The sequence below is a fragment of the Nocardia caishijiensis NBRC 108228 genome (assembly GCF_001612825.1).
GTDB lineage: Bacteria > Actinomycetota > Actinomycetes > Mycobacteriales > Mycobacteriaceae > Nocardia > Nocardia caishijiensis.
In genome coordinates, this window is record NZ_BDBE01000029.1 from 1 (window position 1) to 115,343 (window position 115,343).

The following is a 115,343-nucleotide window of genomic DNA, read 5'->3' on the forward strand; positions in this document are numbered from 1 at the left end:
AAAAACACAGCCCAACACCCCTTTGGGCGCAACACAAAAGCCCCGAGCGCGACAAAGCCCGCTGCCGATCCAAATCAGCAGCGGGCCTTGTACTTCACTCAGTGCGCGTGACCGTGATGCCCATGGTCGTCGGCCTCTTCGACCGGCTTGTCCACAACAGCACTCTCAGTCGTCAGAATCATCCGAGCGACAGACGCCGCATTCACCACAGCCGAACGAGTCACCTTGACCGGATCGACCACACCGTCGGTGAGCAGATCACCGTAGGTCAGAGTGGCGGCGTTGAACCCGTCCTTGCCCTCGGCGACCTTGCTGACCACCACGGCACCGTCGAGCCCCGCGTTGGTGGCGATCCAGAACAGCGGCGCCTCGAGGCCCTTGCGGACCACCTCGACGCCGATGGCCTTGTCGCCGGTCAGCGAGTCACGCAGCTCCACGAGGGCGGCGGCGGCCTGTACCAGCGCCGAACCACCACCGGGGACGATGCCCTCTTCGACCGCGGCCTTGGCGGCGGCGACCGCGTCGTCGACGCGGTACTTGCGCTCCTTGAGCGCGGTCTCGGTGGCCGCGCCGACCTTGATCACCGCGACGCCACCGGCCAGCTTCGCGAGGCGCTCTTCGAGCTTCTCGCGGTCCCAGTCGGAGTCGGTGGCCTCGATCTCGCGGCGCAGCTGCGCGCTGCGGGCCGCGACGTCGGCTTCGGTGCCCGCACCGTCGATGAGGACGGTCTCGTCCTTGGTGACGACGACACGACGCGCCTGGCCGAGCTGCTCGAGGGTGGCCTCGCGCAGGGTGACGCCGAGATCGGGGTTGATCACGGTGCCACCGGTGACGACGGCGAGGTCGTCGAGGAACGCCTTGCGGCGGTCACCGAAGAACGGCGCCTTCACCGCGACGGCCTTGATGGTCTTGCGGATCGAGTTGACCACCAGGGTCGACAGCGCTTCGCCGTCGACGTCCTCGGCCACGATCAGCACGGCCTTGCCCGACTCGGCGATCTTCTCGAGCACCGGCAGCAGGTCGGGCAGCGAGCTGATCTTGTCGCGGTGCAGCAGGACGTAGGCGTCCTCCAGCACGGCCTGCTGGGTCTCCGGATCGGTCTGGAAGTAGGGCGAGAGGTAGCCCTTGTCGAACTGCACGCCCTTGGTGACGACGAGTTCGGTCTGCGTGGTCGAGGACTCCTCGACGGTCACGACGCCGTCCTTGCCGACCGTGGTGAGCGCCTTGCCGACCATTTCGCCGATCTCCTCGTCGCGCGAGGAGACGGTGGCGACCTGGGCGATGGCCTGGGCACCCTCGACCGGGGTGGCCGCGGCGAGCAGCACCTCGGACACCTTCTCGGCGGCCTCGGCGATGCCTTGGCCGAGCGAGATCGGGTTCGCACCCGCGGCGACGTTCTTCAGGCCCGCGCGCACGAACGCCTGGGCCAGCACGGTGGCGGTGGTCGTACCGTCGCCCGCGACGTCGTTGGTCTTGGTGGCGACGCTCTTGACGAGCTGGGCGCCGAGGTTCTCGAAGGGGTCCTCGAGGTCGATGTCACGCGCGATGGTGACACCGTCGTTGGTGACGGTGGGGCCACCGAAGGCCTTGGCGAGAACCACGTGGCGGCCACGCGGTCCGAGGGTCACCTTGACGGCGTCGGCCAGCTTGTCCACACCGCGTTCCAGCGCCCGACGAGCCTGCTCGTCGAACTGGATCTGCTTGGGCATTGAAAGCTCCTGTGTTTTTAACGCATTCCGCCCCGGGTCACGAGGACGCCGGGGCGGAACGCTGATGCGGCGTCGGCCTTACTTGGTGACGACGGCCAGGATGTCGCGCGCCGAGAGGATGAGGTATTCCTCGCCCTGGTACTTGATCTCGGTGCCGCCGTACTTGCTGTAGATGACGACGTCGCCTTCCTTGACATCGACCGGGATGCGGTCACCCTTGTCGGTGACGCGGCCCGCGCCGACGGCGATGACGGTGCCCTCCTGCGGCTTCTCCTTGGCCGTGTCCGGGATGACCAGGCCGGAGGCCGTCGTCGTCTCGGCCTCGTTGGCCTGGACGAGGATCTTGTCCTCGAGCGGCTTGATGTTCACGCTCGCCACGTTGAGCCCTCCACTTTCGGGGAAATTCGGTCGTCCGGGACTGTTGCCCCGGACCGGGTTCGGTTCAGCATGCGACCCTGCGCGCAGGCCCCGTCGTCGCGGGTGCCGGGACTCCGAGCCCAGTAGTCGTCGATGGCACAAGCACAGCTACACAGTGCCGACTAGCACTCTATACGCGCGAGTGCCAGCGCTCAAGGTCGGGTTCTGCCAGTGTTGGTTGGAGCGCTGGTGCGCTCGAGTCGGCGGCCCCTGAGGTCCCGACGATCAGGCACCGTTGCTTGCTCCTTCGTCGCCTACGCAACGGCCCCTGATCGTCGGGACGGCCGCCGACCGCCGCTGCGCGGCGATCCCTCCTCGGGGTCGGGATGTTGTCGGTGCGATGTCGACACGCCGCGCTGTTCGGAGTGATCTTCACATCGAGTGGGTAAATCTGTAACGTTCGCATAACAGGCTGTGACAGAGTATGCATATCGTTCCATTCGAGATGGTCGGCCTCCGTTGGAACCATCCGCTCGAAGGGAGGTGAACATGCGAACATCCCTCGGCATTTCCGCCGGGAACGAGGTGGTGTGCTCGGCTCTGGTCGCCACCGCTGGATCCGGCGAACAGAACTTCGACTACCGCGTCGTCTCCGCCGACGCCGCGCACTCCGATCTCGGCGATCTCGTGTCGTCGTCGATCGAACTGATGACCAACCAGTTACCCGTGTCCAACCAGCAGGCGGATCTCGACGGTGAACCGCTCGGGCGGTACTCCACCGGCGCGCACCGCCGTGCCGTCGCCACGCGCTCGCGCCCACCGACCAGTGTGGCCGTGGCCTACCGCAACCGCGAGCAGGCCCAGGCCATTCGGGCCGCGTGCTCGCACCACCGCGATCTGCGTCTGGTCTCCGAAGGCACCGCCGCCCTCGCCTACCTGCGCTACACCGGCCTGCTCGACCGTTATTCGACCGTCGCCGTCGTCGACCTCGGCGCCACCGGGCTCACCGTCACCGTGGCCGACCAGGCCGAGGGCACGGTCCTGCACACCGAACGCACCCCGACCCTCAGCGGCAACGCCATCGACGAGCTCATCTACCACCACCTCGTCGACCTGCACTACGCCCGGCGCGGGACGCGGCCCAACCGCCAGACCCTCACCAACCGTGGCCGGGCCGCGAAGGAGCACCTCACCGTCGCGCCCGCCGTCACCATCGACCACGTGGCCGGGCAGCCGCTCAAGCTCACCCGATCCGATTTCGAGGAACTCATCGGCGGACTGCTGCGCAATATGGCGGTGTTCTCGGCGTCGGTGTTCACCAGGGCGCCGAAGTATCCGGAAGCGGTCGCGGTGATCGGCGGCTGCGCCAACATCCCGTGCGTCATCGACACTCTCGGCACGCGCCTGGACGTCCCCGTGGTCACCGTGCCCGATCCCGAGGCCGTGATCGCCAAGGGCGCGGCCCTGCTCGCCGACGCGGTAGCTCCGTCCGCCATGCAGTCGGCCACCCTCGGTGACGCGCCGAGCGGCACGTTCGCCAAGGTGATCGGAACGCTGGCGGGTGCTGTGGTCGTCGTTGGCCTGGTGATCGGTTACGGCGTGCGGACCATCTCCCCGGACGCTCCCGACGTGACACCGGCCGGAACCAGCAGCACCGTGCGCCAGCCGCCGTTACCCGTGGTGCCACCGGCACCGACACCAACCTTCCGCGAGAGCACCGACCGCACCGGGACCACCGTCGCCCCGCCGGTCGTCGAGCCGGTCACGCCTACCGAGGAATCGACCACCACGGCACCGCCGACATCGGCCCCGTCGACCACCCCCGCGCCGTCCCCGTCACCCACCACGACGGCACCGACCCTGCGCCCCGATCCCAACCTGCCGCAGATCCCCTACCCGGAATCCCCCGGCGGCCTCAACAGCGGTTCCGGTCGCGGCCAACAGCGCCCGTCGACCCCGAACACCTCCCCCACCCAGGCTCCCGCCAGCAGCGGCCTGGTGATCCCGCCGACAGGCGTGACCCCGATCGTTCCGGCCGACTAGGACGCACCAGAATCGGCACAGCGGCCGTGCAGGGCCGACCGCGGGCCGATCGGATCCGGCGCGGCAGCAGCCGAACAGACCTAGCGCAGCGCGCTCACCGATACCGGGAGCCCCGGGTCGGTCGCCACCGTCAGCTCGGCGGGTTCGGCGCCCGCCGCGATCACATGCGCGCCGAGAGCCGCGATCATCACCCCGTTGTCCGTACACAGGCGCGGCTTGGGCACTCGCAGGGTCAATCCGGCCGCGACGCAGCGCTCCTCGGCCAGCGAGCGGATCCGCGAGTTCGCCGTGGCACCGCCACCGAGCACGATCGTGTCGACACCGACATCGGTCGCCGCGCGCACCGCTTTCATCGTCAGCACATCGGCGACGGCCTCCTGGAACGACGCGGCGATATCCGGAATCGGCAGCTGGTCGGGCGTGATGCCCTGGCGCTGCGCGGCTTCCACGTATCGGGCGACGGCGGTCTTGAGGCCGGAGAAGGAGAAGTCGTAGCGGGCGTCGCGCGGGCCGGTCATGCCGCGTGGGAAGGCGATGGCGCGCGGGTCACCGTCCTGGGCCATGGCGTCCAGCGCGGGGCCGCCGGGATAGCCGAGGCCCAGCAGCCGGGCGACCTTGTCGAAGGCCTCGCCCGCGGCGTCGTCGACGGTGCTGCCCATTTCGGTGATGGGCGAGCCGAGATCGCTCACCTGCAGTAGATGCGTGTGCCCACCCGAGACGAGCAGCGCCACCGCGGGCGGCAGCGGACCGTGTTCGAGGGTGTCGACCGCGACATGCCCGCCGAGGTGGTTGAGCGCGTAGAACGGCACGTCCCAGGCCGCCGCGTACGCCTTGGCGGCCGCGACACCGACCAGCAGCGCACCGGCGAGGCCCGGCCCGATGGTGACGGCGAGCGCGTCCGGCTTGCTGATCCCGGCGGCTGCCAGCGCGCGGCGCATGGCGGGCACGATCGCCTCTAGATGCGCGCGCGAGGCGATCTCGGGCACCACACCACCGAACCGGGCGTGCTGGTCGACACTCGAGGCCACCTCGTCGGCGAGCAGTTCGACCGACCCGTCGGGGTGGCGGCGCACGATGCCGACTCCCGTTTCGTCGCACGAACTCTCGATCCCCATGACGATCACGCCGCGACCCCGCTCACAGTCGATCCGATCCGGTAGACGAACGCGGCAGCACAGCCTGCGCCGTTCACGACAGCACCTCGTCCTGGCGTCCACGCGCGGCCCATTCGTCGGCCGCGGCGGTGAGTTCCGGGCGCCGCATCGTGTACGCGTCGGCGCCGCTGGGGTGGTAGTAGTTCTTGCGCAACCCGATGATGTGGAAGCCGTGCTTGGCGTAGAGCGCGATCGCGGGCGCGTTGTCGGTGCGGACCTCGAGGAACACCGGGCCGCCCCGTTCGGCCGCCGTCGCCAGCAGGGCCTCGAGCAGCAGGGTGCCGATGCCGCCACGGTGACATTGCGGGTCGACACCGATGGTGTGCACCTCGGCCTCGGGGTGGGCGTTGTCGCCGAGCAGCGCGATGCCCGCGTAGCCGACCATGGTGCCGTTCTCGTCACGGGCGGTGATGTAGCGGTTGTGCGCCCCGGCCAGCTCGGACCGGAACGACACCGCCTGCCATGGATCGTCCTCCGGGAACAGCAGATGTTCCAGCTCGACGCAGCGGTCGATGTCGTGCACGGTCATGGGCGCGATGTGGAAGGTCACGAGGCGCCCGCCAGGGTGTGGAAACTGTTCTCCACCGCGTCGGGCCGACGCAGGTACAGCGGAACGAGTGCCTCGGGCACCGTGCCCGCCAGCAGGGCCGGTGCGGCGACGGCGACCAGACCCCCTGGTGAGGGCGTTTCGTTCGGCAGGACCGGCAGGTCGAAGTCGTCGACATGGGCGGCCGACCCGGCGATGGCGACGGCCTCACCCACCGGCACGTCGGCGGGCTTGCACACCTGCGGCCCGGCGACGCGGGCGCCGTCGAGGTAGCGCGCCCAGTACACCTCGCGCCTGCGCGCGTCGGTGACCACGAGCAGTTCGCCCGCGTCGCGTTGTTCGCCCGCGCTGTCGGCGGCGATGGCGTCGAGGCTGCACACACCGTGCACGGGCAGGCCGAGCGCGTCACCGAAGGCGGCGGCGGTGGCCATCCCCACCCGCAGCCCGGTGAACGGGCCCGGCCCGATCCCGACGACCACGGCATCGAGGTCGGCGCGGGCCACCCCCGCTTCGGCGAGGCATTCGAGGATCTGCGGGGTGAGCACCTCGGCGTGGGCGCGTGCGTCGACCTTCACCCGGGTGGCGAGGGTGGCCACGGCGGGTCGGGAGTCCGCGTCCTCGGCGGGTGACAGATGCACCAATCCCGCTGTAACGGCAGGTGTCGCGGTGTCGACTGCTAGTACGAGCATGATTGTCTCAACAATACCGGGTGGTATTCGCGACCGGCGCGCACCGGTGGAACGTGGTTCGGCGCGTCAGCCGATCCATTCCCAGATCGCCGTGCGCACATCGGATTCGGGTTCTCGGATGAGTTGCACACGCAGATGCCGGTCGGCGAGGTGTTCGACCACGCCCTTGCCCCACTCCACCACGACGACCGCGTGGTTCAGGTCGGTGTCGAGGTCGAGGGAATCCAGTTCGTCGAGGTCGCCCGCGAGCCGGTAGGCGTCCACGTGCACCATCGGCACCCCGGTCGAGCCGTCGGGTCGCTGCCCGGCACGGTGGGCGCGCGCGATGATGAACGTCGGCGAGCTCACCCGCCCCTGAACACCGAGACCGGCGGCGATTCCCCTGGTCAGCGCGGTCTTACCGGCGCCGAGCGGGCCGTCGAGCACCACCAGGTCGCCGGGGCGAAGCGTCTTCGCGAGTTCGCGACCGAATGCCTCGGTGTCCTCGACGCTCGGCAGGACACGGGTCTGCGGCTCAGCCACCGACGGCCTCCCCACCGAAACTCTCGGCACCCGCGCGGGCGAGCAGCCGGTCGAGCGCGTCGCGGGCTGCCTGGGGGAACTGCAGGTGTGGCATGTGTGCTCCCTCACCGATCTTCACCAGTTCACAGGTGGGCAGTGCCTCGGCCAGCAGGCGCGAGTTCTCGAACGGGATCACCATGTCGTGCGCACCGCCGAGGACGAGCACGGGCAGCTTGTTCAGCGTCGGCAGGGCAGCCGACTCGTCATGCAGCTCAATGGTTTTCAGGAACTTCTCGACCGTGGCGACGGGCGTGCGGTCGATCATCATGGTGGTGAACCGCGACAGCGTGGGACTCACGGGGCCGTGGAACGAGCTGACGTGCAGCATCGGCGTCACCACGTGCTTGCTCGCCGAGCGCCCGAACTGCACCAGCGTGGGCGCCGTCCGCACGGCCAGCCCGAAGACGCCGAGCGCCGGATGCCGCAGCAACTGCAGCAGACCGGTCGAGGTGATCTCGGCGGCGGCGGTGTTGAACAGGGCCACCCCGGCCACCCTGGTGGCGAACAGTTCGGGGAACTGCGCGGCCGCCGCGAGGACGGCCATCCCACCCAGTGAGTGGCCGACGAGCACCACCGGACCCTTCGGCGCACAGTCGCGCACCACGGCCGCCACGTCGCGACCGAGCTGGGCGATGGTGCAGCTGTCGGTGCTCGGCATGCCGGAACGGCCGTGGCCGCGCTGGTCGAAGAACACCATCCGAATCCGAGGGCCCCACTGCTGGGCCAGGTCGCGGCGCTGGAAATGGAACGAGTCCATGCTGTTGCAGAAACCGTGGACGAAGACCAGGGTCACCTCGGCGGTGGCGTCACCGTAGGTGCGGGTGGCCAGCGATACACCGTCGTCGGCGCGGACCTCACCCGGTTCGTCCTCATCGATCAGGGCGAAGTTCTCGTCACGGTACTCGTCGCGTTCGGCGGGCCAGCGCACCCGCGCGCCGATCCGGCGCAACGTGTGGGCGAGGGCGAGCGCCCCGAGCACTCCGGCGGTGGCGAACCCGCCGCGCACCACCCGGCCGCGCCTCATCGGCCGGTCCCCACATACCGACGGACCGCGCGCCCGCGCGGCGAGCACACGATCTCGTAGTCGATGGTGTCGAGCAGCCGCGCCCAGTCCAGGGCGTGCGGATGACCCGCGCCACCACCGAACAGCACCGCCCGGTCGCCCGGGCGCACATTGCCGACGTTGTCGCCCAGGTCGACCATGAACTGGTCCATGCACACCCTTCCGACATTACGGTGCAGCGCGCCGCCGAGCCACACCTCGAAACGCCCACTGAGCGAACGGAACACACCGTCGGCGTACCCGGCGGGTACCAGGGCGACAGTGGTGTCGCGCGGGGCGATCCACCGATGCCCGTAGGACACACCTTCCCCGGCCGACACCCGTTTGACCAGGGTGACCTCGGCCTGCAGGGTCATCGCGGGCCGCAGCCCGAAGTCACCGAGTTCCGGAATCGGCGAGAGCCCGTAGACCGCGATGCCCGGTCGGACCAGATCGAAACGCAGATCGGGGCGGGTGAGCGTGGCGGCCGAATTCGCCAGATGGACGAGCTCGGGTTCCAGCCCGTGCTCCTTGGCCAGCGCGACGGCCTCGAGGAACCGTTCCCGCTGCCGGTCGATGCCGGGATTGCCCGGTTCGTCGGCATGCGCGAGGTGGGAGAAGATCGCGCGCAAGCGCAGCACGTGGTCGTCGACGAGGCGGCGGACGGCGGCCAGCACCTGGGGGTACTCGGTCACCGCCACACCGTTGCGGTTCAGTCCGGTGTCGACCTTGAGCGAGATCGTCGCGGTGCGGCCGGTCTTGCGCGCGGCCTGCTCGACCACCCGCACCTGTTCGAGCGAGGACACCCCGATCTCGACGTCGGCCGCGATCGCCGCCGCGTAGTCGGCGTCGATGGTGTTGAGCCAGCACAGAATCGGCGCGTCGATCCCCGCCGCCCGCAACTCCAGGGCCTCGGCGACCGTGGTCACACCGAGTTCCCGCGCGCCCGCACCCAACGCGGCACGCGCCACCCGCACGGCACCGTGGTTGTATCCGTCGGCCTTGACCACCGCCATCACCCCGGCGCCCTGCGCGAAGCCACGCAGCACGCGCACGTTGTGAGCAATGGCGTCGAGGTCGATGACCGTCTCCACTTGCACTGTTCCGCCTCTCCGCGACTTCTGGCCAGACTCAGGCTCGGGGCAACTCGGGAACGCGGCAAGCTTTGGAGCATGGCCGGGTCAGCCCGTACCCGGTGAGTTACCCGTGTGCGCACTTTCCGCCTGTCGTCGACTCTATGCCAGCTGTTCTGCCTCCCCGCGACTCAGGGCGGTTCCGCCTCCCCGTGGCGTCAGCTGGGTTCGCGCCGAAGCCTGCGGTCGCTACTACCTGTGGGTGTTCGATCACCTCGTCGAGGGCGAGAGCTGGATCACCGGGGGGTCGGCGCGAGTTCTCGGAGTAGGCGCACCGCCGGGCGGACATGGTCGAGCAGTGGGGTCGCCGAGATGGGTGCGCCTGCGGTCTGTGTGTCGTGGGCGGCCAGGTTGGCGGCGAGGGCGTGGACCCGGGCTGCGGCGGCCGCGGCCCAGGTCGGGGGTTTGCCCGCGGCGAGCAGGGCGCCGATGACGCCCGCGAGTACGTCGCCGGAGCCTGCGGTGGCGGCCCACGATGCGCCCGCGTCGCTGACCAGGGTGGTCTCGCCGGGGGTGGCGATGATGGTGGCGCGGCCCTTCAGCAGCACCGTCACGCCCCATTGCTCGGCGAGGGCGCGGACCGCTGCCACCCGGTCAGGATCGGGCCTGGCACCTGCGAGGCGGGCGAATTCCCCGGCGTGCGGGGTGAGGACGGTCGGGGCCTGCCTACCACGCACCAGGTCGGGTTCGCGGGAGAGGATGGTGAGGCCGTCGGCGTCGACGATCACCGGCAGATCCGTGGCGAGCACCCGGGCGAGATCGTCCCGCTTGTCCGTTCCGGCACCGGGCCCGAAAACCCACGCCTGCACCCGGCCAGTCTCCTGAATACTCGGCGCGGCAACGACTTCCGGGAGTTGGCGCACCACCTCGGTGTCGCTCCCGGCGTACCGCACCATTCCCGAGGTGGCCGCCACAGTCGCACCCGTGCACAGCACCCCGGCCCCCGGATACTCGGCGCTACCCGCGCAGACTCCGGTCACACCCTGGGTGTACTTGTCATCGAACGGACCCGGCACCGGCCATCCGGCGCCCACTTCGGCCGGATCGAGTTGCGCCAGCGTGGCATCGGGCAGCTGTAAGCCGATGGGCACCAAGATGATTCGTCCGCAGCGTGCGGGTGCCAGCGCGTGCACCGGTTTGTACGCCCCGAACGTCACTGTCACATCAGCCCGCACGGCAGGTCCGTCGACAGCCCCGGTGTTCGGGTCGACACCGCTCGGCAGGTCGGCAGCGATTATCGGAACATCCACGGCGGCAAGCATTTCCGCTGCGTCGGGCCGCAAAGGCCCCTTACCGGAAATTCCGACGATCGCATCGACCACCGCGTCGACTTCGCCCAGCCGATCGACCACCCGACCCCCGGCCCGCCGAAAAGCACTGAACCCCTGCGCATGCGCGCGCTCGGGATTCAGCAGCACGGCCTGCACCGCCACCCCTCGTCGCCGAAGCATCGCACCGGCCCACAGCCCGTCGCCGCCATTGTCCCCGGAGCCGACCAGCAGCCCGACCGAACGCCCGACCACTCCCCCTGTGCGCGAACGCAATTCCTCGGCGACCACACGCGCCAACCCGAATGCCGCGCGTCGCATCGGCACACCGTCGGGCACCCGGGTGAACAGTTCCGCCTCGGCCGCCCGCACCTGATCCACGGTGAAGTAGTCGCGCCGAGCAACCATCGTCGTCTCCCGCCTGCACCCGCGCGGGCCACGACCGTCCCGCGATCGTTCGCAGACTACGCTGCACAACCATGTCGATGGTTCGTCACCGCGCCGCACGGGTTGCCGCCGGATTCACCGTGGTCGCCACCCTGCTCGTCGCCGGTTGTTCCGGCGATTCGGACAACGCCGCCACCACCACAACGCGCAAGCCTCGCCCGGTCTCGACCACGACCATGCCGTCCGTCCAGGTCGACGCCGCCCTCACGGTCGAGGTCGGCGACATGAAGTACAGCCCGGCCCAGGCGACCATCAAGGTCGGCCAAACCGTCACCTGGAAGTTCTCCGACAAGGCACCCCACAACGTGCAGGGCATCGGCGACAAGGCGATGGGCATCAACAGCCCCATCATCGACAAGGGCGAATGGTCCTACACCTTCACCCAGCCCGGCACCTACCGCTACCTGTGCTCTCTGCACCCGGACATGCGCGGCCAGATCACGGTCGAGTAGCGCCTACTCGACCGTGACGGACTTGGCCAGGTTGCGCGGCTTGTCGACGTCGTAGCCGCGCGCCTGCGCCACTTCGGCGGCGAAGATCTGCAGCGGAACCGTCGACAGCAGCGGCTGGAACAGGGTCGGAGCGGCCGGGATCTCGATGAGGTCGTCGGCGAACGGGCGGACCGTGTCGTCGCCCTCCTCCGCGATGACGATCGTGCGCGCCCCACGGGCCTGGATCTCGCGAATGTTGCTGAGCAGCTTGGAATGCAGCACCGCGCGGCCCTTCGGCGACGGCATCACCACGATCACCGGCAGCCCGTCCTCGATCAGCGCGATCGGCCCGTGCTTGAGCTCGCCCGCCGCGAAACCCTCGGCATGCATATAGGCCAGTTCCTTGAGCTTGAGCGCGCCCTCGAGCGCCACCGGGTAACCCACGTGGCGCCCCAGGAACAGCACCGTCGGCACGTGCGCCAGCTCGCGGGCGATGGCACGCACCTGCGGCGCGGTCTCGAGCACGCGGGCGATCAGCTTCGGCATCGACTCGAGTTCGGCGAACTCACGCGCCACCTCGTCGGGGTACTTGGTGCCGCGCGCCTGCGCCAAGGCCAGGCCGACGAGATAGTTCGCGGCCACCTGCGCCAGGAACGCCTTCGTCGAGGCCACCCCGATCTCGGGGCCGGTGCGGGTGTAGATCACCGCGTCGGACTCGCGCGGGATCTGGGCGCCGTTGGTGTTGCAGATCGCGAGCACCCGCGCCTTCTGCTCCTTGGCGTGACGCACCGCTTCCAGCGTGTCGGCGGTCTCCCCCGACTGCGAGACCGCGACCACCAGCGTCGAGCGGTCCAGAACCGGGTCGCGGTAACGGAATTCGCTGGCCAGCTCCACTTCCACCGGCACCCGCGTCCAGTGCTCGATGGCGTACTTGGCCAGCAGACCCGCGTGGTAGGAGCTGCCACACGCCACCACGAACACCTTGTCGAATTCGCGCAGCTCCTGGTCGGCGAGGCGCTGCTCGTCGAGCACGATCCGCCCGCCGTTCTCGTCGACGACGAAATGCCCGATCAGAGTGTCGGCGACAGCGGTCGGCTGCTCCTCGATCTCCTTGAGCATGAAGTAGTCGTGCCCGCCCTTCTCGGCGGCGGCCAGATCCCAGTCGATGGTGAACGGCCTGCTCGTCACGTCGGTATCGCCGTCGAAGTCGGTGACGGTGTAACCGTCGGCGGTGATGACCACGGCCTGATTCTGGCCGAGCTCCACGGCTTCGCGGGTGTGCTCGATGAACGCGGTGACATCGGAGGCGATGAACATCTCACCCTGCCCGACCCCGACGACCAGCGGCGTCGACTGCCGCGCCGCGACGATCGTGCCCGGATGATCGGCATGGGTGAACACCAGCGTGAACGCGCCGTCGAGGCGGCGAAGCACGGCGAGCACGCTCGCGGTGAAGTCACCGGCGGTCGGCCCCTCGGCGTACGCGCGGGCCACCAGATGCACCGCGACCTCGGTGTCGGTGTCGCTGCGCAGCTCGATCCCGGCGTCCTCGAGCTCGCGCCGCAGCGGTGCGAAGTTCTCGATGATGCCGTTGTGGACCACGGCGAGCTTGCCGGAGCAGTCGCGGTGCGGGTGGGCGTTGCGGTCGGTCGGCGCGCCGTGCGTGGCCCAGCGCGTATGGCCCATTCCGCTGGTCCCGGCGAATTTCGCGGCGCCCGCTTCGTCGAGTTCGGCTTCCAGATTCGCCAGCCGACCCGCCTTGCGTTCGACCGCGATCCCCCCGTTTCCGTCGAGAATCGCCACCCCCGCGGAGTCGTAGCCCCGGTACTCCATGCGACGCAGCGCGTCGACGACAACGCCGAGCGCATCCCGGTATCCGACGTAGCCAACGATTCCGCACATGGTCCACTACCCTACTGATCGGATAGTCTTCACGCCGTGTCGGACTCCGTGAAATCGCTCCTGAGCACCCTGTCCATGCGCGGTCCTCACCGGGTGTTGCGTGGCAACCTCGGCATCGCCGGTCAACCCGGTGTCGTGTACACCCCCGAGTCCGGGCTGAACCTGCCCGCCGTCGCGTTCGCGCACAGCTGGCTGACCAGCGCCGAGAACTACAAGGGCCTGCTCGAGCACGTCGCGTCGTGGGGTTTCGTCGTCGCCGCCCCCGACACCGAACGCGGACCGATTCCGTCACATCTCGACCTGGCCACCGACTTGCTCACCACCCTCGACATCGTGAGCAAGGTCCGTCTCGGCGACGGAACCATCAGCGTCCACCCCGACCGCCTCGCCCTGGCCGGGCACGGCATGGGTGCGGGCGCCGCCGTCCTCGCCGCCGCCCAGCGTCCCGTCGCCACCGTCGCCGCCCTTTTCCCCGCGCCGACCTCCCCCGCCGCGGAGAACATCGCCCCCGACCTCGACACCCCAGCCCTCATCCTGGCCGGAACGGACCTCGACTCCATCAACTCCAATGTCCGCCCCCTGGCCACCGCCTGGTCGGGCCCCTGCCTCCTCCGCCGCCTCGACGGCGCCACCCACAACGGCATCATCGAGGGCCGCCGCCTCTTCGCCGCCCTCGGCGCCGGCCGCTACGAATACAAGACCGACAAGGCCACCCGCGCCCTGCTCACCGGCTACCTACTCGCCACCATCCAGGGCGACAAGAAATACAAGCCCTTCGTCGACCCCGAAGCCGCGATCCCCCACACCACGGTCATCGACCCCCACGCCGAGGTCGAAGTGGAAGCCCCCAAACTGTCCATCGGCACGGTCGCCAAACTCATCAAGGGCTGACAACCCTCCCCTGCCCGCCCGATCGGTCTCGGCGGCCTCGGTTACCGGCTCAGTCCAACCAGGTCGAGCGGCGGTAGTACTCGGCCTCCGGGTCGTCGTCGTCCGACGGGGCGACCCGGGATTGCGCCTGGCGGGCCGCCTTCGCGCGCGCGATCGCCGCACGGATCTCGGCCTGACGCTGTTGTTCCTCGGTCAGATTCGGATCCGGCGCCATCGGCTGTGGCATGGCGGTCGGCGCGGGAACCGGGGTGAATTCCCTTGGCGGGTAGCCGAAGTCCGGTGGTGCCGGGCGGGTGAGGGCCTGCCGCTGCTGTTCGGCGATGGCCTCCTGACGGGCGCGTTCCTCCGCTTCGAGGCGCTCGCGCTCCGCCGCTTCGGCGGCCTCCTGTGCGCGGGCCGCCTCGATCTCGGCCAGGATTTCGTGTCCGTTGTGGGCGGACAGGCTGGTCCGCAGCGCGTCGTACTCGTCGTCCAGGATTCGCACCCGGCGCAGGAACTCGTGCGCCCCCTCCTCGATCCTCGATCGACTCATCCCGCGATCCTCTCAGCTCGGCTCACAACGGACCCGCCTCGGCCAGTTGGGCACCGGAACCACCCGGCTCGATCGGCTGGCTCTCGGGGTACTGACCGGCCCAATGTTCCCCGTCCTCTTCCGTATTCGAGCTCGTCGCCGGTGGACGCCCTGCCTGGGCGGGCACCTGCCCCTCCGACGCGTAGCCGTTCGCGTCGAGCGAACCGGTCGAGTTCTCGTCCACGGCCGAACCGTCCTCGCCCGCGTCCTCCTGACCGGCTTCGCCGGTGCCGGTGCCGGTTTCCGGCGTGCCCGAGCCGAGCACTCCACCCGACTGGTCGTCGGTGATCACCGGCACGCCGTTCTCGTCGAGAGTGAGCGCGTATTCGTGCGAATTACCCTGGGCGTCTTGCGTACTGACCGTCAGCTGCCCCTCGGCATCGGTGGCGATACTCACCTGCGTGCCGTTCACATCGAACGTCGCACCACCGGCGAGCAAACTGTTCACCTGACTAGACAGCGACGCGAGACCTTCCTGCACCGAGGTGCTCAGCGAGGCCAAGCCGGTGCTCAGGGTTTCCGCCGTGGAGGTGACGAGAGACTCGAGCTGGCTCACCGACGAGACCAGAGACGTGAGGCCGCTCATCACCTCGGTGACGGTGTCGGAGATCTCGCCCAGATCCAGACCGCTGTCGTCATCGTCGTCGTCATCATCTTTGTCGTCGTCTTTGTCGTCATCCGTATTCGCCGGAGTCGTCGACGGCGTATCGGTCGACGGATTGCCCGTGCTCGGATTACCGGACGACGGATCGCCGTTTCCAGGCTGTTGCACCAGAGTCTGCGGTTTGCTCGAATCCTGCGGCATCGGGTACGCCGCAGTATCCAAGCCATTCAAGGCCTCGACCAGCACGCCGTACACTCGACGCACCTCGGTATCGACTTCCTTGCACAGCTGCACGAATTTGTCGTAGGTCGCCTCGACATGCGGTATGAACACCGTGGTCAACCATTCGACCATCTTCTGTCCCTGCGAACTTCCCCGATTGAAGGTCAATTCGTTCAAACAGAAATCGATCTGGCTGCGACTCGCCCCGTTGCTGTCCTGCGTCGGGATATCCGGCGTATTCGGCGACCAGAAACTCTGTACTGTCACGGCTTTGTGCCGCACGGCGGTCCGCAGCGCAGTCGCCACATAGCTCAACTCGAGTGAGATCGTCGCGGCCTCGATGCGGTCCTGCTCGACACGGACCAGCTGCGTATTGAGCATGTTCCACGCCGCGTCACCGGCCTGCCCCTGCCAGATCGAGGGCAGATTCGTGAGCTGGCTACGCTGCTCCTCGATTTCGCCCGGAACCTTGGACATCACCTTGTCGAGTGCCTGGGATATCCGCTCTATCGCCGCCAGGTCCATGTCGCGTTCAGCGTCGTACTTGGAATAGATCAGCGAGTTCATATCGGCCGCGCCGGTGATTTCCGCTCGCCCTGCTGTCCCGGTGAGTGCGAGGGCGCGCAGATATCGCGGCACATACTCGATGAAATACTGCAATCCCTCGGCACCGGCGTCGAGAAGATCGTCGGCACTGCCGGAATTCGGAATATTCGGCCACGAAGGTGTGTCAGCCACGAGTTGCTCCCCGAGCGCAGGGGGCGCAGTTCGATATGGCGCGCATCAGAGGTTCACCCCGGCCGCGGTGATCTTCGAGACGCTGGCGTCATCGGACGTGGCATAACTGTCCGCGCTGGTGGTCATCTGCGCCCCCGTTTTGTCGACCGCCGTCTGCCAGTTCTTCAACCAGGTCTCGACCTTCCCGATCACGGCCCCGACCTTCGCCCCCTCGGCGCCGTATTCGCGCCCGGCCTGCTTGGCCGTGAAGGTCCACTTCGCATCGGCCGCGCACACCCCGATATCAGCCGCCGACGCCTTCAGATTCGACCCGGCCTTACGCAGGGCTGTCGGATCAACCGTTACTTGATCGCCCACTGTCCCCTCCCTCGGTCACGCGCCGTTGGCGCACTACTCACTTGGACGCACGCGGGCGCCCCTCGGTTCCCTCGAACCGGCCCCTACTTTCCCAGATTCCCCTGATCCGTCTTCCGCCACTCCGACGTCCCGTCCGGATGACGGTGGTACTCCCACGACGCGTAGTCCCCGTCGTCCTCGATCACCGTCACGTGGTCGGCCAAGCCGTCCTCGTCGTAGTCGGACCAGATGGTGGTGGAGTTGGGGTCGGTGTGGGTGAGGGAGTCGGCGACGCCGTCGGTGTCGAGGTCCTGGGAGGGAGAGTTGAGTTCGACGGGGCCGAGGCCGTCGAGGGGGGTATGGGCGTCGATGTCGGGTAGGCCGAAGCCGGGGATGTCGCCCGAGGTGACCATGGCTCCTCCTCAAACGGGAAACTCGCGGATGACGGCGCGGTGGAACTCCACCATCCTGTCATCCGCGAGCGGTTCACGGCCACGTCGGGTTGTTATTTCTTGGGCATGATCAGCCACAGGATCAGGTAGAGCAGGAACTGGGGGCCGGGCAGCAGGCAGGAGGCGACGAAGGCGAGGCGGACGACGCTCGGGCTCCACCCGAAGTAGTCGGCGATGCCGCCACAGACGCCTGCGATCCATTTGTCGCTGGTCGATCGGGTGAAGCGGCGAGCGGGGGCAGTCATGATGGTGTGCCTTCCTGTCGAGCGGTTGTGACTCCACTGTGCCGTCGGGTGCCGCGCCCGGCATCGGTCGACAGACCCATCCGCACCCTGATTTCGACCCACCCCATCTCGGGGTCACACCCTGAGATCGGGCAGACTCGAGCGGTGAGCACGACATTGCACGCCAGCGGCCTGGCCGCGGGACACGCCGAGCGGACCCTGTTCGCCGACCTCGATTTCACCCTCGCCCCGGGTGATGTGATCGGGCTGGTCGGGGTGAACGGCGCGGGCAAGTCGACGTTGCTGCGGATGCTGGCCGAGCACGACGCGGGCGACGGCACGATCACCCTGAGCCCGCCCGACGCCACCGTCGGCTATCTGGCCCAGGAGCCGGAGCGCATCGAGGGCGAGACCGTACTCGAATTCCTTTCCCGCCGAACCGGAGTGGCGCATGCCCAGCGGGTGATGGACGACGCGGCCGAGCGCCTGGGCGAGGGCGGGGACGACGACTACTCCCCCGCGCTGGAACATTGGCTCGCCCTCGGCGGCGCGGACCTGGACCAGCGGGCCGAGGAAGTCGCGGCCGAACTCGGCCTCACCGACGGCTTGGCCGGTGGCCTCGACACCCCGATGACGGGTCTGTCGGGCGGTCAGGCGGCGCGTGCGGGTCTGGCGTCGGTGTTGTTGTCGCGCTTCGACATCCTGCTGCTCGACGAACCGACCAACGACCTCGATCTCGACGGCCTGGACCGGTTGGAACGTTTCGTCACCGGTGTGCGGGTGCCGCTGATGGTGATCAGTCACGATCGGGAGTTCCTGGCGCGCACCGTGAACCGCGTGCTGGAGCTGGATCTGGCGCAGCAGCAGTACGGTATGTACGACGGTGGTTACGAGGCGTATCTCACCGAGCGGGAGATCGCCCGCAAACACGCTCGCGAACAGTTCGACGAATTCGCCGACACCAAGGCAGGTTTGGAGGCGCGCGCCCAGATGCAGCGCAACTGGCTCGAGCACGGTGTGCGCAATGCCCGGCGCAAGGGCAAGGACGACTCGGACAAGATGGGCCGCAAAACCCGCGCCGAATCCACCGAGAAGCAGGCCGCCAAGGCCCGGCAGACGCAGCGCCGCATCGAACGGCTCGAGGTGGTCGAGGAACCGCGCAAGGAGTGGGAGCTGCGGATGGAGATCGCCACCGCCCCGCGCAGTGGTGCGGTCGTCGCCACCGTGAACAACGCGACGGTCACCCGTGGGGAGTTCACGCTGGGGCCGGTCACCACCCAGATCGACTGGGCCGACCGGATCGTGCTCACCGGTGCCAACGGGTCGGGTAAGTCGACCCTGCTCGGGCTGCTGCTCGGCAAGATCGCACCCGATTCCGGTTCTGCCGCTTTGGGTTCCGGTGTCGCCATCGGCGAGGTGGATCAGGCGCGTGGACTGTTCCGTGGGACCGAACGGCTGGTCGACACCTTCGGCGCGGCCATGCCGGACTGGCCCGACGCCGATGTCCGCACGCTGCTGGCCAAGTTCGGGCTGCGCGGCCCGCATGTGATCCGTGCGTGCGACACGCTCTCACCGGGTGAACGCACCCGCGCGGCCCTTGCCCTACTCCAGGCGCGCGGGGTGAATCTGCTGGTCCTGGACGAACCGACCAACCACCTCGACCTGCCCGCCATCGAACAACTCGAGCAGGCGGTCGAATCCTTCACGGGCACCCTGATTCTGGTGACGCACGACCGTCGCATGCTGGATTCTGTGCGGGCGACCCGCCGTTGGCACATGGCCGCCGGGCAGCTCAGCGAGAAGTAGGACACACCGTGGCCTAGGTATCGACACCCGCATCACGCTGCACCACAGCCGTTTCCGCCGCCCCGAACAGATCGATGTCGGAGCCGAGCTTGATCCCGACCAGCCCGGCGACGAGTGTGGCGAGCAGGATCGCGACCACCGCGATCAGCGACCGCGAGCGCGGCGAGGGACGTGGCACCGCCACCGCCCCGCCGCGCGCGGACTCCGCCTCCAACCGTTGACCGTATCCCTCGTCGCGAATCGGCACGGTCGGCGAATATCCCTGCGGCACTTCATGACAGCCCGGCCGACCACACGCCCCACCGCAGCGGTGCGGTTCGCCGTATTCGTAGTACTGATCCTGGTAGTTGCGGGCAGGCAGCGGCGCCATGGTCGGCCCCCCTTCGAATCGTGCTGCGCGCCGAATACTCCGGTGCGCCGAGCGAGCACACGCGCCGACGGGCACACAGGTCCTTACGGCGTACGCCGATAGTAGATGCAGCGGCGACGGCACGCCAGCGGATCAGACGGCGGCGACCTGCTTGGCCAGGTCGTCGGCCAGCTGCCGGGCCTGCGCCGGATCGGTGGCCTCGACCATCACGCGAACCAACTGCTCGGTGCCGCTGGGACGCAACAGGACCCGGCCCGAGTCGCCGAGCATGCGCTCCGCCTCGGCCACCGCGTCGCGCACCTCGGGGGCGGCGGCGACCGCGGCCTTGTCCGACACCTTCACGTTCACCAGCACCTGGGGGACGGTGCTCATCACCGACGCCAGCTCCCCGAGTCCGCGACCGGTCTGCGCCATCCGGGCCATCAAGCGCAGCCCGGTGAGCACGCCGTCGCCGGTGGTGCCGTAGCGCGGGAACACCACGTGGCCCGACTGCTCACCGCCGAGACTGAACCCGCCGCGCCGCAGTTCCTCCAGCACGTAGCGGTCGCCGACAGCGGCGGTGAGGACGCGAATCCCGGCCTCGCGCATGGCGATGTGCAGGCCGAGGTTGCTCATCACGGTGGCCACGAGGGTGTCGGAGACCAACTCACCCGCCTCGCGCATGGCCAGCGCCAGCACCGCCATGATCTTGTCGCCGTCGACCACCTCGCCGGTGGCGTCGACCGCGAGGCACCGGTCGGCGTCGCCGTCGAGCGCGACACCCAGGTCGGCGCCGTGGGCGAGCACCGCGGCGCGGACGGCCTCCAGGTGCGTGGAACCGCAGCCGTCGTTGATGTTGAGACCGTTGGGTTCGGCATTGATCGCGATCACCGTCGCGCCCGCTTCCCGGTACACCTGCGGCGCCACCTCGGCGGCCGCGCCGTGCGCGCAGTCGACCACGACGGTGAGCCCGGACAGGTTCTCCCCGGTCGATTCGAGCAGGTGCTCGACATAGCGTTCGTGGGTGCCCTCGACGGTGTAGTCGCCGCGCACGCGGCCGATGCCAGCGCCGGTCGGGCGCACGGTTGCGCCGTCGGCGATCAGGGCTTCGATCCGCTGTTCCACGGCGTCGTCGAGCTTGTGCCCGCCCGCCGCGAAGATCTTGATGCCGTTGTCGGGCATGGGGTTGTGCGAGGCGGAGATCATCACGCCGAAGCACGCGTCGTAGAGGCCGGTCAGATAGGCGACGGCCGGGGTCGGGAGGACACCGACGGAGAGGACGTCGACACCGGTGGCGGTGAGGCCCGCGGTCACCGCGGCTTCGAGCATCTCACCGCTGGCCCGGGGATCACGACCGACCACCGCGACCGGACGCTTCTTGCCCCGGCTGAGCACCTGCGCTGCCGCACCGGCGACCCGCATCGCCAGTTCCGGACTCAACGAGTCGTTGGCGAGCCCACGAACGCCGTCCGTACCGAAAAGCTGTCCCATACCTGCCCCTTGTAGGTGGTCCATATACAGCACGAGAGCAGGCGACCAGCCGTGCTGGAAGCCTGCTCTCGCACACGTGCTCCGCCGACGGTACCGCCTCAGCCAAAGTAGGCGAAGACGGCGGTCGACAGTGCCGAAATCAGCGCTTCGAGTACTGAGGCGCCTTACGGGCCTTCTTGAGGCCGTACTTCTTGCGCTCGGTGGCACGCGGGTCACGGGTCAGGAAGCCCGCGCGCTTGAGCGCGGGGCGATCCTCGGGGGTGACCTCGATCAGCGCGCGGGCGATGGCCAGACGCAGGGCGCCTGCCTGACCCGACGGGCCGCCACCGACCAGGCGAGCGTAGATGTCGAAGCTCTCGACACGCTCGACGGTGACCAGCGGGGACTTCACGAGCTGCTGGTGCACCTTGTTCGGGAAGTAGTCCTCGATGGTGCGGCCGTTGAGCTCGAAGTTGCCCGAACCGGGAACCATCCGCACGCGGACGACGGCTTCCTTACGGCGGCCGACGGTCTGCACGGGACGATCGATCACGATCGGCTCGTAGGAAGCCTCGTAGACGGTCTCGCCGTCTTCGTAGCCTTCGCCGTCTTCGACGACCTCGACCACGGTCTCGTCGACCGCGTCGAACTCTTCGGGGGTGAACTCTTCAGGAGCGGTCACTGGGCCACCTGCTTGATCTCGAACGGAACCGGCTGCTGCGCGGCGTGGGGGTGGTTCGGGCCTGCGTAGACCTTCAGCTTGCCCGCGATCGCGTTACCCAGCTTGTTCTTCGGGATCATGCCCTTGACGGCCTTCTCCACGAGACGATCGGGACGGGTCGCCAACACCTCGCCGACAGTGCGCGACTTGAGGCCGCCCGGGTGTCCGCTGTGGTGGTGGATCAGCTTGTCCTGCTTCTTGTTGCCGGAGATGGCAACCTTGTCCGCGTTGATGATGATGACGAAGTCGCCACCATCGACGTGCGGTGCGTAGGTCGGCTTGCCCTTGCCGCGCAGCAGGCCAGCGGCCTGCACGGCGAGACGGCCGAGGACTACGTCAGTGGCATCGATGACGTACCACTTGCGGGTGACGTCACCTGCCTTGGGGCTGTACGTAGGCACAGTCGTTCCCTGTCTGTCGTCGGTGTTGCCGGCCAAAGTCGTGCTGGACCTCGGCTGACGTCGAGGTTGTCCCGGCGGCCGGTGGAGACCCGGGACATCGCGCAGACACCGAACCGCGAACGGGTCGGCGTTCCACACGCCAGCGGCCAACGATACCAGCCGGGTATGAGACCCCCGCAATCGGACTAGATGACCACCGGTGGTCCCGGGTCGGTGGCGCGGGCCGGACCGGGGATCAGATAGCGCAGGTTGTCGATGCCGGGGGCGGCACACCCGCTCGCGCGGGCCGTCGTGATGCCCTCGGGCGGGGTCGTGTTGGCGTAGGGGGTGAACGCGCAGTCCGGGGCGGCGGCCGCGCGGGCGGTGTCGGCCTGCCAGCCGGTGGCCGCGAGCGCGAGCGCGCCGAGCACGGCCGGTGCGCCGAAGAACCCCTTCTTGACCTTGCCCAGGAGCTTGCCGCGCTGGTCGGCCTCGTCGTCGAGGGCGTGGCGCCCACCGGTCTGGGCGGGTGGCCCGGCGACGAATCCGGCCGGTCCGGGCGGCTGGGCCGCGGGCGGGGCGGTCGGGGGCGCACCCCAGCCGACCTGCGCGGCGTAGGCCTGACCCGGATGCTGCGGGTCGGGGTGGTCGTCCTCGTCGAACGGCTCGGTGACCAGCAGATGCGCGGCACCGAGCACCAGCGCGTGCATCGGATGATCGGCCACCTGCAACCGCTGCCCGAGGTGGTTCTGGAACGCCAGGCGCAGCGCGTCGTTGAAGCACACATTGCCCGCGAGCAGCACCGTCGAGGTGTCGGCGCCGATGGAACGGGCCGCGGCCATCGCCTCGATGACCACGTTGTCGGCGGTGCGCGCGTCGCGCAGCGCCTCCGGGTTCACCGAGACCTCGACCGATTCGGTCGGCTGCTCGTCGTCACCGTGCACCGCGACCACCAGCAGGGTGCGGCCGTCGGAGTAGATGCCGGTGGCCCCGATGCCGGTGTGGTGCCGCTCGCTCGGCGGCGAGACCAGACCGAGCGCGCGCAGGTAACCCGACAGCGCCACGCTCTCCGGGAGTGGTTCGACGACCACGTCGAGCTGTTCGACCAGCCCGGCGTAGACCTCGACCTTCTCCTCCGGCCAGCTGTCCGGATACGGCAACGCCACCAGCTGCGGTTTGCCGCGCAGGTACTTGCCGACGGCGGCCAGCGGGTTGTAGAGCCGGGCCCGGAACACCAGTTCGGCGGGCCAGGTGGCCCCCGCGATCACGATCTGCGGGTGCCCGAGGATGTCGCGCACGTCGGCGATCGCCATCCCCAGATCGGGTCGCTGCCGGTCGACACCGGCGGTGTGCAGCCTGCCCGCCGCGTCGGCGAGCAGGTAGGCGGGCGGGGTGTAGGTGCCCTCCACCTGAACCGGGCGGATGGGGGTCTCACCGCCACCCGCGGCGACAGACACCACATCCCACCCCAGATGCAGGGCGCCAACTCGAACGGTCACAGGCTCAAGTGTGCCCGGTCGGCGCACGACACGCGCAGTGTGTCCACCGAAACGGCCGCTACCTGGGCGACCATGCCGCAACCGCTCATGCCTGCGACCGCTTCAGACGCAGGCGGGTCCAGGTCAGGAAGGCCAGAGCGGCGGTGATCACGAGCACCATCGCGATGTCGAGGATCCAGATCCCGATCGAGTGCGTCCACAGCGAATCGTCCTGCGCACCCCAGAACAGGTTCTTCAGGTCGACTGTCGACGCGCCCGAGGCATAACCCCAGCGGGCCGGGAACAGGTACGACACCTGCTCGAGGCCGACGCGGTCGGTCACCGGGATCAGGCCACCGGCCATCACCAACTGCACCATGATCATCACCACGAGCATCGGCATGACCTGCTCGTTGGACTTGGCCAGGCTCGACATCAGCAGACCGAACACCACACAGCACACCGCCGTCATGGCGATGTCGATGTAGAGCTCGATGCTGCCGTTCGGGATCAGCGACCCCGCACCGGGCGGGTTCTTGCCGAGCAGGGTGATGCCGATCAGCACCGCCGACTGCAGGAACGCGACCACGCTGAACACCGCGATCTTGGCCAGCAGATACGCCGAGGGCAGCAGCCCGACCGCGCGTTCCCGATGGAAGATCGTCCGCTCGCCCACGAGGTCACGCACGCTCAGCGTCGCGCCCATGAAGCACGCACCGAGAATGAGCACCACCAGCAGCTGCTGGGTTTCGCTACCGCCGGACTTGGCGAACGAACCGTCGGGTTGCGCGACGAGCGGACCCGCCGCGAAGCCGTTCTCACCCGGAACCACCAGCGACAACGCGCCGAGAATGAACGGCAACACCACCAGGAACACCAGGTAGCCGCGGTCGGCGAAGATCAACCGCAACTGCCTGCGGGCCAAGGTACTGAACTGCCGCATACCACTGGACTGCGGCGGCGCACCGGCATTGCCGCGCTGCAACGGCTGCGGCGGCGGTGGCGGTGGCACATAGGCCTGGCGCGACCGATACGCCGCGAAGGCCTGGTCCGGGTTGGCCGCCACATTGGCGAAGATCTCGGCCCAGTCGCTGGTTCCCATGGCCGCGCCGACCCCGCCGGGGTGACCGGCGAACGCGGTCTTACCACCGGGCGCGAGCAGCACCACCTGGTCACACATGTCGAGGCAGGCCACCGAGTGGGTCACCACGATCACCACGCGACCGGCGTCGGCGAGCTCGCGCAGCATCTGCATGACCTGCCGGTCCAGCGCCGGGTCGAGGCCCGAGGTCGGTTCGTCGAGGATCAGCAGCGACGGACCGGTGAGCAACTCCATCGCCACCGACGCGCGCTTGCGCTGACCGCCGGATAGCCGGTCGACCCGCGTATCGGCGTGCTGGGTGAGCGAAAGCTCCTGCAGCACACCGTCGATCACCTGCTGTCGATCGGCCTTGGTGGTATCCGGCGGCAGACGCAGCTCGGCGGCGAAGCCGAGGGCCTGGCGCACGGTGAGCTGACGGTGCAACACGTCGTCCTGCGGGACCATGCCGATACGCGAACGCAGCGCCTCGTACTCGGCGTGCAGGTTGCGGCCCTCGAAGGTGACCACACCGCCCGAGGGCTGGGTATTGCCCGCGATCAGCTTCGACAGCGTCGACTTACCCGCACCCGAGGGGCCGATCAGCGCGGTCAGCGTGCCACGCCCGGCCTGCATGTTCACGTCGACGAGCAGCTGCTTGTTGCCCTCGACGGTGAAGCCGACCCCGTGCACGGTGAGCCCGAGCTCGGCGACCGGCTTCTGCCGGTGCACCAACGCACCCTGGGCGACGACGAAGTCGATGTTGCCGATGGTGACGATGTCGCGTTCGCGCAGCACCGTGCGCTGCTGGCGGTGACCGTTGACGAACGTGCCGTTGGCCGACCCCAGGTCCTCGACGACCAGCCCCTCCGGCGAGGACACCAGTCGCGCGTGCTTGCGCGAGGCCAGCGGGTCGTTCACCACGATCTGGTTGTCGGAGGTGCGGCCGATGCTCAGGCCGCCGGGCGGGATGCGGTCACCGCGCGCCACCGGTTCGGTCGAGGCCGACTTGCGCACCGGCGGCAGCATCGAGGAGTCGGCGCGGCGGGTCATGTTGATGTTGTCCTGCGGCGCGACCGGCTGCGACGGCAACTGCGAGGTCGGCACATACTGCGGTCGGGCGGGCGGTTGCTGCTGAGGAGTCGGATGCGACGGCGGCTGGAAGGAGGGTCGTTGCGGCGGACGGTGCTGTGGTTGCTGCTGCGACGGCGGCGCGACCATGGTCGCCGCGTGCCGCGATCCCGCCCCCGGCGCCGCGGGCACGAGGTGCAGCAGCGGCCCGCTGATCGCGTCGCCCAGGCGCACCTGGGTGGGCCGGTCGATCGAGACCGGCTGACTCAGCCTGCGTGCGTCGACGAAAACGCCATTGGTACTGCCGTTGTCGGCGAGCACCCAGGCACCGTTGGAGAAGCGCAGAGTGGCGTGCACGCGCGAGACCAGCGGACTGTCCACGAACAGGGTGACCTCGGGCGCCCGGCCCATGGTGATCTGCTGGCTCGCTTCGAAGACTCGTTCGGTTCCATCATGGCGCACGGTGATGGTCTGCGCCCCCGGTGAAGACATGGAGCGGATACTATGCCATCACCCGGACATCGGCGGTGCCCCCGAGACGGCTTCACACCCGATCCGGCGACCGACCTGCATGTGTATCCGGCCGATCAGGGGGACCGATGCCGAAAGGCCAAGTGCTCGTTGCCATCACCGCCGTGCTATGCGCGCTGCTGAGTGTGGGCTGCACGCGGGCGGTCGACGGTCGAGCTGTCTCGATCTACGACGACCCCTTCCAGGTGGCCGGATTGCCGACCACCGGTGGCCCGAACGGCCCACGCCCGGGCGTCGCGGATTCCTCGCTCACCGCGTCCAACGGTGACGGCGGCGAGGTCGACGCCCTCGCGCTCAACGCCATCGAAGACATCCAGACCTACTGGGAGTCGGTGTTCGACACCGAGTTCCGTGGGGAGACCTTCGACCCGGTCACCACCCTGATCTCCTGGGACGCGCGCGCTTCGCGCAGTTCGGCGGTCGAGTTCTGCAAGGAGACCACCTACCACCTGGTGAACGCCGCCTACTGCCGCAGCGACAACTCCATCGGCTGGGACCGGGCGATGCTGCTGCCGACGATGAGCGAGACCTTCGGCCCGATGTCGGTGGTGATGGTGCTCGCCCACGAATACGGGCACGCCATCCAGACCATGGCCAAGATGGTCACCAAGAAGACCCCGGTGCTGGTGAAGGAACAGCAGGCCGACTGCTTCGCGGGCGCGTTCATGCGCCACGTCGCCGAGGGCAAGTCGAAGCACTTCACCATCAACACCTCCGACGGCCTCAATTCGGTGCTGGCCGCGACGGTTTCGATTCGCGATTCCGATCCCGACGATCCGGAGAGCGTGCACGGTTCGGCGTTCGAGCGGGTCACCGCGGTGCAGATCGGTTTCACCGACGGCGCGCGTGGCTGCAAGGGCATCGACGAGGACGAGATCGATGCGCGCCGCGGCAATCTGCCCCAGAGCTTCGCCCACGACCACGGTCGCGGCGAGTTCCCGATCACCCAGAGCAACCTGGTGGAGCTGAGCAAGGCGCTGCAGGCGATTCTGCCGGTCCAGAAGTCGCCCGCCTACGACTATTCCGGGTCGCGGATCGACTGCGACGACGGCGCGGTCACCGACCCGGTCACCTACTGCCCGACCAAGAACGTGATCGCCACCGACGTACCCGGCCTCGCCGAACGCGGTTCCGTCGACGACAGCGACGACGGCCCGCTCCCGGTGAAGGTGAGCGGCGACTACAACGGCTACGTCCTGTTCATCTCCCGCTACACCCTCGCCGTGCAGCGCGCCAACGGCCAAGCGCTCACCGGCGCGAAGACGGGGCTGCGCGCGGCCTGCCTGTCGGGCGTGGTCACGGGCAAACTCGCCGAGCCGGGCCGCCCGGTCAGCCAGGGCGACATCCAACTCTCGGCGGGCGACCTGGACGAAGCGGTCTCCGGCCTGCTCACCGACGGCCTCGCCGCCAGTGACGCCGAAGGCAACACCGTGCCCAGCGGCTTCTCCCGCGTCGACGCGTTCCGCGCGGGCGTCCTCAACGGCGCGACAACCTGCGAGTCGCGCTACAGCTAACCGAACGGGGGCGGGGCCGCAGGTTCGTAGCGCAACACCCGGTTACCGATCATGATCTCGGTGCCTGGCACCAGCACCAGCGGCTGGTTCGGAGTGAGACGGATCCAGTCGCGGTAGCCGGGCAGGCGACTGCGAGTTCCGTTGGTGGACCCACGATCCAGCAGTTGCACGTCCCAATTCACCAGGTGCACTTCGGCATGCGCGCGGGACATGCCACCGGAGGTGTCGTCGATACGCAACGGGACCAGGCCGCGCCCGGCGGCTTCGGAATTCTCCGGATCGCGCCCGATCACGGCGTCGGTGGCCAGCAGGTAGGTCATGCCGTCGTCGAGGACGAGCATGCCGAGCGGCGGACGGACCACCTCGGCCAGGGCCTGGGTCTGGTCGACCGGCATGCCGCACACGGTGCAGAACGCCGAACGCGGGTCGCTGGGATGCGCCCGCGCGCATTTGAATCCCATCACCTTCACCACCAGCACCGTCGATCTGGCGGTCGCCTCGAGCCGTCGTTGCAGGTCGGGGTCGGGTTCGGGGGCGGGGTTCGTCCCGGCGGCGGCGCGGGTCTCGGCGTTGTTCGGGTCGGCGAGTTCGTGGCTGGTGCCGGTCACCGCGTCCAGCATCGAGGTCGCGGGCTGCATGCCGGTGGCGGGCGCCTCGACCGGGCGTGAGTCCTGGTGCGGTGCACGGGGTTCGCGGTCGATCCGGGCGGTGGGTGGCGGCAGGCGGCGCGCCTGCGGTTCGGCGGTGCGCACCCGGCCGCGCACATCGTTGGCCCACACCACCGCTCCGCCCGCCTGGGCGATGCCCTCGACCAGCCAGCCGATGCCGCGTTCGACGGGCAGATCGGGGATGCGACCCTTCGCGTCGTCGACGAACAGCGCCACACCCTTGGCGGGTTCGGCGGCCACCCGGTCGACCGTGAACGCGGCGTCACTACCCCGGTAGTACTCGGGCCCGTGCTCACCGGCGAGCACGGCGGTCACGGCGCCGTGCAGGAAGATCGCGACGCCACCGTTGTCGGCGGCCGAGAGCACCCCGAAGTCGATCGGCACACCCGGGGAGATCTGCTCGGCGTGCTTCATCAGCCACCGGGTCGCCTCGCGCGCGACCGAGGCGCCCGGGCCACTCGGTTCGGCCTCGACGGCGGTGCGAACCAGCTCGGCCAGCGATTCCAGGGCGACGGCGGCGGTGGATTCGGGGGTGAGCCGTCCGGGCTGTCGGTGCGCCACCGCGATCACCGCTCCCGCCACGTGCGCCACGGCATGGGCGCCGGGCACAACTTCGACCTGCCGATCCCTCACCGGTATCGGCCTCCACCGGGACTGCGCAGCAGGGTCGTCGCCATGACATCCAGACTATGGCAAACCCCTGCGCTTAGGGCCCCCTGGGCGTGCTTGTTCCGGTAACTTCACACGTACAGCGGGAGGAATACCGAGGGGCAGTCATGATCAGGATCCGCGTCGCGTTCGCATTGTCGGCAGTCACGATCGCCCTCACGGGTTGCGCGGTGAGTGGCTCTCCCGTGGCGGGTGAGATCGATGTGCGCAAACTCGAGGTCGGCACGTTTTCCGTGGACAAGCGCGCGCACGACGAAAAGGCCGGGAGCGCGGGCCCGCTCGTGGAGGGGATGCGGATGTCGGGCGCGGTGCCACCGACGCTCCGCATCGATCCGTCGATGTCCTACGGGCGTGGGTCGACCGTGATCCCGTCGGTTGACCGCGCACTCGACTTCATCGCCAATGTGTCGCGTCCGGTGTTGGAGAATCGCAAGTTCGTCACCGGTTACGTCACTCTCGGCGCCGATCGTGCCGATCCCGACGGCAGCAAACGTCCCGGTGCCGACGCCACGGCCATCACCACCGCGGTATTGCGTTTCCCCGACAGCGCGTCGGCGACGCTGGCCGCCCGCGAACTCGAGGACGTCGACCTCGCCGTCTCCCCGGACAACCGCAAGTTGGCCTCCACCAAGTATCCCGAGGCGTATGTGCACTGGCGTCCCGGTATCCCGACCGTCGGCGCCTTCCACGCGCACAAGGAGTTCGTGATCTCGCTGTTCGTGCAGCGACCGCGCGCCGACGCCGACGATCTCGTGTCGTGGATCGATATGTCGCTGGAAGCGAGCCTGGCTCAGCTCGCGAAGTTCACTCCGACGCCGTACGACAAGCTCGCCGATCTCCCCGTCGACCCCGACGGACTGCTGGCCCGCGCCGTCGTCGACGACACCACCGAGACCGAGCCCGACCAGCACACCTTCGCCGTGTACAGCCCCGATCACATCGTGAGCCGCGTCGACGACGAGACCGCCCGCGACCGTCTCCTCGAAGCCGCGGGCGCCGACCGCTACGCCCTGGTCGAGGGCGGCGCCATCGCCCGAGTGCGCGATCAGGCCGGGGCCGAGGCGCTGATGCAGGGCTTCATCGACTCGGCCGAACACTACGACTCCGTGTCGGCGCCCACCGATGTGCCCGGCGCGAAATGCTTCCAACTCAACGCGAACGGCAACTCCGACATCGACTCCAGATACCGCTGCTACGTCCCGTACAAGCGGTACCTGGCCATCGTCGGTGCCGAGCAGGAACCCGAGATCCGGCAGAAAGTCGCCGCTCAGTACGCGCTGTTGGCCAACAGTTTGTAGGTCGGCAGAACGGGTTACTATTCCGCCGACCGTTCGTTTCGGGGAGGAATGATCGCCGTGCTGTCGAGGAAACCGGCCTGCGCCGCGCTGGCGACCGTCCTGCTCACCGGCTTGCTGGCCTGCGGCACCGGCGACGAATCGCCCGTCGCGAGTGACCCACCGGTCGACCTCACCACCCTCGATGTGGGCAGCTACCCCACCCAGCCGCGCGAGGTCGGCGCCGTCGCCGGCATGGACCAGGCCCGGTTCATCGAGGCCGAACGCCTGGGCGACCACGTGCCGACCCCGGCCGACATCGATCCGCGTTTCATCCACACCAACCCGACGATCGCCTCGGTATTCATCGACCCCGAGGCCGCGCTCGGCAAGATCATGGCCGTCGACCGGTTCGCCGAGATCGCCCCCGACTTCATCGGCGGTTTCGTGAGCTCCGCGCAGACCGCGCCCGACAACCGGGGCATCGACATGGTCAACGCCGTGCTGATCTTTCCCGACGCGCAGCAGGCCAGCGCCGCCGCGACCGCGCTGGAACGACTCGATTTCGGCTACGCACCCAACAACCAGCCGATCGAGATTCCGGGTTATCCTGCGGCGAAAGCACATTGGCAGCCCGACCAGCAGTCGATCGGATCGTGGTTCGCCACCGGTCATCTGGTGATCTACACCTGGTTCTACGACTACCTCAAGATCTGGCTCGGCAAGGTCGACAAACAGGCCCTGCTCGACCTCACCCGCAAGAGTCTCGACACCATCGTGCCGTCGGTCGCGAACTTCACCCCCACCGCGGATCTGCTGACCCTGCAGCGCGACCGCGAAGGCATGCTCGGCCGCACCGCCCCACGCCCCCGCGAGGACTCCTGGCTCAACCCGCCGGGGGTCTACGCGGGCCGGACCGCCCGCCATTTCACCTCCGATCCGGTGAGCATGACCGCGATGATCGCCGACCAGGGCATCGACCTCTACGCCAGCGACGGCGCCGAGGTCTACCGGGCGCGCGATATCGCGGGCGCGCAGGCCGCGCGCGACGAATTGGGTGGTCTCACCCGCAAATTCACCGCCACCGATCCACCGAAGAACCTGCCGAGCGCCAAATGCAAGGAATACATCGGACGCAATCAGCGCTTCGCGATCCGCTTCTACTGCGCGATCTCCTACGACCGCTACGCCGCCTACGTGTGGTCCAACCAGCTGCTCGACGTCCAGCAGCGCGCCGCGGCCCAGTACGCCCTGTTGGTGAACGCGTCATGAGGATCCGCCGTCTCGCCGTCGCCTTGGTCGCCGTCGTCCTCGCGGGCTGCGGGTCCGACCTGACCGGCACCGCGCTGCCCGCCGAGATCGATATCCGCACACTGGATGTCGGCAGTTTCCCCACCGAACCGGTGAACGCGCACGACGACGACCCCGTCCCCGACTTCTACGAGATGTACAACGTGGCGGGCATGCGCATCGCGAGCCACGTCATCGACGCCGCGGCCATCGACCCGAGGATGAAGTACGGCACCGGTGCGCGCGCCATCTCCGACGGGACGATCGCGTGGGAGTTCGGTGACGACAGGGCGCTCGAACCGATCGCCGAGAAACACAAGATGCTGTACGGATTCCTGTCGACCGGCGCGTCCAGCGACTCCACCGTGAGCTCGATGAGCTGGCCGTCGAAGGAGCCGACGAACAAATTCACGGCCGCGACCGTGGTGCTGCAATTCCCCGACGCGGCCGCCGCCAGCGCGGCGGCCCAGGAATTCCACGATGTCGACCTGGCCGCCATGGAGGGTCGCAACCAGCCGGTGAGCATCCCCGGTTATCCCGGTGCCCGCTCGCACTGGCGCCCCGACTCGCCGTTCCTGCGCACGCTGCTCCCCCACGGCCCGTATGTCCTCGGCTTCCTGCTCTCGGTCGACAAACCCGACCAGAACGCCCTCACCGCGCTGGCCGCCACCGCCTACGACAAGCAGATCAAGGCACTGGCCGACGTCCCCGTGCTCACCGACGAAGAGATCTACGGCCTCCCGTTCGACCCCGACCACCTCCTGGTCCGCGCCCTCAATCCGGACCAGTTCACCTTCCCCGACGGCGACGGCTCACACACGGTAACCAGCCCTGCGGGCGCCCTTCACTACGCCGGTGCCCCCGGAGTCCCGCTGTCCCCCGAACGCGACCGGATCGCCGAACAGTTCACCGCGATGAAGGCCGAACAGGTCGCCTTCTCGCACGGCACCATGACCATCCGCACCGCCGACCCCGCCTCGGCTCAGCGCGCCGTCACCGACAAACTCTTCCCGCACCACCACAAGGCCGACGCCGCCGCACCGCCCAACCTCCCGCACGCGGCCTGCACGGAGAACCGGACCTTCGACGGGGCCAAGCGGTTCACCTGCCTGGTGGCCTACAAGGAATACGTCGGTGTGGTCGGTGGCAGCCAATTGCTCGACGCGCACCAGCGTGCCGCGGCCCAGTACGCGTTGTTCGCCAACACCCGATGACCGCCCCGTGTGTGCCGGTTTCGCTATGCTCCGGCCCGAGCAGGTCAGGATGCACCGAGTCAGGAGATCGTGAGATATGGCGATGAGCCCCGGCACCATCGTCGGCGGGTACCGGATCATCCGGAAGCTCGGCGCGGGCGGGATGGGCTCGGTCTATCTCGCGGCCCATCCCAGCCTCCCCCGCACCGACGCGCTGAAGATTCTCAGCGCCGAACTCAGCAACGATCCCGAATTCCGCGCCCGATTCGAACGGGAAGCCAATCTGGCTGCCGGACTTGATCATCCGAACATCGTCTCGGTGTACAACCGAGGTGAGGAACACGGCCAACTGTGGATCGCCATGCAGTTCGTCGAAGGCACCGACGCCGCCGCCGAACTCGCCCGCGACGCCACCGCCATGACCCCGCCGCGTGCCCTGCGCATCACCACCGAGGTCGGCAAGGGCCTGGATTTCGCGCACCGGCGCGGCCTGCTGCACCGCGACGTCAAACCGGCGAACTTCCTGCTGTCGAGCAGTTACGGCGACGACGAGGAACGCGTCCTGCTCACCGACTTCGGCGTCGCGAAGTCCACCGACGACGCCTCCGAACTCACCCAGACCGGCAACTTCCTCGCCACCATCGCCTACGCCCCACCGGAGCAACTGTCCGGCGCCCACCTCGATCACCGCGCCGACATCTACAGCCTCGCCTGCTCCTTCTACAAGCTGCTCACCGGCCGAAACCCGTTCCCCGCAACACAACCGGCCATGGTCATGATGGGGCACCTGCACGAACCACCACCACGACCGACCACTGTCCGCCCCGACCTACCACCGGCGATCGACCATGTCATCGCACGCGCCATGGCGAAGAACCCGAACGAGCGCTTCGCCACCTGCCGCGAGTTCACCGACGCCGCCACGGCCGCCCTGGTCCCCGGTTCGCATCCCACCGGTCACCACACCTCACCCACCTACCCCGTCCAGGTGCCGCAGCAGTGGTCGCCCACTCCGCCGACAACCACCGCCGCGGTCGCCCCCGCACCGGCGAAGCCGAGAACCAAGCTGCTGCTCGCGGGCGCGGCGGTGGTGGCCGTCGTCGCGGTCGCCACGGGTGTCGGCATCTGGGCCTCGAGCGGCGGATCCACCCCGCCGAGCCCGTCGACCAGCGCCACCCCCACCGCCGCGCTGACCCCCCTCGAGCAGGCCCGCAAGGACAACCCCGCCTTCACGGGCAAAACCGTCCTCTTGGTCGACGTGGCCGCCGACGGCAAACTGGCCACCTACCTCGGCGGCACCCTCCCCACGAAGTTCTTCGAAGACCTCGGCTTCGTCTACAACTTCAACTACGCGAAAACCGGCGAAGAACCCTCCCCCCGCCCGGTCACCAGCAGCACCGCCGGCTTCGACACCCCCGACGACAGCTACATCCTCGCGGTCCGCAGCGACGAAAAGGCAGGCGGTGGCGGCCTCCTCGGCCTCCCCTACCAACTCACCGGCTCCCGAGCCACCGTCATCCCCATCGACGACCCCCTCACCGTCACCGCCATCCGCTCCTGGACCACCACCTCCGAACAAACCCTCCTCTCCCGCCTCGTCCCCGTCCTCCAGAACCGGGTGAAGTAGCAACGGCCGAAAAGCACGGCAGGGGTCGGGGATACGGCCGTGACCGGTGCGCGGCTCCCCCGCTATGATGGCGCCGGGGATGGGGTTGTGCGCGACGCGGGCGCAACCACCGAATGAGCTCGAGGGTTGAGGGGGAGCATGCGACTCGTGCGACTTGGTGCGTTGATTTCGGTCTTGATGCTCGGCTCTGCTTGCTCTGCAACGATTTCCGGCCAAGCCACTCCACGGGCGACCCCGGTGGACATCGCGACGTTGAACACTGGTGCGATCGTCACCGAACCGACCGACTACGAACTCAGATTCGCTTCGTTCCACGCGCAGCGCATCAGGCTCATCGAGGGGAGACGGCTCCTCAACATCTTGGTCCACCCGATCGATTTCTTACCGAGCGTGACCAAGTCGAGCTACACGAAAATCTTCGCTGATGTCGACGAGATGACCGGGACCGGCGGACTTTCCCCGGAGTTCAAAGACGTTGTCTCCGCCAATGATCTGGTCGTCGGTGTCAGTGCGACACGGACGAACGGGAGTATTCGGAACCTCGAATCCATGTTCGTCGGGATTCTGGAATTCGGTACGGTGGCGAACGCCGAAGCAGCCGCCGCCGCCATGTACTCCATAGGAGTGACACGCTCGGACCCGCGGCAGCCGGTGATGATCCCGAACTATCCGGGCGCGCACGGCTCTGCTACGAACAGCAACGTCAACGCTTTCCAATCACACGGACGCTTTGTCATAATCACCGCGATACAAGAAGAACCACGAATCGACCAGAACGCGACAACCGAGAAGATCAAGGCCGCGCTCGACAAGCAGATTGCGGCGCTCGACACGTTCCAAGCGATCGCCTCAGACGATTTGCTCGATCTGCCAGTCGACCAGGACGGCATGGTTCGGCGAACGATGGACAAGTCCCCAGCGGGCGATCCATACGGTATGGGTTTTCACAACGAGGATTTCGGCATATTCCTGCCGTCGGGGATTCTGCATTACGAACGCAACGCCCTCGACACGCGGAAAGCGTTCGACAAGGCGGGTGTCGACCTCATCGGACGTCGCTACAGCACTGTCTATCGAACCCGAGATGTCGAGGCAGCGTTCGCGTTGCAAACCGCTTTGGCGCGACGAGGTAAGGATGACACGGCACTGGACCCGCCGCCGGGCATCGCCGACGCGCAGTGTGTGCGGTTGGCCGAACCGGACAAGAACCGTAACTACAACGGGTTCTGCGTTCTGGTATACGACCGGTACGTGGCCGTGGTCATGTCACTGACGTCTCAGTTGTCCAGCACCCAGCTGGCCGATCCGATATTGCAGCAACGTGCCGCCGCGCAGTATGTAATTCTGACGAAAAGCGAGTGACGAAATGCGAAAGGTTCGCGCGTACAGCGCTTTTTGTGCCCTGGTCATCCTGCTGAGCGCCTGCGGAGGCACAACGGAGCCCGCCCCTCCGGCTGAGCCGAGAGTGGATGTCAGTCGACTTGACTCCGGGAATTATCCCACGACGCCCGCCGACGTCGAACGGACGAGAAGCCCACTTGCGGGGGCTGTCCGAGAGTCCATCATGATCGGCGCCGCGTCGCCGCTGCCGTACGAATACGACCATCGGTTCGTCTACAACTCTCTACAGGTCGGCCGCGAACTCACAGCAGACGACCCGCCGTGGTATCCGGGGACCGACTTCAAGGATACGCAGGAAGCACTGGCAGCCATCCCCGGCGTGGTAGCAGGTTGGATGGCCGCCGGCGCCCGGCGAAACAATATGTTCACCGGCCGTGATATCGCCACGATGGTGGTCCGGTTCACCGACAACGATCATGCGCGGTTCGCCTACGACGAGTTGGCGAGGCGCACGAAGGGTGAACCCGGCGAAATACCCGGCTACTCGGATGCTCGAGTACGGGTGGCACTCATAAATGGATCGTTTTATCGGCAGCAAGATATGCGCGCATGGCTGATACGCGGCGATCTGCTCATCCACGCGGCGTTGAGCGACCCGGTCAGCATCCCCTTCGACACCGCAGCCAACGCCGACATCGTCAAACGTTTCTTCGACAAGCAATTAGCCATGCTCGAAACCTATTCCCCCACCCCCGTTGCCGAGTTGGACAAGGTCCCCTTGGATGTGGACGGTTTGCTGAGCCGTACCCTGCCCGCGGACAGAGGACGCCCTTTCGGCGCGGTGTATCCCAGGCAGGCCCTGTTCCACCTGGCGAATCGCCCGGACAGAATGGCCCCCGCCATCGCTGACGCAGACGTCGACTATTCCGCCGTCGCCGGCGGTTCGGTGTATCGCACACGGGATGCGGCCGCAGCGATCCGCTATCTGGCGGCCAAGGCCGCCGACGTCGCCACCAACTCCAAATACGAACCGATGGAGAGGCCTTCCACCATGCCCGACGCGCGGTGCTACAACGCCAAACCCGGGCAGTACATCATCCTCGATGTCCCGCCGATCTGCCTGACTACTGTGGGCCGCTACGTGATCGGTTCAGTGGGAGCGAATCCACAGGACACTCATCAGCGGCTCGCCGCCCAGTACAAGCTTCTGGCCGGATACCCGTGACTCGGCTTCGCGCAAGATAGCGACGGATCCGTTCGCCGGGCCGGTTCCGCCCAGCGTCTGACAAGGAAGTCATAACCGTCGGTGCGCTACTATGCCCGCGAAACAGATCACCGGGGACGAGGTGAGCCTTCGAGCTCACGATCGGATCGAAAGAGTTGGTTGGAGGGGGAGGCGTGAGGTTCTGCCGTGGCGCATCGATAACCCGTCTCGCAGTTCAGGCGGCAGTCGCGGGCGTCATCACCGCCTCCGTCGCCGGATGTGGCGGACAAGTGTCCGGTTCGGCCACGCGTGAGGCGCCGGACACCACAGGTCTCGACTTCGGCAATTACCAGACCGAACCTCGGGTGGTCGGCAATGCCAAGAGTATGACCCAGGCACGGGCGTGGGAGGCCCAGCGACTCGCGGACCATGTCGCGGTTCCCTTCGAGGTAGATCCCGCGTACGTGCGCGACGCACGGTTCGATTCGTTCGTTCCGAGCACTCAGATCGTGCTGAACCGCAAGGGCCTCGGTGGGCTCATCGTGAACGACACCTTCGACGAGGTCGCCGAAGACCTCGTCGCAGGCTGGCTGAACTCGTGGGCGACCGAACCTGATGCCGAGAACAAGTCGCGCAAGCTACATCTGTCGGTACTCATGTTTCCCGACGCGAAAACCGCGGAGTCGGTGGCACCGATCCTCGAACACGACGACTTCACCTTCAACACTGAGAACGTGAAGGTACCGATCACCAAGTACCCCAAGACTTTCGCGCACTGGCGTCCGTCGGTGTCATCGATCGGCTCGTGGACCGTGCACGACCGCTACATCATCTTCATGAAAATCGATGACGAGACGCGGGCCCCCGACCTGGCATCGCTGACCGGCCAGGTGGAACGAGCGCTCGAGGTGCAGATCCCGCTGCTCGACAAGTTCCAACCGACACCGTCGGACAAACTCGAACACGTGCCGCTCGATCCGACCGGACTGATGGGCCGGACACTCCCGTCCGATCCGGGCGCGCCCGTGCGCGCCCAGCCCGACGGTTTCGCCACGGGCCGTGGCGCGCTCAGCCTGTTCCAAAGTCCGTCGCCGAAGGTGCTCGAGGACTTCTCGAAGTACGGGGTCGACCTGATCGCCTTCGGTGATTCCGTTGTCTTCCGCTCGACCTCCGCCGCAGGCGCCAAAGCCATGTTCCAGGCGGATACCACTACGGACGATCCGAGCGTCAAGGCAGTGAAAACGCCGGACAACCTTCCCGTCCCGGTCAAATGTTTCGCCGACACCTATACCGACGGAAACGGCCAGGAGAAGGTCGTCGACCACCTCTGCTACCTGCAGGTGGACAGATATTCGGTCCAGGTGCGCAACAAGAACCTCCAGGACCTGCACCAAAAGGTCACCGCCCAGTACATCCTGCTGGCCGCACGATGAGGACTTCTCCGATGAGAAACACACTGCGGGCGGCTGGACTACTGCTGGCACTGACCGTCGGATCAGGTTGCGCCGCCCCCATTTCCGGCACCCCGAAGCCCGGCCTGACCCCGGTCGATTTGGCCTCGCTGAAGACCGGTGCACAGATCACCGAGCCGACGGAATTCACGGAGAAGTTCCCGTCGGGCACCTCGGAGCGGATCAGACTGATCGAGGGCCGCCGACTCCTCGATGTGCTCGTGCCTCCGATGGATTTCCACCCCTCGGCCACCGAGCTGGGGTACACCAGAATCTTCGCGAGCCCGGACACCATGTCGAAGACCGGTGGCATTCCCGCGCAGTACAACGAGGCGGTCGGCACCAACAACTTCGTCGTCGGCGTCAGCGCATCACGCACGAACGGCAGCGTGCGGACTCCGGAATCCGGGCTCATCGGCATCCTGCAATTCGCCACCGAACAGGACGCGAAGAACGCGGCGGCGGCGATGTTCCAGGTGACCATGTCCGGCGAGACTCCGCGTCACCCGGTTTCGATCCCCGGCTACCCGAACGCGAACGCGTCCAGCGCCGACGACTCGAGCGCGAACGCCTTTCAGCAGCACGGCCCGTTCGTCGTCGTCAGCGCGGTCGTGCAGGCGGCGCCGGGCGTCGACGGACTCGCCGAGAAGCTCGGGAAGTCGATGGCATCCCAGCTCCCCGCGCTCGACAAATTCAAGATCGTCGCACCGGATGATCTGATGGATCTGCCGCGCGACCAGGACGGCATCGTGCGCCGCACCATGGGCAAGTCGCCCGCGGGCGACCCATACGGCATGAGCTTCTACGACGAGGATTCCGGCACCTTCCTACCGTCGGGAATCCTGCACTACGAGCGTGATCCCGTGCGGGCCCGCAAAGCCTTCGAAGAGGCGGGAGTCGACCTCATCGGTCGCCGCTACAGCACCGTGTACCGCGCCCGCGACGTGGAGGCCGCCTTCAAGCTGCAGACAGCGCTGGCCGCACCCGGCAAGGACGACGCCGAAATCGATTCACCGCCCGGCATCGCCGATGCCCGCTGTCTTCGTCTCGGCGAAGCCGACAAGAATCGCGGCTACAACAGCCTCTGCGTCCTGGTCTACGACCGGTATGTGGCGGTGGTGATGTCGTTGACCTCGGCGTCAAAGACCTCGCTGCAGTCCGATCCGGTGCTGCACGAACGGACCGCCGCGCAATACGCGATCTTGAAGAAGAGCGAGTGACCACGATGCGAAAACTACGTCTGAGCAGCACGCTCGTCGCGTTCGGTCTCCTGTTGAGTGCGTGCGGTGGGTCCGAGGCAGCCACGCCGACCGCACCGGAAATCGATGTGGCCAAGCTGGATTCGGGCAACTACCCGACCACGCCTGTCGATCTGGAACCCACCCGCGTCGCCACCTCCGGTGCGTTGCGGGAGGCGATCCGCATCGGCGCGGCGACACCGCTTCCGGTCCAATATGATTCACGGTTCGTTTTCGCCAAGGGCCAGTCCGGCGGGCTGCACCTCACCACGATCGATGCACCGTACTTCTCCGGCACCGGTCTCGAAGGCGATGCGATCAACGCGACGCTTCCGGGTATCGTCGCCGGATGGGAGACCTCCGGTGATCGCCGCGACCAGATCAACGCGGGCCGAACGGTTTCCACCGTAACTCTTCGCTTCGAAACCGCGGATCAAGCCCTACACGCGGCAACCGAGCTGTCGAACCGCGCACCTGGATCGCCGTATCCGATCCCGAACTACTCCGACGCGCCGGCCAAGCTCGAACCGAAGCCGGTACCACTGCCGTCGCAGAACCTCCGAGCCTGGCTCCCACGCGGAGACCTGCTGCTCTACATCCTGGTGACGGACTGGCTGGGGTTGCCCTACGACCCCGCCGCCGACGCCGTTGTCGCGCAGAAGTACTTCGACAAGCAGATCGAGATGCTGCGTTCGTATTCGCCCACTCCCCTGAGCGACATCGCGAAGCTGCCCCTGGACACCGAGGGACTGCTGAGCCGCACCCTGCCGACCGAGGCCGCGAAACGTCCTGAACGGACAACCAGCAGTTCCGCCGTCTACCCCGCACAGGCCGCGCTGCACGTGGAATCGCACCCCTCTGCCGCACTCGCCGCCTATACGGACGCGGGCATCGACTATGTCGCTTTCGACGCCGCGTCGGTGTACCGCACCCGCGACACAGACGCCGCCGCCCGCTTCCATGCCTGGCTGGACAGCGAAATCAGCGACGACGAGGCTTTCGTCGAGGCCGACGCCCCACCGAATATGCCGACCTTCACCTGCTTCTCGGTGGACCCTAAAGCCACGAGTTCGTTCATGTCGAAGCCGACCTGTCAGGGCACCGTCGGCCGATACGCCATCGCCGTGTCGGCCAGCAGCATGCAGGACGCACACCAGCGAATCGCCGCTCAGTACAAGCTTCTGCACGGTTTCAGCTGATGAACGCGTGGCCGGTGCGGTACCCCGGCACCTGTTAGATTGCCCTGGTTGACACGTGCACTGCGGGGCGCGCGAAGGATGAGGAGATGCGAATGGCCTTGCGGCCCGGCGCAATTGTAGGCGGCTACCGAGTGATCAAGGTCCTCGGTGCCGGTGGCATGGGCACCGTCTACCTCGCCCAGAACCCCAGCCTCCCCCGTCGCGACGCCCTCAAGGTCCTCAGCGGCGACCTGTCGACCGACTCCGAGTTCCGCGCCCGGTTCGAACGCGAGGCCAACCTGGCGGCCGCCCTCGACCATCCCAATATCGTCGCGGTGTACAACCGCGGTGACGAGGACGGTCAGCTCTGGATCGCCATGCAGTACGTCGACGGCACCGACGCCTCGGCGGAAGTGGCGAAGGGACCCGCGCGGATGCCCGCGCACCGGGCGCTGCGCATCATCGGCGAAGTCGGCAAGGGCCTGGACTACGCCCACCGGCGCGGGCTGCTGCACCGCGACATCAAGCCCGCCAACTTCCTCATCGCCGCCGCCGAGGACGGCGACGAGGAGCGCGTGCTGCTCACCGATTTCGGTGTCGCGAAGTCGTCGGACGACGGTCAGGAACTCACCTCGACCGGCAACATCATGGCCACCATCGCCTATGCTCCGCCCGAGCAATTGCTCGGCAGCAAGCTCGATCACCGCGCTGACATCTACAGCCTCGGCTGCTCGTTGTACAAGCTCCTCACCGGCCAGAATCCGTATCCCGCGACGGTGTCGGCCATGGTTATGATGGGCCACCTGCACGAACCGCCACCCAGGCCGACCAGCGTCCGCCCAGACCTCCCACCCGCGATCGATCACGTGATCGCCAAGGTCATGGCCAAGGACCCCGCGCAGCGCTACAACACCTGCCGGGAATTCGTCCAGGACGCTCACACCGCCCTTTTCGGCACACCCATGCAGGCACCGGCCACGCAGGGCTTTCTCACCACGCCGAGCATGCCGACCGCTTTCGCCAGCGGCCCCATGACCGCCGCGACCGAACCGGTCGGTCACCAGCGATGGAACACTGACCCGAGTCGCCCGATCGCCACCCAGACCGGCTTCCACGGCGGTGTTCCGGAAGACGACATCCTCACCGCTCGCAACCCCCGATCATCAGGCACCCGGAAGGGCGCCCGAAAGTTCGTGCTCCCCGGGCTCATCGCCCTCCTGGTCGCGGCCTTGGTCGGTACCGGAGTGTTCATCCTGACCAGGCCTGACGGCACCCCGACCGCCGGTGACCCGATGAGCGACGCCAGGGCCCAGCACCCCGAGTTCAGCGGAAAGACCATCACCGCGTACAACTTCGGCAACTCGAGCCTCTCCGTGGTGCTGAACCCGAGCGACCAGTGGAAATTTCTGCGGGATCTGGATTTCGACTACAACTCGGAGCTGAAGGCGGTCGGTGACGAGAAATCACCGCGCGCATTGTCGGTGGGCGACTACAACATCAAGAACAACACCGACATCATCCTCATCTTCCGGACCGACAGCCAGGCCGGGAACGGCGGTTTCCGTGGTTTGCCGTATTCGTTGACCAGCGGCAATGGCAAAACTGTCATCATCGATGATCCGGCAACGGTCCAGGCGTTCCAGGTGTGGAGCGCCCAGTCGCAAAAGATTCTCATCGACAAGCTGGTGCCGGAAATCGACAAGGCGATCGGCTAGCCTGCGATCTGAGACATCGCGGTGGTGCCACTGCGGCATCAACGCGTCGGGGGATTCCATGAGGTTGAAAGCACGAATGCTGGCGTTGGCGGCGGTGAGTATCGTCGCCACCAGCTGCGGCACCGAGGTAGCGGGCACGGCGGTGCCCGGGATGACGGTCACCGACATCGCGAAGCTCGAGGTGGGCGCGTACTCACCGGAGACAACGGCCTATCGCTTCGACGACTACGCGAAGCCCGCCGACGTGCGCAGACTCGAGTCCAAACGCATGCTGAACTACGTCATCTCGCCGACAGAGGTCGACCCGGAGATCAGCGAACTGGTCGGCGTCTACACCTTCGCCACGGCCGACGATCCGTTCACGGTGCAGGTGATGCCGGAAACATATCGCCCGGCGATGGCCGACAACAAGCTGTTGGCGGGCGCGTACGTCGCCAGAACCAACGGCAGTCCGCGCAGTCTGAAGAAAATGCTGCTCTTCGTTCTTCGGTTTCCGACCGAGCAGGCGGCGCAGCGGGCGAGCGAACAGATGCACGAGATCGCGCGGCAGGAACCGACCAATGTCTTCCCGATCGACGGACACTCGACGGCGCTCGCCTCGTCGAAGAATTGGTCAGCGGGGATGGCCACGGTCCCCAAGGGACCTTTCCTGCTGATCGCGAACTACGGCGTTCCCGAACCGAATGAACCTCAGATGAAAGCTGGGCTGAAGAAGGCATTGGACCTGCAGCTTGCCGAAATGACCGACCTGCAGCCCACACCGTTCGAAGATGTTCTCGATCGGCCGATGGATCAGGACGGCATCATGCGCCGCGCGCTTCCGAAAGCTGAGGATTACTCGGATCCGTTCTCGACGGACCTGGACTTTTCTGTCTATCAGCCCGCCGGACACCTCCATTACGAACGGCGCCCCGCACTTCTCGCCCAGGTCTACGCCGACAGCGGGGTGGATCTGATAGGCAGACGTGCCGGAATCGTTTATCGGGCACGAGATCTCCCAGGTGCGTTCCGACTCCAGAACGCCCTCGTCGGACTGGGCAAGAACGACAGAGAGATCTCTCCGCCACCAGGATTGGCCGATGCTCGCTGCATACAGCAGTACGAGCCGGACCCGGTCCGCAACTACGACCTCCTGTGTGCGGTGGTGCGCGGACGCTATGTGGGTGTCGTCGTCGCGAAATCCAAACTCGGTGCCGCGGTGGACCCGGCACTCTACGAGCGCGCGTCGGCGCAGTACGCAGTCCTGGCGAACAGCGAATAAGGAACTCCATGCGTCTCGATATCCGCGTCTTCGCAGCCCTGCTCACGGTGGGCACTGTTGTCACAGCATGCGGCGGCGACACCGATGTTTCCCCCGCGCCGACTGTCGATCTGAACCAACTCGATACCGGCAACTACCAATCGACACCCCGTGACCCCGAGATCGCGAGAGCTGACGACACCGGCGAGGCTCTCGAAGCGGTGCGCCTCGGTGCGGCTGTTCCGATCCCTTACGATGTCGACCCGAGCTACGGCTTCCAACGGTTGAACTCTCGACAGGTCAGAACAACCTCGAAGATCCCCGGCTCGATCACCAAGATCGACGAGGAAACCTTCCCCACCGTCACCAAGGGCCTCATCGTGGGTTGGCGCACGAGTGGCGAGCGCCGCATCCAACCCTTCCTCGGCCGCCAGGCCTGGATCTACGTCTACCGCTTCGGAACCGCGGACGAGGCCGCGACCGCGGTGCAGCGGATCTCCGAGAAGCAGCAGGAGAACAGCGTCGGCCGCAACGTGGAGATCCCCGGATTCCCCGCCGCGCGGAGCAATTGGACCGGTGCCGCCACCGTGGACTCCTGGATGTCACAGGACACGATGGTGTACGGCGTGCGAGTCGAGGATCCGATGACCGAGCCCCCGGATCCGAGCGCAGCGATCGAGTTCATCAAAAAGGCTTACCTCAAAATCGATGAAATGCTCGACGGCTACATACCCACACCCCCGGCCGACATGGCCGGACTCCCGATAGACACCGACGAAATGCTGAGCCGAACCCTGCCGAGCACTCGGGACAGCTGGATCGGCCCGCTGCCCGAAGGCGCGGTCGAGCCCGCGCAGGCAGCGATCATCCGAGACAAACGTCCCGGAACGACAAAGCCCGCGTTCCTCGACGCGGGAGTGGACTTGGTCTCCAACGAAGGCTCGGTCGCTCGCGTATACCGGGCGAAAGACTCCGACGCCGCTCAGCGACTCCTCGTCGCACTGACCGAGCCCCAAACCGAAGTCCTCAAACCTATCGAGGGCCCACGAAACCTGCCGAACGCCCGGTGTTTCGACCGACGAGACCCCAAGGCGAGCACAACCAGCTACCCACCCGTCTGCTACGTCACATACGACCGCTACCTGGCACGCGTCTCGTCCTACAACATCCAAGACCTGCACCAACGCACCGCCGCCCAGTACAAACTGCTGGCCATCGGTCGCTGATGGGGAACTCGACGGATATGCCTGGCCTCCGGCGCGACAGACGCGCTCTGGCACTTTTCGCCGCCATGATGCTGTGCTCCGGATGTGGATCGACTGTCACAGGAACACCGCAGCCGGGGGCTACCGCTGTCGACATCAACACCTTGCGGACCGGTCCGTTCCGAACAGAGCCCACGACATTCAAGCTCAAAGAAGGACTGGACGAGCCGAAGCAGGTCCGGCTCGTAGAAGCGCGTCGCCTGATCAACCACCTCATCAACCCCGCGGATATCGACCCCGAGGTTCGACTACCAGGGAAACCGACGGTCTTCGCCGCGGCAGAGGATTTGCCGATATTTCAAGGTATACACGAATCACATCGTGCGGTTCTGTCCGGCAATTACAAATTTATCGCCGGGGTCGCCGCAAATCAGGATAATGGAAGCGCGCGAAACCCGCGACAAATTTCGGTGGCGGTGTTCCAGTTCGACTCGAATGCAGAGAGTATTCGGGCCGCAAGAGAGCTCCACCTGATCACTGTGCACACCTGGCCCGGTCCAGATGTTCAGACGAGAGAAAACGCAGACACCTTCAGCTCCGGGCATGGCGGTACTCATCAAGACACCTGGCATGCTTACGGTCCTTACACCATCCTGGTCAGCGTCCGCATTCCCCACTCGTCGGTGGATGAACTCTCGCGAATATCGGACAGTGCTGTCGCCGAGCAAAAGCAGGCACTCGATTCACATAAACCGGTTCCACTGGACGAGGTTCTCGACGTCCCGGTCGACGGTGAGAACGTGATGCGACGCGCGATGGACCACGATGTTCGCGACACCCTGACTTCCGCCGACAGCTACGGCACCTATCAGCCGTCAGGCATACGCCATTTCGAACGCGACCCCGCCGGAGCCGTCGCCAAGTTCGATCAGACCGGGGTCGACCTCATCGGGCGCCGGGCGAGTACCGTCTACCGAACCCGCGATACGGCTGCGGCCTTCCTCCTCCAAACCTATCTGGCGACGAAGGGCAAGGACGACACCGCGCTGGATCCTCCACTCGGAATCGCGGACGCACAGTGCGTACGTTTCGATACCGCCGACAGCCGCGGCCACAATTCGATGTGCGCCGTGGTGTACGGACGATACGTCGGGGTGGTGACGGCGACGTCCATCGGATTCGCGAACTTCGACGCCGACCTACAGGAGCGAGCTGCCGCGCAGTACGCGATTCTGCAGAAGTGTGGGCTCGCATGAGGTGGCGGGTACTTGGCGCGGCAGCCATGGCAGCGGTGTACACGATCACCGGATGCGGCGAACCAGACGCACCGCCGCCCGCAGTCGACGTCAGTACATTGGATTCCGGAAACTATCCGATAGTGCCCCGAGATGTCGAGTCGGTCCGCACACCTGCGGCAGGCGCGATTCGCGAAGCAGTGCGTATCGGCGAGAATGCTCCCATTCCCTTCGAATACGATGCGCGGTTCGCCTACGGTCCCGACTACCCGCGTTCACAGATCATCACCCCACAGGAACCACCGTATATCGACGAATTCGGCCTCGACAGAGCCTCGTTCCACACAGAGTTTCCCGGCCTTGTCGCGGGCTGGCACAATTACGCGACCCGCCGACCGCAAACCAACATGGGTCGCATTGTCGACACATTCACGCTGCGTTTCGAGACACCGGAACAAGCGCGGAGTGTCGTGGAAAAGATGTCCCGCCTTACCCAGGGCGAAACGCGAAGCATCGAGGGTTACCCGACATCGTTGAGCAAACTGGTTTCCGGCGAGACATCGAGACTGCGGACATGGCTGGCCCACGAGGATATGGCCCTCTATATCAAGATCACCGATCACGTGAGTCGACCATTTGTCGAATCAGACAACCTCACGCTGGCGAAAACATTTCTGGACGCACAGATCGAGCGTCTCGCAGGCTACAAACGCACACCTGCAGATGAAGTCGCCGCGCAGCCGCTCGACATCGACGGCCTCCTCAGCCGAACACTTCCGGCCGACAATCCGTTGACCCGCCACACGATCTACCCCGCTCACGTCGCGCTCTCGCTGTCCCAAACACCGGCGCGAACAGCATTGGCCTACACCGATGCGGGCGTCGATCTGGTAGTGCTCGCCGGGGCTTTCGTCTATCGCACCCGGGATGCCGAAGCAGCAGAACGGCTCTCGTCCGCCTTCGACGACACGGACATCGCACCGATTCAGACACCGACAGCCGATCCCCCACCAGGCATTCCAGCCGCTGTCTGCTTCACCGGCGATCCCGACCAGAACATCGCACCGAACTGTCGGTTCACTGTGGGGCGCTACGTCGTCCGCGTCCCCGGCATGAACCTGCAGGACGCACACCAACGCGCTGCCTCGCAGTATCGCCTGTTGGTCGACGCTGAGTGAGTAGCTGCCGACCTCGTCAGTGCATCCACTTCAAAGCAATTCGGCCCCAGGCGCGTGCCTGGGGCCGAATACTGTACGAGAACTGGTGTCGACGAGCGACCATTCTGGAACGAATTAGAAGTTTGCCGCCAGCTTGCCATCGATCTCGCGGAGATCGATCTGGCATTCCATCGCCAGGTTCGTTGCCTGGGTCAGCAGGCTGTTCAGTTCGTCGGAATTGGCGGCCCACTCTGCCTGGCGGGCTGACGCAGCGACCTTCAAATCACCTTCCTGGCTCTCGAAAAAGCCCTTGAAGTCGAGCTTGAACTCTTCGAGGTGATTTTTGATGGCGGTGGCCTTATCCAGGATCCGCTCTGCGGATTCTGTAGCACCGGGGAGTACCTTCTTGATATCACTCATGTCATAACCTCCTGCAGCTGTGGTTTAGGGGCGATCAGATCGGGGGCAGGCTCAACGAGCTACCTGCGGCCGCGACCCTCGCCTCAGATGCCTCATCGTTCGCAGCGAGCTGCGTGGAGCTGTCCTTCAACAGGCCCGACGCTTCCATCAGGAGAGTCTGCTGACGCTGAGCCTTCTCCTGGTACCGAGTCATGAGGTTGACAAAAGCCTTCGCCGCGAGGCCATCCCACAGCGAGGGAACCAGCGAAGCCACTTCGTCGTCGATGTTGCCGATCGCGGCCTGCAGCGTGGCGTGTACCTCTTCGAAGTTCTTCGACTGACTATCGATGCCTACGGCATCAACGAGTACTTCACCCATTTTCAACTCCTCGTGTTCCCGTGTCGGCGCGATCTGCACCTTCTACTGACTTAGACGTTGCTCGTACCGAGTTGGTTCCATCGGATTTGCAAGGATCTCGATCCGGGTGCGGCCGCTGGCCGACCTACCGTTCTGACCGGTCACCGACTACAGCGGGCTGACCAGAAGTCGACGGAGATTCCCCACGAAGCCTAGATTAGTCCCCTTCCCCCATCCGCCCCCGCTCCTCGGATACCGAGCTTCGCAGTGGAGAATACCGAACTTGCACCGGCAGCGCCAGCAGGTGCGGCCTCCGCTACTGCTGCACCCGGAGTGCCCCGACTACCTGCTCGCAGGCCGGTAGCACCCCTTCCCAACCTCCTTGCCCGTACTGGCAGCCCACGCTCACCTGCACTCCGCGTTCGACCAAGACCTGCCAACGCACGGTTGAACCGTCCGCGGGACGCTCCTCGTAGGAGAGGCCGGGACGCCCGGCGAAGACGACGTCACGGCGTATTTCCGAGACCGTCCCGGCGGGCTTCTTCTTGATCAGAGCCTCCAGGTCGGCAGCGACTTCGTCGTAGCCCGCCCCTGCCGTGAGAGCTTCCTGGATGACTGTGATGCGTTGGCGGGGGCCGGAACCGGGGGTCAGATCGGCGCGGGTGGGGTCGGTGGCCGGAGTGCGGTGCCAGCCGACCGGGATCATCAGTTCGACGCGGCCGAGCTGTTCGGTCACGGGCGTGGGCGCTTTCGTCGTCGTGGTGGGCCGGGGCGGGGCCTGCGGCGACGAGCTGACGACGGTCGTGGTGGTGGGGCCGCTGGCGGCGGCTTGTTGATCGGTGGAGCCGCCGAGAAAGAAGAAGCCACCGATCGATGCGGCTGCGATGACGGCGGCCAGGGCCGCGGCGCCGAGGTACAGGGGGCGCCGGTCCACTGGGTTGGTGGCGGCGGCTCTGGCGCGCAGGGGTTGCATCCACTCGGCGGCGGGGTCGGGTGGGATGCGGGGTGTGTAGGTGGGGCCGGTCGGGATCGGGCGGGCGAGGTCGGCTCCCGTCAAGTGACTCAACGGAACCTTTGCGCCACATATCCTTTCGACCGCCTCGGCCACCGCGTCGCGGACCGATGGGCCGGTGGCGCCGACGACCTGCACCACGTCGACGGGCCGGTCGGCGAGCAATCTCGTGAGCAGCTCGTCGAGCCGGTGACGGCCTTCGTCGGAATCCAGTTCCGCGGCAGCGAGGTTCGGTTCGGCGTCGACGGCCTCGACGTGGGTGCCGTTCACGTCGTAACCCACGGTGGCGGCGGTGGTCGACAGCAGGCCGAACTCGATCACGGCGGTGCGGCGGCTACGGCGGGCCGCCGGGTCGACGGCGGAGGCGTGCACAGCGCACGACTCGAACACCACCTCGTGTGCGAATTGTCCTGCGGCAGCGGCGAACAGGTCGAGGGTGCGTTGACCCCACGCCGTCGGGTGCACGACGACGAAACGCTCGCACGCGGCCGGGATCCGCAGGGCGTCGACGATGGCGGCGAGCACGGCCGACAATCCTTGCACCGCCGAGGGCATGCGTGGCGGCAGGGCGATCCGGTCGCAGGTCAGGTACTGCACCGCCGACACCACCTGGGTGGGTGGGGTCAGCGGCTCCCCGACGACCAGGTCGGAATTGTTGCTGCCCAACACGATCGACGGAACGACATCCCAGTGGGTGGTGTCGCCACGCGCCCACACCTTGGCTTCGCTGACAACCAGCTCGACGACGGTCATTCCGGCTGCGGCATCCAGGCGGTCTGGATCAGCCCCTCGCCGTTCCGGGTGACGAACATGCCCCGGCCCGGCGGCTTGAGGCTCGGCCGAGTCGTACCGGCCAGGACGCCTTCGTCGCGGCTGCAGCTCATGATGAGCGCGGACGAGCCGAGGTCCTTCATGCGCGCCAGCGTCGCCTCGTACATGGCGCGGCCCGCACCACCGGAACGCCGGGCGATGATGAGGTGGAAGCCGAGGTCGCGGGCGTGCGGCAGGTGCTCGACCAGCGCCGAGACGGGGTTGCCCTGTGACGTGGCGACCAGATCGTAGTCGTCGACGATCACATACAGTTGCGGCCCGCTCCACCAGGAGCGCTCACGCAACTGCTGCGGCGTGACCTCGGGTCCCGGGGTCCGTTTGGCGACATAAGAGGCCAGGTCCCTCATGTTCTGGGTGAACTGCGGTGCGGTGGAACCGTATCCGGCCTGGTAGCCCTCGGGGATCAGGCCGAGCATCGTGCGACGGTAGTCGCCGACGATGAAGCGGGCCTCGTTCGGTGAGTTGGCCGCGGCGATGCCGTCGATGATCGAGCGCAGCAGCGTCGTCTTACCCGACTCGGAATCGCCGATGATGATGAAGTGCGGGCTCTCGGCGAAGTCGATGAACACCGGGGCGAGCTCGGCCTCGTTGATACCGATCGGGATCCGCGTGCACTTGGTGTTGCGCTCGACCCGAGACGGCCAATCGCCTGCCAGGTACAGCAGCTGTTCACGCGGCAGCTGCTCGGGCAGCATCCGCACCTGGGGAGCGGGGCGGCCCGGAGTCATCCGGCCGATCGTCTCCACCGCGGCGGCGACCGCCTGGCCGAGGTTCGCCGGATCGGCGGAACCGTCGATGCGCGGCAGCGCGGTGAGCATGTGCAGGCACTCGGCAGTCATGCCGCGACCCGAACGGCCCTGAGGCACAAGGGAAGCGAACTTGCGGCCGAGGTCGGAATCCATCGGGTCGCCGAGGCGGAGCTCGATGCGGGTACCGATCTGGTCCTTGAGCGCGGGACGGGCCTCGGCCCAGCGGTTCAGCGCGATCACCACGTGCACGCCGTAGGACAGGCCCTGCACGGCGATGTTCATGATGGGCTGCTCGAGGGCGTCGAAGTCCTGGCGGATCGAGCCGAAGCCGTCGATCACCAGGAAGACATCGCCGAACGGGTCTTCGTGCGCACCCGCGGCCGCAGGACTCGACGACGGGTCGACGGAACGCAGACGGCGGAACTCGACCATCGACTCGATACCGAGCTGCCGGAACCGCGCCTCGCGTGTGCGGATGATGGTCGTCATCTCGGAAATCGTGCGCCGCACCAGGTTCTCGTCGAGGCGGCTGGCGACCGAACCCACGTGCGGCAGCCCGGCCAGACCCGTCAGCGTGCCACCACCGAAGTCGAGGCAGTAGAACTGCACCTGCTCTGCGGTGTGAGTGAGCGACATCGCCATGATCATCGAACGCAGCGCGGTCGACTTACCCGATTGCGGACCACCGACGACGGCCACGTTGCCGCGCGAACCCGACAGGTCGACGACGAACGGGTCGCGACGCTGGTCGTACGGGCGGTCGACGATGCCCATCGGCGCGCGCAGTGTGGCGACGGCGGAGTATTCGCCGGTGAGGATCGACCTCGGGATCAGCTGATCCAGGGTCGGCGCCTCGTCCAGCGGCGGCAACCAGATCTCGTGGGCCGGTCGCCCGTGACCCTGGATGCGGGAGACGAGCATGTTCAGATTCGACATCTGGTCGTTCTCGTCGCCCGTCGGCTCCGGCTCGTAGGACGCCTCCACCGGCAGTGGTACGCGGTCAGATGTGCGGAAGTCGACGTGGGTGGCGCTGAACGGGCGAGCGTTGACGTCGATCTCGCCGCCGACGATGCCCGCGCTGGTGACCTCGCGCTGCGAACCACCGCCCACGTACGTGCCGGAGACGTAGGAAGCCTGGAAGCGCTGGATCTCGCCGGAGTCGGCCTTGAGGTAACCACCACCGGGCGAGTTGGGCAGGTTGTAGGCGTCGGGGACGCCGAGGACCTGACGGGACTCGTTGGCGGAGAAGGTTTTCAGGCCGATGCGATAGGACAGGTGCGACTCGAGGCCCTTGAGCTTGCCCTCTTCCAGACGCTGGGAGGCGAGCAGCAGATGCACGTGCAGCGAGCGGCCGAGGCGGCCGATCATCACGAACAGTTCCGCGAAGTCGGGGTGCTGGGTGAGGAGCTCGGAGAACTCGTCGAGCACGACGAACAGGGCGGGCAGCGGGTCGAGGTCGGCGCCCGCGGCACGGGCCTTCTCGTACTCGGAGACGTTGGCGAAGTTGCCCGCCTGCCGCAGGACTTCCTGGCGGCGGTTCATCTCGCCTGCCAGGGCGTCTTTCATACGGTCGACGAGGTCGGCCTCGTCTTCGAGGTTGGTGATGACGGCGGCGACGTGCGGAACACCGTCGAGGCCGAGGAAGGTGGCACCACCCTTGAAGTCGACCAGGACGAGGTTGAGCTGGTCGGGGGAATGGGTGGCGAGCAGGCTGAGCACGAGGGTGCGCAGGAATTCGGACTTACCGGAACCGGTGGCGCCGATGCAGAGGCCGTGCGGGCCCATGCCGTTCTCGGCGGCTTCCTTGATGTCGAGTTCCACGGGGGCACCGTCGGCGCCGAGACCGAAGGGCACGCGCAGACGTTCGCGGCCGTAGCGGGGGCGCCACGCGCTGGCGGGGTTGAAATTGCCGATGTCGCCGAGATTCATCAGCTGCGCCCAGGTGGTGATGGCCTCGGACTCGTCGGTCTCCACATCGCTGCTGCGCTGGGTGGCGGCGCGGTAGGGGGCGAGGCGGCGGGCGGCCTGCTGCGCCTGCTCGGCGCTGACGCGGTCGATGGTGGCGAAGCGTTCCTGATTGCCGGTGGCACCTCGGCCGAGGCATTCCCCGTTCTCGACCACCATCTTGATGCCGCGCGAAACAGCCAGGCGCGGTGCGTAATTGCACAGGTCGATGATGGTGACACCCTCGAAACCGGATTCGCGCAGCTGATCGTCCTCGGCTTCGAGCAGACCGCCGTCGACCACGATCACCACGTGCACCATGTTCGGGTTGTTCGGCTGGTTACGCGAGTAGCGCACCCGGTTGCCGAGCAGCGGGTGCAGGCCCGACATCGCCTCGCGGATGGAGCCGTAGAACATGCGCTGGGTGCCGACGCCGTCGGTCACCTCGGGGTGCTGGGTGTGCGGCAGCCACTTGGTCCATTCCCATTCCCGGGCGGTGTCGGGGCCACACACGACCGCGACCAGCACCTGGTCGGGAGCCTGGAACATGCACAGCTGCAACAACATCGCGCGCGTCATGTCGCGGGCCTGGGCGCGGTCACCGTCGAGGGCGATGGTGCCGAAACCCTTCACGGCGATGGCCGTCGGCAGGTCGGGGACGGTGGAATGCGCGCGGACGAAACGGCGGAGGGAGACGGCCGCGATCGGTTCGAGTTCTTCGACGGGCCCGGTCTCGGGGGCGACGAGGCGGGTCGCGAGGCGCTGGCCGCCCAGACCGATGCGGGCGTGGCAGAAGTCCTTGTCGCCGGAGCGGCGTTCCCACATGCGGCTGGTACCGGCGAGCATCCAGATCAGACCGGGTTCGGGGTGACTCCACTCGACGGCGGCGCGTTGCTGCGTGGCGGTCTCGTCGACGTCCTTGCGGACCTGATCGAGGTAGCGCAAGTAGTCTTTACGGTCTTCGTTGGCCTCGGCGGCCTTGGCGCCCTTGCCGTTTCCCTGGCCGAACATGGTGACCATCGACATGATCATCATCAGCGGGAACATCATCGACATCGGGTTGCGCATCATGTCGCCACCCTGGGTGAACATCAGCGCCATCATGCCGACCATGCCGACCACCATGACCACCGGCATCAGCTTCATCAGCAGATTGCCGGGCGTGATGCGGGGGATCTCGGGCGGCGGCTGCAGGGTGACTTCGCCACCGGGCGTGCGCGGCATCTCGCGCCGCGCACGGCGCTGGAACCGGACTGTGCTCATGGTCGAAGACTCCCCCTGCTTGACTACTCGCTTGTCTGTCCTCGCGACGGGCTCAGTGTAGAGGTCGCGGCCGACATGTCGTATGGTTCGTCAGGCATTCTGCTGTCCGAACGGTGGGTTCCGCAAACTGTCGGCCGCTGACCGGTCGAGCGGAAACGCGAGGTAGAGACGGAGTTGGGGGAGTTTTGACGCACGCGCGACTCGATCATGTGGAAGAAGATTCCGCGCGCGGAATCGTTCGCGCACCCGACCTTGCCCGGGTGACGATTCTGGCCAAGCACACGCAGGTCGACATGGCGATCCCGGTGGACGTTCCGGTCGCGCTGGTCATCCCAAGCGTGGTCGACATGGTCGCCGCGCACAGCCGCTCCAACGACTTCGACAACGACGGCGAACGCTACGAACCCGCCGAATGGGTGCTTGCCCGCATCGGCCACCCGCCCTTCTCCAACTCGCTGAGCCTCGGCGAACACGGCGTGCGCGACGGTGAGCTGCTGATGCTCGAAAGCGCCTCGCACACCGCGCCGACACCGCTGTTCGACGACATCATGTACAACGTCGCGATCGCCGACGCCGAGCACTACCGCAGCTGGACACCCAAGACCGCGCGCATCACCGGTTCGGTACTGGCCGCACTGACGATGCTGGTCGGCTGCTTCGGCCTGCTCGCCGCCCCCGACGGCGTGCCGTTCTGGGTGAGCGGATCGCTGGCCCTGTTCGTCGCGGTGCTGTGCGTGATCGCCGGAACCGTGCTCAGCCGCATGTACGGCGACACCTCCGCCGCGCTCGTCCTCGGCGGGTGTGCCCTGCCGACCGCGTTCACCGGCGGCATGATGCTGGTGCCCGATCATTACGGGTGGGCGAACCTACTGCTCGGCGCCGCCCTGTTCGGCGCGACAGCGGTGCTCGCGTGGCGGGTGACCGGGGTGGGTCTCGCGCTGTTCATCGGCGCCGCGGCGGTGTCGGTGTTCGTCGTGCCCGCCGCTCTGGTCGGCCTGCTCACCGATCAGCCGGTGAAGGCCATCGGCGCGGTTGTCGCGGCGCTGGCGCTGGCGGGTCTTTCCCTCGCCCCGCGTGTTTCGATGCTGCTGGCCAAGTTGCCGCTGCCGCCGGTCCCCTCCCCCGGCACCCCGATCGACCCCACCGAGGACGATCCGGACGACCACCGCGCCCTGCCGACGCTCGACAACCTGCGCGCCCGTTCGGAGCGGGCACGCAACTACCTCGCCGGTCTGGTGAGCGCGACCACGCTGGTCACCGTCGTCGGCGCGCTGTTGGCGACCGATCCGTCCGCCGACGACCCGTACTGGCCGGGCATCGCGTTGGCGCTGGTGTCGGCCGTGGTGCTGATGTTCCGCAGCCGCACCTACGCGGGCGCCGAGCAGGCCGTCGTGCTGATCGCGGGTGGTTCGGCGATCGTGCTGCTCATGCTGATCGGTGTCGCGGTCGGGATGGAACAGCCGCTAATCGTGTTCGGCGCCGCGCTGGTGATCCTGGTCGCCGCGCTGGTCATCGGCCTGATCATGCCCAACCAGTCCGCCACCCCACCGATGCGCCGGGCCGCGGAACTCATCGAGTACGGCTTCGTAGCCGCGGTGCTGCCGCTGGTGTTCTGGGTGGCCGATCTCTACTCACTGGTGCGCGCTCTCTAGCCTCCGCGTGGACGGGGCTGCCTCCCAACGGGATTCGGCCGGTGGGGTGGGCAGCCCCTTTTTCATAGCCCGAGCGCTGTCGTCGGCGGCCGTTCGGGCGCGCTACTGTCCTGCTCAGACGGTGTAACCCAGCGAGGCAGGTAGCGATGACAACGACGACCGAGCGCCCGCTCACCCGGCGGCAACGCTGGGAGCGGCGCACCAACCTGCCGCTGATGCTGCTCGCGATCGCGTTCCTGGTCGTCTACGCCTGGCGGGTGCTCGACACCCAGGCCTCCCCCACGCTCGACGTCACGCTCATCTGGGCCGATATCGCGATCTGGGCGGCGTTCGCGGTCGATTTCGCGGTGCGACTCCACCTTTCGACCGACCGTGGCCGTTTCGTCCGCAAACATCCACTCGACCTGCTGGTCGTGCTGGTTCCGCCGTTCCGGCCGCTGCGACTGCTCCGCGTGGCGCTGCTGTTGCTCGACAGTCTCAACCGCGCGACCAAACCGCGCACCCGGCTGATGACGTTCGTCGGGACGAGCTCGCTGCTCATCCTGCTGCTGTGCAGCCTGGCGTTCTTCGACGCCGAGTACGGTGCGCCCGACAGCAAGATCAAGTCCTTCGCCGACGCGCTGTGGTGGTCGGCGGTCTCGGTGACCACCGTCGGCTACGGCGACGTCTACCCCGTGACCACCGAGGGCCGCCTGGTGTCGCTGGTGCTGATGACACTGGGCATCGGCCTGATCTCCTTCGCCATCGGCACCATGACCAGCTGGGTGGTCGAACAGCTCAAAACCGTCGACGAGGCCGCCGACCGCACCGAACGCACCCTCGCCGAACTGGTCGAGGAGGTGCGTTCGCTGCGCGCCGAGGTGGCCGAACTGTCCGGCAACCGGAAAACGGGCGGCTAGTTCACCTGTGCCACTGGCTGTTTCGCGGGCGAGGGATCGGGTGACACGCCGTCGTGGGCGACCATCGCGTCTTCGCGACCGAGGCTCGGACCACCGGCGAGCAAGCCGATGATCGGCCAGGGCGCGGGTTCGGCGGTGACGTTCTCGAGGCCGAGCGCCTTCACCGCTTCGGCGTTCTTGATACCGAAGCGCACGCCGGTATCCGCGATGTAGAACAGGCTGTCCTTGCGACGGCTGTCGGGCTCGATGCCGGTCGACTGCGCGTAGACGCCCACGCTCGGCGGGATGTACACGGAGTCGGCGTTCGGCCCCACACCGTCGGCCTGGGCCAGGTCGACGAGCTTGGCCTTGGCCGGGATCGGCATGTCGACACCGGTGAGCAGGGTGAGTTCGGCGCGGGCGGTGCTGTCGTCGTTGTCGGTGGCACCGGCGACCGGCTGCCAGGAGATGCAGCTGACCGGCTGGTCCTTGGCGGTGATGAGGGTCGGACGTTCGGCCGGGTAGTTCTGTACCTTCAAGGTCTGCACCTGCGGCGCGAACGTACGGTCGGTCGACTGGATCGTGGTGCCCTGCATGATCGTCGGATAGAAGTTGCGGATGATCTGGGCGGTGAGCGCCGAGATCGCCTGCAAGCCGTCCTGGAGTACGACGTAGTTCTGATTGGCCTCGTTGAACACCTGCACCACGTCGCCGATCTTGTGGTTGCTGACGTTGTAGGGCGGCGTGCCGCCCGGGTTGTCGATGACCGGTGTGATGATCGGCAGCACTTCGGGAATCGCGTTGAGCAAGCCCTCGCTGATCGGGCGCGGAGTCACCCCGCCGAGGCCGAGCGCCTGGGTCACAGCGGGGTCGTCCATCTTCACGCGGGCCCGCTTGCCGTCGTAGATCAGGTACGTGGCGTCCTTGCCCTTGACGAGCATCGCCTTCCCCGACTCCACCTTGGACGCCTTGTCCCCCAGCTCGGGCGAACCGGCGAGCACCGAGGTGGTGAGGTCGGTACTGCCGTCGGCCTTGAGCCGATCGCACACCGACCACGGCCTGCCGTTGCCGTTCTTGTCGTACTGGATGGACGTGGGGGCGCCGGGGATACCGACGAGCTGACCGCGCGGCTTCTTGCTCAGCTCGGATTCCTTGACGATCACCGCCTTGGCCGCCTCACCGGCCGCGAGACGGGCCGAGGCGAGGTTGAGCGCGGGGTGTACGACGTTGTCGATCACCACGTAGACGCCGCCGGATTCCTTGCCGATCAGGATCTTGTTGTCACCGATCTTGTCCTGCGGTTTGAACAGCGCGAGCACCCCACAACCGGCGAGGACGACGATGCCGAGCACCAGTCCCACCACGTAGGCACGGGTTTGGGCACGCATCGGATCGTGCAGCATGCGCACGTCGCGGCGCACAAGGGCGTGCTCCATCCGCCGCACCAGGAAGCGGTAACCGCTGACCTGCCAGCGAGTAGTGGGTTTTGAAGGCATGGTTCCTCCCCCGAACAGTGCTCTTGTCCGGCCAACACAGTACAGTTCCCGGCAGCACTTGTTCGCATTCGGCCATCGGTCGATCGGTAATCGGGTACTTGGGGGAGGAACGAATGGCCGACTTCACCGGTGCGGGTCCGCGTCCGCTGTTCGGTCGGATTTCGCTGCCGCATCTGCTCATCGCGCAGGTCGTCGGCCTGATCGCCGGGCTCGTCGCGCTGGTGTGCGGACTCGGCGCGCTGCCGTCGCTCGGCGTGGCGGTGGTGGTCGCCCTCGTTCCGCTGATCCCGATCGGCAAGCGGACGATCCTCGACTGGATCACCACCCTGCGCGGCTACGCGAGCAAGCGAGATTACACCCTCGGCGACACCGTGGATTTCCGTGGCGCCGACGGCCGTTCGCTCGGTCTGTACTGGGACGGCAGCCGGGTGGTCACCGTGGTCGAGGTGTTGCCACCCAAGGGCGGGCTCACCCGGATCGCGCGCACCACCGTGCACGCCTCTCATCTGCTGCCGCTGCCCGAACTCGCCGCCTGCCTCAACCAGCACGACATCCTGCTCAGCGGCATCGACATCATCAGCCACGGCCACCGCAGCCGCTCCGGCACACCCGCGGGCGCGATCTACGAGTCGCTGCTCGGCCCGCTGCCCGCCACCGCGCACCGCACGGTGTGGCTGGCGATCAGCTTCGACGCGGTGCGGTGCCCCGACGCGGCGGCCCGGCGCGGCGGCGGCACCGAGGGCGCCTCGCGCGCGGTCACCATCGCCACCCAGCGCATCATGCGCACCCTGGAAGACGCCGACTGCCACGCCCGTATCCTCACCGCCCCGGAGATCCGAAAAGCCGTGCAGCAGATCACGGTCGGGCTCGATCCGCGTACCCTCACCCAGCGCTGGAAGTACGCCGAGATCGGCAACGCGGTCAATATCGGTAGCGCGGTCGACCCCGCACAGCTCGGCTCCGACCTGCTCGCCCAGCTGTGGGTCGCGCCGTCGCGCGGCACGACCGTCGCCGTGCGGTTGCGTCCGGGAAGCGACGCCGAATCGGTGAGCGTGGGCGCGGCCTGGCGCCTGACCGCCCGCGAACTGCCCGAGAAGGCCAAGACCAAGGGCATGATCTCGATGAACGGCCGCCACCGCGACGCGCTGCTCGCGCACCTGCCGATCGCGGTGCCAGGCGTCGACGACACGGTGCCGACCACCGAGTACCCGATCGACGTCATCGGCGCGCTGCACCTGCCCTCGGCCGGTTGCGGGCAGCTGCTCGGTTCCGACGAGGAGGGCAACGGTGTCGCGGCCCGCATCATCGGTGCCGGTATCTCCACCGTGTATGTCGCCGGTGAGCTGTACCTGGCCCAGCAGTTGGTGTTCCGGGCGCTCGCCGTGGGTGAGCGGGTCCTGATCCGCACCGATCGCGCCCAGGCCTGGGAGCAGCTGGTGACCACCGTCGGCAACCCGGAACGGTTGACCATCGCGGTCGAAACACACCAGTCCGACGCGGGATTCACCGCGACCATCGTCGACGGTGTGCTCGCGCCCGCACCGCACGCCGGTGTCACCACGATCTACCTCACCGCCGACCCCAACGGCTGGCCCGCCTCGCGCCCCGATCTCGAGATCTACCAGCCGGGCGCGGTCGGGAACCGCGTGGTGCTGCGGACCGGGACCACCAGGGTGAACCTCACCCTGGTCTCCATCCCGCGCGAGTCGACCTACATCGGCCAGCCGCGTGGTCAGCGGGCGATGGCGCCTCAGCCCGGGTAGCTAGCCCGAGCTCCCCGCAGAACCGTTCCCCACCAGGCCAATTGGCGAAGCATGCGCTCGCGGGCATCCACCGCCGCACCGTCGGCGGGGTCGAAGTGGCGTTTGGCCTGGGCGAAGCTCACCGATTCGCGGACCGAGACCATGTGCAGTTCGGCGACGACCTGCCGCAGCTGCTCGACCGCGCGCAAACCGCCCGACAGCCCGCCGTAGGAGACGAACCCGACGGGTTTGGCTCGCCATTCGTGTTTGGCGCTGTCGAGCGCGGCCTTGAGCGAGGCCGGATAGCCGTGGTTGTACTCGGAGGTGACGACGACGAAGGCATCGGCGGCGCCGAGCCGTTCCCGGAACGCCGCGACCTGTGGTGTCTCGGTGAGTTCGGTCGGCATCGGGTGATCGATCAGATCCAACACCCCCACCTCGAATTCCGGCCGGTCGGCCAGCGCCCCGAGGAACCAGTCGGCCACCACCGGCGCGAACCGTCCGGGCCGGGTGCTGGCGACGACGACCTCCAACCGCAGTGGTTCTTCCATACCCCGAGCCTATCGATGCTGCCCCGGCGCGGATGCGAGCGGGCGGATCGGGCACGATGGTCACCGTTCGTTCATGTTCCGGCGACGTGTGACGAAGGGGGCCGCCTGTGAATCTCGATCGCTGGCAGCTGGTGGAAACGTTGGGGGAACCGCCCACCTGGTCGATGCTCACCTCGGGGACGACCCCGCGCGAGTGGACGTCCTATGAGCGGGCGATCTCGGCGCAGTTGCGGCCGTTGGTCGTGGCTGCCCACGAGTCGGGTCGTCCGGTCGACAAGCTGCTGCCGAAATCGCGGAAGCCGTGGTCGGAGCATCATTTTCGCGCGGTGCCCGTCCTCTGGCCCGGCGCCGCACCGCACGCGGTGAAGGTGTGGATCGGCGAGCGGACACCCACCGAGGAACTCGGCGTCTCGCCCTTCCGCATCAATGCGCGGACCCGGCGGGTGCACAGCAGGCCCGACGGCCTCGGCCCGCATTTCGGGACCGAACCGAGGGAATACCGCGGTGCCGAGCCGTACCAGCTGGTGGAACGCTTCGACACCGCGCTCGATCTCGTTGCGGCCCTGAACCGTTCGGAGCCGGGCAGCCGCTGGTCGGGTATCGCGACGATACGTTCCGAGACCGGGCCTCGGTCGCTGCTGATCGCCACGCGCAACGAGACCGACGATCGGTTCCAGTGGCGTGGCGTGTCGATCGACGTCACCGACAGCGTTGCGCCACAGCCCAAATCGCTCGAGGCGACCACACTCGAATTGCTGCGGGAAACCCAGCCGGGGCTGTACCTGGCCGTCATCGACACGGCGCAGGCCCGGCCGGTGCGGTGGGTGAGCGAGCCGCTGCCCGGGCTGCGCTGGCGCGGAGTCGACGACCGCGACATTCCGCACCCCGAGGACCGGGTCAGGATCCTCGAGGTGCGCGAGCGGATTCTGCGAGGGGCACGCAGCGCGGTACTGCCCGGCCTGCGGCTGGCCACCGAGTCCGGCGGCTGGCTGGTGGCCGACGTCGAGGTGTCGCCCTTGCCCGGCGCGCCGGGCGACGGCGCGCCGCTGTTCGTCCTGGCCCAGGTGCGGCTCGCACCGGCGCAAGAGCGGGACTCAGGGCAGTTCGAAGGGCAGTGACACCCCGGCGTGCACCTGGCAGCGTTCGCAGGTGTCGGTACCGTCGACGGCCGCGACCGCGCGGCGCATGAGCTCCTTGAACGGGCCGAGGTTCTTCTTGAACTCCGCGAACACGTCGACCGCGTGCACGCCCTGACCCTCTTCCAGGCCCGCGTCGAGGTCGGTGACGAGAGCGACCGCGGAGTAGCACATTTCGAGTTCCCGAGCCAGCACGGCTTCGGGATGACCGGTCATGTTGACCAGGTCCCAGCCCTGTCCGGCGAACCAGCGGCTCTCGGCCCTGGTGGAGAACCGAGGCCCCTGCACCACGACCATGGTGCCGGACGGTTCGACGCGCAGATGCCCCGCGCCCTCCCCGGCCGCCTTGACCGCCGCGGCGCGCAGATCGTCGCAGTACGGGTCGGCGAAGGAGACGTGGATGCCGCCGCCGTCGAAGTAGGTCTGCGGGCGACCCGAGGTGCGGTCGACGAGCTGATCCGGCACCGCGACCGTCCCCGGCCCCCAGTCGGCGCGCAGGCTCCCGACCGCGCAGGGTGCGAACACCCGGCGCACACCGAGCGAGCGCAGCGCCCACATGTTGGCCTGGTAGGGCAGGGTGTGCGGGGCGTATTCGTGCTGCTTGCCGTGGCGCGGCAGGAAGGCGACGGGACGGCCTTCCACCTCGCCGATGGCGACCGGGGCACTCGGCGTGCCGTACGGTGTGTCGACGTCGACGTGCACCGCGTCGTTGTCGAAGAAGTCATAGAAACCGCTGCCGCCGATGACGGCGAGGGCGGGCCGGGGATGCGAACTCATGCCCCTGATTCTCCCGTTCGGCCGGGTCGCGCCGAGCACCGGGACCACATCTGACAATTCCGCCGCGAAACTGTACCCTAGGGGGGTATAAGCCCGTGCACTCGCGGGCACGACGGAAGAGGAGACCACCGGTGACCACACCCACCCCCGACACCGCGCCCGCCGACGACCACGCCGGTCACCACGGCCACGGCTACATCACCGCCAAGGACGACTACCTCAAGCGCCTGCGCCGCATCGAGGGCCAGGCGCGCGGCCTGCAACGCATGGTCGAGGAGGAGAAGTACTGCATCGACATCCTCACCCAAGTCTCGGCGATGACCAAGGCACTGCAGGCCGTCGCGATGGGTCTGCTCGAAGACCACATCAGCCACTGTGTCGTCGACGCGGCCGTCGCGGGCGGCCCGGAAGCCGAGGCGAAGATCAAGGAGGCCACCGACGCCATCGCGCGCCTCGTCCGATCCTGAGCACCGCGCCCACCTGCCCTCATCGTTGTGAAGTCGCGATTCGCAGAATTGGCGTAATCCGCTGTGCAACAATGCATTTTCGGTATTCAGGGGCGCCGGGAGTCTGTTCGTCGTGGCGCCCACACGAGAGCAGGATCGATGACGATGGCGCACAGCAAATTGGCAGACACCCCTCTTTCAGCACTTCTCCGGCACGGCGAGCAAGATTTCCAGGACCGCTTGCAGCAACTCCTGATCGACCCGGACTACGCCATCACCGTGCACCAGGGCCAAGCACAGCGACGCGAGAACGCCTACGCCCAGCTGCGCGACCTGGTGAAGGAACTCGGCCGGGCCAGCGACGTCGCGACGAACCTCCCCCAGCTGTTCGCCCTGTTCGACTGGTCCGCCGTGCTGGCCACCGACCTGATCCCGCTCATCTCGGGCCATTTCAACCTGGCGTCGGGTTCGCTGTCCACCCTCACCGACACCGATTCGGCGGCGCCGTACCTGCACGACCTCGACGATGCCACCGCCATCGGTGTCATGCTGCTGACCGAGTACGGCTGCGGCTCCAACATCGGCTTCATGCAGACCACGGCGACCTGGGAAGACGGCGGCTTCGTCATCAACACCCCGAACCCGAGGGCCCGCAAGTTCATGCCGAGCGTCGGGATTCCGGTCTCCCGCGTGTGCGTGGTCGGTGCCCGGTTCATCGACTCGGCGGGTGTCGATCAGGGCGTGCACCTGTTCACCGCGCGGCTGCGGGTGGCCGACGGGTCGGCGGCGCCGGGTGTCTCGATCACCCAGCTCGACCGGCAACCGCTGGTCATCATGGACAACTCGGTCATCAGCTTCGACAACCTGCGCGTCGATCGCAGCGCCTGGCTCGGCGGGAACCTGGCGACCATCGACGACAACGGTGTCCTCACCTGGAACGACGAGGACAGCCAGCGACGCTCGTTCGCGTCGGCGATCAGCCAGCTGACGGTGGGTCGCCTGGCGCTGGCGTCGTGTTTGAACGCGACGGCCCGCGCGTCGCTCTACATCGCGCTGAAATACGCCGTGAAGCGGACAGTCCCGTTGACACCGGCCCACACCACCGTCATGGCCGACATCCCGCACGTGCGGGACACTCTGCTCACCGATCTGGCGGGCACGGTCGCACGGACGATCTTCGGCAACGCGATCAAGACCTCGCTCGCCAACAGCGACCTCACCGATCGCGACACTGTGGTTTCGGTGATGCTGGCCAAGCACTTCATCCAGCTGCACGCCCTGGACACGGTGACGCACTGCCGGATCAAGATGGGTGCGCAGGGCATGTTCAGTGCCAACCGGGTGGCCGACTACATCGGTGTCTGCCACGCGGCCATCACCGGCGAGGGCGACTGCCACGTGCTCGGCTCGGTCGCCGGTCGCGTTCTGGCCAGGCACCTCGCGGGCAAGGTACCGCCGCAGGCGGGTCTGCACGATCCGACCGTCACCACCGACCGGCTCGGCCTGTTCACCGCGCGCACGCTCACGATCGTGCAGGAGGCCCAGCGACACCTGGAGACCCCGGACCTGGCCGACCGGCTGGCGGTCATCCCGGAGGCCCTCGAGCTCGCCGAGGCCTACAGCGCCGAAGAGGCGTTGCAGTTGCTGCACCGCTACGAGCACATTCCCGAGATCGCCGCGGTGCGTGACGTGTTCGCGCTGCACTACCTCGACCAGAACGCCGCGTGGTACCTCACTCGTGGGTACCTCGACGTCGCCGCCGTGGACAACGTGAAGCAGGAGCTCCGGGCAGCCATCGACACGCTGGCCGACAACCTGCCCGCGCTGCTGGAATCGTTCGGCCTCGATGACGAGATCCTCGGCGCACCGGTGCTTTTCGACGACCTACCCGGCGCGTGGGATGCCCGCATCAACGGCTGACATGCCGTTACAGCGACAGCGGTGCCGTTCGTGGGAACACGACCGGCAACGCTGACAGCGCCCGGTGGAATGGTCCAGGACGCCACACCAGATCGTCCTGGGCCACACCGAGCTTCAGCTCCGGCAGCACATCGAAGAGCTGGTCGATGACGTCCTGCGCCAGGAGCACGCCGTACGGCCGTGCGTGCGCGGGGCAGGCGTGCTCACCGGCGCTGAAGGCCAGATTCCAGCCGTTGCCGAGGAAGTCGCCGGTATTGATCGTGGGGTCGGTGTTGCAGGCGGCCATGCTGATGATGACCGGCTGCTGTGCGGGCAGCAGCACGCCGTCGATCGGCACCGACTGACGCGGGTAGGTGATGCAGTAGTTCGCCATCGGCGGGTCGGTGGCCAGCCGCTCGTCGATCGCCATCTTGGTCGACAGCGGCATCGCGTTGCCCTCACCGGTGAAGCGGGGGTCGGTCAGCATCAGCAACAGGGTGTTGGCGATCAGGTTCATCGGCGGTTCCACGCCCGCCGCGAACATCAGCACCAGTTGGTGCACCATCTCGTCGTCGGTGAGCCGCGCCGGGTGCTGGACGAGCCGGGTGGTGATGTCGTCGCCCGGCTGCGACCGCTTGAGAGCGGTGAGGTCGAGCAGCGCGTTGGTCATGATCGCGTTCACCTTGTCGGTGTCCACGCCGTCGAACATCGCGGCATTGGCCCTGGCGACCTCCGCGCCGATCTCGGGCGGGCAGCCGAGGAATTCGCACAGCACCGAGAAGACCATCGGGAAGATGTACTGGTGCAACACATCCGCGTGCCCGTCGGTGCAGAACGAGTTGATGATCGGGATGGCTGATCGCTCCACGCTCGCGCGCATCACATTGAGGTCCATCCCGGCCAGCGCGTCGTTCACGGCGTCGCGGTAGCGGGTGTGTCCTTTGCCCGTGGTGCGCAGCGCGTTGGGCCGGTACTCGATCATCGGCATGATCGGGATATCACGGGGCACGGTCGCCTGCCAGGCCCTCGGGTCGGCGGAGAAGTTGGCTGGGTCGTTGAGAATCCGCACCGCGGTGCTGAAACGGATCACCAGCGTCGCGGGTACGCCCGGCCACAGCTCGACCGGCACGAGCGATTCGTACTCGTCACGCATGCGGCGGTAGGCACCGTGCGGGTCCGCCGCGAACGCCTCGTCGTAGAGCGGAATCCGGTGCTCCGGCGCCCCCGAGGACACCGGCGAGTTGCGGATGGCACCCTGATTCGTGTCCTGCGGATTCACAATAGCTCCCTGAAATCGACTGCGGCGCAATGGTAGTCCAGACGGACCGCTCGACTCGTAACCGGCCAGAGTCTACCAGCGCGTATGAAGCCGCGCCCGTCAGTTCTCGAGTTGTCCGCACGATCGCCGAAATTGCCCCGGCGACATCGCGACCACCTCGTGAAACGCCCGGTAGAACTGCCGCTCGGAAGCGAACCCCACCTCGAACGCCACCCCAGCCACCGGCCTGGCGGTGTTGCCCGCCAACAGCTTCTGCGCCTGCCGCACCCGCAGTCCGCGCAGTGTCGTGCCGAAGCTCTCACCGGCACCGTCGAAGACGCGGAACAGTGTCCGTCGCGACAGGTGACAGGCCGCCGCCACCTCGTCCGCACCAAGCGCCGGGTCCGCGAAGTTCTTCCGCAGGTAGGCCATGACCTTTTCGCGTCGAAGTGCGTCGACCGACGACGCCGCACGCGTCGACCCGGCCGCGAGCAGCACCGCCGAGCCAAGCAGATCGAGCGCGCTGCGCCCGAGGATCCCGACCTGATCAGGTGCGCGTTCGCGTACCCGGGCGAGGTTCCCGAAATAGGTCGCCACGACGCCGACGGCACTGTCGCCGTCGAACGCGGTGACCGTCGGAACCGCGCCTCGCCCCAGGCCCGCCCGGTCGCGCAGCAGGTCGGTGCGCACCCTGATCAACACCTGCTCGAACATCGTGGCGCGAGGTGAACGGTCGATCCACAAGGACGGCGCGACGCTGTCGATGAAGGTCATCTGGCCCGGCCGCAGGGTGACCGAACGACCACCCTGGGTCAGGCAGGTGTGGCCGGAGAGCTGGACGACGGCAACCGAATACTCCTCGGTGTCGCGAGCCGCGTGCGATCTGGTGCGCCGGAACTGCTGATTGCTGCCGACGAAGCTGGACAACCAGAAGTCGGCGGCGCCCGGTAGCGGGCTGGTACTCAACCGACCGAAGGCGGGTGCGTCACGCAGCGGCTCGAGGTTCAGCGGAAACGATGTGCGCGCCCACCGTGCCCGCCACTGCTCGAACTCGGGGCTGCGTGGTGTCGGTGCCGCGAACTGGAAGGCGACCGGTTCGTAGGTCATGTCGGCGGCAGGCATCGGTGGCGGTATTCACCTGGTGTCGTTCCGGTTTCGTGGTGGAAGACGCGGTAGAACTGGCGTTCGGAGGCGAACCCCGAGGCGAATGCCACCGCGGCGGCCGGGAGGTGGTTGTTGTCGGCGAGCAGGTGGGTCGCGTGCCGCAGGCGCTCGCCCGGCATGCCGAAGAGGCGGTACAGGGTGCGGCGGGAGATGTGGCAGGCCGCGGCGATGTCGTCGGCGGTGAGCTCGGGATCGGTGTAGTTGTCGCGGAGGAACGCCATGACGTGTTCCCGACGCAGTGTGTCGGCGGGGGTGTCGACCGGGCGTCGACCCGCGGTCAGCAACACGGCGGAGGCGATCAGACCGAGCGCGTTGCGCGCGAGCACGGCGGCCGCCACCGGGTCCTTGCGCTGCACCACCGCCAGGTCGCGGAAGAAGCGCGCCACCGCCCCGGCCGCGCTCGCAGCGGGCACGGTCACCGCGGTCGGCAGCACCAATTGCCCGAGCCCGGGCTCGGCGCGCAACAGGTCCATCGGCACCTGCACAACGACCTGTTCGAAGGCCGACCCGCCCGTCCAGTGATCGGAACCGTTGGTCCAGTGGTAGGGCGCCGACGTGTCGAAGAAGACCATGTTGCCCGAGGTGATCTGCGCGACCCGGCCGCCCTGGTTCATCACCAGATCGCCCATGATGTGAATGCTGACCAGCAGATACGCCTCGGAACGGGCGACATGGGTCGGCGAGTGCCGGAACGTCTGGTAACTACCGGCCATGCTCGCCAGGGTGAAGTCGGAGCGGCCGGGCAACGAGGTCGATGTCACCCGCCCGTAGAACGGCAGCTCGGGATGGACGTCACAGGCGACGGGCGCGTAGTTCTGCGACAGCAACGCTTCCCATTCCTCGCGCGCGCCACCGCGCGGTGTCGAGGAGAACTCGAGCGTCATCGGTTCGATCGACATAGTCAGCCGCCCTCGCGGTATTCGCCCGGTGTCAGGCCGGTTTCCTGGGCGAACACACGGTAGAAAGTCCGTTCCGACGCGAACCCCGATTCGAAGGCGATCGCGGCGCAGGAGCGAGAAGGGTGGGCGAGCAGCAGGCGCTTGGCGTGGTCGAGGCGCAGCCCGCGCAGGGTGGCGTTGAGAGTTCGGCCCGGCCCGCCGAAGAGGCGGAACAGGGTCCGCCGGGAGATGTGGCAGGCGGCCGCGATGTCGCCAGCGGTGAGATCGGAAACGGTGTGGTTGTGCCGTAGGAAGGTCATGACCCGCTCGCGGCTGAGGGCGTCGGAGTTGATGTCGACCGGGACGATGCCCGCGGTCAGCAACACCGCCGAGGCCAGTAGATCGAGCGCGCTCGCGGCCAGCACCTCAGCCTGCGCCGGTGCTCGTTCGCGGATCCGGGCGAGATCGCGGAAGTAGGTGGCCACGACGCCTGCCGGACTGTCCGATTCGATGGCGACGGCGGCGGGGATCGACACTCCGCTCAGGCCCGGGCGTTGCCGCAGCGTCCCTGCGGGAATTCGGACCAGCACCTGCTTGTAAGCGACGGCGTCGTCCCAGAGCGACGGCAGCGAGGCGTCGAGGATCGTCATCTGCCCGGGTTTGAGCAGCACGGAGCGGTCGCTCTGGGTGAGTCGAGCTTCACCCGCTACCTGGATGCTCACGAGCAAGTACTCCTCGGCGGCCCGGGCCACATGGGTCTTGGTACGAAGGTACCGGTGGTTTCGGCCGGTGAGGACGGTGAGGGAGAAGTCGGTGGCACCCGGTAGCGCCCCACTGCTCACCTTGCCGAAAACGGGCCCGTCACAGATCGGGGTGAAGGCGAGCGGGAAGTAGGTCTGTTCCATCAGCGCGGCCCACTGGTCGACTTCCGCGCCGCGTGCGTACGGCGTCGAGAATTCGACCATCGCGGGTCCGTTCACCATGGGTTGCCTCCGGCAGGTGCATGATCGCCTCTACGGCTCCACCCAAGAATAGCCCGGCTCAGTCACCAGCTGCGCGGATCGGCAACCGCACGACCAGCGAAAACCCCACTGTGCAACCCTCTTTCAGGGTCAGTCGCCGCAGCACCCACCGGCCACGGGAACAGTCCTCGTCTCACGGGTCTGGGCATTGCGCGCCGCCAGGTCGGCATCGGCGGGATAGTCCACGGCGATCAGGCTCAACCCGTGCGCGGGCGCGACCGTCACCGAACTCGAGCGTTCCGTTTCCGACAGCAGCGCCGCGACCCATTCCGGGGTCCGGCGTCCCTCGCCGACGGCGAGCACCGCACCCACCAGGCTGCGCACCATCGACCAGCAGAACGCGTCGGCGCTCACATACGCGGTGAGCAGGTCACCCTCGCGCACCCAGTCGAACCGCTGCAGTTCGCGCACCGTCGTCGCGCCCTCACGACGACGGCAGAAGGCGGCGAAGTTGTGCAATCCCAGCAGTTTCCGGGACGCGGCGCGCATGGCTTCGAGATCCACGCCCGGCTTACACGCCACGACACTGCGCGCGCGCAGCGGTTCGGCACCGTAGCGGGCGGTGGTGAGGCGGTAGGCGTAGTGACGGCGCATCGCTGAGAACCGGGCGTCGAATTCCGTTGGGGCCGAACGGATATCGGTGATGCGCACATCCTTGGGCAGGAAACGGGCCAGCCGGTGCATCAGTTTTTCGGCGTCGAATTCGGCGGTGGTGTCGAAGTGCGCCACCTGCCCTTCGGCGTGCACGCCCGCGTCGGTCCGCCCGGCGACGGTGAGCACGATCGGCTCACGAAACACCTTCGACAGCGACTCCTCCAGTACGCCCTGCACGGTGCGCAACCCCGGCTGACGGGCCCACCCGATGAAATCGGTGCCGTCATAACTGATTCCGAGCCGTACCCGGCTCGGAGACCGATCCTGACCGGTCTCGTCCATCGAACCCCTCACCTCTCGCGCACGGGCGAAAAGAACGAGCCCGCCACCCACACGGGGTGACGGGCTCGTCCAGGACTCCTGAGAATCAGGCGTCCTTCTTGTCCTCGGCGGCCTCGTCGGCGGCCGGAGCCTCGACGGCCTCGTCGGCCTTGGCTTCGGTGGCCTCGGCGGCGGGCGCCTCGGTCTTCTGCGAAGCGGCGACGCGACGGGCCCGGTCGGCCTCGTTGGTCACGGTCTTCTCGCGGACCAGCTCGATGACGGCCATCGGCGCGTTGTCACCCTTGCGCGGCAGCGCCTTGGTGATGCGGGTGTAGCCACCCTCGCGACCCTCGAACGAGGGACCGATCTCCGCGAACAGGGCGTGCACGACGTCCTTGTTGCGGATGACCTTCAGCACCTCGCGACGGTCGGCCAGGGTGCCACCCTTCGCCTTGGTGATGATCTTCTCGGCGTAGGGGCGCACCGCCTTGGCCTTGGCCTCGGTGGTCGTGATGCGACCGTGCTCGAAAAGCGCCGTGGCCAGATTGGCGAAGATCGCCTTCTGGTGCGACGCCGACCCGCCGAAGCGAGCACCCTTCTTGGGCTTGGGCATTGGATTCTCCTTGGGAAAGGTCTAATTGGTGAGCGCCACCGCAAGAGCGGAGCCTGCGGAGCGACCCACCAGCACTGACCTAGAGCTGTTCGGTCTCGGCGTAGTCCTGCTCGCCGCCGTCGGTGTCACTGAAGGTGCCGGAATCGCTCCAGGTGCCGGTGCTCGCGTCGTAACCCACCACGGAGGACGGGTCGAACGAAGCGGGCGAGTCCTTCAGCGAGAGGCCCAGCGCGTGCAGCTTGACCTTGACCTCGTCGATGGACTTCTGGCCGAAGTTGCGGATGTCCAGCAGGTCCGACTCGGTGCGGGCCACGAGCTCGCCCACCGTGTGCACACCCTCGCGCTTGAGGCAGTTGTAGGACCGGACGGTGAGGTCCAGGTCCTCGATCGGCAGCCCGAAGGAGGCGATGTGATCCGCCTCGGCCGGGCTGGGGCCGATCTCGATGCCCTCGGCTTCGACGTTGAGCTCACGGGCCAGCCCGAAGAGCTCGACCAGGGTCTTACCGGCCGAAGCCAGCGCGTCCCGGGCCGTGATGGAGTTCTTGGTCTCCACGTCGAGGATGAGACGGTCGAAGTCGGTGCGCTGCTCGACACGGGTGGCCTCGACCTTGTAGGTCACCTTGAGCACCGGGGAGTAGATCGAATCCACCGGGATCCGGCCGATTTCCGCACCGGTCGCCTTGTTCTGCACGGCGGGCACGTAACCGCGGCCCCGCTCGACGACGAGCTCGATCTCGAGCTTGCCCTTGTCGTTCAGGGTGGCGATGTGCATGTCCGGGTTGTGCACGACGACGCCCGCGGGCGGCACGATGTCACCGGCGGTGACGGTGCCCGGGCCCTGCTTGCGCACGTACATGGTGACCGGCTCGTCCTCTTCGGAGGACACGACCAGACCCTTGAGGTTCAGGATGATGTCGGTGACGTCTTCCTTCACACCGGGAACGGTGGTGAACTCGTGCAGGACACCGTCGATGCGGATGCTCGTGACCGCGGCCCCCGGGATGGAGGACAGCAGGGTACGACGCAGCGAGTTACCGAGGGTGTAACCGAAGCCCGGCTCGAGGGGTTCGATGGTGAACTTCGAGCGGTTCTCCGCCACAACCTCTTCGGTCAGTGTCGGACGCTGGGAAATCAGCATGAGGATCTACTTCCTGTCAGGGCGTCCGCTATTTGACGCCTAATCAGTGATTGCGGGGGCCGCCGTAGGAACGGCCCCCACCAAAAGCGCTTACTTCGAGTAGTACTCGACGATGAGCTGTTCCTGCAGCGGCACATCGATCTGGGCACGCTCGGGGAGCTGGTGCACCAGGATGCGCAGACGGCCGGGGACGACCTGCAGCCAACCCGGAACCTGACGGTCGCCGACGGTCTCACGCGCCACCTGGAACGGCAGGGTCGGCAGCGACTTCTCCTTGACATCGATGATGTCGTACTGGGAGACCTGGTAGCTGGGCACGTTCACCTTGACGCCGTTGACCAGGAAGTGGCCGTGGCTGACGAGCTGACGGGCCTGACGACGGGTACGAGCCAGACCGGCGCGGTACACGACGTTGTCCAGCCGCGACTCGAGCAGACGCAGCAGGTTGTCGCCGGTCTTGCCCTTGAGGCGGTTGGCCTCTTCGTAGTAGCGACGGAACTGCTTCTCCATGACGCCGTAGGAGAAGCGAGCCTTCTGCTTCTCCTGCAGCTGCATCAGGTACTCGGATTCCTTGATCCGCGCGCGGCCGTGCTGGCCGGGCGGGTAAGGACGACGCTCGAACGCCTGGTCGCCTCCGACGAGGTCGACGCGCAGACGACGCGACTTGCGGGTGATGGGGCCTGTATAACGAGCCATTTTTAGCTGTTTCCTTTCCCGCTAGACGCGACGACGCTTGGGCGGACGGCAGCCGTTGTGCGGCTGGGGGGTGACATCGGAGATCGAACCGACCTCGAGCCCCGCGGCCTGCAGCGAACGGATCGCGGTCTCGCGGCCCGAACCCGGGCCCTTCACGAACACGTCGACCTTCTTGACGCCGTTCTCCTGCGCCTTGCGGGCAGCGTTCTCGGCGGCGAGCTGCGCGGCGAACGGGGTGCTCTTACGCGAACCCTTGAAGCCGACGTGACCCGACGACGCCCACGAGATGACATTGCCCTCGGGGTCGGTGATCGAGACGATGGTGTTGTTGAACGTGCTCTTGATGTGCGCGTGGCCGTGCGGGATGTTCTTCTTATCCCGGCGACGCGACTTCTGAGTCTTCTTCGGGCCAGCGGCCCGGCTCTTCGGAGGCATACGCTATCCCTACTTCTTCTTGCCGGCGACGGTCTTCTTCGGACCCTTGCGCGTACGCGCGTTGGTCTTGGTGCGCTGACCACGAACGGGCAGGCCACGACGGTGGCGGATGCCCTGGTAGCAGCCGATCTCGATCTTGCGGCGAATATCGGCCTGAACCTCGCGGCGCAGGTCACCTTCGACCTTGAACTCCGACGCCTCGATGTAGTCGCGGAGCTTGGTCAGGTCGTCGTCGCTGAGATCCTTCGAGCGCAGGTCCGGGCTGACGCCGGTCTGAGCCAGGATCTCGGTGGCGCGGGTGCGCCCGATTCCGAAAATGTAGGTCAGCGCGATCTCCATGCGCTTTTCGCGCGGGAGATCGACGCCCATCAGACGTGCCATGTGGCAGGTTCCTTAATGGTTGCGGAGGTCTGCTCCCTGTCCGTCCCCCCGTCTTCGCAGGTGGGGGCACCGGCCTCCGTACCGGTGGTTGGCGCGCACACGTACGTACGCGCTGGAGCTGGGAGTTCTTCTTTTCGGTCAAGCCGATCAGACGATCGGTGCCCGGCGGTGCTGCTGGATCAGCCCTGACGCTGCTTGTGGCGCAGGTTGTCGCAGATCACCATGACCCGGCCGTGACGGCGGATCACCTTGCACTTCTCGCAGATCTTCTTGACGCTCGGCTGAACCTTCACGTCCGTCCAATCTTTTCTTGGTCCACAAGGGTCTGTGAACACAGTTTTTCCCCAGCCGACGACTGGGGAAGTCTTTGTACGCATTCCGACCTGGGCCGGAACACCGTGTGACGCCGCGTGCCCGAGGCGCGCGACGTCAGGCAGGCATCACTTGTAGCGGTAGACGATCCGGCCGCGGGACAGGTCGTACGGCGAGAGCTCCACGACCACGCGGTCTTCCGGAAGGATGCGAATGTAGTGCTGCCGCATCTTTCCGCTGATGTGCGCGAGAACCTTGTGACCGTTCTCGAGCTCGATCCGGAACATCGCATTGGGCAGCGGCTCGACAACTCGACCCTCGACCTCGATGGCCCCGTCTTTCTTCGCCATATCCTCCGCGATCCCGGTTATGCTCAACCTTGAGTGGATTACCTCGTAGCTGCTCACCCACAGGGCCCGACGAGACGTCGGTGTGCATGCGAACAGTCGGCGCCTGGGTGCACCGCCGCTCAAGCTTACCGGGCCGCGTCGCCTGAGGCAAAAAGACCCCGACGGTACACCCTGGAGTCGGCCTGCGGCGCACAATGGAGGTGTCGATCGCCTGCCTCGGTGAGGATGAGGCGCGCGCCACGCCGTTCGGGTTGTCGCGTAAACTCACGGCGTCGTAAGTAGTGGGTCGATCAGATCGGGGGACCCTGGTGAGCGGAGCGCACCGGTGAGCCGCAACAACGACAGCCTCCCCATGTTGCCGCCATGGCTGTCGGAAAGCGAAGTCACTCGAGTCGGGTACGAGGCACCGGTCGAGAACCTGCCCCAGGACGAGCCGATCGACGAGGCACCCAAGCGTCGCCGTTTCCTGCGCGGTGACGACAGCGCGCGCAAGGAGAAGAAGGGCGGTCGCCGCCGCAAGGAGCGCGAGCCCGAACAGACCGCACCCCCGGTCGACGCGCACCGGCCCGCCGACCCGCACGTTCCCCATGCCGCCGATCCGCGCCGCGCGAACCCGACAGCCCATGGCTCGTTCGTCGACCCGAATCCGCCGTCGACCGCGAACCCGCTGACACCGGCGCCGTCGAACGGGCCCGGACAAACGACATCGCCCACCGACACCTCCTGGCCGTCGTCGTCCGGTGTTCCCTGGCCACAGACTCAGGGCGTGGCACCGAACCCACTCGCTCCGCCGCCGCACTCCGGCACGGCCGACGACACCCGGCAAGCACCTCCCGGCGGCGCATGGCCGCAGGAGCACGGCCCGGCCGACCGACTCGCGCCGCCGCCCGGGCCGGAGGCGTTCTCGCCATGGAACTCCGGACAGCCCGCTCCCCCGGCACCCGCCACCGGGGGCCCGTCGACGCACATCAGTTCGCCCGCGCACCCGATGCCGAATGCGCCGGTGCCGCCCGCGCAGCCGGGGCCTGCCGATGCGTCGCGTCCTGCCCAGTCGGGACCTTCACTACCCGCCGCGCCAACGGAACAGGCCGCAGCGGCCCTTCCGACACGCACCCCGGCTCCCCCGTCGGAGGGCTTCACCCCGCTCGGGCCGACGAGCCAGCGCGGCCTGCCCGATCTCCCGCCGCCACCACCGCTGCCCGATCCCCCGGTGCGGGCGCCATCCCGCGAGGCACCCCCGCGTCTGCTCGCGCCGACGCCGCCGTCTCCCTCGGACCCGTTGGCGCACGCCGGCACGCCGTCACCGGCGGATCCGCAGGGCGCGGCGGTCGACCCGTTGTCGTCGGCCACACCGATCGAGGCACTCTCGACACCTTCGCGCGCGACGCCCGAGCCGGGCCCGGCCACGAGCGCTCCGGCAGATTCCGACATCCGCCCGCAAGCGCAGCAGCCCGATACCCATGCCGCTCCGCAAGCCGCCTCCACCTCTGCCTCCGCCCAGACCGGCTCGCGATCGTCCGCCTCCGCAGACTTCGCCGAATCCGCCGCGGATGGTGTCGGATCTTCGAGTGGTGGTGAGCGCGCGACGGGGAACACCGCACCAGGGTTGGCGCCCACAACTGCGGATGACGCAGTCGCACATCGGGTGTCCGAAGGGACCGACGCCGCTTCGCCCGAGCAGGCCGGGGTCACGCAAGTGTCGCCGAACAGCCCCGGTGATGTCGCGGCCTCGACGCCTGTTTCGCCCTACGCGTCCGGAGCGGTCCCACAGGGACCGGCTTTCTCCGCGTCGCAATACGATTCGATCCCCGGCGATCCGTCACACGGCGCCGCTCGGCACGCGCCTGATGCGCAGACCGAGATGTTCCGGGCCGACGACCCCCGACTGCAGGGTGTGCTGCCCGGTAGCGCGACCCCGGGTCCGTCGTCCGAAACCGGCTACCACTCCGGCGAATTCGTGCAGCCCGCACGGCCCGAGGGCACACCTCCACGGCATCAGCTCTCACCGGACGGGTTCGCCCAGCCCGCGATCCCCGACCCGACGACGCAGTCCGGCGCGACCGCGTACCCGGCACAGCGACCCGACAGCGGCGCCTACCCGCAGGCAGCCAACCTCGGTCCCGCGCAGTCGCTCCCGAGCGATGGGCTCCCCCAGTACCGCCCTGACGGCACCCTCGGCCGGCCGCCCACCGACGGCGCCTACCCGAGCAACACCGCCTACCCGAATGCCGCTCAGACCCAGCAGTATTCGCAGGGCGCCGCGCCGATGCCGCCCTATCAGGCGCCGGACGGTTCCCGAGCCCCCTACCCGGGCCCGGAAGTCCGACCCCAAGCGCCCGACGGCGCCTCGGCACAGCCGTACCAGTCGTCGCCTCAGCAGTTCCAGACGCCGGACGGCACCTGGGGCCGAGGCCCCGACGGCACCCCGTACCAGGCACCGAACACCGCTGCCCCGCAGCATGTTCAACGCCCCGATGGCGCACCCCAGTACCAGCAGCCCGCCTACGGCCAGCCCGGCTGGGGTAACCCGGGATACCAACCTCCGTCGCTGGACGACGTGCCGGTCAAGCGCGTGAAGAAGGCGCCGGGCAGCGGGTGGCGCAAGGCTGTGCACCATGTTTCCGGTGGCGCGATCAACCCGGGAATGTCGGCCGAGGAGCGGCGCCTACAGGAGCTGGTGGCGCGGATCCGGCAGCCGGTGCGTGGTGACTACCGGATCGCGGTGCTCTCGCTCAAGGGCGGCGTCGGCAAGACGACGACCACCACCGGACTCGGGTCGATCTTCGCGTCGATCCGTGGCGACCGGGTGATCGCCGTCGACGCCAATCCCGACTTCGGCACCCTGTCCCAGCGCGTGGCCATCCAGACCCGCTCGACCGTGCGCGACCTGCTGCTCGATCCGGCGATCGAACGCTACTCGGATGTGCGCAGGCACACCTCACAGAGTTCGAGCAGGCTGGAAGTGCTTGCCAGCGAGCGTGATCCGGCCGCTTCTGAGTCGTTCAACGACGAGGAGTACCGCGCCGTCGCCCGCATCCTGCAGCGGTTCTACAACATCATCCTCACCGACTGTGGCACCGGCCTGATGCATTCGGCGATGAACGGCGTTCTCGACCTGGCACATTCGCTGGTGCTGATCTCGTCGGCGGCCATCGACGGTGCCCGCAGCGCCGCCGCGACGCTGGACTGGCTGTCGCTGCACGGGCACGACCACCTGGTGCGCAACGCGGTGGTCGTCATCAACCTGCCGCGTGAGGGTTCGCCGAATGTCGGTGTGCAGCAACTGCGGGAGTACTTCCTGTCGCGGTGCCGCGCCGTGCACATCATCCCGTTCGACGAGCACCTGTCCGAGGGCGCCGAGATCGACCTGCACCGCCTGCACAAGTCGACCAAGCGCGCCTATGTGGAACTGGCCGCGACGGTCGCCGACGAGTTCGGCGCCGAACACAACCGCTACCGCTGAGCGGTCACCATTCGGGCAGCCGACGCCGCCCGGCGAGCACATCGCGCACCAGATCGTCGTAGGCGTCGGCCAATTCGGCCAGGTGGTGCCAGGCGCTGTGCAGCAGTTCGTCGTCGGCGTCCAGCGTCATCAGCGCGTGGTGTGCCCGCACCGAGGACTCGGCCAGCCGATCGATCACCGCGCCGATGGTTTCGGTGTGCAGCGTGGCGCCGAGGCGGTGTTGGGGCACGCCGCGCAGCACCCAGTCGTCGATGGCGAGCACCAGTTCGCTTCGGCGACAATCGATCTCACGCAGCACCACGGCGTCGGACTCGACCCGACCGCCCCGGCCGACCACTCGCTTCTCGTGCAGCACGGCCAGATCCCGCGCGAACCACAGCAGCGGACCGCCGACCACCCGATGCCCGCGACATGCCCGGACCAGTAGGTCGGAGAAGGGCAGTAAACCGGTGTCCGCCTGCGGACCTGCGGGGTCGACACATCGCAATGTGTCGGGGAAAGCCATTACAACCGTCGAACTCTCCGCACCAGCCACGTTGCCTCGCCGTCGTCGCCGCACAGCACCGGATCAGGACGTTCATTACAATAAACCTCGCAAGCTCACTGTCAAGCATTACTCGGCCGTAGGTAACCCAGACGAGTACACTTCGTTACCTGCACGACCTACCGAGGAGCATGATGGCGGACGGTCCGACCTATCTGCGGATCGCGAACCTCCTCCGCGAGGAGATCCGCGCGGGTACCTGGAAACCGGGCGACCGGCTGCCCAGTCATTCCGAGCTGGCTGAACAGATGCAGGTCTCGATCACCACCGCGCGCAACGCCATCCAGGTGCTCGTCGCCGAAAACCTGGTCTATACAGCGACTTCCCGCGGCACCATCGTTCGAAACCAGGAAGTGCTGGAATCCGTGGTCACCGACCACATCCGGCGCGACCGACCCAAGTCGGCGCACGACATCTTCGAGGAGATCGCGCGCGCCGCGAACCGGGAACCGTCCAAGGAATTCAGCACCAGGATGGAACCGGCCGACGAGCAGGTCGCGCACTGGCTCGGCGTCCCGGTCGACTCGTGGGTACTTGCCCGCACCGTCGTGCAGTACCTGGACAACGAGCCGTGGTCGTGGGAGCTGAGTTTCTACCCGCGCGACCTGGCCGAGTCGGCGGGCATCGATTCGCCGCACGACATCCCCGAAGGCACCACGCGCCGCCTGGCCGATCGCGGCCACGGCGAGACCGCACACCGCGACACCGTGCTAGCGCGCCCGGCGACCGCGGAAGAAGCCGCCGTGCTCGGCGTCGCCACCGGCACCATCCTGCTCGACCACCTGCGTATCGGCGCCAATCACGATCGGGTCACCCGCGCCACCCGGCACCGTTCCCTGGCCGGACGCAACCGGCTGGCCTACCAATTCGGCGACGCGACGGGTACCGACGTCATCGCCAGAACCCTCGGCATCGCGACCAGGCCTGCCGTGCCGTTGCCATGACGGTACGGATGCGCCGGGCCACACTGGGCGACCTGTCGCTGATCTGCCGACTGCGCGTACAACGCACAGCCTGGCTCACCGCGCGCGGTTCGGACCAGTGGACCGTCGCGGGCCGGGGCCGCCCGATCGAGATCTTCGCCGACGCTGTCGGGCGCGCGCTGGACGCGGGCCAGACCTGGATCGCCGAGGTCGACGACCTGCCCGCGGGCACGATCACCGTGAATCAGCGTTCCGACCCCGGCCTGTGGACGCGCTGGGAGCTGGCCGAGTCGGTGATCGTGCATTTCATGATCGTCGACCTGAACTTCGCCGGGCGCCACGTCGGTCACCACATGCTCGCGCACGCGGCCGCCCTCGCCGAACTCGACCGCCGCGCCTGGGTCCGCCTCGACGCCTGGACGACCAACCAGGACCTGCACGCCTACTACCGGCGAGCCGGATTCCGCCTGGCACGCATCGCACAGACGACGAACGGACCGTCGTGCGCCCTGTTCCAACGTCGAACCAGCGCGTGGACGATCCGCGCGGGCACCCGACCACCCATCTCCGCCACACCGCGTCGACTCTCGACCACTACGACCCTCGAGTGAGACCATCGACCCATCGGCTTGTCGCCCCCCCCGGAAGACAATGTGTTCGGCAATTGTTCACGCACGATCCACCTACCACAGTCCATGCGGCTGAGATATTCACCAGCACGGCCGCAGGTAGCATTCACATCAATCGGGGTCGGATGGTGGAGTGATCCGAGGTTTTCGAGGCGGGGGACTGGACTTGATCGAGACCGACGACGACTCGACTCTTCCCGTTCCCGAGATTCTGCTCGAGCGCGCGGCGGCCGCGCTCATCGATGCCGCGTCCGCAGCCGACGCAGATCCGGAGGTGGTGGACCGGGCGGTCGGCACGCTTGCCGAAAAGTTCCGTGGCGAGGTGACATTCGCGAAACCTCGGGTCGTCGGCGCCCCCGATCCGGAGCGCTACCTGTTGAGCATGGCGCGTGAAGGTCGCCCGCTCGAAATCGACACTCTGCCTACTACCGTGCGCGAAGCGGGCGACGTGTCGATGACCGGCCTGCAGGTAGTGCTCGTCGCCGATCTGTTGCGCGAGCTCGCGGCGCGTCTGCGGCCGGGAGCGGCGTTCGGCTCGAGCACCGGCGGTCTCGCGCTGGCCGCGAGAACCGACCAACTCGCCGACACCCTCACCAAGCTGACGCCGGTGCGCCGACCGCCCCCGCGCGCCTTCGACCCGGCGGAGCGTGCCGAATGGCTCACCCGCGCGATGTACGTGCCTCGACCCGACCTGCGCAACGCCGTTGTCGCTTTGCTCGATGTGTTGGGAGCAGCGCGACCGGCCGATCCGCCCCGGCCGTCGGACATTCTCGGATCGACAGCGGGTACGGCCGCGATGGCGACTTTGATACGGGCAGTGCACGGGCCGCCGGTATCAGTCGCCGTCGGCGCGGACGACCCGGGGCTGTTTCTCCGATCGGTCGCAGGCCGCCCGATCTTCGACGAGGCCAACGCCATGCGCGAGTTGTTGGCCGCCGAAGCCACCTCGTCGACCGCACCGCCGTTGGTCACCATCGACGCCACGACCGCGATGACTTCCGGCTTGCTGCTGAAAGAGCTCGTTTCGCGTCTACAGCCGGGCATCTCGTACGGGCTGCTGGCCATACGTTCGGATCTCGGCGTCGTCGCCGACGACCTCGCGGCCGAGCTGCTGGCGCAAACGTCTTTCGGCCGTCCGGCCTTCTACCCAGGTCCGACGCGAATGTGGATAACCGCGAGCGATCGGTTGCGCGCGGATGGCACCACACCCAATGTCATCGACCCGGTCGACCACCTCGCGCCCGCCGCCGAGCTACTCCTACCCACCGTCGCCCCCTCAAACGGCGAGACCTTCGACGAGTACAAACGGCTGCGCGCGGCGGTGCTCGAGCTGAGCCGGCTACTCGACGACGAAACCGCCGACGACGATCACTTCGCCCAGGCGGCGCATGATCTGCATGCCGCTCTAGGCGGTCTCGCAGACGATCAGCCCGACGATGTGGAGCAGTCGGCGGCCAATGTCGTGCACCAGCAGTGGCGCTCCGTCGAGCTTTCCCACGCGGAGGTCGTGATCGCCGCCGACTTGCTGGACGAGCTCGCCGCCCGAGTCACGCCAGGCGCGGCCTTCGGTCCGCGCGGCAACCCGGCCGCGCCGGGTGACATGTACACGGGAATGGCGGTCGCCCTGCGTGACCTGTCGGGTATGCGGCGACCGCCCGTCATCGCCGCCGCGGCGACAGCCACCCGGACCGTGCTCGGGCGGCTGCGCACCGCGGCGATCCATTGGCTCGACGTCGTCGCGGACGGCCGTGGCGGCTGGCGCATGCCCGAACACCCGGCTTGGCGCGGCGCGACCATCAACCTGTATCTGCTCGCGCGAGACCGGCCCGCGCGTACCGCGGCGCCCCTGGTCCGCGACCCAGCCCGGCACCTTCGCAGGCACTCGGGTGACGCGGATGAGGCGGCGATCGACCTCGCTGCCGAAGCAGCCGATATCGCCGCATTGTTGCGCGGTTCGAACGCAGGCTCCGACCTGATCGTTGTGCCCCACAACCTTGCCCCCTATGTCGGCACGGCGCTCGGCGAGCTCGCCACTCGCCTGAATCGTGGCGCGGCATTCGACCCGACCGATCGCGTCGAGCCCCTCGCGGCGATCGCGTCGAGCCTCGGACGGCGGATCCTCGCGCACGCCGTGGTCAGCTATTGCCGCAGCTGGGGTTGGGAAGACGAGTCGCCGGGACCGCGCGGTCGACTCACCGAATCCGAGGCCCGAGCGCGCGATGACGCCGGCCTGCCGTACAGCGTGATCCTCGGCGAGCCCCACCGCCCCGACACCATCATCGACGTGCGTTGGGACCTCGGAGAATTAGAGGTGACGAAGGTCGATGAGCAGGGACGACCGCGCCTGTGGTTCGAATTCCATCGCGAGAGTCCGGAGACCCTGTTCTTGGCTCGGGTGACCCAGTACCGGTTCGACGGCGACGACATCGACCCGAGCGGCGATGTCAGCGCCGATCAGGTAAGCATACGACCGGACGGCACTGTTACCAGGGTCACCGGACATACGGGCAAGTCCGTGTGGGAGGAAACGGTAGCGGAGAACGCCAGGTCGGAACGGCTTCGGCAACCGGTTCCCCAGTTCGGCGACTGGGAACCGCTGCGCGATCTGAACCCGCTCACCCGGCCGCGCCGGATTCGTCCGCAGGTTCACTACAGCCTGGCCTGGAGCTCGGCTCGAGCAATGCCGCGAGCCGTGATATCCGCCGATGAGGCCCGACAACGTGACGCGAATGGCGAGCGGTACTGCGTGATTCTCGGACAGCAAGACGATCCACGGGTACTGATCACGGTCTGCCGCAACGAGAACACCTTCGCCGTTCACCTCTTGGACGAGTCCAAGCGCGTCCGCACGATTCACACGTTCCGGTGGGTCGACGATCGCTTCCTACATCAAGCCCAGCAACGGCTCATCTACGCCGATACGCCGTCACGGGATCCGCTGGCGTATTCGCTCCTCGCAACCTTCGAGGTCAGTCTCGACGGCTTGGCGCGCGCCACTGTCGGCGAGCCGCATGGCCGCGGCCTCATCAGTGAACAGGTCGAATCGGTTGACCTCGCGCCGTTTTGGCGCCCACTGCCGGAGTTCGGTGCTTGGGAATGGACCACCGAGCTGAACCCGAGCCCAGAACACTGGCCCGAACAGGAGTTGGTTCCATAGTGTTCACCCGCCATTGTCATACGTTTCGGACGAATGACATGGCGTTGTAAAGCGATGCGCTGAGGCTGAATCTGTTGCGGCAGAGACCATTTCATGCCACCTCCGGGCTCACCGGAAGGCTGTTGCAGGGGACGGTGACGACGAGTCGGCGACGCGAATGTTGGCTTGTATCAGCTGTGGGGGGCACTGATGTCGAAGGCTGCCGACCGTTATCCGTGTTCGGGAATGGCGGGCGATGCGTGGAGTTCGCCTTTCGAGAGCCGGTAACCCGTTGTGGCCCTGTATTTCCCGTCGTGGCTCGAGCCGGTGGAATGGCTCGTCGGTGCTGATTGGCCGCACGGCAACGAAGACCTCATGTGGCAGATGGGCAAGGATCTCCAAGCCGCCGCCGACAGCGCCAAAGCCCTTGTCCCCGAACTCGAAGCCGTTGTCGGCACTGTCAACGCCGCCTACCCTCAGGGCCGCGGCGGCGAAGCCATCCTCGAATGGATCCTCCCCCTCATCAACGGTGAGGGCCCCGACAAGAACGGGTCACTGACCCAACTCGCCGACCACTGGGGCAAACTCGCCACCGCCGCCGACTCCGGTGGTGACCAGCTCCAAGCCGCCAAGCTCAACTTCTACATCGCGGGCGCCTGGTTGATGGCCGAGCTTGCCTGGGCCGCCGCCGCAGGACCTGGTGCGCCGCTGGCGCACGCCATTGTCATCGCGCACGCCCGAAAATTGTTCAGCTGGTTGGGTAACCGCCTAGCCAGAGGTATCGGTGGGGTCATCGCGGGCAACATCACCGAAGAAGTCATCGAACGCATCTCGGTCAAACTCGTCTACGAGATCCTCCAAGAAGCCTTCGTCGAAACCGGGCAAGGCACCAGCCAAGAACTCGCTGTCCAATACATCCAGAACAAGACCGGCCACATCAACGGCTATGACGGGGAAGCGGTCTGGCTCAACGCCAAGACGTCCTTCGTCGCCGGTGGCGTCGGCGGCGGCGTCGGGTTCGGTTTGGGACGGAAACTCCCCACTACCAACGGCGGCTGGGAAGGTGCCCGCAACGGCGCCCTCACCGGCGCCGGAGCAGGCGTCGCGGGCGCCACCGCCGCCTACTTCGCTGGCAGCGCCTTCGCTGGGAAATGGCAAGACTTCGACCCACGCTCGATCACCGGCGGCGCGGCCTCCGGCGCGGGACCGTCGGCCATCCACGGCGCCCGTGGACATACCGACCGCGCCGGGCCCATGAACTACGACCCCACATCCAGCCCCAACGGTGGCGAAAGCACCAGCGGCGACACAAGCACCGATGACAGCGACACCAACGGTGCAGGCAGCACAAACGGCGGCGCTACCAACGCCGACCCCGGCAACAGCAACAGATCGGAGACCACCCCGAGCAGCGGAGAGACGCACAGCTCCGACACCGCTGATGCCGACGCCATGTCACCCGCCAATCCGGCTGAATCAGTGGAGAACTCGGACAGCACACAACAAACCGCCCAACCCGCCGGACAACCGGGCGCAGCCACAGCGGAACTCAGCACCGACCCGACCTCCCAACAATTCCCGATCGACGCCGGACCCACCCCAACCCACTCCGATACCGCACAAGCCGACTCGACCTCGACCACCGGCCCCACGGCAACCAGCCCCCCTGCCGACACACCATCCCAACAGACCGCGACACCGGGCTCGAGCACTCCCGACGATGCGTCCGCGCAGTCGAGCAACGCCGCACCCACCTCATCAGCCGCTGCCACCGAAGGCCCTGCCACCACAGGCGAGCACCGACCGGCCGAGGCGGGCTCCGTTGGTTCGACGTCCGCGGCCGCGACCCTGGACCCCGAACTACTCCAAGCCGACACGGCATCCGCCGCGGAAGCGAGCACCTCCACCGCGACCGGAGCGACCACACCGAGTACCACACCCCCGGTTTCCGCGACTCCCTCCGCCACGGCCGCCGAATCGACGCGGGCGAGCTCTCCCGCAACGTCAGCGCCCGAGGCGCGCACAACCGGCCCTGGGACGCCGAGCCCGGCCACATCGAACGGCTCCGCCCCCAACCGTGGGCGACTTCGGCGCGCACACGCCCATACCGGCCCCGACGACGTTCCGGACCGGACACCGACGGTTGCCGGCGTCTCGGAGTCGGCCAGCGAACAGGTGGCAGAACCACGCGCGGGAACGGGCACGAACACCCCGATCGACGTCACGGTGCAAGCCCGAGCAACGGGAGCGAAACCACCGTCGAACTCGGCCGATCCCGCGCCGCTCGAGCAAACCGAAATTGCCGCCGCGGCCGCCGCCCCCGACGGCGCCGAGAATCACGTCCCGCCTGATGCGGGCACCTCGGCCACGGCTACGACCTCCGAGGACACAGCGCCACCAGTGGCAACGGTCGAACCCGATGACGATGCCGCCGGTCTGACACAACAGGCGAAGCCTGATGATCGTTCGCCGCACGAGGCCGAGCAGGAAGCACTCGGCGGCACTGTAGCCGGGGGCCATCGCAACGCGGATCCGCACGCAGAGCCGGTAGAGACCGCGCCACAACCCACGCGACGCGAGAGTGGTCTGCTGCCCGACACCGCGCGCGCGGCCGAGGTGACCGAACCCAACCTGCGCTCGATCCGATTCGACCTCTCCGAGCAGACCCTGCGCCGTGTCGAATCGACCGCGCGGGAACGCGACCAATTGATGGAAGCGATACGAGCCGAGGCGGCATTTGCCGAGGACGACCCCCGAATCCAACAGGCCGCCGCCAAGATCGCGGCGGCGTCGGTGCTCGCGGGTGCCGACTTTCTCGCCGCGCTCGGCGCGGATCTCGTGACCGAGCGCGTCGCGATGCTGGGTTCCGAGCCGAACCGCATCCTGCTGCTCGCCAACGGCGACATTCCGGACCGCTCACGCATCCAGCAATTGCTCACCACAGCCATGACGAGCAGCCCCGAGTTGACCTCCGCGCTGGCACGGCCCGACACCCGCATCGAAGTTCTTCGTGTCCTGCTGACCGACTCGGTGGCTCATATCCGAGTTCTCAGCACCGAGAGGGCTGCCGAGGTGATGGCATGGATCGAGGCCGGGCGGCTGACGAGTGCCCACTCGGATACCGACCACACCCACGCGATCCAAGATCTGGTCGCCCAACGCGACGCTCTCAACCATGAACGTCATTTGCAGCGGATCAAACGTGACGAGCGCGCCGAACGCTTCGGGCTCGAGGACCCAGCACAAGCACTCAGTGCCCACAATATCGAGACAACCATTCGCCAGTTGACCGATCGGATCGTCGGTGTCGAGCATGTCGCGGCGCGAGGAGACCTCGACGGCTACACCGTCGCCGAGGAGGTCTCCGAGGAGACCTTGATCGATCGGCGCAAGGAGATCGCCAAACTCCAAGCGGCCGCGTGGCGTGTGGTGAAACTGGACTGGGATTGGTCGGCCTACAGTCGGCGAATCATCGAGCTGACCGGCGAGGTGAGTGACACCACGATCTCCCCCACGGTGCTCGCTGAACTTGACGCACTCGCCGTGACACGGGTTGAGACCGCCGTTGCCGCCGAACCCTACCGGGTCATGCGCGACGACCTCACGGCCCGGCTGTCGGAGGACACCCTCGGACCACTGGCGCGTAGTCGCCTGACCGCCCTGCTCGAGGAAGCCACGCGCCAAGTCGAACTGGCCGACAACAGGATCGGTCGCGCCCTCGACCAGATGGCGCTGATGCGCGGCGCGGGCCGCGCGGAGGTGCTCGAACGGGGCGGCCGCATGCTCACCGACCGAGTCGGCTTCATTCCCGGTGCCACCCCACGCTTGATCGTTTTCGCCGCGCGCGAGGCGTCCGACACCCCACCGCACGAGCTCGACAGCGCCCTCGAATCGGCCCTACTCGTGTCACCGACCGCGGTGCGCGCGATCCGGACGCCCGCGGCGCGTATCGAGTTCACGCGCGTGATCGCCGATGACAACGGCGGATGGCGACTTGACAACGCCGGGTCCCCTCGGCGGCTCCTCGCCGAACCACGGCGAACCGGGCTTGCCCAGCACATGCCCGCAACGATCGCCGGTTGGCTCGATGCCACCGGCAACCGTCGATTCGTCGACGAATCCCAGCCGTGGCGAGGGGGTCGCGGTCACGAACCGGAGTGGTTCGGCGACGGCAAGGAACGTGATCCAACCAAGGAACCCCCGAAGGGAATCACCGGCTGGGCAATGGATCCTGTCCAGACCTCGGTTCTCGGCAATCTCGAAACACTTCCCCCGGGACATGTGTTCAAAGAGCTGACGCCTGCCATTCCGACCGCGCCGGATCACTTCGCAGTTCCATTCGAGGTCTACTCGTCACCCATCGACGGCCTGCTCTACAACGCGGCCCGCCTGGTCTTGGAAACTGTCGGTGTGTTCGCGGGAGTTCGGCTCCGCCGCGATCCCCTGAACCCAGCCCGACTGATGGTCACCTACAAATGGCACCCGAAACTCGGTTGGTTCGCGCGCCGGACAAATCCTGACTACCGGCCACTCGTCGATGTTCAGCCGCGTATCCATCAGTGGGACGAGGCCGAGCATGCCGTGGTCATCGATGCGCCGTCTGTCCCGCTGCAAGAGCGGCAACAAGCCGAGCAACAGGCGTGGGCCCAGGTGCAGGATTGGGCCGACACGGAGTACCGTCGATTTCGGGACAACGATCACGATATCGATCGCATCGTCGCCAACCTCGCGGCACGCGACGAAGACTATCGGATCCGGCACGCGGACAAGCTCATCGACAAGATCCGGAGCACTGTTTCGCGGCTCAACGATGAATTCGGTCCCGCGAATGACAGAGTTCTCGCGAAACTCACCGACTGGGTGGCCGGCCAACTTCACGAAGATTTCCGAGCGCAAGCGCCGAATATCATCGACGCGATCGTCTATCGCGAGATGGACGTCGTCGGCACGGTTGCCGATCGCCTCGCCGGGTCGACCTTCACACACAGCGAAATCGGCCAGATCAAGAACCACCTGATGCGCGACCGGCATCTGGTTATCGACCGGCGCACCGGAGATCCGGTACGCCAACGAATGGATGCTGTCGCCGACATCGCGGAAGCGTGGATCCGGCTCACCTACGGCGAGCCGATGGACGCGGACATCCTGCTGCTACAGAACAGCTTGGCAGGTAGCCGCTATCTCGCCGAGAACGCGGACACGCTCTGGCGCGAGGCCGATCGATACGCGATCGGCCTCGGCCTCGACTGGAACAGCCACCGCCCGCCTGCCGCGGCGTGGCGCATCGACATCAAGTATGCGCCCCAGCCGCTGGAACCAGAACCCGCACCGCTACCCCCCACGCGCGACCGAAAACCGGAAAGTTCGCGAACTCCGGCTGCCACGCCGGAGCCGACCGCGATCTATGACAACGGGCCGAGTCCGGCCACGCCGCTGTCCGATCTCCTGGCGAGGGCCGAAGCGGCCGAAGCCACACAACGTCGGGCCGCCCGCCGAATCGCCGAGATCGCGGCAGCGGTAACCGGTTCTGCGCCAACGATTCCAGGCCCGCGAGCTCTCGGTCACGCGGTCATCGTCCACATCGATGCCGAGCTGACGCGCCCAGCGCCGGAGCTGACCACGATACCGACCGACCCGGATCACAGCGTGCGCATCGTCTGGGAACGCCTGGCACGCGATCAACGGCACGAGCGACTGACAGAATTCCGTGCCGACGTCGAGCGACAACTCACCCGCTACCTGGACGCGCACGCCGAGGAACGCGAGCTTCGCAGTGAGCTGCGCGACGCCGCCGCCGCCGAGGCACTCCGGGCGGCGGGCGCGCGAACGGTGGCTGACCGGATCGGCATCCTCGATGGTGACGTACCTCGCGCTCTCGTCCTGACCACCAACTCGGATACCGAGCCACTCTTCGATGACAAGAACTGGCGGGAATTGACAGCGGCGGGCACCGAGATCAGTTTCCAGCGCGTGGTGCTCGACGACGCGGGACAACCTCATCTGGTCGATTGGCGGGCACCATCTGGCGACGGGCAATATCGCACCGCCAACGACCGTCTCGACGCCATCGAACTCAACGCCGCACGCCGAATCGACGAGGTCATGCGCACCGCGATACCTCCGAACACACCCTTCGTCAACGAACCCGCGTTCGCGGATCGAATCGACGAAACGCACCGGCAGGTACTCGCACACATCGCGACGGCGCGTGCGACGGCGGTGTCCGAGATAGCGGAAGTAGGCGCAGCGCAATCCGGTTCGCGCTTCGCCCTCGAACTCGCTGACGCCATCGCTGAATTCACGTCAACGGTCGAACAGCAGCAGCAAGCCAACGAGGTCTCTCGTGCGCCGAACGCGACCTGGACCTACGGCACTCCTCGTCCGCACGCGACCACGCCCCAGGTCGCCGCGAATATCGCCGACCTGACCGCTCGCGCCGAGGCGGCGATGCGGCGGGCGATGTCGGCCGCCGACGCGCTGACCGCGATCCGCCGCACGCTCGACGGCGGGGCACGCCCGGTCGGGCCACGAATCACTCACGCCCACATCGATCAGCACATCGAAGCCGCGATCGCCTCAGCGCGGGAGGCCGTCGGACGCGACGGTATGTCGCAGACCGACCGAATCGCCCGGTACCAGGAAATCCGTGCGCTCAACGCACTGAGAAACGCAGCGGCAGAGCATTTCTCGAGGTATCGCGCCGCACGCACGGACGCGCGACAGTTGTCGGACGCGGCCACCGAGCTTGCGATCGCCGATGTCCTTGCCGCGGCAGGCATCAGTCAGGCCCACCAGGGCGTCGGTATGCTGCCGGGGGAATCCGGTCGCGTGCTGGTCGCCTTCGCGGGGGCCGATCCGCATCTGAGCGCTCTGTCGGAAAAGGACCACTGGCACCGACTCGCACGTGGTGAACAGGTCCTCTTCCACCGGGTATTCGTCGACGAACACGGTCGCGTCCACGTCGCCGATGCCGATTTGCGAACCAACGCGCACGATGACGGCCTCGATAACCGCAGCGCGCACGCGAAGGCCGGTACTCCGCATTCGCAGCACCCCACTTCGGGCATCGCTGAGACGCCGACGACAGCTACCACCATCGCGGCTCCCGCCTTCGACATCATTCGCTCGGTGACCGCGCACGGAGCAGCGCTCGAGCTCCGTACCCGCCTGCACATCGACCACGATCCGGCGACGAGTCCCGATGCGCGACGAATCCAGGCGATCGTCGACACCGCGTACCGCGAGATCTTCGGGAACGGCACCTGGTACTCGCCCCGAACCGGTGAGCCGATTCGGTTCAGCCTCGACTTTGTCGAGGACCTCGAGGTCGCGCATCTGCGCTCCGGGTGTCTCGATACGACGCTCGACATCGACGCCGCTGGGCATCGCCTCGCACTCGACCTGCGTGCACATCTCGGCCTCGCACCGACAAATGCCACGGACACGGACTCGATTGTCGATGAGAACGACCTGCTGCTCGTCACCAGAGAAGCCCGGCTGGGCGGACTCCGGCTGACAGTTCCCGATATCGAAACCGCGTACGCGGTGGCGGGTGGCAGGTCTGAGCTGGTGCCACTCGAAAACCATGACCTCCAGGTCGCGCTGGAACACGCTGCCCGACTTCCCTCGGGGGAATTCGTCCGAGGGTTCGACCCACGGACGAGCCCGGTCGCGAACCTCATCAACCCCGGCGGCTATCGCGCGCCCGGCCGCGGCTACAACTGCTGGGTTGTCGCCGTGGCAGGATTGTTGACCTTCCTCGGTGACCCCCAGGTCGCCCGGCCGGTACGCGGGACCGAGGGGGTGGGGAGCGCGAGGGACGTGGCCGACTGGCTGCACGCCGGTCTCGTATCCTGGAACACCGAAGCCGATGTCCGGTCGCGGTTCGACAATGTGCACAGCTATATCGCCGGTCTGGGACCGGGGGCCGTCGCCACCGTACACATCGATTACCAGGAATCGGATGCGAACGGTGACCTGCTCTACGACGCTGATGGCACACCGGTCGTCAGCAATCACGCGCTCCTCATCGTCTTTCCGCTCGACGCGGCCCATCCAGTGTGGTGGTGCCCGCAGGCGCAGGAGGTCTGGGACAGCCCCCCGGCCGACTACATCACGCCCGCGAGCCGCCTTCTCGCCATTCCGATACGACCCGACGGGACGCCTGCCCTTGACTACACCGATCCAGACTCCGGAAGAAGCCCAGCAATACATCACCCGAGCACTGGGGCTGACCTGCGGTCTGCGGATCATCCCGTTCGAGTACGGCTGGATAGCGACAGTGATCGTGCCGGAACCCGAGGACCCACTCGATACGCCGACCGGAACGCCGCGGTTCGTTCTGAACTCCAGCACCGGCGTGATAATCAGCTGCCCGAGCTTCCCGATTCGCTCGGTGATCGACAAGTACGTCGAGGCGATGACCACCGGGTCGCCGCTGCCGGGCGCCCAGCTCTATCCACCTCGCACCCGGATCCACATGGAACTGACGTCCAACGAGATCATGCACGTTCGCTACCTGATCCGTCCGCAACCCCTTCCCGAGGGGAAAACGCCCGCCGCGGGGTATCTCCTGACGATCGACAAGCTGGAGTTGGACTACAATCCCACCTCCTATCTCGACACTCAGGCCGCGCACTGGATCCTGGAGCAACGAACCCGTACAGGGGACTGGCCGACGACGGGCACACTCGAGGTCTAGACAGCGCCGACGCGCAGACGACTCCCCCGGCAGCTATCTCAGGGCTCGAGAACCCACCGCGCACAGGCACATCGGAGGCGCCACCCAGCCAGACCGGCGGTGCGGTCCGACCGCGCGATCTCTTCGATTCGAACGCCCAGGACGCGTGGGCCGAGGCCGCCTACGACCACTTCCGGACCACCGACAACGACGTCACTGCGATGGCCGAGTACTTCGCGAGGCAGGTTCTCGACACCGCGGACTCGGCCGGTTACAGCCGGGCCGACCTGCGACGGGTGAAGAACCACCTGTTCCGAGACGAGCACCCGCTCAATGTCTACGACGAAGACGGCGTCGTGATCGGTTTGGCGAACCGCCGATACGAGGCCAGCGCCGATATCGCCGAAGCGTGGATGCGACTATCGAACGGCACACCGCTGCCGGAAGACCTGATCCTGCTCGACCACGAACTCGCCGAGATGGCGTACTACACGAAATTCCCGGGTGCGTCCTACCGCGAGGCTCACCACGCGGCCGATCAGATCGCGAACTGGGAAAAGCTCTGGCAGACGAGGCCCCCGGTTCGGACCGGCGAAAACTTCGAAGAATGGATACGAGTTCATGGCGATCAACTTGCTGTTTCGGCTGAAATCGGAGACCGCGCAGGAGGTGACCTACCGGTTCGGGCAGCCCGACAAGATGGATCGCGAACTCACGATCAACAAGGCGGACTACTCGGTGACAGTGGCGGACGGGATAACCGACCGCTTGGCGGTGATCACCGCGGGCAAGGCGATGACCCGGCATCGAACGGACGGGGTCTGGGTGAAGTCGGGAAGCCTGCAAGCCTAGGCCAGCCTCCGGTCCGGCACGAGCCGTCCAATCCACAAGTCCAGCAAGAGCTTCGACGCCTCGCGCGAGAGTCCACACTAGCCGCGACCAAGCACTACGACGCGGCCAGAGAGCTCCGAACGGTCGCCACGAGCCTCGGCCTGGATCCTGGCCGACGCGGACCGCGCACACTGTTCGACGCCGTCGACGCCGCGATTCGGGCGCGGACGGCCGCCGTGGAAGCCGTCTACGCGGCTCGTCCGAACACTGCCGACGATCTGGTCCGTCATCTACCCGACCGCTATCGCGTCGAGCAGGAATCGGAATTCCTGGCCGCCACCCGCGCAGTAGCGCAGCAGCAGCTCACCCGGTACCTCGACGCGATCGCGACGGAACGCGAACTGCGCGCGGCAGCGCTGCGGGTGGCGATCACCGACGTACTCGCGACGCGAGGTGCTGTCGAGCGGACCGAAGGGCTCGGCGTTGTGTCCGGGCATCCGCTCCGCGCCCTGGCGATCTCGGGCACCGACCCCACCGCGCTCACCGACAACGTCACGATGGACAAGTTCCGCGACAGCGGGATCAGCATCGAATACCACCGAGTGGTGATCGACGACCAGGGCGCCGCATTCTTGTTCGACCTCGGTGTCGCACAGCATGATCGGTCGACGAACGTCGCTGCGCTCGGGTCCCGTTATCGAGCGGGAGCCGGACGAATCGCCGAGACGAACCACTCCGCCGTCGCCCGTGTAGAGCACAGGTTCGCGACCGCGATCGATCGGGCCGCACGAACAGACACCGGGCGACGACCCGAACAAGAAACCGTCACCGTCGATCCGCCGACGAGAAGTCCCGACGGCGAGCTCGTCCACCTCGCGCCAGCCGACTTGATCGCCCACCGAGCGACCACACCGCTCGCGTCGCCGCCTGACCGCGCCACCGCGACGATGCCCGCGTCCGACATGCTTGCCGCCGAGCTGCGAACCGCCATCGATCGTCGCGCGTCGGCAACCGACCGGTTGCGGGCGTTGGCAGCCGAGCTCGGTCTCGATGTACGGGATCGTGGACCGCACCAGGTGTGGGAATCCATCACCCGCGCCGATGCGCTCGCCCCTCATCATGCGACCGCGGGTCGACGACTCCACGACTATCAGCTGGCCGACGCCGCGGTCAGCGCCGCCCGCGAGCAACTCCACGCGCGAGCGGTCGCCGATGCGCTGGCAGCAGCGGGCGCGACAACGGTGCGGCCGGGCATCGGCGCCGACGCGCACATCCTGGTGGCGACAACGGACCCGGACCCCTATACACGGACACTCACACCCAACGCGCACCGTCGACTCCACAACACCGAGGGCCACGTCGCGATCCAGCGTGTATTCGTCAGCGAGGGTGGCAACGTGCACCTGGCCGACCTCGCCCTGCACCGCGACGACCTCGCCCCAAGAGTGGCTACCGAACACGGCTCGACCCACACCACCATCGGCACCGATACGCTCATCCGCCGAGTCGCCACAAATCTTCGCAACCTCGGTCACCACGACGTCGTGGTTCACGGCAACGAATCCGGGCTACCTGTCGATGCCATGGGCAATCCAGTCGATCCACAGCTGATCATCGGGGCCGTCCGGGCGAATCCGAACTACCAGCCAGGTACCCCGATCCGACTGGTCTCCTGTCACAGCGGTAGTGATTCCAGCTGGGCACAGCAGCTCGCCGACGCCCTGGACGTCGAGGTCCACGCACCCACCGACATCGTCGGGGTCCGCAACCAACCGGGTTCCGCTGCGATCGTCCACAACGACGGTCACTGGCGCACCTTCGAACCCTCATCGGAGGCCCAGCGATCCTCGGTCACACCGGCCACGGGTGAACTCGCCGACCACCGAACCAGCCGAATCCACACCCCCGCAGCTGATTACCTGAGCTCGAACACACCGACCCCGACGCCCGGCTTCGATATCACCCGACAACCGGACGGGACGATTACCAGGATCTCGATACGAATACACCTGCGACCCGAAACGGGCGTCTCGACAGCCGAACTCGCAGACATTCGCAACCTGACCCACCAAGCGATCGCCGAAATATGCGGTATCGCGGCACTTGCCGATCAGGATCACCTCGGCGGCCCGACCGCGCCGCTACTTCTGCCCGATGGTTCCGAACTCCAGATCGATGCGGAGTTCGTCGACCGGCCGGACGCCGCCCACCTCCGGGTACCGATCACTCGCGTCCGAGGGCTCATCCCCCATGGCATCCCATCGGATGCCACCCCTCGAGAAGTCGCCGTGTACCTCCGCGACCACTTCGGTCTGCAGCCGCACAACAACACCCCCGACAAGGGGATGCGACTCGACGGAATGGAACTCTACGAATTTCGGGACGAAATCGCTCACCAAATCGTCGCAGCTGGTACCCGCTCGCCACTACCGTCCATCGCCGAAGCACGCGCACGTGCCTTCCATCCACCAGTATCTCTCGAACACCAGCACTACCAGGAGGAACTGCGCGCCTCTGCCTTGGACGGCGACCGATATGTCCGTGGCTTCGATCCCCGCACCCACCCCGCCGCCCGGCTGATCAACCCCGGCGGGCTGGTGACGCCGAGCCGCACCGCGAACTGCTGGGAAGCCACGGTCGCCGCGATCATGACCTTCTACGGGGCTCCCACCGTCGCTCGCGCCGCGCAGGAGATCAACCTGCCCGGGCGGCTCCCGGAGTATCGGGGCATCGGCGACCTCGACGCGGTGCGACGGTGGCTCGGAGCAGCGTCGGTCGACTTCGCTCCCGTCGGGCACGACGCGCGTTCGTCTGCCGACCGGCTACACGCTCTGGTTGCCGAACTCGGTCCAGGCTCATCAGCATTCGTCGGACTCAGCTGGCCAGGGGGCGGGCGGCATATGCTGACCATCGTCTACCCCGACGGCGCGGCCTGCCCAGTGTGGTGGGACGCGCAGTCCCAGGAAACATGGGATGCACCGCCTCGACATATCCGAGAACTGACCGCACTGACCGCAATCCCGCTACGAGCCGATGGGAGCCCTTTCCGTGCCGCTGCCGATCACGAACAAAGCGCAAGCCAGGGAATACCTCGCGAAGAACCTCCAATGGGAATTCCCGGAAACGGCGATAGTCCAGGAATTCGCCGAAGGGTGGGTGATTCAACGAATCCCGCAGGACCGCGAGAGCCCTACTGGTCTGCCGATCATGATCCTGACAGCCGAGACCGGAGTGATCTACCTGTTTCCGAGCTGGTCGCCGAGTATGGCGATCGAGCGGTATCAGACGGCGATACGGAACGGAGAACAACCTGGTCCCCAGATCTTCCCCTTTCGGACCCGCATGCACCTGAGGCTCACCCGCGACGAGGGAGACCGGGTCTGGTACCGGGTGCGCTTGGAGTCACTGACCCGACCCGGCAAGACCGAACCGGACTCCGACCTGATCATCTACACGAGGAGCTTCGTCTACGCCCCGTCGAGCAGCCCCTACGACCGAGCGGCGGCCCACGTTCGGAATCGGTTCGAGACTCAGGGCACTTGGCCTCGCGAGCTGACAACCGACTATTAGCGGACTCCGCACGACCTACGGATGAGGGCCATATCTCGGATGTCACTTCCGATCCTTTCCGAAGCACAAGCCAGGTAGTACCTCGCGACCACACTCCTCCTGCGCCAGGACTTCACGCTGATGGCGTTCGACAAGGGCTGGGCAGCGACCGCGCCCCCGAAGTTTTTCGACATTCGGACACTCACGCTCAACGCCCCGAGTTGGGCGGCCAGAACAGTGGCAGCCAACCACACCCGCGCGCGGCGGGAAGCGACACCGCTGCCCGGCAGGCAGATCCATCCTCCGCTGACCCGATTGCGTCGGAGGCGGACCGAGAATACGCCGACCAGCGCCCACTATCTCATCACCGTCGAATCGCTGACCAGCCAGACCCCACTCGAACAGATCCTCCTGACGCTCGACACAATGACCAACACCCACCAGCCGACCGATCCGATGAGCAGCCGCGCGGCCGTCTGGATTCGCGCGACAGCGACAACCGGCGAGTGGCCGAGCCAGGGCGAGTTGAGCTATTAACCGGCACCGATCACGACACGGCGAACGGCCAGGCCCCGGCAACTTCCCGCGATCCTGCCGAGCTGTTCGATCCAACCGTCGGTGGCCGGCGAGCCGCGCTGGCGCTGGCGTACGCACGAGCCGTCACCGGGAACACTGCCATCCAGATTCCCGATTCGGTCGGCTCGCAGGGAATGACTTTCGACGAATTCACCGCCGCGGCAGGCGCTTCCCAGGGCCCCCGGGGAGGTCCTGGCCGCATAGTGGGCACACTCGCCGATCTGATCGCCGGACTGAAGCAGGTCGGGGATCGCAGTTGCGCGGTCTTCTACCAGTTGGACGACTCGCTCACCCCCTTGGGCTTGTGGCGTGATCCCGCTGTTCAGCAGGCCTTGCAGGCCCACTATCGGGATGCGCTGAATGCGCATGCCGGTGTCGCGGTCCACCGGGACGGGCAGATCAGCTTCTACGACCCCGCGACGCACACGATCAGTCCCGAAGCACCGCTCCTACCGATGGCTCAACCCCGGTACGGCGCGGTGTTCTTCGACTCGAGCGGCACGGCGCCCGCCGATCCGGGGAACACCCGAGCGGTGGACGAAGGGACCGAACCTGGGAAACATCAGGTACCCGGACACCCGCCGACTCCCCACGACGGCCCTGCGGCCGGTGGCCGCCGGGTCGCGCTGGCACTGAGTTACCTCCGGGACAGCACCGCTAGTAGGTTCATCGAACCGGGCGGCCGGGGCCGGTATTCGATGAGTGACCTGTTGTCGCTCACCGGGCACCGATACTGGACGACCTTCTCCGACCCCGGCTGGATCGCTGGTCACCTCGAATCGCACGGCCCGGGCAGCACCGCATTCATCGTCGAGCGATCCAACCCAGACGACCCAGAGCACGACCTGAACAATCGCTGCGCTGTCCTGACCAACCGTGGCGGGGGACTCATCACGGTCTATGACCCGGCCCTGAACACCTCACAGGAGTATCGCCCGGGCGACCGCACCATCCGGCCGACGCAGGTTCTCTTCCACGATATCGACGGTCACCCCATCGAGCCCGACACCGTGGTGGGCGAAAGCAAGCTGACAGACCAGCATCTCGCGACTTCCCCACGCCCGGACGAAGCGCGAAAACCCTTTCCGATCGGGCGACACACCGTTCGTCGTGAGTCGGTCAAAGACAGCCTGATCGCACTGCTCGAGCGCCGCGGCGAGCTCGAAACCGCGCTGCGGGACAACACCTTCACCCCGGCGATCCGAGACAAGATCAACAAAATCGACGCATCGATCGAGCGCCTGCCCAAGCGCACCGGACCGGTCCATCGGTTGGCCAGGATGGCGTGGACCGAAGTCAACCGCTACCAGACAGGCGGCTTCGTTCAAGAACCCGGATACGTGCTCGCCACGACGAAGAATTTCGAACCGAATCGCTCGGATATCAATGTGCATTTTACGATCACCGCCAGATCTGCCAGAGCATTCGGCGATCCCGCTCATCTGTACCGACGCTGGAACGGCACTCCGTTCGATCGCCACGAAGACATCGTTTTCGAGCGCGGTACGTCCTTTTCCGTGACCAACCGCGTACTCGATCCCCGAACCGGAATCCTGCACATCGACCTGGTCGAACTGGCGGTGGCGGATTCGGCCAAACCCAGCCGCCGTCAGCTCGCCAGCGACTACACCGAGCCGGACGCGAACCACCGCGCTGTCCTCGCGATCAACCACATCCGGGCCATGACCGGGAGCAGCTTCATCCAGCCGCAACCGGTGGACCGCAACCACATCAGCCCGGATCAGGTCGATGCCGCCTTCGGGCGCAGGCCGACGACTTTTCGCGACCCGGCGTGGATCGAGGCCTACCTGCGCGGCCACGGTCACGGCAGCATGGCCATGGTCTGCGTTCAGGACGGTGGGCTCTCGAGGAGAAATGACGCGAGAAGTCGCGCCTACAACGACCAATTGATCGACAACGCCGTCAACAGCGCGACCTATGTCCTCACCAACGACCACGGCGAGATTTCTCTCTACGATCCGGCTACACGGGCGACCGAGAAGTTCTCGGATTCACCGCACTACCGAAAGATCAGTCGCGATCACGCAACCGGTTTCCTCACATACTTTGTCGATCCGACCGGTTTGCCGGTCGCCCCGACCGAGCCCGGACGTACCGTCGTGGACGACAACGATGAGTTTCAGAAACTCTCGCAGAGATCCGCCGGTATCTATCGCGGCCGGGTGAGCCCACAGCCGATTTCGTTGACATCCGCCGATCGTGCCGCGCTGCGCAACTACAATGAGAATCTCGACGCGATCAATGAAGATCTGCGCACCGGCGGTGGGCTGCGATGGACGGCCAGCGAACAGTTCCACCGAACGCTGGCCAAGTTTCCCGATTACCGGGCCGTCGCATACCGCGTCGAGACCCTGCCGATCGGCACGCTGCTCACCGACTACACGCCAGGGTCTGTCGTCCGGGACTCGGGTCATGCGGTCGCTTCCAAAAAGCGCCCGCAGGCCGTCGCCGGAGACGTCGAGTTCACCATCCTGTCCTCGACCGGAAAAGACGTCGGCCACTACTTCAGCCGACACCAGAACTCCATCGTGTTCGGACTCGGCACCGAATTCCGGGTGATCTCCCGACATCTCGATCCCGATACCGGGGTGATGGAAGTCGCGCTCATGGAGACCAGCGACCTCCACCGGGCCCTCGATGTGGCCGACGCCGCCCTCACCACGTCGTCGGCCCCCGCACCACCATCTGTTGTCGCGGTCACCGACAGCCCGAGTCCTGTTCCACAGCTACCGGTCGACATACACCGGGTGGCCGCGCACGGAATGACACTCGAGGAAATCACCGCGACCGTCGGGCGCCCCGCGACCCCGTTCAGCAACTCGAACTGGATCGCCCGTTACCTCGACAACCACGGCCCGGGCAGCTCCGCGATCGTCAGCGTCGAGAATCAGAACACCTCTGTGGCTCGTCGACGCCTCGCCACCACCGGCCACGAAAGCCGTCAGGACGCGGTTCGTTCCGAGTCTTTTCTGCTGACGAACCAGGGTGGCCGAATCTCCGTCTACGACCCGACGACCCGAACCAGCACCGACCTGTCCGACGAAAGTTCGCACAGGCTCGACGGACACAACAGGCTCCACACGTTCTTCTTCGATCCGTCCGGCGCGCCGATGGTGCCGACAGAATCAGGTCCGACAGCGATAGCCGATACCAGCGACTTCCGTCGCCATGCGGAAACTGTCCAGAATTGGTATCGACGGAATATCAGTCCCCGCTCACTTTATATGTCGATGCAGGAGAAGCGTGGGCTGCGCAGATTCGTTGCGGGGACGCACACCCCCAACGATCTGGTCGATTTCACGAACGCGCTGACAACTCTGCCCGTTTACCGAGGTCTCGTGTACCGAGTCGACTCGCTTCCCCTGGAAACCATCATCAACGATTATCGGCCGGGCAGTTTCGTCAGCGACTGGGACATTCGCGTGGCGTCGAAGAGCCCAGCCGCTGCGGACGCGGGTCAAGTGGCATTCCGGATCATGTCGAGCAGCGGGAAAGACGTCAGCGCCTATGCCCGCAAGCACGGCGAACCGGTGGTGATCTTGCAAGCCGCTGCGAGATACCAAGTGATCTCGCGGCATCTGAATGCCGAAACCGGGGTGATGGAGATCACCTTGCTGGACGCGGCATTGGTCACGACCGAGACCGACCCGACCGACGCAGCACCCTTGACCGGACCACCCGAGCGCAACGAGCAGGTGGCCGATCAGGACGACGTTCCACGAGTAGCCGCCACGCCGTACGCCGCCGAACCCGCGACCGCGGTCCGGTCCGGTACGACCACCCATGTCGAGCAGAACGACTTCGCCACACCACCGCTCACCGACATCGCCGCGACCCGCGAGTTCGGGCCGGGGCGAATAGCCCCGTTGGAAACGCAGGCATATCAGGACGACGTGGAACGGGCAGCGGGAGGCAGAGCCGGATTCGATCCGCGGACCGATCCTGTGCCGATCAACGACGGCGGCATGTCCGTGCCGGGGCGCTTCACCAACTGCGTCGAATGTGTGATGGCGGGTTTGTCGTCGTTCTTCGGGCGGCCGACGGTCGCTTTCCCCCGCGAAAGCCAGCTCCTTTCCAACGGCACCATGGGCTACGCCAGCGGGGAGAGCCCCCGCCGCGTCGCACAGTGGCTCGGCGCGGATCTGCTGCAGTTCGACCCAGCGCTCGATGTCACCGAGCACTACCGCCAATTGCACGATCTGATCGCCGAACTCGGGCCAGGCTCCGCCGCCTTCGTCGCCACCCGCTGGCAGCGGGTCGACGAGGCCGGACAACGAGTGTTCCGACCCGACGGCAGCCGAGTTCTCAAAGGCGGTCACGCCAGCGCGGTCGTCTTCCCACTCGACGCCGACGGTCCGGTGTGGTGGGATCCGCAGTCGAGCACTACCGACGACAGCCCATCGGCGAAATTCCTCTCCGACGCGGGCCAATTGCGAGTCATCGTCCTGCGACCCGATGGGAGCGTCTACCGTGCCGGAACCGATCCGAACCAGGGCCGAAGCCGAGACCTACCTGACAACGGCGCTTGGCCACGACCGGAAATGGCAACTCGTCCCCACGGAGTTCGGCTGGATCGTCTCAGCGGAACCGACGGACCAGGAGCTCGCGGACGAGGAGTACCTGAGCCTGCCGATGCTGGTGCTCGACAGCCGGACTCGGCAGATCCTCCAATTTCCGAGTTGGTCGGAGCGAGCGGTGGCCGACAGCTACCGGGAATCGATCAGATCGGGCACACCGCCCGGGGTACAGATCTACCCGCACCGCGTCCGGCTGCGGTTGACGCTGCGGCGACACGATCCGGCCGAGCTGGAATACCTGATCCGGGTCGAGTCCCTGGAGTCACCGAACACGCCGGTGACGGAGTACTCGATGCTGATCGACCGGCGCACCGGTCATCACCGGCCGACACGCGAGGAGTCGGCACACGCGGCGGCGTGGATACGCATGCGGAACCACCGCGAGAGCAGGTGGCCGACCGACGGGACAGTCGTGTACTGAGTCCCCTTGCCGCAGAGGTCCACGCGCAGTTCGGATTCGACACCGAAGCCGGTGTCGCGCACCATGCCCACGACCCCGCGATGGCCGATCTCGCGGACCGGGTACGCCGCGACGACCGGTATTTCACCGCCGACGTCCACCTCGACGACACCGGCGCGGCGGTCATCGGCGGGCGGCGCTTCAGCCCGGAAGAGTACGGCGACCTGCTCAGCCAGCACACGCGGTGGGACGGACGGACACCCGTCCGCCTCATCGGCTGCGACGCCGCCTCCGTCCCCTTCGCCGCCCGCCTCGCGGCACATCTGGGCACCGACGTCCTGGCACCGACAGCCCGCGCCTGGACCGACGAACACGGCCGCGTCTACACCAGCGGCTTCGAGATCGACGCCACCGGCAACCGCCGCCCGCGCATCCCACCCGATGGGCAGTGGATAACCCACCACCCCGACGGCACGACCACACTCACCACCACGGACGGCTTCGCTCCCGGAACCCCGACGACGGACCGCTCGTCACTCGACCCGAACACTGCTCGTGAGCGCGGTTGGCGCGACCGTTTCCGCAGCCGACCCCGGCCGGAACAGAGCGCCGTAACCGAACCCTCGGCAACGGATCCCCACCTACCGACCACGATCGACCTGGCGGGCGGATCACCCGCGCGCCCGGCGCCCGATGCGAGCGCCGCGCCGCCGCTCGCCGAGTCGACGAACACGACGGAGCAACCGCCGGTCGATGTGCCGTTCACCCTGTCGGCACCGGCTGTCGCAGAACCTGCGAAGCCTTACATCGCACCCGACCTCTCCTCGATGCCGCCCCTCCGGGACTTCATCGAGGGATCGAGCGACGACCAGCTCATGAGCATCCTTTCCACCATGAACGGCCGGTACGGACCGTTCGATGTTCGGATCGACCACGCCGAATACGATGACGTCGACAAGTTCCATGATCGGGAGGCGCAGTTCAGTGTGAAGGCCACGGTGCACGATCCCGAATCCGGAAACATCGGCAAGATCGAGTACTTCATCTATCTCAATGACGACGGTGCACTCGTTCTCTTCCACCAACTGATCAAGCTCGACAAATCCGCCCAAGGGCAGGGGTTCGCAGTCCACTACACCCTCGCTATGAACGAGTACTACGGGCGCTCCGACCTGGACGTAATCGAGATCAAGGCCGGGCTGAGCGGCGGTGGCTACGCATGGGCACGGCGAGATTTCCTGTTCGATCCGTCACCGAGCAAGCTGGAGAGTTCGGTCCAGAACATCATCAAGAGAATCCGCACCGAGCGCCCGAAATGCTCCCCTGCGGAGCAGGTGGTCCTGGACGAGCTCTCGCAACGGCTGTCCGGCGCAATCGAGCATTACCCCAAGCCCAGGGAGATCGCCGATCTGGCAGGCGACGACGGAACGCTTGGAAAACGAATCCTCCGAGGCTCCGAGTGGTGGGGCAGGATCGAGTTGAACCATGGACTCTGACGACCTGAGATTCATCACCCAGCGCGACCAGGCGATGTCGGAGCATCTCGCGGACTTCGTCGAACGACACGGTTTGAGCTCGGACCGCTCGCAGTGGCCGGAAGATCTCGAAGCGGAGTTCTTCGTCCAGCGGACGGAGCTGGAATCCACCTGGTACCGGAAGGCCGACATACGCGCCGAGCGGCGTCGAGCCTTCACCGAACCTCCCCGTGTCGCCCCAGTCTTCGACGGGCGCGAAGAGAGTGGCCGTCCATCGCACCGACGTCCGCTGGCGAAGAAGCTGCAGCAGCCGCTCCTGAACTACCTGGAATCCGCTCCGATCATCTGGTCGGAACCCGGGTTCGGTGAGGACGAATTCGCGCCGGGCGAATTCGACGTACCGCTGAACTACCGCACCGATGGAGCCTGGATCTGGGCCGACGCCGTCCCCCACTACTTTCGCAAGCACGGCTTCCCACCGGCCCGCGAACTCAAGCGTCACATCATCGACAACGAGTTTCCATCCATCACCGTCGACGACGAAAGACGTTCGCACGCCAGGGAAGTCGTCGCGAACCTTCGGACATCAGAAGTCGGTGTTCCGCGTCTGGCACACGTCTACGACGGCCGTGACGCCGACGGCAGACCTGTCGCCGACCGGCCACCCGTTCCCAACGAGATCCTCACACCCCTGCTGACCTACCTCGAATCAGCCCCGATCATTCTGTCTGCCCGAGGTTTCGACGCCGACGAATTCGCCCCTGGCGACCACGATGTCCCCTTGAATTTCCATACCGACGGCACCTGGATCTGGGCCGGGGCCGTCCCGCACTACCTGCGCAAACACGGGATCCCCCCGGAACTCGCGCTGATCCGGCACGTCATCGACCACGGATTCCGAGTCGCTGAGGTCGATGACGAGACCACACAGCGTGCCCTCGCGGTGATCACCGGTCCATGAACTTCCCACAGCCGCATCGCTATCAGGGTTTGCCAGGCCGCTCTGTGGCGAACTGATTGATGGCATGAGCGGCCGTGGGACGGCGGGGCTCTAAGAAAGCGAATACGAGACTCCAGATGGTGGGCAGAATCGAGCTGAATAGTGCAACCTGAGATGCAAGATTTCCTGAAGGAACGCAACCAGGCGAGCGGAAGCCGCTTGTTCTCGTTCATTCGCGAGCGGCACTTGTCACCGAGCATGGACGACTGGCCGCCGGGGGTCGAAGAGGAATACAACATCCAGGCCCGCGCAGAGGAAGCCGAATGGCAGCGGAAGGGCAGCGAACTCAGCAAAATCTTGGAACCGCTGCGCGGCCTCCCCCGCATCATCCCGGTTGTCGACGGATACGATGAAGGTGGCCGACCACTCGACCGCAAGCCGCTGCTGCCCAAAGCGCGGCAACCCATGCTCGACTACCTCGAATCCGCGCCCATCATCTGGTCAGAACCAGGATTCGACAAAGACGAGTTCATCCCGGGCGAATTCGATGTCCCTCGTAACTACCGCACCGACGGAACCTTCATCTGGTCCGGCGCTGTGCCGCACTATCTGGGCAAGCATAATTTCCGGCCGCATCGCTGGCTGGTCCGTCACGTGTTCGAGAACGACTTCCCAACCATCGACGTCGACAATGAACGCCTACGCCGCGCCGAAGCGGTAATCACCGGCGTCCCCGCATCGGACATCCTGCGACTCGCCAGGGTGTACGACGGTCGAGACGCTGAAGGCCAGCCCATCTTCGACCGCCTGATGCCGATCTCGGATACCTTCCGCACCACCCTGCTCGACTACCTCGAATCAGCCCCCATCGTCCTGGCCGCGCGAGGCTTCGACGAGGACGAACTCACGCCGGGCACCCACGATGTACCACTCACCTTCCACACAGACGGCAGGTGGATCTGGTCAGGCGCTGTAGCCCATTACCTCCGCAAGCACGGAATCCCGCCCGAAGAAGATCTCGCCCACCACATAGTTCACAACGAATACCGCCTTCCGGAGATCTCCGACGCGGACAAACAACGCGCCGTCGCGGTGATCACCGGGCCATGAAATTCCCACGCCCGCATCGCTATCAGGCTTTGCCAGGCCGCTCGGTGGCGAACTGGTCGATGGCATGCGCGGCCGTGGACAGCATTTCGAAGCCCGGCACATGTCCGGCCTCGGTATCGATGTAGAGCATCGAGTTCGGCAGCGCGCGGCCGAGGTCCCAGGCGTTCTTCGCCGGTGTGGTGAGGTCGCGTTCCCCGTGGACCATGACAAGGGGGATACCGCCGATTCTGTTGATATCGCGCAGTATCTGGTCGTCGTCGAGCCAGGCACCGTGTGCGAAGAAATTGGCGCCGATTCGCGCCGTCGCCAGCAGTTCATCGGCGGAGTGTTCGCGGAAATACCAGGGAATGTCCGGGGTCTCGCGAACGATGACCGAGCCGAGCCATTCACACCAGCTCGCCGCCGCCTGGCCACGTACCGACATTTCGTCGTGGTTCAGCAGCGCCAGGTATCCCGCGAGCGGATCCTCCGTGGCGCCGTGCGACTCGAGCTCGTCAGTGAACATCTGCCACTGCGTGGGCATGATCCGTGCGAGTCCACCGAAGAGCCAGTCGATTTCCTCGCGCCGAAACAGCGCCACACTGACCAGGACGAGTTCCGTCACCCGCTGCGGATATCGCTGTGCATAGGTGAGGGCCGAGCCGCACGCCCACGCTTCGGCATAGATCAGCCAGCGATCGACCTGGAGATGGTTCCGCAACCGTTCCAGGTCGGCGATGAGATGAGGTGCCGTGATGGCTTCCATCGAGGTGGTCGGATCGCTCGCGTGCGGCGTGCTCGCTCCCGACCCGCGCTGGTCGAACACGATGATGCGATACACCGCCGGATCGAACATCCGCCGGAAATCTCGCCCGCCACCGGCACCGATGTCGTGGACGACAACGGCGGGTCTGCCTTCCGGGTTGCCGCTGACCTCCCAGTAGATCGAATGCGCGTCACCGACATCGAGCATGCCTCGGTCGTACGGTTCGATCGGCGGATAGAACGGCCCGTCGACCTGTTCGTCCTCGGCCTGCCGCCGCGCCTCGGCGAACATCGCTCGCGCCGAGGCGAATTCCTCGGCCGTCAGCTGCTCGACGCCCGCTTCCTCGGGAGTGGAGAACGTGATTCCGTTGACCGTCTTGCTCATGGTTCTTCGCCTTCCTCGGCGCGTATGTCCCCATCATCCGCCTCGCGGCGCCGACACCCTCGACTCTGCTACAGCGGCGGCAAGTACGCGACCTGCATCATCTCCTCCCCACGCGTGCGCGAGACGAGAATGCCCCGACCCGGCGGCAGCTTGGTGGGGCGCACATCGCCGAGGATCCGTCCCTCGTCGCGTGGACCGCTCATCACCAACGCGTCCACCGACATGTTCTTCATCGCGCCGAGCACGCCATTGAACAGCGCGCGTGAGACTCCGCCCGCGCGGCGGGCGATGATCACGTGCAGCCCGATGTCGCGAGCCTGCGGCAGGTACTCCATCAGCGGGGACAGCGGGTCACCGCCGAGTCCACCGCCGGCGACCATGTCGTAGTCGTCCACGACCACATACAGTTCGGGCCCCGTCCACCAATTGCGCTCGCGCAGCTGCTGCGGGGTGATGTCGTCACTGGGCAGTCGGGTGCTCATGTAGTGCGCGATTTCCTTGACCAGCGTTGCCGCGGTCTGCGCGGTGGACGAGTATCCGGCCAGATGCGCTTCGTCGACCACACCGAGCATCGTTCGCCGATAGTCGATGAGAACCACCTTGGCGGCCTCCGGCGTGGCGTTCTCGACGATTCCCATCACGATATTGCGCAGCAGGGTCGTCTTGCCCGATTCCACATCGGCGAAGGCCATGAAATGTGGTTCCGCCGCGAAGTCGAGGACCATCGGTTGCAGTTCGGATTCACCGATTCCGACGACCACCTTCGTCGGCCCGAGTGGCACACCCGAGGCGCGGGTGCGGTCGAGCAGCTCGGCGCGATCGATCTGCAGCGACAGCATGCGCACAGCCGGAGCCCGCACCTCGCCGTACATCGCGGCGAGATCCGCTTTGGCGCGGGCCGCGCCGTCGGACACGGTCTGCGGGTCGGAGTCCGAGTCCAGTCGTGGCAGTGCGATCAACAGGTGTAGTTGATCGGCGGTGAGCCCTCGACCGGGCCGACCCACCGGCACCAGAACCGCCGCCCGGCGCCCCATTTCGGAATCGGAGGGGTCACCGAGGCGCAGCTCGATCCGGGTGCCGATCTGGTCCTTGACCACCGGCCGGATCTGCGCCCACCGGGAGGCGGCGATGATGACGTGGATGCCGTAGGAGAGCCCGCGCTCGGCGAGCCCGTTGATCTGGGCCTCGAGTGACTCGAATTCCTCGCGGATCACACTCCAGCCGTCGATCACCAGGAACACGTCGCCGAACAGGTCGTCGGCGAGCGGGTGATCGGCGGGTAGGACGCCCCCGTTCGCCGCGAGCGCGGAGAACTTGCGCCGCCGGAAGTCCGCCATCGACTCGATTCTGAGCGCGCTGAACCGCTCTTCACGCTGACGAGCCAGCGTGGTCAGTTCGGCGATGGTGCGCCGGACCTGGTCGACATCTTGCCTGCTCGCCACCGACCCCACGTGCGGAAGACCGACCAGACCGGCCAGGCTGCCGCCACCGAAGTCGAGGCAGTAGAACTGCACCTGCACCGGTGTGTGCGTGGCGGCCGCGGCCATGATGATGGTGCGTAGCGTGGTCGACTTGCCCGACTGTGGGCCACCGACCACGGCGATATTTCCTTGGGCGCCGGCAAGATTGAGGGTGAGCACGTCGCGGCGCTGTTCGTAGGGCTTGTCGATGATGCCGATCGGCAGCACCAGCTGACCGTTGCGGTTGACCGGCGACCGCCAGTCGGGTTCCGGCAGCAGCATGTCGACCGACGGTGAGTCCTCCAGCGGCGGCAGCCACACCTCGTGCGCCGGGCGCCCGTGTCCGACAAGTCTTTTCACCACCACTTGGAGCAGCGTGTCGGGCACACCCTCGTCCGGTGCCGGTGGCAACCCGAGCGGGTCGTCGAGTTCCGGCTCGGGTGCCTGTTCGGGAAGGTCCGGCAGCTCGACGGGCGCACCGGTGAACACCCGGGCGGGCAGGTCGAGCACGACCTCGCCATTGGACCGGCGGGTGACGGTGCGCGGTGCGATGTAGGGCCCGGACACATAGGTCGCGTTGAACCGCAACGGGTCCGCCGCGTCACTCTTCAGATAGGCCGAGCCGGGCACACCGGGCAGGTGATAGGCGTCGGTGATGCCGAGCACCGCGCGGGATTCGTTCGCCGAGAAGGTGCGCAGGCCGATCCGGTACGACAGGTGCGAGTCGAGGCCGCGCAGCTTGTTCTCCTCCAGGCGCTGCGAGGCGAGCAGCAGATGCACGTGCAGCGACCGGCCGAGTCGGCCGATCATCACGAACAGGTCGGCGAAGTCCGGTTTCTGGGCGAGGAGTTCGGAGAACTCGTCGACCACGACGAACAGCGCGGGCAACGGGTCGAGCGGCAGGCCCGCGGCGCGCGCCTTCTCGTAGTCGTTCACATTGGCGAAGTTCCCCGCCGAACGCAGCAGTTCCTGGCGACGGTTCATCTCACCGGCGAGCGCGTCCTTCATGCGGTCGACCAGCTCGAGTTCGTCCTCGAGGTTGGTGATCACCGCCGCGACGTGCGGCAGCGGGTCGAGACCGAGGAAGGTCGCACCACCTTTGAAGTCGACCAGCACCAGGTTCAGCTGATCGGGCGAATGGGTCGTCACCATCGACAGCACCAGCGTCCGAAGGAATTCCGACTTGCCCGAACCGGTCGCGCCGATGCACAGCCCGTGTGGGCCCATGCCGTTCTCGGCGGACTCCTTGATGTCGAGTTCGACCGGAGTGCCGTCGGGGGTGATGCCGATCGGCACCCGCAGCCGCTCGCGGCCCGTACGTGGACGCCACACCTGGGCCGGATCGATCTGGGCCGCGTCCGGGATGCGCAGCAGGGCCATCAGACCGGGGTCGGTCGAACCCGAGGTGTTGTCGCCGAGGCTGACGATCTGAGCCGCGGTGGCGAGCCGGTACCGGGCGAGGTGCCTGGCGAACGTCGCCGCCTCCTCCGCCGTCACCAGGTCGGCGGTGGCGAACTTCTCCGTCCCCGCGGCGCTGCGGGCGAACAGCTCGTCCGCGACGGCGACCAACTGCAACCCGCGCCGGGCGGCCAGCCCGTTCTCGGGCGCGGTGAGGTCGAAAACCGTGACCGCGTCCAGACCCGATTCGCTGATCAGACGCTCGGAGCCGCTGACGTATCCGTCGTCGATGACCACGACGAGATGCGAACGACCGTCCGGCACCTGGGAATTGCGCATGAACCGGCCGCGATCGAGCAGCTCGTCGCCCATCGCGGTCTCGAGTTCGGCGAGCGACTGATACATCATCCGGGCCGACCCCATGCCGTCTTTCGCGGTGGGGTGTTGCAGATGTGGCAACCACTTCGCCCACGACCACGCCGGTCCGTCGGCCTCGGCGCACACGATGGCGACCGACAGGTGGTCCGGTCCGTGAAAGGCGGTGAGTTCCATCAGAACCACCCGCATCAGGGCGCGGGCGTCCTCGATCGAGCCGCCGACATTGATCGCCGGGAACGCGCGAAGCGAGATCGCGGTCGGCAACAGGTGCACGACCGAGTGGGTGCGCACGAACCGCCGCAACGCGACGGTCGACACCGGCTCCAGATCCTCGAGCGGACCCGTCTCCGGGCGGGCCAGCTTGGTGGCGAGACGATGACTGCCCAGCCCCACGCGAACGTGCCCGAAGTCGGGATCGTTGGGCCTGCGCTCCCACATCCGCCGGGTGCCGAGCAGCGAGCGCAGATCGGCGGGCGCCGGATGACTCCAGATCAGCGTTTCCAGCTGCTTGTTGCCCGTCCGCCGAACGTCTTTGCGGATCTGGTCGAGGTAGCGGAAATAGTCCTTGCGCTCCTCGTTGAGTTCCCCCGCCGCCTTCGGGCCGCCGCCGCGTCCCATGCCCGCGAACATGCCGACCATCGACATGAGCATCATCATCGGGAACATCATCATCATGGGATTGGCCAGCAGGTTGCGGCCCATCATCACGAACATCGCGAGCATGCCGACCACCGCGACGACCATCACCACCGGCATGAGCTTGAGCAGCATGGGGGTGGGAATCGGGCGCTGGATCTCCGGCGGTGGACTGAGCGTCACCTCGCCCCCCGGCGCCCTCGGTGGTGCTATTCGCGGGCGTCTGACAAAACCTTCGGTAACCATGGTTCCCCCTCCGGGTTACGAATCCAATTCGGGCAGTTGCTCGTTGGTTTGCCTGCGCCGGTACGGTGCGGCGGCCGCGTAGCCGATCACCAGGGCACTCAGGCAGGCCAACGACCCGAAGACGGCGATGCGCCGAGGCCACGGGCTCTCGGGCGCGGGCGGTGGCGCGGGCACGTACGCCTGCGGGCTCTGCGCGTTCGCGCTGATCGGCTGCTCGGGCAACTGGTCGGTCAGCGCGGCGGTCGGGTCGATCAGGCCCGCGCCGATCTTGTCGTCGCGGCCCGCGCCCGGTTGGTGCGCGGTCCGCACGATTCGGTCGATCACCTGCTGGGCTGTCAGATGCGGGAACCTCGCGCGCACCAGGGCCGCCAGCCCCGCGACATACGGCGCGGCGAAGCTGGTCCCCTCGATCGCGCTCAATCCCTCCGACGTCTCGACAGCGTCGACCAGACCGGTACCGCCCGGCTTGCTGTCGAGCGAAACGATCTGCCTGCCGATGGCCGCGACACCGATCCACGGGCCGTTGAGCGACAGCTCCGACGGCGCCCCGCTCGGATCCACCGAGGCGACCGCGAGCACATACGGCGAGAACCAGGCCGGACTGGCGACCGTCTTCACGCTCCCCCAGCCGGTGCCGTCGTTCTGCGCCGAGCACGCCCCGTCGCTCTGCACATTTCCGGCGGCCGCGACGACCACCACATTGCGCTCGTAGGCATACCGCACGGCGGCACCGAGCGCGCCGTCGGCGGTATCGCTCCCGGCCGCCGCACAGGCGACCTCGGAGATGTTGATGACCGTCGCGCCGAAATCGACAGCGCGCACCACCGCACCCGCGAGGGTCAGCACGTTTCCGTAGCCGGAGTCGTCGATGGTGCCGGGCGGCGGGTCGCCCCGCTTGTTCTTGGCCTGGTAGGCGAGGCTGAGCTGCCTGATGGTCAGGATCTCGGCGTCGGGCGCGACCCCGACGAACGCGTCGTCGGGGCTCGGCCGTGCGGCGATGATCCCGGCGACCAGGGTGCCGTGGCCGTCGCAATCCACCGTTCCGTCGGAATCGGCGACGTAGTCACCGCCGGTCTGCAGCGCGGGCAGACGCGGGTGCCGGTTGACCCCCGTGTCGATGACGGCGACCTTCTGACCGGCACCACGGCTGAACTGCCAGGCCGACTCGAGGTCGAGCACCCGCTGCGCCACCGGTGCTTCCTTCGGCGGTGCGCCGTTCAGCCGAGGCTGGGCGCACACGGTTCGCTGCTCGGTCGGCTCGAGCGGCGCGGGTCGTCCGCTGAGGTCCTGGGCGACGCCGAGCGCGGCGTGGTCGATGCCCGGTGGCGCGATGGCGGGCAACAGCTGTCCGGGGGGCGCGGCAGCGGCCGACGGCTCGCCGAACTGTGCGACGATCGGTGTCGAGGCCACGAGAAGTGCTGCGGCACAGAGCATTCTCATGCGCCGCGCGGGTACTCGGCGCGTCATAGGTTTCGGGCGATCGAATACACATCCATGATCCACACCACCAGCGGCACCATCGAGATGATCAGGATGTACTCGAAGATCTCGATGGCGCGCTGAGTCGGCGGGGTCGCCTCGGCGTGTGGGCCGAGGACACCGAACACCACCGACCCGATCGCGAACAACAGCAGCAACCCGACCGAGGTCACCAGCATCTCCGGGTCACCGAGCGCCAGCGCGACGATCAGCGCGATGAAGCTCAGGCACCCGGCGGTGATCATGGCGCACGCCTGGGCCAGATCCGCGAAGGAACGGCCACGCAGGCACAGGATCGTCGCGGTGACGACCGCCAGGGCGATACCCGGCCTGCCCGCGGCACCGAACGGGTCGGCCGCGACCACCGCGGCGGCCGCCGCCACGAACGCGGCCGCGCCGACGATGCCGGTCTGGAAGTTGTTGGCGTAGCGGGCCCGAAGCCCGAGGCCCGCCGCCGAGGGCAGGACGGTCGCACCGATCGCACCGATGCCCTCGATCGTCGGACGCGGCTCGTGGTCGGCCGGATCGATCGCCGCACCAGCGGTGGGCACCGGCGGGATGGGCAGCTTGGCGAAGCCCGCCGCGAGTCGCGCCGCCGCGGAGAACAGCAGAGTCGCACCGACCACGAGACCCGCGGCGATCGCGTCGAGACCCGGCTCCCAGAACAACCGGACCGCGGCGGCGACGGCGCCGAGCGCACACAGGGTCGCGGTCGCGGCGATCATCGTCGTGCCCACTCGCGCGAGCCGATAGCAGCCGATCGCGGCGACGAAAGTCGCTGTACAGCCGAGCAATACGTGCGGTGCGCCCAGCGCCCCCGGCACGATCAGGGCACCGGTGCCGAAAACCAGCAGCAGCGTGTAGAGCACCAGCATGGCTCCGACGAACTCGGCACCGAGCTTGCGCACCGCGATCACCGCGGCGCCCAACGAGCCGATGGCCGCACCGGCCAGCATGATCGGGGCGATCAGGTCGGCGCCGTGACCACGGGTCAGTGCCGACAAGCCGAGACCGGCGATGATCGCGACCGAGGCAACGACCAACCCGACCATCCGTGCCGAGGCGGCCGACCAGCCGTGGAACACCTCTGCGGTCAGTCGGGACACAGCATCGATGACGTCGTCGAACAACGCCGGGGATTCGGCCGAGGCGACCGACCGCAACACCAGCAGTTCACCGTCGAAAACCTCGGCCTCGGCGAGGGTTTGGTTCGGCCGCAGCGGGTCGCGACCGAGGCGGGCCAGCGTGTGATGACGCGCCTCCAACGGCGCCGCGCCGTCCTCCTGGTCGGGCTGCTGCGGATCCCGCGACTCGATCAAGGCCACCAGATCATCGATGAAGGCGATGATCGGAACATGTGCCGGAAGGCCGACGTCGAGCTGGGTGTTTCCCCCGATGACGGACACACGGCACAATTCGGGCTCGGTGGTTCCCACACCACCACTCGACTGTGCTGTCACTTACTAGCTCCCCCTGCGCTGTCAGGTTTGCCCGAATCGGGCAATCGTTCATAATGTATCCGACCGTTTCGGTCGGTGCACCACCACGACGTGCTGGCGCTACAGTGGCGAAAGCTACACGGGGAACATAGATTTCGGGGGACGTGCGAATGACTGATATTCGCCAGGCACAACGGGCTTTCGACGCGGGGGTTCTTTCGCTCGGGCTGAGCATCGACGGACAGGAATCGAGCCGCGATCTCGAGTACGCCAGATTGGCGTTCACTCGGGCCACCGAATGGGACGACGGCATGTGCGACGCCTGGCTCGGCCGGGCCGCGGCGGGGGAACTCACCCAGGAAGTGCTGGTCAATCTGCACCGAACGAGTACGAGCACGCTCAATCGCGAGCAGCGCAGGGTCGGCTTGGCGCCGCGTCAGCTCGTCGGTCGGTTCACGCCCGGCCTCTACATCGATTATCCGCTGTCGAGCTTCACCGAGATCTGGCTCGCGTACGCGGCCCAGCTGATCGCGGACAAGCAGTACGGCGAAGCCGAACGGATCCTCGACGAACTCGCGGGGCATCGAGCCGCCAAGCCCCGCGATCCCGACGCCCTCGTCGACGACCGGATCTGCGCCTATGTGCGTGGCGTCCTGCACTACCAGACCCAACGCTGGTCGGACGTGATGTCGGTGCTGCCAGGGTCCGCCGATTGGGACGACCCGTATCTCGCGGCGGGCGCCCACGTGATGGTCGGTTCGGCCTGCGCACAACTCGGCCTGTTCGGCGAGGCGATCCGCCGCCTGGAGCAAGCCGAGGCAGGTCCGATCCCGGCGGCACGCACCACGGCCATGTTCTGTCGCGGACTGTGCCTGCGCGAAACCGGCAAGGCCGAGGAAGCGCAGAAGCTGTTCGAGCAGGTGTACTCACAGGCACCGGACTTCGAGGCCAATGCCGCCGCGATGCGGGACAAGACCTACCGATTGACGGTGACGACCCGCGAGGCACTCGAGGCGAGGACCGACAAGTGGGATCCGGCCTCGGCGCCGTCGATGTCCGATCTCGAGGACGCGCAGATCCAGGATCGGGCCAAGACCGTGCTCTCGGAGGCGCGGGCCGAGCTGACCAAGCAGATCGGGCTGGCTTCGGTGAAGACCCAGGTAGCCAAGCTGCAGTCCACCGCCCAGCTCGCCCGGATCCGCGCGGAGAAGGGGCTGTCGAGCGCGCCGCGCGGACAGCATCTCGCGTTCACCGGCCCGCCCGGCACCGGCAAGACCACGATCGCGCGGGTGGTCGCCAAGATCTATTGCGGCGTCGGAATTCTCAAGACCGACAAGGTTGTCGAGGCCAAGCGCGTCGACTTCGTCAGCCAGAATCTCGGCGGCACCGCGCTCAAGACCGAGAAGGTGATCGACAGCGCGATGGACGGAGTGCTGTTCATCGATGAGGCGTACACCCTCATCCAGACCGGTCTGTCCGGTGGCGACGCCTTCGGACGTGAGGCCGTGGACACCCTGCTGGCCCGCATGGAGAACGACCGCGACCGGCTCGTCGTGATCATCGCGGGCTACGACGGTGAGATCGACCGTTTCCTCGCGGCGAACGACGGTCTCGCGTCACGCTTTTCGAAGCGGTTGCAGTTTCCCTCCTACACACCCGAAGAACTCGGCCAGATCGGTGAGGTTATCGCGGCGTCACGTGACTCCACGCTCTCCGAGGAAGCACTCGGCCGGTTGGTCCTCGCCTGTCGAGGTCTCTACGAAACACACAGCACCGATCAGAGCGGTCAGCCCCGCCGTGGGGTCGATCTGGCGGGCAATGGTCGTTTCATCCGCAATGTCATCGAGGCGGCCGAGGAGGAACGCGAGTTCCGGCTCGCCAACGACGACTCCCTCGACCTGTCCAGCGTCGACGACTCGATCCTGATGCGCATCGAGGAACCCGATATGGCAGTCGCCCTGGACGGGCTGCTCGCCTCGCTCGGATTCTCGGCGAACTGAGCGCGGCAAATCAACTGAGAGAGGCACGAGAACGCGCGCGACGACGTCGGCGGGTGTTCGGGTCGGGTGGAGATCGGTGAGTATTCAACAACTGTCAGAAGAACGGACCTCCCAGGAGCCGGAACCCGAGCAGCCAGGCACCTCCGGGCTGAGCTCGCAGGAGTTCTGGTTGTTCCGCCACCTACCGCTGGGACTGGTGATCCCGGTCGCGCTCATCGAGGTCGTGGCGTCACTGATCTCGATCGCGCTCAACGCGCCGTGGTGGGCGACGATGATCGTCTGCCTCGTGGTGGCCGCGTGCGGATTCGCCCCGGTGCGCGGGGTGCCGATCGGCCTGCGGCTGGGCGCGTGGGTGCACTACCGGTGGCGCCAGCGCACCCGGACCATCATCGAACAGGACTCGACCTTCGACGTCCCGCTGCCCGACGGTGGCAGCGCCGGTGTGCGCTGGGACGGCCGCTGCCTGGTCACCATGCTGCGGGTCGACTCGCCACCGGACACACTGACCCTGCTCGACCGTGGTTCGCTCAGCACCGACCAGGTCCTGCCGCTCACCGAAATCGCGCACTGCCTGCGGCAATTCGATATCGCCCTCGATTCCATCGATGTGGTCAGCACCGGCACC

83 protein-coding genes and 1 pseudogene (1 of these 84 running past the window's edge) are annotated in these 115,343 nt (G+C 67.0%); 35 read left to right on the forward strand and 49 right to left on the reverse strand.

Annotated features, from left to right (window positions below; translation table 11 throughout):
- Positions 1-98: 98 nt before the first annotated feature.
- Together groL and groES are read right to left on the reverse strand one after the other, a co-directional pair.
- Complete coding sequence (gene groL / locus NC7_RS11615; RefSeq protein ID WP_067981856.1) at positions 99-1,709, reverse strand: chaperonin GroEL; 1,611 nt, start codon at positions 1,707-1,709, stop codon at positions 99-101.
- A 78-nt stretch (positions 1,710-1,787) separates the two neighbouring features.
- Entirely contained in the window at positions 1,788-2,087 is a 300-nt protein-coding gene (gene groES, locus NC7_RS11620) for a co-chaperone GroES (RefSeq protein ID WP_067981860.1), read from the reverse strand.
- 528 nt (positions 2,088-2,615) lie between these two features.
- On the opposite strand from groES, the gene NC7_RS11625 reads away from it, so the two are divergent.
- A complete protein-coding gene (locus tag NC7_RS11625; protein ID WP_067982670.1) occupies positions 2,616-4,109 on the forward strand; it encodes an Hsp70 family protein in 1,494 nt (497 codons plus the stop codon).
- A gap of 80 nt (positions 4,110-4,189) precedes the next feature.
- On the opposite strand, the gene tsaD is transcribed toward NC7_RS11625, so the two are convergent.
- The 7 genes from tsaD to NC7_RS11660 all read right to left on the reverse strand — a co-directional run bounded on the left by tsaD (position 4,190) and on the right by NC7_RS11660 (position 10,911).
- Positions 4,190-5,233, reverse strand: coding sequence for a tRNA (adenosine(37)-N6)-threonylcarbamoyltransferase complex transferase subunit TsaD (tsaD, locus tag NC7_RS11630; RefSeq protein WP_067981863.1), 1,044 nt, complete (start codon positions 5,231-5,233; stop codon positions 4,190-4,192).
- 64 nt (positions 5,234-5,297) lie between these two features.
- Positions 5,298-5,813 carry a ribosomal protein S18-alanine N-acetyltransferase gene (gene rimI, locus NC7_RS11635; RefSeq protein ID WP_067981866.1) on the reverse strand — a complete coding sequence of 172 codons (516 nt, stop codon included), beginning with the start codon at positions 5,811-5,813 and terminating at the stop codon, positions 5,298-5,300.
- A complete protein-coding gene (gene tsaB / locus NC7_RS11640; RefSeq protein WP_067981870.1) occupies positions 5,810-6,499 on the reverse strand; it encodes a tRNA (adenosine(37)-N6)-threonylcarbamoyltransferase complex dimerization subunit type 1 TsaB in 690 nt (229 codons plus the stop codon). The genes rimI and tsaB overlap by 4 nt, the downstream gene beginning before the upstream one ends.
- Before the next feature lie 66 nt (positions 6,500-6,565).
- The gene (tsaE, locus tag NC7_RS11645; RefSeq protein ID WP_084458397.1) at positions 6,566-7,021 is read right to left on the reverse strand and encodes a tRNA (adenosine(37)-N6)-threonylcarbamoyltransferase complex ATPase subunit type 1 TsaE; all 456 of its coding nucleotides are present in this window, start codon (positions 7,019-7,021) and stop codon (positions 6,566-6,568) included.
- Positions 7,014-8,084 carry an alpha/beta fold hydrolase gene (locus NC7_RS11650; protein WP_067982672.1) on the reverse strand — a complete coding sequence of 357 codons (1,071 nt, stop codon included), beginning with the start codon at positions 8,082-8,084 and terminating at the stop codon, positions 7,014-7,016. The genes tsaE and NC7_RS11650 overlap by 8 nt, the downstream gene beginning before the upstream one ends.
- Positions 8,081-9,202 (reverse strand): alanine racemase, encoded by a 1,122-nt coding sequence (gene alr, locus NC7_RS11655; RefSeq protein WP_067981876.1) that lies wholly within the window; start codon positions 9,200-9,202, stop codon positions 8,081-8,083. Before alr ends, NC7_RS11650 begins: the two co-directional genes overlap by 4 nt.
- Before the next feature lie 269 nt (positions 9,203-9,471).
- The gene (locus tag NC7_RS11660; protein ID WP_067981880.1) at positions 9,472-10,911 is read right to left on the reverse strand and encodes a bifunctional ADP-dependent NAD(P)H-hydrate dehydratase/NAD(P)H-hydrate epimerase; all 1,440 of its coding nucleotides are present in this window, start codon (positions 10,909-10,911) and stop codon (positions 9,472-9,474) included.
- 71 nt (positions 10,912-10,982) lie between these two features.
- Between NC7_RS11660 and NC7_RS11665 the strand changes: the two genes are divergently transcribed.
- A complete protein-coding gene (locus tag NC7_RS11665) occupies positions 10,983-11,402 on the forward strand; it encodes a cupredoxin domain-containing protein (protein WP_067981884.1) in 420 nt (139 codons plus the stop codon).
- A gap of 3 nt (positions 11,403-11,405) precedes the next feature.
- Here the strand turns inward: NC7_RS11665 and glmS are convergent, their stop codons facing one another.
- Positions 11,406-13,283 (reverse strand): glutamine--fructose-6-phosphate transaminase (isomerizing), encoded by a 1,878-nt coding sequence (gene glmS / locus NC7_RS11670; RefSeq protein ID WP_067981887.1) that lies wholly within the window; start codon positions 13,281-13,283, stop codon positions 11,406-11,408.
- A gap of 36 nt (positions 13,284-13,319) precedes the next feature.
- On the opposite strand from glmS, the gene NC7_RS11675 reads away from it, so the two are divergent.
- Positions 13,320-14,174: a poly(ethylene terephthalate) hydrolase family protein gene (locus tag NC7_RS11675; RefSeq protein WP_067981890.1), complete on the forward strand. Its 855-nt coding sequence runs from the start codon at positions 13,320-13,322 to the stop codon at positions 14,172-14,174.
- Positions 14,175-14,223: 49 nt separating this feature from the next.
- Here the strand turns inward: NC7_RS11675 and NC7_RS11680 are convergent, their stop codons facing one another.
- The 5 genes from NC7_RS11680 to NC7_RS11700 form a co-directional block, all read right to left on the reverse strand.
- Positions 14,224-14,706: a hypothetical protein gene (locus NC7_RS11680; RefSeq protein ID WP_067981892.1), complete on the reverse strand. Its 483-nt coding sequence runs from the start codon at positions 14,704-14,706 to the stop codon at positions 14,224-14,226.
- Between the two features lie 22 nt (positions 14,707-14,728).
- Positions 14,729-16,309, reverse strand: coding sequence for a hypothetical protein (locus NC7_RS11685; RefSeq protein WP_067981894.1), 1,581 nt, complete (start codon positions 16,307-16,309; stop codon positions 14,729-14,731).
- A 45-nt stretch (positions 16,310-16,354) separates the two neighbouring features.
- Positions 16,355-16,666, reverse strand: coding sequence for a type VII secretion target (locus NC7_RS11690; RefSeq protein WP_067981897.1), 312 nt, complete (start codon positions 16,664-16,666; stop codon positions 16,355-16,357).
- An 83-nt stretch (positions 16,667-16,749) separates the two neighbouring features.
- Positions 16,750-17,058, reverse strand: coding sequence for a DUF6802 family protein (locus NC7_RS11695; RefSeq protein ID WP_067981901.1), 309 nt, complete (start codon positions 17,056-17,058; stop codon positions 16,750-16,752).
- A 92-nt stretch (positions 17,059-17,150) separates the two neighbouring features.
- On the reverse strand, positions 17,151-17,342 hold the full coding sequence (locus tag NC7_RS11700) for a PspC domain-containing protein (protein ID WP_067981904.1): 192 nt from the start codon (positions 17,340-17,342) through the stop codon (positions 17,151-17,153).
- 198 nt (positions 17,343-17,540) lie between these two features.
- On the opposite strand from NC7_RS11700, the gene NC7_RS11705 reads away from it, so the two are divergent.
- Positions 17,541-19,127: an ABC-F family ATP-binding cassette domain-containing protein gene (locus NC7_RS11705; protein ID WP_444979997.1), complete on the forward strand. Its 1,587-nt coding sequence runs from the start codon at positions 17,541-17,543 to the stop codon at positions 19,125-19,127.
- A gap of 13 nt (positions 19,128-19,140) precedes the next feature.
- Here the strand turns inward: NC7_RS11705 and NC7_RS11710 are convergent, their stop codons facing one another.
- From NC7_RS11710 to NC7_RS11735, 6 genes are all read right to left on the reverse strand, one after another.
- Positions 19,141-19,497: a hypothetical protein gene (locus tag NC7_RS11710; protein ID WP_067981908.1), complete on the reverse strand. Its 357-nt coding sequence runs from the start codon at positions 19,495-19,497 to the stop codon at positions 19,141-19,143.
- Positions 19,498-19,629: 132 nt separating this feature from the next.
- Positions 19,630-20,967 carry a phosphoglucosamine mutase gene (gene glmM, locus NC7_RS11715; RefSeq protein WP_067981911.1) on the reverse strand — a complete coding sequence of 446 codons (1,338 nt, stop codon included), beginning with the start codon at positions 20,965-20,967 and terminating at the stop codon, positions 19,630-19,632.
- 139 nt (positions 20,968-21,106) lie between these two features.
- Complete coding sequence (gene rpsI, locus NC7_RS11720) at positions 21,107-21,628, reverse strand: 30S ribosomal protein S9 (protein WP_084458401.1); 522 nt, start codon at positions 21,626-21,628, stop codon at positions 21,107-21,109.
- The gene (rplM, locus tag NC7_RS11725; protein ID WP_022567307.1) at positions 21,625-22,068 is read right to left on the reverse strand and encodes a 50S ribosomal protein L13; all 444 of its coding nucleotides are present in this window, start codon (positions 22,066-22,068) and stop codon (positions 21,625-21,627) included. The genes rpsI and rplM overlap by 4 nt, the downstream gene beginning before the upstream one ends.
- 185 nt (positions 22,069-22,253) lie before the next feature.
- Complete coding sequence (locus NC7_RS11730; protein ID WP_236573271.1) at positions 22,254-23,546, reverse strand: hypothetical protein; 1,293 nt, start codon at positions 23,544-23,546, stop codon at positions 22,254-22,256.
- 85 nt (positions 23,547-23,631) lie between these two features.
- The gene (locus tag NC7_RS11735) at positions 23,632-26,166 is read right to left on the reverse strand and encodes an FHA domain-containing protein (protein WP_067981916.1); all 2,535 of its coding nucleotides are present in this window, start codon (positions 26,164-26,166) and stop codon (positions 23,632-23,634) included.
- Positions 26,167-26,273: 107 nt separating this feature from the next.
- Here NC7_RS11735 and NC7_RS11740 point away from each other — a divergent pair, with 107 nt between their 5' ends.
- On the forward strand, positions 26,274-27,719 hold the full coding sequence (locus tag NC7_RS11740) for a neutral zinc metallopeptidase (RefSeq protein ID WP_067981919.1): 1,446 nt from the start codon (positions 26,274-26,276) through the stop codon (positions 27,717-27,719).
- Here NC7_RS11740 and NC7_RS11745 read toward each other — a convergent pair.
- Complete coding sequence (locus NC7_RS11745; protein ID WP_067981922.1) at positions 27,716-29,020, reverse strand: FHA domain-containing protein; 1,305 nt, start codon at positions 29,018-29,020, stop codon at positions 27,716-27,718. The genes NC7_RS11740 and NC7_RS11745 overlap by 4 nt on opposite strands.
- Before the next feature lie 206 nt (positions 29,021-29,226).
- Here NC7_RS11745 and NC7_RS11750 point away from each other — a divergent pair, with 206 nt between their 5' ends.
- From NC7_RS11750 to NC7_RS11815, 14 genes are all read left to right on the forward strand, one after another.
- Positions 29,227-30,354 carry a DUF7373 family lipoprotein gene (locus tag NC7_RS11750; protein ID WP_236573269.1) on the forward strand — a complete coding sequence of 376 codons (1,128 nt, stop codon included), beginning with the start codon at positions 29,227-29,229 and terminating at the stop codon, positions 30,352-30,354.
- A gap of 48 nt (positions 30,355-30,402) precedes the next feature.
- A complete protein-coding gene (locus NC7_RS11755) occupies positions 30,403-31,602 on the forward strand; it encodes a DUF7373 family lipoprotein (RefSeq protein WP_067981928.1) in 1,200 nt (399 codons plus the stop codon).
- A complete protein-coding gene (locus tag NC7_RS11760; protein ID WP_067981930.1) occupies positions 31,599-32,834 on the forward strand; it encodes a DUF7373 family lipoprotein in 1,236 nt (411 codons plus the stop codon). Before NC7_RS11755 ends, NC7_RS11760 begins: the two co-directional genes overlap by 4 nt.
- A gap of 76 nt (positions 32,835-32,910) precedes the next feature.
- Positions 32,911-34,440, forward strand: coding sequence for a serine/threonine-protein kinase (locus tag NC7_RS11765; protein ID WP_067981933.1), 1,530 nt, complete (start codon positions 32,911-32,913; stop codon positions 34,438-34,440).
- Positions 34,441-34,587: 147 nt separating this feature from the next.
- Entirely contained in the window at positions 34,588-35,802 is a 1,215-nt protein-coding gene (locus NC7_RS11770; RefSeq protein WP_157101943.1) for a DUF7373 family lipoprotein, read from the forward strand.
- 4 nt (positions 35,803-35,806) lie between these two features.
- Complete coding sequence (locus NC7_RS11775; RefSeq protein ID WP_444979996.1) at positions 35,807-37,006, forward strand: DUF7373 family lipoprotein; 1,200 nt, start codon at positions 35,807-35,809, stop codon at positions 37,004-37,006.
- A gap of 269 nt (positions 37,007-37,275) precedes the next feature.
- Positions 37,276-38,418 (forward strand): DUF7373 family lipoprotein, encoded by a 1,143-nt coding sequence (locus NC7_RS11780; protein ID WP_236573268.1) that lies wholly within the window; start codon positions 37,276-37,278, stop codon positions 38,416-38,418.
- A gap of 11 nt (positions 38,419-38,429) precedes the next feature.
- On the forward strand, positions 38,430-39,656 hold the full coding sequence (locus NC7_RS11785) for a DUF7373 family lipoprotein (RefSeq protein WP_067981986.1): 1,227 nt from the start codon (positions 38,430-38,432) through the stop codon (positions 39,654-39,656).
- Positions 39,657-39,661: 5 nt separating this feature from the next.
- The gene (locus NC7_RS11790; RefSeq protein ID WP_159372849.1) at positions 39,662-40,873 is read left to right on the forward strand and encodes a DUF7373 family lipoprotein; all 1,212 of its coding nucleotides are present in this window, start codon (positions 39,662-39,664) and stop codon (positions 40,871-40,873) included.
- A gap of 92 nt (positions 40,874-40,965) precedes the next feature.
- Positions 40,966-42,567 (forward strand): serine/threonine-protein kinase, encoded by a 1,602-nt coding sequence (locus NC7_RS11795; RefSeq protein WP_067982678.1) that lies wholly within the window; start codon positions 40,966-40,968, stop codon positions 42,565-42,567.
- A 151-nt stretch (positions 42,568-42,718) separates the two neighbouring features.
- Positions 42,719-43,828 carry a DUF7373 family lipoprotein gene (locus NC7_RS11800; RefSeq protein ID WP_157101944.1) on the forward strand — a complete coding sequence of 370 codons (1,110 nt, stop codon included), beginning with the start codon at positions 42,719-42,721 and terminating at the stop codon, positions 43,826-43,828.
- An 8-nt stretch (positions 43,829-43,836) separates the two neighbouring features.
- The gene (locus NC7_RS11805; protein WP_067981996.1) at positions 43,837-45,033 is read left to right on the forward strand and encodes a DUF7373 family lipoprotein; all 1,197 of its coding nucleotides are present in this window, start codon (positions 43,837-43,839) and stop codon (positions 45,031-45,033) included.
- Positions 45,033-46,268 carry a DUF7373 family lipoprotein gene (locus tag NC7_RS29045; protein WP_157101945.1) on the forward strand — a complete coding sequence of 412 codons (1,236 nt, stop codon included), beginning with the start codon at positions 45,033-45,035 and terminating at the stop codon, positions 46,266-46,268. Before NC7_RS11805 ends, NC7_RS29045 begins: the two co-directional genes overlap by 1 nt.
- Before the next feature lie 26 nt (positions 46,269-46,294).
- Positions 46,295-47,425 (forward strand): DUF7373 family lipoprotein, encoded by a 1,131-nt coding sequence (locus NC7_RS11815; protein ID WP_157101946.1) that lies wholly within the window; start codon positions 46,295-46,297, stop codon positions 47,423-47,425.
- Between the two features lie 114 nt (positions 47,426-47,539).
- On the opposite strand, the gene NC7_RS11820 is transcribed toward NC7_RS11815, so the two are convergent.
- The 4 genes from NC7_RS11820 to eccCa (NC7_RS11835) all read right to left on the reverse strand — a co-directional run bounded on the left by NC7_RS11820 (position 47,540) and on the right by eccCa (NC7_RS11835) (position 53,960).
- Complete coding sequence (locus NC7_RS11820; protein WP_067982005.1) at positions 47,540-47,824, reverse strand: hypothetical protein; 285 nt, start codon at positions 47,822-47,824, stop codon at positions 47,540-47,542.
- 34 nt (positions 47,825-47,858) lie between these two features.
- Complete coding sequence (locus NC7_RS11825; RefSeq protein WP_157101947.1) at positions 47,859-48,182, reverse strand: WXG100 family type VII secretion target; 324 nt, start codon at positions 48,180-48,182, stop codon at positions 47,859-47,861.
- A gap of 295 nt (positions 48,183-48,477) precedes the next feature.
- On the reverse strand, positions 48,478-49,926 hold the full coding sequence (locus NC7_RS11830; protein ID WP_067982012.1) for a type VII secretion-associated protein: 1,449 nt from the start codon (positions 49,924-49,926) through the stop codon (positions 48,478-48,480).
- Entirely contained in the window at positions 49,923-53,960 is a 4,038-nt protein-coding gene (gene eccCa, locus NC7_RS11835) for a type VII secretion protein EccCa (RefSeq protein WP_067982015.1), read from the reverse strand. Before eccCa (NC7_RS11835) ends, NC7_RS11830 begins: the two co-directional genes overlap by 4 nt.
- A gap of 185 nt (positions 53,961-54,145) precedes the next feature.
- Between eccCa (NC7_RS11835) and eccD (NC7_RS11840) the strand changes: the two genes are divergently transcribed.
- A complete protein-coding gene (gene eccD, locus NC7_RS11840; protein ID WP_067982019.1) occupies positions 54,146-55,612 on the forward strand; it encodes a type VII secretion integral membrane protein EccD in 1,467 nt (488 codons plus the stop codon).
- A gap of 146 nt (positions 55,613-55,758) precedes the next feature.
- Positions 55,759-56,511 carry a potassium channel family protein gene (locus NC7_RS11845; RefSeq protein WP_067982022.1) on the forward strand — a complete coding sequence of 251 codons (753 nt, stop codon included), beginning with the start codon at positions 55,759-55,761 and terminating at the stop codon, positions 56,509-56,511.
- Here the strand turns inward: NC7_RS11845 and eccB are convergent.
- Positions 56,508-57,986, reverse strand: a complete 1,479-nt coding sequence (gene eccB / locus NC7_RS11850; protein ID WP_067982027.1) for a type VII secretion protein EccB — start codon at positions 57,984-57,986, stop codon at positions 56,508-56,510. The genes NC7_RS11845 and eccB overlap by 4 nt on opposite strands.
- Before the next feature lie 113 nt (positions 57,987-58,099).
- On the opposite strand from eccB, the gene eccE (NC7_RS11855) reads away from it, so the two are divergent.
- Complete coding sequence (eccE, locus tag NC7_RS11855; protein WP_067982029.1) at positions 58,100-59,749, forward strand: type VII secretion protein EccE; 1,650 nt, start codon at positions 58,100-58,102, stop codon at positions 59,747-59,749.
- On the opposite strand, the gene NC7_RS11860 is transcribed toward eccE (NC7_RS11855), so the two are convergent.
- Positions 59,737-60,279 carry an NADPH-dependent FMN reductase gene (locus NC7_RS11860; RefSeq protein WP_067982032.1) on the reverse strand — a complete coding sequence of 181 codons (543 nt, stop codon included), beginning with the start codon at positions 60,277-60,279 and terminating at the stop codon, positions 59,737-59,739. The genes eccE (NC7_RS11855) and NC7_RS11860 overlap by 13 nt on opposite strands.
- Before the next feature lie 107 nt (positions 60,280-60,386).
- Here NC7_RS11860 and NC7_RS11865 point away from each other — a divergent pair, with 107 nt between their 5' ends.
- Positions 60,387-61,397, forward strand: coding sequence for a GAF domain-containing protein (locus NC7_RS11865; RefSeq protein WP_067982034.1), 1,011 nt, complete (start codon positions 60,387-60,389; stop codon positions 61,395-61,397).
- Here the strand turns inward: NC7_RS11865 and NC7_RS11870 are convergent.
- Positions 61,374-62,192, reverse strand: coding sequence for an S-methyl-5'-thioadenosine phosphorylase (locus tag NC7_RS11870; protein WP_067982037.1), 819 nt, complete (start codon positions 62,190-62,192; stop codon positions 61,374-61,376). The two genes, NC7_RS11865 and NC7_RS11870, sit on opposite strands and share 24 nt — an antisense overlap.
- A gap of 131 nt (positions 62,193-62,323) precedes the next feature.
- On the opposite strand from NC7_RS11870, the gene NC7_RS11875 reads away from it, so the two are divergent.
- Both NC7_RS11875 and NC7_RS11880 read left to right on the forward strand, forming a co-directional pair.
- Positions 62,324-62,659 carry a metal-sensitive transcriptional regulator gene (locus NC7_RS11875; protein WP_067982040.1) on the forward strand — a complete coding sequence of 112 codons (336 nt, stop codon included), beginning with the start codon at positions 62,324-62,326 and terminating at the stop codon, positions 62,657-62,659.
- A gap of 144 nt (positions 62,660-62,803) precedes the next feature.
- Entirely contained in the window at positions 62,804-64,558 is a 1,755-nt protein-coding gene (locus NC7_RS11880) for an acyl-CoA dehydrogenase family protein (protein ID WP_067982044.1), read from the forward strand.
- A 7-nt stretch (positions 64,559-64,565) separates the two neighbouring features.
- Here the strand turns inward: NC7_RS11880 and NC7_RS11885 are convergent, their stop codons facing one another.
- From NC7_RS11885 to infA, 12 genes are all read right to left on the reverse strand, one after another.
- A complete protein-coding gene (locus tag NC7_RS11885; protein WP_067982047.1) occupies positions 64,566-65,816 on the reverse strand; it encodes a cytochrome P450 family protein in 1,251 nt (416 codons plus the stop codon).
- 99 nt (positions 65,817-65,915) lie between these two features.
- A complete protein-coding gene (locus tag NC7_RS11890; RefSeq protein ID WP_067982050.1) occupies positions 65,916-66,917 on the reverse strand; it encodes an AraC family transcriptional regulator in 1,002 nt (333 codons plus the stop codon).
- Entirely contained in the window at positions 66,899-67,858 is a 960-nt protein-coding gene (locus NC7_RS11895) for an AraC family transcriptional regulator (protein ID WP_067982052.1), read from the reverse strand. The genes NC7_RS11890 and NC7_RS11895 overlap by 19 nt, the downstream gene beginning before the upstream one ends.
- 2 nt (positions 67,859-67,860) lie before the next feature.
- Positions 67,861-68,820: an AraC family transcriptional regulator gene (locus NC7_RS11900; RefSeq protein WP_067982058.1), complete on the reverse strand. Its 960-nt coding sequence runs from the start codon at positions 68,818-68,820 to the stop codon at positions 67,861-67,863.
- 129 nt (positions 68,821-68,949) lie between these two features.
- On the reverse strand, positions 68,950-69,795 hold the full coding sequence (gene truA / locus NC7_RS11905; RefSeq protein ID WP_067982061.1) for a tRNA pseudouridine(38-40) synthase TruA: 846 nt from the start codon (positions 69,793-69,795) through the stop codon (positions 68,950-68,952).
- A gap of 85 nt (positions 69,796-69,880) precedes the next feature.
- Positions 69,881-70,387 (reverse strand): 50S ribosomal protein L17, encoded by a 507-nt coding sequence (rplQ, locus tag NC7_RS11910; protein ID WP_067982064.1) that lies wholly within the window; start codon positions 70,385-70,387, stop codon positions 69,881-69,883.
- A gap of 79 nt (positions 70,388-70,466) precedes the next feature.
- Positions 70,467-71,525 carry a DNA-directed RNA polymerase subunit alpha gene (locus NC7_RS11915; protein WP_022567324.1) on the reverse strand — a complete coding sequence of 353 codons (1,059 nt, stop codon included), beginning with the start codon at positions 71,523-71,525 and terminating at the stop codon, positions 70,467-70,469.
- Between the two features lie 90 nt (positions 71,526-71,615).
- On the reverse strand, positions 71,616-72,221 hold the full coding sequence (rpsD, locus tag NC7_RS11920) for a 30S ribosomal protein S4 (RefSeq protein ID WP_067982067.1): 606 nt from the start codon (positions 72,219-72,221) through the stop codon (positions 71,616-71,618).
- Positions 72,222-72,242: 21 nt separating this feature from the next.
- Complete coding sequence (rpsK, locus tag NC7_RS11925; RefSeq protein ID WP_019045110.1) at positions 72,243-72,656, reverse strand: 30S ribosomal protein S11; 414 nt, start codon at positions 72,654-72,656, stop codon at positions 72,243-72,245.
- Positions 72,657-72,665: 9 nt separating this feature from the next.
- Positions 72,666-73,037, reverse strand: coding sequence for a 30S ribosomal protein S13 (gene rpsM / locus NC7_RS11930; protein ID WP_019045109.1), 372 nt, complete (start codon positions 73,035-73,037; stop codon positions 72,666-72,668).
- 179 nt (positions 73,038-73,216) lie between these two features.
- Positions 73,217-73,330: a 50S ribosomal protein L36 gene (gene rpmJ, locus NC7_RS11935; protein WP_011207363.1), complete on the reverse strand. Its 114-nt coding sequence runs from the start codon at positions 73,328-73,330 to the stop codon at positions 73,217-73,219.
- A 147-nt stretch (positions 73,331-73,477) separates the two neighbouring features.
- On the reverse strand, positions 73,478-73,699 hold the full coding sequence (gene infA / locus NC7_RS11940; RefSeq protein ID WP_003418601.1) for a translation initiation factor IF-1: 222 nt from the start codon (positions 73,697-73,699) through the stop codon (positions 73,478-73,480).
- A gap of 325 nt (positions 73,700-74,024) precedes the next feature.
- Here infA and NC7_RS30140 point away from each other — a divergent pair, with 325 nt between their 5' ends.
- Positions 74,025-77,162: a nucleotide-binding protein gene (locus NC7_RS30140; RefSeq protein WP_236573266.1), complete on the forward strand. Its 3,138-nt coding sequence runs from the start codon at positions 74,025-74,027 to the stop codon at positions 77,160-77,162.
- A gap of 4 nt (positions 77,163-77,166) precedes the next feature.
- On the opposite strand, the gene NC7_RS11950 is transcribed toward NC7_RS30140, so the two are convergent.
- Positions 77,167-77,667 carry a DUF4254 domain-containing protein gene (locus NC7_RS11950; RefSeq protein ID WP_067982071.1) on the reverse strand — a complete coding sequence of 167 codons (501 nt, stop codon included), beginning with the start codon at positions 77,665-77,667 and terminating at the stop codon, positions 77,167-77,169.
- A gap of 170 nt (positions 77,668-77,837) precedes the next feature.
- Here NC7_RS11950 and NC7_RS11955 point away from each other — a divergent pair, with 170 nt between their 5' ends.
- From NC7_RS11955 to NC7_RS30635, 4 genes and pseudogenes are all read left to right on the forward strand, one after another.
- Positions 77,838-78,650, forward strand: coding sequence for a GntR family transcriptional regulator (locus tag NC7_RS11955; RefSeq protein ID WP_067982072.1), 813 nt, complete (start codon positions 77,838-77,840; stop codon positions 78,648-78,650).
- Positions 78,647-79,240: a GNAT family N-acetyltransferase gene (locus NC7_RS11960; protein WP_067982075.1), complete on the forward strand. Its 594-nt coding sequence runs from the start codon at positions 78,647-78,649 to the stop codon at positions 79,238-79,240. Before NC7_RS11955 ends, NC7_RS11960 begins: the two co-directional genes overlap by 4 nt.
- A gap of 184 nt (positions 79,241-79,424) precedes the next feature.
- On the forward strand, positions 79,425-82,415 hold the full coding sequence (locus NC7_RS11965) for a hypothetical protein (protein WP_067982076.1): 2,991 nt from the start codon (positions 79,425-79,427) through the stop codon (positions 82,413-82,415).
- 306 nt (positions 82,416-82,721) lie between these two features.
- Positions 82,722-83,120, forward strand: a pseudogene (locus NC7_RS30635) (WXG100-like domain-containing protein); the annotation flags it as partial.
- Positions 83,121-83,162: 42 nt separating this feature from the next.
- Here the strand turns inward: NC7_RS30635 and NC7_RS29050 are convergent.
- The 3 genes from NC7_RS29050 to NC7_RS29060 form a co-directional block, all read right to left on the reverse strand.
- Positions 83,163-83,552, reverse strand: coding sequence for a hypothetical protein (locus NC7_RS29050; protein WP_157101949.1), 390 nt, complete (start codon positions 83,550-83,552; stop codon positions 83,163-83,165).
- A 101-nt stretch (positions 83,553-83,653) separates the two neighbouring features.
- Positions 83,654-83,893: a hypothetical protein gene (locus NC7_RS29055; protein ID WP_157101950.1), complete on the reverse strand. Its 240-nt coding sequence runs from the start codon at positions 83,891-83,893 to the stop codon at positions 83,654-83,656.
- A gap of 1,417 nt (positions 83,894-85,310) precedes the next feature.
- Entirely contained in the window at positions 85,311-86,264 is a 954-nt protein-coding gene (locus NC7_RS29060) for a hypothetical protein (RefSeq protein ID WP_157101951.1), read from the reverse strand.
- On the opposite strand from NC7_RS29060, the gene NC7_RS29825 reads away from it, so the two are divergent.
- The 3 genes from NC7_RS29825 to NC7_RS11980 all read left to right on the forward strand — a co-directional run bounded on the left by NC7_RS29825 (position 86,220) and on the right by NC7_RS11980 (position 104,553).
- Entirely contained in the window at positions 86,220-102,524 is a 16,305-nt protein-coding gene (locus NC7_RS29825) for a toxin glutamine deamidase domain-containing protein (protein ID WP_157101952.1), read from the forward strand. The genes NC7_RS29060 and NC7_RS29825 overlap by 45 nt on opposite strands.
- Positions 102,514-103,464 (forward strand): hypothetical protein, encoded by a 951-nt coding sequence (locus NC7_RS11975; RefSeq protein WP_067982081.1) that lies wholly within the window; start codon positions 102,514-102,516, stop codon positions 103,462-103,464. The genes NC7_RS29825 and NC7_RS11975 overlap by 11 nt, the downstream gene beginning before the upstream one ends.
- Positions 103,465-103,617: 153 nt before the next feature.
- Positions 103,618-104,553, forward strand: a complete 936-nt coding sequence (locus NC7_RS11980) for a hypothetical protein (protein WP_067982084.1) — start codon at positions 103,618-103,620, stop codon at positions 104,551-104,553.
- Between the two features lie 22 nt (positions 104,554-104,575).
- On the opposite strand, the gene NC7_RS11985 is transcribed toward NC7_RS11980, so the two are convergent.
- The 4 genes from NC7_RS11985 to eccD (NC7_RS12000) form a co-directional block, all read right to left on the reverse strand.
- Positions 104,576-105,682 carry an alpha/beta fold hydrolase gene (locus NC7_RS11985; RefSeq protein ID WP_067982088.1) on the reverse strand — a complete coding sequence of 369 codons (1,107 nt, stop codon included), beginning with the start codon at positions 105,680-105,682 and terminating at the stop codon, positions 104,576-104,578.
- A 68-nt stretch (positions 105,683-105,750) separates the two neighbouring features.
- Positions 105,751-109,800, reverse strand: a complete 4,050-nt coding sequence (gene eccCa, locus NC7_RS11990) for a type VII secretion protein EccCa (RefSeq protein WP_067982091.1) — start codon at positions 109,798-109,800, stop codon at positions 105,751-105,753.
- Positions 109,801-109,815: 15 nt separating this feature from the next.
- Positions 109,816-111,234, reverse strand: coding sequence for a type VII secretion-associated serine protease mycosin (gene mycP, locus NC7_RS11995; protein WP_373861247.1), 1,419 nt, complete (start codon positions 111,232-111,234; stop codon positions 109,816-109,818).
- A gap of 29 nt (positions 111,235-111,263) precedes the next feature.
- Positions 111,264-112,739 carry a type VII secretion integral membrane protein EccD gene (eccD, locus tag NC7_RS12000; protein ID WP_067982097.1) on the reverse strand — a complete coding sequence of 492 codons (1,476 nt, stop codon included), beginning with the start codon at positions 112,737-112,739 and terminating at the stop codon, positions 111,264-111,266.
- A gap of 149 nt (positions 112,740-112,888) precedes the next feature.
- Between eccD (NC7_RS12000) and eccA the strand changes: the two genes are divergently transcribed.
- Positions 112,889-114,718 carry a type VII secretion AAA-ATPase EccA gene (gene eccA / locus NC7_RS12005; RefSeq protein WP_067982100.1) on the forward strand — a complete coding sequence of 610 codons (1,830 nt, stop codon included), beginning with the start codon at positions 112,889-112,891 and terminating at the stop codon, positions 114,716-114,718.
- A gap of 76 nt (positions 114,719-114,794) precedes the next feature.
- Positions 114,795-115,343 carry the 5' end (the start) of a type VII secretion protein EccE gene (gene eccE / locus NC7_RS12010; RefSeq protein ID WP_236573264.1) on the forward strand. The gene runs 1,215 nt beyond the window's last position, so the window shows 549 of its 1,764 coding nt (coding positions 1-549); the start codon lies at positions 114,795-114,797; its stop codon lies off the right edge, out of view.

What these genes read in the sequence shown, in the direction of transcription:
- groL (WP_067981856.1), bottom strand. Translation starts at nt 1,709, where the DNA reads ATGCCCAAGCAGATCCAGTTCGACGAGCAGGCTCGTCGGGCGCTGGAA.
- NC7_RS11625 (WP_067982670.1), top strand. Translation starts at nt 2,616, where the DNA reads ATGCGAACATCCCTCGGCATTTCCGCCGGGAACGAGGTGGTGTGCTCG.
- tsaB (WP_067981870.1), bottom strand. Translation starts at nt 6,499, where the DNA reads ATGCTCGTACTAGCAGTCGACACCGCGACACCTGCCGTTACAGCGGGA.
- NC7_RS11650 (WP_067982672.1), bottom strand. Translation starts at nt 8,084, where the DNA reads ATGAGGCGCGGCCGGGTGGTGCGCGGCGGGTTCGCCACCGCCGGAGTG.
- NC7_RS11660 (WP_067981880.1), bottom strand. Translation starts at nt 10,911, where the DNA reads ATGGTTGCTCGGCGCGACTACTTCACCGTGGATCAGGTGCGGGCGGCC.
- NC7_RS11665 (WP_067981884.1), top strand. Translation starts at nt 10,983, where the DNA reads ATGTCGATGGTTCGTCACCGCGCCGCACGGGTTGCCGCCGGATTCACC.
- glmS (WP_067981887.1), bottom strand. Translation starts at nt 13,283, where the DNA reads ATGTGCGGAATCGTTGGCTACGTCGGATACCGGGATGCGCTCGGCGTT.
- NC7_RS11680 (WP_067981892.1), bottom strand. Translation starts at nt 14,706, where the DNA reads ATGAGTCGATCGAGGATCGAGGAGGGGGCGCACGAGTTCCTGCGCCGG.
- NC7_RS11695 (WP_067981901.1), bottom strand. Translation starts at nt 17,058, where the DNA reads ATGGTCACCTCGGGCGACATCCCCGGCTTCGGCCTACCCGACATCGAC.
- NC7_RS11700 (WP_067981904.1), bottom strand. Translation starts at nt 17,342, where the DNA reads ATGACTGCCCCCGCTCGCCGCTTCACCCGATCGACCAGCGACAAATGG.
- NC7_RS11710 (WP_067981908.1), bottom strand. Translation starts at nt 19,497, where the DNA reads ATGGCGCCGCTGCCTGCCCGCAACTACCAGGATCAGTACTACGAATAC.
- glmM (WP_067981911.1), bottom strand. Translation starts at nt 20,967, where the DNA reads ATGGGACAGCTTTTCGGTACGGACGGCGTTCGTGGGCTCGCCAACGAC.
- NC7_RS11735 (WP_067981916.1), bottom strand. Translation starts at nt 26,166, where the DNA reads ATGTCTTCACCGGGGGCGCAGACCATCACCGTGCGCCATGATGGAACC.
- NC7_RS11740 (WP_067981919.1), top strand. Translation starts at nt 26,274, where the DNA reads ATGCCGAAAGGCCAAGTGCTCGTTGCCATCACCGCCGTGCTATGCGCG.
- NC7_RS11755 (WP_067981928.1), top strand. Translation starts at nt 30,403, where the DNA reads ATGATCGCCGTGCTGTCGAGGAAACCGGCCTGCGCCGCGCTGGCGACC.
- NC7_RS11760 (WP_067981930.1), top strand. Translation starts at nt 31,599, where the DNA reads ATGAGGATCCGCCGTCTCGCCGTCGCCTTGGTCGCCGTCGTCCTCGCG.
- NC7_RS11765 (WP_067981933.1), top strand. Translation starts at nt 32,911, where the DNA reads ATGGCGATGAGCCCCGGCACCATCGTCGGCGGGTACCGGATCATCCGG.
- NC7_RS11775 (WP_444979996.1), top strand. Translation starts at nt 35,807, where the DNA reads ATGCGAAAGGTTCGCGCGTACAGCGCTTTTTGTGCCCTGGTCATCCTG.
- NC7_RS11785 (WP_067981986.1), top strand. Translation starts at nt 38,430, where the DNA reads ATGAGAAACACACTGCGGGCGGCTGGACTACTGCTGGCACTGACCGTC.
- NC7_RS11790 (WP_159372849.1), top strand. Translation starts at nt 39,662, where the DNA reads ATGCGAAAACTACGTCTGAGCAGCACGCTCGTCGCGTTCGGTCTCCTG.
- NC7_RS11795 (WP_067982678.1), top strand. Translation starts at nt 40,966, where the DNA reads ATGGCCTTGCGGCCCGGCGCAATTGTAGGCGGCTACCGAGTGATCAAG.
- NC7_RS11800 (WP_157101944.1), top strand. Translation starts at nt 42,719, where the DNA reads ATGACGGTCACCGACATCGCGAAGCTCGAGGTGGGCGCGTACTCACCG.
- NC7_RS11805 (WP_067981996.1), top strand. Translation starts at nt 43,837, where the DNA reads ATGCGTCTCGATATCCGCGTCTTCGCAGCCCTGCTCACGGTGGGCACT.
- NC7_RS29045 (WP_157101945.1), top strand. Translation starts at nt 45,033, where the DNA reads ATGGGGAACTCGACGGATATGCCTGGCCTCCGGCGCGACAGACGCGCT.
- NC7_RS11815 (WP_157101946.1), top strand. Translation starts at nt 46,295, where the DNA reads ATGGCAGCGGTGTACACGATCACCGGATGCGGCGAACCAGACGCACCG.
- NC7_RS11820 (WP_067982005.1), bottom strand. Translation starts at nt 47,824, where the DNA reads ATGAGTGATATCAAGAAGGTACTCCCCGGTGCTACAGAATCCGCAGAG.
- NC7_RS11825 (WP_157101947.1), bottom strand. Translation starts at nt 48,182, where the DNA reads ATGGGTGAAGTACTCGTTGATGCCGTAGGCATCGATAGTCAGTCGAAG.
- NC7_RS11830 (WP_067982012.1), bottom strand. Translation starts at nt 49,926, where the DNA reads ATGACCGTCGTCGAGCTGGTTGTCAGCGAAGCCAAGGTGTGGGCGCGT.
- eccCa (WP_067982015.1), bottom strand. Translation starts at nt 53,960, where the DNA reads ATGAGCACAGTCCGGTTCCAGCGCCGTGCGCGGCGCGAGATGCCGCGC.
- NC7_RS11845 (WP_067982022.1), top strand. Translation starts at nt 55,759, where the DNA reads ATGACAACGACGACCGAGCGCCCGCTCACCCGGCGGCAACGCTGGGAG.
- eccB (WP_067982027.1), bottom strand. Translation starts at nt 57,986, where the DNA reads ATGCCTTCAAAACCCACTACTCGCTGGCAGGTCAGCGGTTACCGCTTC.
- eccE (WP_067982029.1), top strand. Translation starts at nt 58,100, where the DNA reads ATGGCCGACTTCACCGGTGCGGGTCCGCGTCCGCTGTTCGGTCGGATT.
- NC7_RS11860 (WP_067982032.1), bottom strand. Translation starts at nt 60,279, where the DNA reads ATGGAAGAACCACTGCGGTTGGAGGTCGTCGTCGCCAGCACCCGGCCC.
- NC7_RS11870 (WP_067982037.1), bottom strand. Translation starts at nt 62,192, where the DNA reads ATGAGTTCGCATCCCCGGCCCGCCCTCGCCGTCATCGGCGGCAGCGGT.
- NC7_RS11880 (WP_067982044.1), top strand. Translation starts at nt 62,804, where the DNA reads ATGGCGCACAGCAAATTGGCAGACACCCCTCTTTCAGCACTTCTCCGG.
- NC7_RS11890 (WP_067982050.1), bottom strand. Translation starts at nt 66,917, where the DNA reads ATGCCTGCCGCCGACATGACCTACGAACCGGTCGCCTTCCAGTTCGCG.
- NC7_RS11895 (WP_067982052.1), bottom strand. Translation starts at nt 67,858, where the DNA reads ATGTCGATCGAACCGATGACGCTCGAGTTCTCCTCGACACCGCGCGGT.
- NC7_RS11900 (WP_067982058.1), bottom strand. Translation starts at nt 68,820, where the DNA reads ATGGTGAACGGACCCGCGATGGTCGAATTCTCGACGCCGTACGCACGC.
- truA (WP_067982061.1), bottom strand. Translation starts at nt 69,795, where the DNA reads ATGGACGAGACCGGTCAGGATCGGTCTCCGAGCCGGGTACGGCTCGGA.
- rplQ (WP_067982064.1), bottom strand. Translation starts at nt 70,387, where the DNA reads ATGCCCAAGCCCAAGAAGGGTGCTCGCTTCGGCGGGTCGGCGTCGCAC.
- NC7_RS11915 (WP_022567324.1), bottom strand. Translation starts at nt 71,525, where the DNA reads ATGCTGATTTCCCAGCGTCCGACACTGACCGAAGAGGTTGTGGCGGAG.
- rpsD (WP_067982067.1), bottom strand. Translation starts at nt 72,221, where the DNA reads ATGGCTCGTTATACAGGCCCCATCACCCGCAAGTCGCGTCGTCTGCGC.
- rpsK (WP_019045110.1), bottom strand. Translation starts at nt 72,656, where the DNA reads ATGCCTCCGAAGAGCCGGGCCGCTGGCCCGAAGAAGACTCAGAAGTCG.
- rpsM (WP_019045109.1), bottom strand. Translation starts at nt 73,037, where the DNA reads ATGGCACGTCTGATGGGCGTCGATCTCCCGCGCGAAAAGCGCATGGAG.
- infA (WP_003418601.1), bottom strand. Translation starts at nt 73,699, where the DNA reads ATGGCGAAGAAAGACGGGGCCATCGAGGTCGAGGGTCGAGTTGTCGAG.
- NC7_RS11950 (WP_067982071.1), bottom strand. Translation starts at nt 77,667, where the DNA reads ATGGCTTTCCCCGACACATTGCGATGTGTCGACCCCGCAGGTCCGCAG.
- NC7_RS11955 (WP_067982072.1), top strand. Translation starts at nt 77,838, where the DNA reads ATGATGGCGGACGGTCCGACCTATCTGCGGATCGCGAACCTCCTCCGC.
- NC7_RS11960 (WP_067982075.1), top strand. Translation starts at nt 78,647, where the DNA reads ATGACGGTACGGATGCGCCGGGCCACACTGGGCGACCTGTCGCTGATC.
- NC7_RS11975 (WP_067982081.1), top strand. Translation starts at nt 102,514, where the DNA reads ATGGACTCTGACGACCTGAGATTCATCACCCAGCGCGACCAGGCGATG.
- NC7_RS11980 (WP_067982084.1), top strand. Translation starts at nt 103,618, where the DNA reads ATGCAAGATTTCCTGAAGGAACGCAACCAGGCGAGCGGAAGCCGCTTG.
- NC7_RS11985 (WP_067982088.1), bottom strand. Translation starts at nt 105,682, where the DNA reads ATGAGCAAGACGGTCAACGGAATCACGTTCTCCACTCCCGAGGAAGCG.
- eccCa (WP_067982091.1), bottom strand. Translation starts at nt 109,800, where the DNA reads ATGGTTACCGAAGGTTTTGTCAGACGCCCGCGAATAGCACCACCGAGG.
- mycP (WP_373861247.1), bottom strand. Translation starts at nt 111,234, where the DNA reads ATGCTCTGTGCCGCAGCACTTCTCGTGGCCTCGACACCGATCGTCGCA.
- eccA (WP_067982100.1), top strand. Translation starts at nt 112,889, where the DNA reads ATGACTGATATTCGCCAGGCACAACGGGCTTTCGACGCGGGGGTTCTT.